Here is a 113,879-nt window from a genome sequence, read left to right as displayed (position 1 = left end):
ATTCTGCGCATTGGAGGCGCTGACCAGGTTGAGCAGCAGCGAGAACGGCACGGGCATGTCGATGGCGGGCGGATTGCCGTCGTGCATGTGCCAGACCGGGTTGCCCAGCCGTTCCTTCCAGTCCTGCCTCCGATAGGCTGCAAGGAAGGTGTAATATTCGTCCACGGCCCGCGGGATGACGTCGAAATAGAGCTTCTTGGCCTGTCGCGGCCGCTGGTACATATAGAGTCCCAGGCTCTCCGTCGGCGCGTAAGTCAGCCATTCGTCGATGGTCAGCCCATTGCCCTTGGATTTGGAGATCTTCTGGCCGTTCTCGTCCAGGAACAGCTCGTAGACGAAATGCTCCGGCGCGTGCCCGCCAAGGATGTTGCAGATGCGGTCGTAGACCACTGCATTGGTCTGATGGTCCTTGCCGAACATCTCGAAATCGACCCCGAGGGCCGCCCAGCGCATGCCGAAATCGGGCTTCCACTGAAGCTTAACCTTGCCGCCGGTAACTGGCAGCGTGGTCTCGGTACCGTCATCGTCGAAGGTGATGGTGCCCGCCCTGGCATCGACATGCTTCATGGGAACGTAGAGCACGCGGCCGCTCTTCGGCGAGATCGGCAGGAACGGACTGTAGGTCGCCTGCCGCTCCTCGCCCAGCGTCGGCAGCATCACCGCCATGATCTGGTCGTAGCGTTCGGCCGCGCGCAACAGCATCGCGTCGAAGCGGCCGGTCTTGTAGTACTGCGTCGCGCTGGCGAACTCGTAGTCGAAGCCGAACGTGTCGAGGAAGCGGCAGAGCATCGCGTTGTTGTGGTCGGCGAAACTCGCATAATCCCCGCCGAAAGGGTTGGGTACCGAAGACAGCGGCTTGTGCAGGTGCGGCTCCAGCGCCGCGCGATCCGGCACGCTGTCGGGTATCTTGCGCATCCCGTCCATGTCGTCGGAAAAGCACAGCAGCTTGGTGGCGACCTTGTCCTGCGTGATGACGCGGAAGGCATGCCGCACCATCGACGTGCGCGCCACCTCGCCGAACGTGCCGATATGCGGCAGGCCGGACGGGCCATATCCGGTTTCGAACAGCACCGTTTGCGGGAGTTCGCGGCCCTTGTAGCGCTCGATGATCTTGCGGGCTTCCTCGAACGGCCACGCCTTGCTTTCGGCCGCCGCCGTCAGCACTTCGGGATTGAGATCGATGATGTTTGATCCCGCCATGTCACTGTTTTCCAAATTAGACGCCGGCAAAGCCGCAAGTGAGGATTTTCAACCGGTCTCTATGCGCGCCTGACCGGAGCGTCAACGAGCGCGGCGCTTTTTCCTTGCAGCGCAGGGAACGCGTTCCTACCTTCGCAGCCCGTATCGAGGAGTTGTTGAATGCCGACCCCGCATGAAGCGCTGATCTACCTGATGGTCATCACCTCCGCCTCCGACCGCGACATGACGGATGTCGAGCTGGCGCGGATCGGCGAGGTCGTCCGCTCATGGCCGGTATTCGAGGATTTCGACCACGACCGCCTGGTTGGCGTCGCCCAGGCCTGCCAGAAGAAGCTGCATGAAAAGGGCGGGCTGGAGGGTGTCCTGGCAAGCGTGGCCGAGGCCCTGCCGGAGCGCCTGCGCGACACCGCCTATGCGGCCGCTTTCGAGGTCGCGGCCGTCGATCTCGAAATGCGGATGGAGGAGGTGCGGGTGCTCCAACTCATTCGCCTCAAGCTCGATCTCGACACGCTGACCGTCGCGGCGATCGCCCGCGCGGCCAAGGCGCGCTTGCGCACGCTGACCTGAGCGGCGACACTCAACCCGACCGGAAGAAACTGATCGGGACCGGATCAGAAGAAACTGACCGGGACCGGATCAGAAGAAACTGACCGGGAAATAGCGCAGGTAGAACTCGGCGAACGTGCCTTTCAGCGAAATCTCCTGCAGCGCGTAGTCGAGAGCGGCGGCCAGCGCCGGGTCATCGGATCGGGCGGCGATGGCCATGCCCGAACCCAGATATTCCGGCGCCAGATAGGGTCCGCCGGCAAAGCGGCAGCAGCCGGCCGCATCCGAACCGCCCAGCCAAAAGGCGAAACGCATGCCATCGCCGAAGGCGGCATCGATCTTGCCGGCCTTGAGGTTGGCGTAGAGGTCTTCCGGCCTGTCGAAGGTGACGACCTGAACGGTGTTGAAATAATCGCGCAGCATGCGCTCATGCGCCGAGCCTGATATCACGCCGACACGCTTGCCGCGCAGCTTGGCGAACAGCGGCTCGGTCAGCGCCTCGCCCTTCGGCATGATGAAGCGCGCCGGAAATTGCAGGTAGGAGCGCGAGAAGGCGTATGTCTGGCGTGACTGCGGCGTCGCGGCGATGCCGGCAATGATCGCTTCGCCTTCGCCTTTCTCAAGCGCTCCTTCGAGCTCGGCCCAGGGCAATGCCTGGATCTGACATTTGTCGACGATGCCGAGCTCGGCGCAGATGGCGCGCGCCAGGTCGATGTGGAAACCGGACAGCTTTCCCGCGCCGTCCAGGAAGTTGAAGGGCGGGAAATCGGTTGTGGTCAGGAACCGCAGCCGCGGCAGTGCGGAGAGATCCGGTTTCGGCAGCCGCTCCTTGGCATCCCACAGCACCGGCACCTGCGGCTCGGCCGCGCGCGCGCGCTCACCCAACGCCAGCGACGCGATCAGCATCGACGCAAGGACGAGAGACCTCCGCTGGAACGCCATGATAAACTTCCACCGCACCTGTGTTCGCATCGGTTCTGGTACGAAAATAGTACAGGCACAATGCTTTTTGATTTCAACGCGTCGATTTCAGGATATGCTTTAGCAGGTTTGCAAACAGCGGTGGCTGCCCGGTGGGGACCAGGGTCGAGAACCACAACCACAAGGCAACGCTTTGCAATCCCTGGTCGGTGGCGAAGTGCCAACAAGGCACGGATCATCGATTTCAACGAGGCAACATGGGGTTTGATGTTGCGATGGGTCAGTTCGATCGCACGCTGGAATACATAGATCACCTGCAGCAAGCCGGAACGGCGGCTGCGGTTTGCGAGAGGCTGTTGGGCATAACGTCGGATTTTGGCCTGACCGCTCTGATGGCGGGCACCGTACCGCAACCGGGCACGCCGACCGGCCAGCAAAAGCAGCATGTGCTGCTTTGCGACTGGCCTGTCGAATGGTTGGAGCGCTACGTGGCGCGCAACTATGTCGATCACGACCCGATCGTCAGCCACATGAAACAGTTGCAGGCGCCGTTCCAGTGGCGGGAAGCGGCCCAGGGCGTTAGCATCGACAGAAGCAGCGGCGAAGTGATGGGCGACGCCGTCGTGTTCAAGCTGCGCGACGGGCTGGCCTTCCCGCTGATCACGCTCGACGGCCAGATCGTCATGGTGTCACTGGGTGGCGAGGCCGTGGAACTGTCCGCCGCCGAGTTCGGCCTGGTGTCGCTGGTGTCGACCTATGCGGTGGGCCGCGCCATGCAGCTTCACACGAAGGCCAGCAAGACCATCGATAATGTCGAGCTGACGCCGCGCGAACGCGAATGCCTGCAATGGGCCGCCGTCGGCAAGTCCGAATGGGAGATTTCGCAAATCCTCGGCATCTCGGAACACACGTCGGAGAAACACCTCCTTAACGCCAAAAGCAAACTCGGCGCCGTCAACCGCGTACAGGCAGTCGCTGAAGCGATAAGGCGCGGCTATATTAGTTAGGTCGGCCGGGTCGGCCTAGAAATTCCTGCCTACGTGATCGCGTAATTTTCTTGCGAGGGCACGGCCGTATCTTCCTCTTGAACAGGAGACGGCAAAATGATTTTTTCCCTTACAACAAAAGAACTTATGGAACATCCCGATCTGTGGGAGGCCGTGCATCGGCTGCGCTACAGGATTTTTGTCGAGGAAATGGGGTGGGAGGACCTGCGGCGCCCCGATGGCTTCGAGATCGACCAGTTCGATCATGACGAAGCGGTGCATCAGATCGTCATCAGAGGCAACGAGGTCGCGGGCTATCAGAGGATGTTGCCGACCACGCGGCCACATCTCTTGACCGAGGTGCTGGCCGATCTTTCCGTGGGAACGCCGCCCTCGGGTCCGAACATCTGGGAACTGACCCGCTATGCGGTCGCTCCCGGCTTTCGCGACGGCCGCCGAGGTGTTTCGACCGTCGGTACCGAACTCATTGCCGGCTTCGTCGAGTGGGGGCTGAAGCGCGGCGTCGACAAGGTGATCATCGAGTTCGAGCCGATGTGGGTTCTGCGCGCGCTCCAGCTGCATTTCCTGGCCACACCGCTGGGCTATCAGCGCACCTATGGCAACCAGCAGGTCGTCGCGACGCTGCTCACCTTCAATGAGCACACGCTGGATGTGGTGCGTTCGCGCCGCAATCACCACGCTCCCGTTCTGGCCAGGGGATATCCCGATATGTTCGGGCAAAGGCGGGCGTCATGAGATCGGAAACGGCCATGAACGCGCACCCGCAACCCGAACTGCGCAACCACACGCTGATCGTCACCGTATCGTCGACCGACGGCCGGCCGGTGCTCGACAGAAGGGCCTATGAAAGCCTGGCAAGGACGTTCCACGAAGCCGCCGATAATGACGACGTTCGTGTCGTCGTGCTGCGCGGCCTGGCGGGCTGCTTCTGCCTCGGCGGCGATTTTTCCGAATTCCTCGACGCTACCAAGCACCAGAAGCTGATCGCCGCCGTCACCGACATGTTCCGCACGCTGGCGACGTTCCCCAAACCCATACTGGCCTGTGTCGACGGCGATGCGGTCGGCGTCGGCTGCACCATCCTGTTCCATTGCGACATGGTGATCGCGTCCGCCGAAAGCACGTTCCGGGTGCCGTTCGTCGATTTCGGCCTGGTGCCGGATGCCGCGACCAGCATCCTGGCGCCGCAGAAGCTCGGCTATGCCGGCGCCTTTCGCTTTTTCTGCCTCGGCGACACGCTGCGCGCCGACGACGCCAGGGCGCTCGGCCTGGTCGCCGAGATCGTCTCCGAAGGCAGCGTCGAGGAGGCAACCCTCGGCCGGGCAAGGCAGCTCGCCAGGAAGCCGGTCGCCGCGTTGCTGCAGACGCGGGGCCTGCTCAAGGGGAACCCCGCGGAACTTTGCGAACGCATCGATCAGGAGATCTCGCTGTTCCAGCAGGCGCTGCAGGACGACACCACGCTGCGGCGGCTGCAGCGGATTGCCCGGTTGGCGGCCTGAGCGTCGCGCCGAAGGCGTTGCGCCACGCGGTCCAGTGCCGCGTGGCGCAGGCGCCGTCAGTCCTGTTTTGCCAGGAATGACGGCCCTTCGCCGATGATTTTCTTGTCTTCCTTGCCGATGATGTCGAGGTCGCGGCCGTCATAAGGCAGCGACAGGAGGATGCGCCGCATCACCGCCAGCCGCCCGCGGCGCTTGTCGTTGGCACGCACGATGATCCAGGGAGCGAATTCCTTGTGGGTGCGCTCGAACATGGTATCGCGCGCCCTGGTGTAATCGTCCCACTTGGTAATGCCGGCAATGTCGATCGGCGAAAACTTCCAGCTCTTCAGCGGACTGTGGCGGCGATCGTGAAATCGCTCGAGCTGCGTTTCCCGGCCGATGTTCAGCCAGAATTTGAAGAAGTGGATGCCGTCATTGACGATCATCCTTTCGAAGTGCGGTGTCTCGTCGAGAAACTTCTCGTGCTGTTCTGGCGTGCAGAAGCCCATCACCGGTTCGACGCCGGCGCGGTTGTACCAGGAACGGTCGAACGTGACGAATTCGCCCGCGGTCGGGAAGTGGTCCGCATAACGCTGGTAGTACCATTGCCCCAGCTCGGTCGGCGTCGGCTTGGTCAGCGCTACGTTGCGTGCCGTGCGCGGATTGAGGTACTGGCGCAGGACGAAAATCGTGCCGCCCTTGCCGGCCGCGTCACGGCCTTCGAACAGCGCCATCATCCGCCTGCCTGTCGACTGCAGCCACGCCTGCGCCTTGACCAGCTCGATCTGCAATGCCTCGAGCGTCTCGTCATATTCGTCGCTTTTCATCTTCTTGTCGTAGGGATAGCCGCCCGCGGTCAGCTTGCGCTCCTCGATCCAGTCCGGCAGTGCCGGATTCTCGATGTCGAACTCCCGCTCCTTGCCGTTGATCCTGAGCTTCAGCGGCCCCGGGGTCGGCGCGGCGGTGTTTTCCTTGGCTTTTTTCATCGAGACGAACCTTTCCAGCTTACGGACTCGTGCTATTGAGCCATTGCAGTGCCGCGCGCCGCTTCAGACGCAAGGGGCGCTGCACTTTTGGATTTTGCGCATGATCCTTTCCGAAAATCGATTCTGATTTTTCGGCGTCATGCGCCAGGCCGGTCCAGCGAAATTGCCGGACCGGGAGCGGGGCGCAGGCGCGAATGGCGGACCAGGGCGCAGACGAGAAGGGTATGGCGCAAGCGCTTGCCGCGCGGCTGTGGAACAGCCGATGGTTGCTGGTCGCCGGTCTTGTCGCGGTCATGGCGGTTTATGCCTTTGCGGGCATTTCCGCCTATGTGCTGCTGCCGGCGCTGGCTTTGCTGCTGGTGGCGGCGATGATACCGGCTGGAGCCACGCGCCAGCCCGGCGAAAGCGGCGCGGCGATCGAGGCCATCGGCCTGCAACGCCTGTCCGGCGAATATCTGGCGGCGGCCGTCGCCGACCCCTTGATCATCTTCGACCATGCCGCGGCGATCGTTCATGCCAACGCCGCCGCCTTCGCCGCGTTTGGCGGCATCGCGCCTGGCGTATCGTTGTCGCTGAAATTCCGTGCGCCCGAAATGCAGGCTCTTCTGGACGGCGTGCTGTCGGGCGAGGTCGCGTCGGATGTCATCGACTACACCGAGAGGCTGCCGGTCGAGCGGACTTACCGGGTCAGCGCCTCCTCGGTCGGTCACGGCACCGATCTCTACGTGATGGTGTTCAAGGACCAGAGCGAAGCGCGCCGCATCGACCGCATGCGCGCAGATTTCATCGCCAATGCCAGCCACGAATTGCGCACGCCGCTCGCCTCGATATCGGGTTTCATCGAAACGCTGCGCGGACCGGCCCGCAATGACCCGGCGGCGCGCGAGCAGTTCCTGCAGATCATGCAGAACCAGACCGGCCGCATGGCACGCCTGATCGATGACCTTTTGTCGCTGTCGCGGCTGGAGATGAAGCCCTATCTGCGGCCGGGGACCGAGGTCGACCTGCGCCAGACCGTCGACAGCGTCATCGATTCGCTGGCCCCGCTGGCGCGGGAAAACGGCGTCGTCATCGAGCGGGATTTCGCCGACGGCCCTCTCGACGTGCCGGGCGACCGCGACGAACTGTTCCAGGTCTTCGAGAACCTTCTGGAAAACGCCTGCAAATATGGGCAGTCGGGCGGCCGCGTGGTGGTGTCGATCGAGCGCGGCGACGCCGAGGGCGAAGCGGGCATCGACGTGACGATCAGGGATTTTGGCCCCGGCATTCCCGAGGAGCACATTCCGCGCATCACGGAGCGCTTCTATCGCGTCGACGTCGAGAGCAGTCGAACCCAGAAGGGCACAGGCCTTGGCCTGTCGATCGTCAAGCATATCCTGACGCGCCACAACGCCAGGCTCTCGATCAAGTCCGAAGTCGGCAAGGGCGCCGCCTTCTCGGTTCATTTGCCGGCGGCCTGAGCCGCCCTAGTTTCCAAGGTGCCATTTCTTTTTTCTGTCATCCGGTTAGCGTATCAGCGGGGATTCGAGGAAACGACTCAAAATCAGATCATCCGTGGGAAGGCATCCGGTCATGCAGTCCGTGCACATAGTCAGCGCCTATGACGAGGAGCTGAAAGATCTGTCGAAGCGCATCGCCGCCATGGGCGGACATGCCGAACGCATGGTCGAACAGGCGATCTCCGCCTTGGTCAATGCCGATCCCGGCCTTGCCCAGAAGGTGATCCGCGACGACGCCGTCCTCGACGAAGGCCAGCGCGAAATCGACGACAGGGCAATCATCATCATCGCCCGGCGCCAGCCGATGGCGACGGACTTGCGCGAGATCGTCGGCGCGATCCGCATCTCGGCCGATCTCGAGCGGGTCGGCGATCTCGGCAAGAATGTCGCCAAGCGTGTGGTGGCGGTTGCCGACGGGCGCCAGCCGACCAGCCTGTTCCGCGGCCTCGAAGCCCTGGCCGACCTGGCGTTGACCCAACTCAAGGAAGTGCTCGACGTCTACGCCTCGCGCTCGGTCGAAAGGATCGGCTTCGTACGTGACCGCGACGACCAGATCGACGCCATGTACACGTCGCTGTTTCGCGAATTGCTGACCTACATGATGGAAGATCCGCGCAACATCACGCCCTGCACGCATCTGCTGTTCTGCGCCAAGAACATCGAACGCATCGGTGACCATGCCACCAACATTGCCGAGACGATCTACTATATCGTCACCGGCGACCAGATGCCTGCCGACCGGCCGAAGGGCGACAAGACGGACAAGATCGGCCTTTCCGCAACGCAGCCGATCAAGTGAACGCACTTTCTCTCGAACGCTTGGTCGTATTGCGCTAGACTATCCCTGAGGCAAGCCTGCTGGTTCCCCGCAAAGGCAGTGCTTCGGGAGGCTGCGATGGAATATGTCCGGGACTTCAAGCCCGCGCCGCCGACATCGGCCGTCATCGCCTCCAGCGTCTACACAGCCGGGCGCCGCATCGCCGACATCCCGATCGAGGAAGCCGGCACATGGGCCAGGAAAGCGGGACACGTCGTGTGGATCGGGCTGCTTGAACCCGACCGCGAGCTTCTGCTGCGCGTGCAGGCGCAATTTCATCTGCATGAGCTCGCAATCGAGGATGCCGAGCATCCGCACCAGCGGCCGAAGATCGAGCAATATGGTGATGCGCTGTTCATCGTCGCCCGCACCGCGCAGCTGATCGAGGGCCGCGTCACCTTCGGCGAGACGCATCTGTTCGTGGGCAGCGGCTACATCGTCAGCGTCAGGCACGGCCCTTCGACATCCTATGCTGTGGTGCGCCAGCACTGGGAAAGCTGCCCGCATTCACTGGCCAAGGGCGAGGATTTCGTCCTCTATGCCATTCTCGATTTCATCGTCGACAACTACATGCCGGTGCTCGAGCAGATCGAGGATGAGGTCGAGGCGATCGAGGACCGGGTCCTGCTGAAGCCGATGACCGGCCCCGATATCGAACGCCTTTATATGCTGCGTCGCGATCTGTTGCGGCTGCGCAATGCCGCACTGCCGCTGGTGGAGGTCTGCCGCCGGCTGACCAGCGCCGACCTGCCGCAGATCCATTCAGCCATGCACCCGCTGTTTCGCGACGTGACCGACCATATCCGCACCGTCCAGGAAAAGATCGACAGCTTGCGCGAAGTGCTGGCCTTTGCTTTCGAGGCGAGCCTGCTGGTGGGCCAGAGCCAGGAAACGGCGATCTCCAAAAAGCTCGCCTCATGGGCGGCAATCCTGGCCGTGCCGACAGCCTTCGCGGGCATATACGGCATGAATTTCAGCGACATGCCGGAACTGAAGATGGAATACGGCTACCCGATGGTGCTGCTGGCGATCGCGCTGATCTGCAGCTTCCTCTACTGGCGGTTTCGCAAGAATGGATGGCTGTGAGAGTAGGGCAGTAGGCAGTAGGCAGTAGGCAGTAGGCAGTAGGCAGTAGGCTAAACGCTCGGGAGCGCAAATTCAAAACATACTGCCCTACTGCCCTACTGCCTTAGTCCCTTATCTATTCCGCCGCCGCTCCGCTGCCGGCTGGAACGCCACGCGGGCATGGTATTTACAATAGGGTCCGGTTTCGGCGGCTTCGTTGCCGCAGAAATTGAAGTCCTCCGACAGCGGATCGCCGTTCGGCCATTTGCAGGTGCGCTCGGTGAGTTCGGTGAGCTGGAGATGCCGCGAGATCGGCACCACCACATTCTCGACCGGCCGGATATAGTGGCGGGCCACCGGCTCGGCATCGAACTGCGCTTGCAGCGCCGTTGCTCCGATCGATGTCGTGACGTGGCGGGTCGCACTCGCGGGGCGCGACACCGATTTCTGCGCGCCCGACCCTTGCGCCGTCTTCTTCTGGCGTGCCGGCGCTGCCGTGGCGCGCCCGCGGCCCGACAATTTCAGCCGGTGCACCTTGCCGATGACGGCATTGCGGCTGACCCCTCCAAGCTGGGCAGCAATCTGGCTTGCGCTCAGACCTTCCGACCACAGTTTTCTCAAGAGTTCGACCCGCTCGTCAGTCCAATTCATGACCGCGCTCCTGCTAAGCGTACGGCAATCGGAATCCATTCCCGGCCCAGCACCACTGCTGGGGCAGACACCACATATATCTGGTGATTAGGTCCGCCGCACGAAATCTAGTTATTTCCCGACTACAACTACCTTATGCGCTGACTCGGTGACAAGAGTCCGAAGTGCAACACGAATCGGTTTTTTCGGTTTTCCCCAACTTGCCAGCTCACTTATGAGCCGGCGTCCCGTCGGGAGGCTTGCCGCGCGCCACTACGCGACGTTTTCGTTGACTTCATGGCTGAAAAACCCGATAAGCCGCAAAGGCCGCCGCTTTGGCGGCTTTTTTGATTTTCCGGTTCCGGAGACGCATATAATGAGCGGTTCGGCGCTTTTCGAGACCTTTGCTCGCGCACCCCTGGCCTTCGATCACGGGGAAGGCACTTGGCTGGTTACCGACAAGGGCGAGCGATATCTCGACTTTGCCGGCGGCATAGCCGTCAATTCGCTGGGCCACGGCCATCCGCATCTGGTCGCGGCGCTCACCGAGCAGGCTGCCAAACTCTGGCACGTCTCCAATCTCTACGAGATCCCGGGGCAGAGCCGGCTCGGCGAGCGGCTGGCCGACGCCACCTTCGCAGACAAGGTGTTCTTCACCAATTCTGGCGCCGAGGCGCTGGAATGCGCGATAAAGACGGCGCGGCGCTACCATTTCGTCAAGGGGCATCCCGAGCGCTTCCGCGTCATCACTTTCGAAGGCGCCTTCCATGGCCGCACGCTGGCGACCATCGCGGCCGGCGGCCAGTACAAATATCTCGAAGGCTTCGGCCCCAAGGTCGAGGGCTTCGACCAGGTTGGCTTCGACGATATCGACGCCGCCGAAAAGGCGATCACGCCGGAGACCGCGGCGATCCTGATCGAACCGGTGCAGGGCGAGGGCGGTATCCGCCCGGTGCCGACACAATCGCTGAAGCGGCTGCGGCAGCTCTGCGACCAGCACGGCCTGCTGTTGATCTACGATGAGGTCCAGTGCGGCATCGGCCGCACCGGCAAGCTGTTCGCGCATGAATGGTCGGGGGTCGCTCCAGACATCATGGCCATCGCCAAAGGCATTGGCGGTGGCTTCCCGATGGGCGCCTGCCTTGCCACCGACGAGGCGGCTGTCGGCATGACCGCGGGCGTCCACGGCACTACGTTCGGCGGCAACCCGCTGGCCATGGCGGTCGGCAATGCCGTGCTCGACGTGGTGCTGGAGGAGGGCTTCCTGGCGGATGTGCAGCGCAAGGCGCTGTTGTTGAAGCAAGGGCTGGCAGGGGTGGCCGACGAATTCCCCGAGGTCATCGAGGATATCAGGGGCACGGGGCTGATGCTGGGCCTCAAATGCGCCATGCCCAACGGCAAGGTGAACATGGCGCTGCGCGACCAGCATCTGCTCGCGGTTCCGGCCGGCGACAACGTCATTCGCCTGCTGCCGCCGCTCACCGTCACGGACAGCGAGATCCATGAAGCGCTCGAGCGCATTCGCGCCGGCGCCAAGGCCCTGTCCGAGGCCATCGCCGCTGAAGCCGCGAAGTAAATTCGAAAGCTCCTGATGTCACTTCGTCATTTCACCGACCTCTCCGCCGTTTCCGAAGGCGACCTGCGCTCCATGCTGACCGACGCAGTGGAGCGCAAGGCGCGCCTCAAGGCGGGCGAGCGCTCGAAACCTCTCGAAGGCAAGGTGCTGGCGATGATCTTCGACAAGCCGTCGACGCGCACGCGCGTCTCCTTCGATGTCGGCATGCGTCAGCTTGGCGGCGAGACCATCATGCTGACCGGCACCGAGATGCAGCTCGGCCGCTCCGAGACCATCGCCGACACAGCCAAGGTTCTGTCGCGCTATGTCGACGCCATCATGATCCGCACCACCTCGCATGAGCGGCTGCTGGAGCTGACCGAGAATGCGACCATCCCGGTGATCAACGGGCTCACCGACGATACCCATCCTTGCCAGCTGATGGCCGACATCATGACCTTCGAGGAGCATCGCGGTCCGGTCGCCGGCAAGACCATCGCCTGGACTGGCGACGGCAACAACGTGCTGCATTCGCTGCTGGAAGCCTCGGCGCGGTTCCGCTTCAGCCTCAACGTGGCGGTGCCCGAAGGCAGCGAGCCGGCGCAGAAGCATGTCGACTGGTCAACCGCACATGGCGGCAAGCTCTCCTTTACCCGCTCGCCAGAGGAAGCCGTCGACCAGGCCGACTGCGTCGTCACCGACTGCTGGGTGTCGATGGGCCAGGAGCACCGCGCCCGCGGCCACAACGTGTTTTCGCCCTACCAGGTCAACGCCAAGCTGATGGCCAAGGCAAAGCCCGACGCGCTGTTCATGCACTGCCTGCCGGCGCATCGCGGCGAGGAAGTGACGGACGAGGTCATCGACGGTCCGCATTCGGTGGTCTTCGACGAGGCCGAGAACCGGCTCCACGCCCAGAAGGCCGTGCTTGCCTGGTGTCTTGGGGCCTGAAGTGGACTTGAAGTGTCTTGGCGCTTGACGTGCCGGGGAACTTGATCTCCGGAGGCGCGATGCCTATCTGCGCGGCATCACGCAAATCAAGCGCGTTTAGACGCATGCTCCCCAAAGGGCGGCATGGCCGCGCCCTGGAGCTTTGTCATGCTGGAAACCCATCAAGTGGCTGAACATCACCCCAAACTCGGCGAATTCGGTTACGCCGGCGATGATCACGTCGTGCCCTTCGAGGTCGGCCCGCTCGATGTGCGCGGCCGCACCGTTCAGCTCGGGCCGATGCTCGATGCGATCCTTGGCCGCCATGATTATCCCGAGCCGGTCGCCCGGTTGCTGGCGGAAGCCTGTGTGCTGACGGTGCTGCTAGGCACCTCGCTCAAGTTCGAGGGCAAGTTCATCCTGCAGACCCGCACCGACGGGCCTGTCGACATGCTGGTCGCGGATTTTTCCACGCCCTCGGCGCTGCGTGCCTATGCGCGCTTCGATGTCGACCGGCTGGAGGCGCTGATTGCGGCCGGCGAGACCTCGCAGCAAACGCTGCTCGGCAACGGTGTGCTGGCGCTGACCATCGACCAAGGTGCTCACACGCAGCGCTACCAGGGCATCGTCCAGCTCGACGGCGAGACCCTGGAAGAGGCCGCGCGCACCTATTTCCGCCAGTCGGAGCAGATCCCGACCGATCTCCGGCTTTCCGTCGCCAAGCTTTTGACGCCCGGCCCCGGCGGCGCGCGCGAGCAGTGGCGGGCGGGCGGCATCCTGGCGCAGTTCCTGCCGCAGGCCTCCGAGCGCATGCGCGTTCCTGACCTGCCCGGCGGGGATGGCGATCCGCGCGAGGAGATCCACGATCCCACAGACAATTCCTGGCAGGAATTGCTGGCGCTGCTCGGCACCATCGAGCCGACCGAACTGATCGATCCGACCATCGGCGCAGAGCGGCTGCTCTATCGTCTGTTCCACGAGCATGGCGTGCGCGTCTTCGGCGGCGTTCCCGTCGCCGATCAGTGCTCATGCTCCCGCGACAAGATCCGCGGCATCCTCGAGGGCTTCTCCGCGCAGGAGATCAAGGACAGCACCGAGGACGGCGGCATCCACGTCGCTTGCGAGTTCTGTTCGACGCAATATGACTTCGACCCGGCGGAATTTACGACTCAGTAGGGTTCTTGTTTCTCCCCGTTCTACGGGGAGAAGGGGCCCAAGAGCGGATGAGGGGCGGCGCTGCCCCTCATTCCTGCCGGACATTTCTCGCCGTATAGTGACGGGGAGAAACCCGCTGTCGCCGATTTCGCCTCGTCTAATTCACCGTCCGCCTTGTCCCCGGCAGGTCGAGTGAGAAGGCGGGGATGGCGATGTCGAATGTCTCGCCCCGCTCGTTGCGCATGGTGTAGTGACCGACCATGATCCCCGACGGGGTCGAGAGCGGACAGCCCGACGTGTATTGATAGCTGTCGCCGGGATTGAGTTCGGGCTGATCGCCGACCACGCCGGCACCTCGCACTTCCTCGACCCGGCCGGCGCCGTCGGTTATGTGCCAATAGCGCGACAACAGCTGCACGAATTCGTCGGACTGGTTGTCGATCGTTATCTGGTAGCCCCAGACATAGCGGTTTTCCGAAGGATCCGAGCGGTCCTCGAGATAGAACGGCCTGACCTGCACTTCGATGTTGCGCGTGACGGCGCGGTACATGAGCGGCTCCAAAACAAATCCGGTGTGGAACATTCGGCGCTCTTTGCGGTTCGATCAACCGTGCGCGTCCGAGTTGCTGTCCCTGAAGGGCAGGTGCCGACAAACAATGTCATTTGAGTGACACATGACAATGATGGTGTGCACCAGCAATGCCGGGCGACTCGGGCGCTCTGTCGAACTGTCGAAAACGGCCGCCAAGCGGGCCGGGTTTTCTGGAGTGATCGGATATCGATGGAACTCGCTCTCATAACCGGCTCGCTTTCGATCGCTCTCATCGCCTCAAATCTCGCCAGCATACTGCTCGCCTGCTCGCGCCTGAAACGGCGCGCCGCCATCGCGCCGCCGGCCGGCAAGCCGCTGTCTGTCTCGATCGTCATCCCGGCGCGCGGCGTCGAGCCGTTTACCCATGAGACGCTTGAGCGCGCTTTCTCGCTCGACTGGCCGCGCTACGAACTGATCTTCTGTGTCGCCCATGCCGACGACCCCGCGGTCAAGCCGATCCGCGCCGCGATTGCCCGCTTTCCAGCCGTGCCGGCCCGCCTGCTCACCGGCGACGACCGCGTCAGCGCCAACCCGAAACTGAACAACTGCGTCAAGGGCTGGGAGGCAGCGCGCCACGACTGGGTCATTCTCGCCGATTCCAACGTGCTGATGCCGAAAGACTACGTCCAGCACCTGATGGCGGCATGGCGGCGGGACACCGGCCTGGTTTGCTCGACGCCGATCGGTTCGCGGCCCGACGGCTTCTGGGCAGAAGTCGAATGCGCTTTCCTCAACACGCTGCAGGCGCGCTGGCAATATGCCGGCGAGGCGCTTGGCCTCGGCTTTGCCCAGGGCAAGAGCATGTTGTGGAACAAGCAGATGCTCGACGCCAATGGCGGCATCCGTGCGCTCGCCGCCGAGATCGCGGAGGATGCCGCGTCGACCAAACTGGTCAACAGGCTCGGCCTGCGCGTCAATCTCGTCGCTTCGCCCTTCGAGCAGCCGCTCGGGCAGCGCATGCCGGGCGAGATCTGGTCGCGCCAGGCCCGCTGGGCGCGCCTGCGCCGCGTCACCTTTCCGCTGTTCTTCGCACCCGAGATCCTGACCGGCGTGGCGGCTCCGCTCGTGCTGGCATTGATCGCCGCGGCCAGCGCCGGCGTCAGCCTGCCCATGACAGCGCTTTGCGTGCTGGCGCTCGCCTACCTGCCGGAATGCATGCTCGCCTCGGCAAAGGGCTGGTATCTGTCGCCGCGCATCGTCACCGCGATGATCGCACGCGACCTGATTTTGCCCGCGATCTGGATGCGCGGTTGGCTGGGCGGGGCCGTCGACTGGCGCGGCAACGCCATGACCATCGGCACCCAGGCGGCCGAGCTCGAAGAGACGCCCTCCCGCGCTTGATGTCGGCGGTTCAGCTTGATGTCGAGGAAGGTTATCGTATATACAAAAATTGTTGAACTAGGCTCTATTTTTGTGTATACAATAACCTATGGAGCGCCCCGACGGCGATGCTGTTCGAGTGGGATGAAACAAGGCAAAGACAAACAGGGCCAAGCATGGCGTGGATTTCGCGATCGCTCCGTCCTTCGATTTCGCCAATGCCGTTATCCGGCTCGATGACAGCGAGGATTTTGGCGAGGATCGTCTTGTTGCCATCGGTCTGATCGAGGCTGGCGTTTATGTGATGGTCTATGTCGAGCGAAGCCATGCGATCCGCGTAATTTCGCTACGCAAGGCAACGAGACAGGAGATTACGGACTATGTCGAAAACCTCTAAGACGATCGTGCGCCGCGAGGCTACTCCCCCAAAGCAGTCGCGCGCTGATGCTTTGGGGCTCGCCAGAAAGGCGCTTGGCGCGAGGACCGACGAGGAAGATGCTGCGATCACTGCCGCCGCCGAGGCCGATCCGGATGCGCAGCCGACCGATGCCGCTTCGCGCCGCAAAGTTGGCCGACCGCCGCTTGCGCGACCCAAACGTGCGGTACAGTTGCGCCTCGACGCCGATGTTGTCGACCGTTTCAGGGCCGGCGGTGATGGCTGGCAGACGCGCATGAACGAAGCATTGCGCAAAGCGGCAGGCCTGTAATCCTCGGTCTGCCACCAGTCCTCATCGGGCCTTCAACGCCTGCGCGATGTCGTCCAGCAAATCGTCGGTATCTTCCAGCCCGACCGACAGCCTGAGCGTGCCGGGTCCGATGCCGAGCTCGGCGCGCGCTTCGTCGCTGAGGTTCTTGTGCGTCGTCGTCGCCGGATGGGTGATCAGGCTTTTGGCGTCGCCGAGATTGTTCGAGATCAGCACGATGTCGAGCGCGTTCTGCAAGGCGAAGGCACCCTGCTTGCCGCCCTTGACGTCAAAGCAGATCAGGGTGGAGCCGCCCGACATCTGCTTCTTGACGATATCGGCCTGCGGATGGTCGGCGCGGCCGGGATAGATGACGCGGGCGATCTCCGGCTGCTCGGCCAGGAAATCGGCGATCTTGCCGGCGCTCTCCGTCTGCTGGCGCACGCGCAGCGGCAGCGTTTCCAGGCCCTTCAGCAGCGTCCAGGCATTGAACGGCGACAGGCTGGGGCCGGTATGGCGGAAATAATCGTGCAGGTTCTCGTCGATCCACTTCTTGTCCGACAGGATGACGCCGCCGAGACAACGGCCCTGGCCATCGATGTGCTTGGTCGCCGAATAGACCACGATATGCGCGCCGAGCTGCAATGGCTTCTGCTGGAGCGGCGTGGCGAAGACATTGTCCACGACCAGCCGCGCGCCGATCGAATTGGCAAGCGAAGCGACGGCGGCGATGTCGACCACCTCAAGCGTCGGGTTGGTCGGGCTTTCCAGGAAAAACAGCTTGGTGTTGGGCCGCACCGCCTTTTCCCAGTTGGCGATATCGGTGCCGTCGACCAGCGTCGCCTCGATGCCGTAACGCGGCGCCAGCGTCTCGACCACCCAGCGGCAGGAGCCGAACAGGGCGCGCGCCGCGACGATATGATCGCCGGCCTTGACGCTGCACAGGAGGGCTGCCGTCACCGCCGCCATGCCGGACGCGGTGGCGCGCGCGTCCTCGGCGCCTTCGAGCGCGCACATGCGCTTCTCGAACATGTCGACGGTCGGATTGGCGTAGCGCGAATAGATGAAGCCCGGTTCCTCGCCCTTGAAGCGGGCTTCGGCGGCTTGGGCCGTCTCATAGACATAGCCTTGGGTCAGGTATATCGCCTCGGAAGTCTCGCCGAAGCCGGAACGCAGGGTTCCGCCATGCACGAGTGCGGTCTGAGGCTTCCAGTTGCGCGTCTTGCTCGTCATCGTCCTATCCAAACACAAAAAAACCGGCCGCGAAAAAGTCGCAACCGGTCCATGCGGCCTTGCGGCCCGACGGTCCTTTAGCGACTTGTTTAACGTGGCTGCAAGCCGACCGGCCAAATCACCACGGGATAACGACCCTTTAGACCCGCGCCACGCTTGCGTCAATTGCCGGCTTCATTAAGAGATTTGTACCAGCAGAGCGGAGCCAGACTTTGCGGCAGACAGGAATTCTTCCCGATCAGGACATTGCGGCGCTGTTCCAGTCCGGCGCGCTGAAGTCGTCGCGTGCGCTCGACGCCGACCAGATCCAGCCGGCCAGCCTTGATCTGAGGCTCGGCGACAAGGCGTGGCGGGTGCGCGCGTCCTTCCTGCCGGGTCCCAACCACAAGGTCAGTGAAAAACTCGACCGGCTGAAGCTGCACGAGATCAGCCTGGCCGACGGCGCCGTTTTGGAAACCGGCTGCGTCTACATCGTGCCCCTGCTCGAAAGCCTGGCGCTGCCGGCGGAAATTTCGGCGTCCGCCAATCCCAAGAGCTCGACCGGGCGGCTCGATATCTTCACCCGCGTGATGACCGATCGCGGCCACGAGTTCGACAAGATCGCCGTCGGCTATCATGGTCCGCTCTATCTCGAAGTCAGCCCACGCACCTTCCCGATCGTCGTGCGCGCCGGCTCGCGCCTTTCGCAGATACGCTTCCGCACCGGCAATGCGCTGCTCTCGGAAGCAGAGTTGCATCAATTGCACCGGGCCGAAATGCTGGTCGCCACCGAACCGCCGAACATCTCCGGCGGCGGCATCGCATTGTCGATCGATCTCAACGGCGACAGTGACGGGCTGGTCGGCTATCGCGGCAAACACCATACCGGCCTCGTCGATGTCGACAAACGCGCGGCGCAGGAGATCGTCGACTTCTGGGAGCCGATCCACAAGAGCGGCGCCGGCGAGCTGGTGCTCGATCCGGACGAGTTCTACATCCTCGTCAGCCAGGAAGCGGTGCATGTGCCGCCGCTCTACGCGGCCGAAATGACGCCCTTCGATCCACTGGTGGGCGAGTTCCGTGTCCACTATGCCGGCTTCTTCGATCCGGGTTTCGGCCATTCGGCGGCCGGCGGCACCGGCAGCCGCGCCGTGCTCGAAGTGCGCAGCCATGAGGTGCCGTTCATCCTCGATCATGGCCAGATCGTCGGCCGGCTGGTCTACGAGCATATGCTGAAGCGGCCGCAGGCGCTTTACGGCACCGAGCTCGGCTCGAACTACCAGGCGCAGGGCCTGAAGCTGTCCAAGCACTTTCGCGCCGCGCCCTGAACGCTCATCACCGTCAGGCAAGATACTTGCCTGCGCCGGCTCGCCATGCTTGGCTGCCTCGCCGGCCGCCGACGTGGCGGCGCTCAAGGGGAATGAAAATGCAGATTTCGAAATGGATCATATCGGCGGCGGCCGCCGCCATGCTGACGCTTGGTGCCGGCGCCCTGTCGGCGCATGCGGCGGAGAAAATCAAGATCGGCACCGAGGGAGCCTATCCGCCGTTCAACACCATCACGCCCGACGGCAAGGTCGAGGGCTTCGACATCGACATCGCCAACGCCTTGTGCGCGCAGATGAAGGTCGAATGCGAGATCGTCACCCAGGACTGGGACGGCATCATCCCGGCGCTGCAGGCCAAGAAATTCGACGCCATCATCGCTTCGATGAGCATCACCGAGGAGCGCAAGAAGCAGGTCGCGTTCACCCACAAATACTATACGACGCCGCTGTCGCTCGTCGCCCTGAAGGACAGCGACATCGCCTCGACCGAACCGGCGGCACTCGCCGGCAAGACGGTCGGCGCCCAGGCGGCGACCACGCAGGCCAACTACGCCCAGGACGTCTATGGCAAGGCCGGCGCCGAAGCGAAGCTCTATCCGACCCAGGAAGAGGCAATCACCGATCTCCAGAACGGCCGCCTCGATGCCGTCCTTTCCGACAAGTTCGTGCTGATGGACTGGATGAAGAAGGCGAGCGACGGTTGCTGCAAGATGGTCGGCGACGTCAAGGGCACCGAGACCGAAGCCGGCATTGCCGTGCGCCTCGAGGATACGGCGCTGCGCGACAAGCTCAACGCAGCCATCGACGCCATCGTCGCCGACGGCACCTACAAGAAGATCCAGGACAAGTATTTCGATTTCGATATTTATTGAGATGGAAGCTGCCGATCTCCTCCCACCAGGGAGGAGATCACGCTCATCTCACAGCGCCTTCACCGCCACCTTCACCGGCTTTTCGATTTCGAGCGGGTTGCGCAGCGGCAGGCCGAAATCGCCGGCCTCGATCTCGAACACGTCGCCGGCTTCGGTCTTGATGCCGTCGGCGAAGGACAGGGTCGCGGTGCCGAACATGTGCACATGCACGTCGCCCGGCTGGCGAAAAGCCGAATATTTGAAATGGTGGTGTTCGAGATTGGCGATGGTGTGCGACATGTTCGCTTCGCCCGACAGGAACGGCTTTTCCCAAATCAACTTGCTGTCGCGCCAGATGCGTGAGGAGCCCCTGATGTCGGCGGGCAGGTCGCCGACCAGGATCTCAGGTCCGAAGGAGGCGTTGCGCAGCTTGGAATGGGCGAGGAAGAGGTAGTTCACGCGTTCGGTCACATGGTCGGAAAATTCGTTGGACAGAGTGAAGCCGACCCGGAACGGCGCGCCGTCGTCGCCGATGACATAGATGCCGGCAACCTCGGGCTCCTCGCCGGCATCCTTGGCGAAGGCAGGTGACAGGAGCGCGGCACCCGGCGCCACGGCCATCGTGCCATTGCCCTTGTAGAACCATTCCGGCTGCACCCCGATCTGGCCTTTCGCGGGTTTGCCGCCTTCCAGCCCCATGCGGAACATCTTCATGGAATCGGTGAGTTGCTCTTCGCCGTCGGTGCTGAGCTTCTTGTGCATGGAATCGCGCGTTGCCGCCGAGCCGAGATGCGTGAGCCCCGTGCCGGTCAGATGCAGATGCGCCGGATCGGGATGATTGATCGGCGACAGCAGCCGCCCCTTCTTGTAGGCGGCGTCGAGATCGACGGTCTCGCCAAGTCCCTTGCGTTCGATCAGCGCGGCAAGGCCCACGCCGGTACGAGCGGCTTCCATCGCCAGCGAATAGACGCTGCGCGCGCCGTTGATGATCCGGGTCTTGCCGCCCGTGCGTGCAACGACACGGATTGTCTCGGCGTCGTCGAGAATCTGCGAGATCAGCATGATCAGTCCTCTCTCATATCTTGGCATGGCTGCCTTCTGGCAAACCCTGACCTGCGCGGCTCGGACTGGCCGTGCCACGGGTTGAACTCGTCGTCCGGATTGCGCTCGCGAGCTCGGTCCTGAAGGACTTTTTCAAGCCGGCGAATTGCCGGCAGCGCCGCGACCGTATGCCTCCTGCTTGCCTCGCCTGAAGCCTGTTCAGGCCTTGTTCTTGTTGTAGACGTCGAAGATCACGGCGCCGAGCAGCACCAGGCCCTTGACCACTTGCTGCCAGTCGACATTGACGCCCATGATCGACATGCCGTTGTTCATCACGCCCATGATGAAGCCGCCGACCACCGCGCCGATGACCTGACCGACGCCGCCCATCGCCGAGGCGCCGCCGATGAACACCGCGGCGATGACGTCGAGCTCGCTGCCGAGGCCTGCCGCCGGCACGGCCTGGCCAAGGCGTGCCGCGATGATCAGGCCGCCAAGCGCCGACAGCACGCCCATATTGACGAACACGTAAAGCGTCAGGCGCTCGGTCTTGATGCCCGACAGCTGCGCGGCCTTGGCATTGCCGCCCATCGCATAGATGCGGCGGCCGATCGTCATGCGCTTGGTGACGAAGACGAACAGCGAGATCAGCAGGCCCATGACGAGCAGCACCACCGGCAGGCCCCGATAGCTGGCGAACTGGTAGACCAGGAACAGCGCCAGCGCGCTGCCGACCAGCGTCTTAATGACGAACAGGGTAAAGGGCTCGGCCTCATAGCCGTGGCGTTCGCGTTTGCGTCGCGTCCGTAGCCCGAAATAGGCATAGGCCAGCACGGCGATCAGGCCCAGCACGATCGTCGTCATGTGCAGCGTCAGACCGCTGCCCATAATCGTCTTGCCGGCTGCATTCACCGTTGGCGGGATCAGCGTCAGCGGTCCGATGACATCTGGAATGAAGCCGGAGCTGAGCGCCTTGAACTCGGGCGGCAGCGGTCCGACCGAAGATCCGCCGCCGAGCAGCGCCTGGCATATGCCGCGGAAGATCAGCATGCCGGCCAGCGTCACGATGAAGCTCGGTATTCGGTGGTAGGCGATCCAGTAGCCTTGCGCCGCGCCGATGAGGCCGCCCACGATCAGGCAGAGGATGGAAACCACCAGCGGGTTGCTGAATATGCCGAGAGGCCAGATCACCATCATCATCGCCGCCAGCGCGCCGATGAAGCCGGCCACGGACCCCACGCTGAGGTCGATATGGCCCGATACGATGACCAGCAGCATGCCGAGCGCCATCACGATGATGAAGGAGTTCTGCTGCACCAGATTGCTCAGGTTCACCGGCTTGAACAGCGTTCCCGAGGTGGTGAACTGGAAGAACACCATGATGGCGATCAGCGCCAGGATCAGGCCGTATTCGCGCAGGTTCGTCGCCAGCGCCGATACGGCGATGCGTGGACGCTGCCCTACATCTTCGGCGACGTTGCTTTGCGGGGCGGGGGCGCTTTCCGTGCTCATGCTGCTTTTCCTTCTCCCCGAACGATGGCGCGCATTATTCTTTCTTGGCTTGCGTCCGCCGCGGGCATTTCGCCGACGATGCGGCCTTCGTTCATGACATAGATGCGGTCGGTGATGCCGAGCAGTTCTGGCATTTCCGACGAGATGACCACGATCGCCTTACCTTCGGCCGCAAGGCGCGCGATGATCGTATAGATTTCATATTTGGCGCCGACATCGATGCCGCGCGTCGGCTCGTCCAGGATCAGCACTTCCGGGTCGGCGAACAGCCATTTCGACAGCACCACCTTCTGCTGGTTGCCGCCGGAAAGATTGCCGGTCATCTGATAGACGCTGGAGGCGCGGATGTTGGTCTGCTTGCGATAGTCGTTGGCGACGGCAAGCTCGCGCAAATCGTCGATCACGCTGTGGCGCGACACGCCGCCGAGATTGGCCAGCGTAATGTTGTGCTTGATATGGTCGATGAGATTGAGGCCGTAGGTCTTGCGATCCTCGGTCACATAGGCAATGCCGTGTTCGACCGCCCTGCTCACAGAGGAGACGTCGATCGGCTTGCCCTTGAGCAGCACCTCGCCGGTGATGCGGCGCCCATAGGAGCGGCCGAACAGGCTCATGGCGAATTCGGTTCGCCCGGCGCCCATCAGCCCGGCAATGCCGACCACCTCGCCCTTGCGCACATTGATGTCGATGCCCTTGATCACCTGCCGCTCGGCATGGAGCGGGTGATAGACCGACCAGTTCTTCACCTCGAACACGACCTCGCCGATATCGGGCTCGCGCGGCGGATAGCGATCGTCGAGCGAACGGCCGACCATCGAGGTGATGATGCGGTCTTCCGAGATGTCCTTCCTGGACAGCGTCTCGATGGTTCGCCCGTCGCGGATGACGGTCACCTTGTCGGCGACCCGGTTCACCTCGTTGAGCTTGTGCGAGATCAGGATCGAGGTCATGCCTTGTCGCTTGAATTCGAGCAGAAGGTCGAGCAGCGCCTGGCTGTCCTTTTCGCTGAGCGACGCCGTCGGCTCGTCGAGGATCAGGAGCTTGACCTCCTTGCTCAGCGCCTTGGCGATTTCGACCAGCTGCTGCTTGCCGACACCGATATTGGTGATCAGCGTCTTGGGGTCCTCCTTGAGGCCCACCTTCTTCAGCAGGGCGCTGGTGCGCGCCTCGTTGGCATTCCAGTCGATGACGCCGTATCGGGCGTGTTCGTTGCCGAGGAAGATGTTTTCGGCGATCGACAGCATCGGCACCAGCGCAAGCTCCTGGTGGATGATGACGATGCCCTTGCGTTCGCTGTCATGAATGCCTTTGAACTGGCATTCCTGGCCCTGAAAGATGATCTGGCCGTCATAGGTGCCGGAGGGATAGACGCCCGACAGCACCTTCATGAGCGTCGATTTGCCGGCGCCGTTCTCGCCGACCACGGCGTGGATCTCGCCTTCCTCGACCCGAAGGTTGACGTTCGACAGCGCCTTGACGCCGGGAAACGTCTTGGTGATGTCCTGCATCTCCAAAATCGTCGAGGCCATGGGTAAAGTGCTCCTGCGAGACCCGCAACAATACCGGGGTCGCTGGTGAACGAAAAGGGGCCCTGCGTTGCGCAGGACCCCTGGCTATGCAACCGAATTTACTTCAGTTCGTCGGCCTTGATGTAGCCGGAGTCCACGACCAGAGCCTGGTAGTTCGACTTGTCGACCTCATGCGGCGTCAGCAGGATCGAGGGAACGACCTTGACGTCGTTGTTGTAGGTCTTGGTGTCGAGGCCTTCCGGCTTGCCGCCCGAGAGCACCTTGTCGACGAGCTCGACGGTGGCCTTGGCCAGTTCGCGGGTGTCCTTGAACACGGTCGAGTACTGTTCGCCCGAGATGATCAGCTTGACCGAGGCGGTCTCGGCGTCCTGGCCGGTCACGATCGGCCACGGCTGAGCCTCCGTGCCGTAACCGACGGCGCGCAGCGAGGCGGTGATGCCGCGCGACAGGCCGTCATAGGGCGACAGAACGCCATCGACGCGGCTGCCGTCCGAATAGTTGGCCGACAGCAGATTGTCCATGCGCGCCTGGGCGGTGGCGGCGAGCCAGCGCAGCGTGCCGACCTTGTCCATGCCGGTCTGGCCGGACTTGATCTTGATCGAACCGTCATCGATCAGCGGCTGCAGGACGGAAATCGCGCCGTTGTAGAAGAAGAAGGCGTTGTTGTCGTCGGGTGAGCCGCCGAACAGTTCGACGTTCCACGGCTTGGTATTCGGGAAGCGCTCCTTGAGGCCCTTCACCAGCGAATTCGCCTGGATCACGCCGACGCCGAAATTGTCGAACGTGGTGTAGTAGTCGACATTGGGCGTCTTCTTGATCAGGCGGTCATAGGCGACGACGACGACGCCGGCGTCAGCGGCTTTCTGCAGCGCATCCGACAGGGTGGTGCCGTCGATCGAGGCGATGATCAGCGCCTTCGGACCCTTGGTGATTTCGTTTTCCAGCTGGCTGAGCTGGTTGGGGATGTCGTCCTGCGCATATTGCAGGTCGACCGTATAGCCCAAAGCCTCGAGCTGGGACTTGACGGCATCGCCGTCGTTGATCCAGCGCTGCGAGGTCTTGGTGGGCATCAGCACGCCGACGAGACCCTTGTCGGCGGCGTGCGCCGAATAGGTCATGGCAGCGATGCCAAGGGCCGCGACGGCGGCCAGCGTCTTGATGATCTTCACAATTACTCTCCCTGGTTGATGGACGCGACACCTCGGGGCTTCGCGGGCCGCGCAGGCGAGCAGGAGCGCAAGCGCCGCTGTCGTCTATCGATCTCCGGTATCCTCCCAATCGGCCCTGGGACTGATTTCAATCGACACGATTTTCCTCGTCATCGACTGGCACGCCCCAGGACGCGCGAAGGGTGTGTCCCTTTGCCATAACTGTCAAATGCGATCTTTGATGATTGCTATACCGAAACTGGTATACGTTGACGCTAAACTCAAGGGCATTGGGAGCGAAGGGAAATCAATGGCAACGTTGCGCAATCCTGGCGGGATTTCAGAAGGTTACGAGGTGCTCCCCGGTGACGGTGAGACCCTGCTGCGCAGCGGCCTCAGCCTGCGCCATATGCGCATGATCGTTGCACTGGACGATCACGGCCGGGTCAGTTCCGCCGCCCAGGTCATGAATATCTCACAGCCGGCGGCCTCGCGCATGATCGCCGAGATGGAAGCCGTGCTGGACGTCACGCTCTGCGAAAGGCTGCCGCGCGGCGTCACCTTGACGCCCTATGGCAAGGCGCTCGCCAGGCGCGCGCGCTCCATCCTCTTGGAGATGCGCGAGGTCGATCGCGAGATCTCCGAACTCAAGGCGGGCAAGGGCGGCTCGGTGTTCCTTGGTGCGGTGACGGCGCCCGCGATCGAGCTCGCGGTGCCGGCGATCCGCGAAATCCGCCGCATCTACCCGCGCATCGAGATCACCATGCAGGTCGAGACCTCCAACGTGCTCGCGCGCGAGTTGATCGCGTCGCGCCATGACTTCATCATCGCGCGCATCCCCGACGATCTCAACCCGCGGCTGTTCGAGTCCCGTGTGATCGGCGTCGAGAAAGCCTGCCTGATCGTGCGCCGGGGCCATCCGCTGACCGAGGGCAAGGCGGTGCGGTTGGAGGAGACCGCGGCCTATGACTGGGTTTTCCAGTCCGGCGGCTCGCCGCTGCGCCAGGCCATGGAGAGCAATTTCCTGAACCGCAACATCGCGCTGCCGGACCGCATCCTCAACACCAGTTCGCTGCTCCTGACCCTGGTCATGGTCGCGCACTCCGACGCCATCGCGCCGGTCTCGATCCAGGTGGCGAAATTCATCCAGAATCCCGAAGGGCTGGCCGGCGCCATCGATGTCGTCCAGACCGAATTCGACATCGAGGTCCGGCCCTACAGCCTGATCACAGTGAAGAACCGCGCCCTGTCGCCGGCGGCAAAGATGCTGCATGACTTCATCCTGCGCGAAGTGGGATGACCGGAACAAAAACCAGGTAAGTGCGTTCAAAGGCCAATCGGCGTTCGCGCCGGAGCTCGTTTTGAGCCGGGGAACGATGCGCCGATGATAAACAACTCGGGAGATTTTGATGGAACGTCGGTTGTTTCTTACTGGAATGCTTGGCGTCGCGGGGGCCGTTGCTTTTGCAGGCCTGGCCAGGCCCGGCACAGCAGTTGCCGGGGTCCCGAACGGCAACGGAATCCTTGACGAGCTCGACAAGGACGACCTCGACAGGGCTGATGCGGCCGTCTTCGAAGGAGACGATCAAGCCGAGGTGGAGCAGATCTCGCATCGCCGGTGGCATCGCCGGCACCGTCGTCATGGGCGCCGCCGCGCCTGGCGCAGGGTCTGCCGCAGCTATTGGCGCCGCGGCCGCCGCCATGTCCGCTGCTGGCGCAGGCGCGTCTGGGTCAGTGTTTGGCTCTAAAACGATACCGGGAAAACGGCTGGAGCGGTTTTCCCGGAATTGCGCGAGAAACCGGTAGTTGGAGCGGCTTGGCAAGGGTGCAAGCCCCTTGCTGCGCAGACTGGAGCGGGTAGCGGGAATCGAACCCGCGCGTTCAGCTTGGGAAGCTGGACGTGATGCTTATATCCAGTGGCTTAGCTGTAAAACGAGCTGATTCTCGACCAGAAATTATCCAATGAAATCAATGACGCTGTAAAACCGTGAGCGCCATCCTCGCGCTATAGCCTATGCCCAAACTTGGCAGCAGAGACGCTATTCAGTCCACGGCCCGCCCGGCGGCCACCGGCCGGTGTGCGGTCCTTCAGTCAGAAGCGGTGCCAGGAACACCCGCAGGCCATCGATGATGGTAGTGAAATCGCCGGGCGCCGCCGCCATACGCTCCCGCGTCAGGAAAGCCCGCCACTGACCGCTCTTTGCGGCTGCGAAGGCAACGCTCAGTCCTGTCGGTATCTCGGTTGGCCAGGCCGTTTGGCGTCGCTCGAACGTTCGTCTGATCGCGGAGGAAAGAACGCTCCCTTCAAAGCTGAAGGTCCTTGCGATCATCCACAGGTCGTAGAAGTCCTTCATGCGGCTATTGGCGACGCCCAGCCTTGCCAGGGCCTCAAATTTTTCCGCAACGACCGTCTCCGGCGGGTAGGCGCGAAGGCGGGGCGGTGGCGAGTCGAGCAAGGTTGGGTATTCAAGGTCGACCGGCGCCGGCGTCACCACGTCACCGAAGCCGACGTCGACCTGAATGGGCACACGTGCGCCGGCAATCGTCGCGGCAGTCCTGACACGAACGCCGGCATACTCCGCGTCATTGCGGATCGGCTCGGCCGTAAGTCCAGCAACGTCGAACTCGACACCGTCATCCTCCACAGGTGTCGAGCAGATTGCTCGGAAGCACTCGACCATTGTGGCGACACCTGCATCGCCGCTTCCGAGAAGATCCAGGTCGCGCGTAGGGCGGAAGGGATTGTCGAGCCAGGCCGCAAACAGCATCGCGCCCTTCAGGAGAAAGCGCTCGCGTTCGGTGGATATGCTGAGCCTGTAGAGTAGCCGCTCAAGCGCATACCGTGTTAGCAGCAGCTGGAAGTCGGCCCGCTCCTCGCGAGCGCGATCGAGCAGGCGGGCTCTGACCGAGGCGCCAACGTTGCGAAGCTCACGCGCCATTGGCGACCATTGCCTCGACGTAGGGGCGCATCACCGACCAGACCCGGCCAGACTGGGCGAATTTCCACAGTTGATCCGGCGTGACCTGGCGCGTCCTGAGCCCTTCTCGGAGCCCCTCGATCGCGATGTCGAGTCCAATCTTGTTGCGGTAGCGAAAGCAGTCCACGATGGCTTTTGCGGGCTCGAACACTGGAACGTCGATGCCTTCGATGCGGTGCCGTTTGATGCCTTCCGTGAGGGCATGGCCACTGAAGCGGACAAAACGGATGGGCGGATAGTCGACTTTCGGTTTCCAACCCGTTCGATCAATGGCCATCCAGATGGCTGAGGGCATCTGCAGCGTCAGATCGTGGAATTGCAGCGCTGAGGTGAGGCAGACCACCCCTTTGGGAACCAGCGCCGAAGCTTCAGCGATTGAGCGACGCGCATCTGGCATGGCTTCTGCCAGTTGGTAGAGGCCACGCGCGAGCCGCACGACCTCACCCTCGCGAACCAGACGGGCCATTGTCTCCGGACTCACTCCCGCCCCGGTCAGGTCGCGCAGACGGACCAGACTGCCATCCAGCAGCAGTGCACGGGCTTGATCGCGTTGTGTAGGCTTGTGTGACATATCCTCGACGTCTAGGCGTAATAGAAGAGGTTATATCACATACAATTGCTCTCCGTAATGACTTTATCCTCTGCGAGAGCTGGCTCGCTTGAATACCCGTCACCCCCCACGAAATCCCCGACAGACCGTCGCTATAAAGAAATTAGCAGCACATCGAAGATGCGATTTCAGAGGAAAGTGACGATGAGTAACCGCTCCGGCAAGCCCTTCGCAGGCACCAGGCTCGCAAAGTATCTTGAAAAGCGCATCCTCGAGCTGAGGCCGAAGAAGACCCAGATTGCGATTGCCGCCGAAGCCGGATTCGTCAACCCCAACATGCTCGCCATGATCAAGGCCGGCACGGCAAAGCTGCCTCTCGACAGGGTGTCGGCTTTGGCGACTGCCCTCGACTGCGATCCCGTGATGCTATTCCAGCTGGCGATCGAGCAGCTCGGCGGCGACACCACCGAGCTTGCCGTCCGGCAGATCTTCGGGACGCCGGTCACCGAGAACGAAGTGGCATGGCTCGAGGAAATTCGCCGCGCGTCCGATCAGACCAATCCAAGCCTCACCTCGAAGGCGCGGTCTGCTCTCCGAGGGATATTCGGCAAATGAGCGGCGAGCAAGACCTATCCATCAAGAGTTGGCGCCGGATTGCTGATAATCGGGCCGAAGGAGGTAACGGGACTCCGGAGTTGTGGGCGAAATAATGAAGGCGCGCCCGGACGCCTCCTTCCCTAATTGGTCCGTCTATTCGTTCTAAAACGCCTAAGACATCGCGATTATGCACATTGCATCATTTCACGATGGTCGATCCGATGTCTTTGCATCCGGCGCCAAGTCGATAACGAACTGTGCCGTCAAGTCTGCGGAATATGTTTTGGAGCTTGCGGTGCAAGGGGTCTCATCATTCGTAAACAGCGAGTCACTACGCGTTCCGGTAGATGCTACGCTTCACTGGTCGGTCGAAGCTGTTCCCGCTCGCTAGTGGACCTTTTATGTGTCTTTACTGATCGGTCCATTAGCCGATCAAGATGTTGACGTTGATCTGAAAAAGCTGGAATCGGCTCAAATGTGTCAACCAAATGTAAAGTTACGACAACTTAGCCGCGGGTTTTGGCTGTTTTGGTTGTCGTTTTGGTTGACAGATGGCGGCCTGATGACCGAAATGGCCTGTTTGATGGCCGTAGGTTGACAGTTTTCGGATCCAAGTTGACTGTTTGCGGTTGCGCCGTCAACCTAGAAGCACAACCCTAGACTGATAATTGCCCAAGGCTAAGGGTAATGTCTATTGGTATGCTTGGCGCGGTGGTCCGCGCCTTGTTGGGATGCGGAGCACACCGGAGTTCTTCGCGTCCTACAATGAGGCGATTGCCAGCCGCACGTCGCCTGACAACAACCGCTTTCGATCGTTGGTCACGCAATACAAGGCGAGCGCCGACTACAAGAAACTCGCCGAGTCGACGCGACGCAACTGGGGTCCCTGGCTCGACCGGATTGCCGGCCATTTCGGGGAACTGCGCATCGCCCAGTTCGATCGGCCGGAAAAGATCAGACCAATAATCCGCCGGTGGCGCGCGGCATATGCCGAGACGCCCAGGTCTGCCGACTACGGCATGCAGGTTCTCTCTCGCGTGCTCTCATACGCGGTCGATCCACTCGGCAAGATTGGCTCGAACCCTTGCGAAGGCGTCAAACAGCTTTACAGCGGCTCTCGCTCGGAGATCATCTGGACAGACAGCGACGTCGGGCATCTGAAGAAGACGTGCTCGGCCGAAATTGCTCATGCCGTCGATCTGGCTGCATGCACTGGTCTTCGGGTAGGCGATCTCATCCGCCTATCATGGTCCCATGTCGACGAGGATGCCATAACCATCACCACCGGCAAAAGCAGACACCAGCGCGAAGCCATCATTCCGCTCTATCAGGAACTGCGCGACGCCCTCGGGCGGATACCGAAGCGCTCACCGGTTATCCTGACCAGCAGCAAGAAGCGCCCGTGGACCGTCAACGGTTTGGCCAGCTCGTTCTCCGACGCCAAGAAGATCGCATGGCCGAAAGGCGTTGACCTGCACTTCCATGATCTTCGGGGCACGGCCGCGACCAAATTTTACACCGCCGGCCTGACCGAGCGCGAGATCGCCGAGATCATGGGCTGGGAAGAGGACCATGTTTCGCGCATCATAAGGCGTTATGTGAGCCGCGGAGCCGCAATCAAGGAGCGCATCCGAAAACTCGATCAGGCCAAAAAGTGAACGTTCTGTGTAAAACTACCTGTAAAACCGCTGGTTTTCGGCACTCGCCAAATCAGGCGCAAACCCTTGCGGCATATGCTGGAGCGGGTAGCGGGAATCGAACCCGCGCGTTCAGCTTGGGAAGCTGACAGGCTACCATTACATCATACCCGCGCAGCAGCCTCGTTACCATGAGGGCTGGCCATCGGGCAATCGCAAAGCGGCTCACTTTCCACACGGTACCGTCCCAGCGACCGGCGCGCCGCATGCCGGTTCCGCCTGCTATTTCACTTTCGCGATCTCGGTGCCGGCTGCAAAGCTCGGCCAGTATCTCGAGATGGCGAGTGCTGCGCCCGCCGAAGAGAAGTGACCATAGTCGAAATAGAGAAATTGCTTGTTGCCGGCATCGGCATACGAGCAGCCTGCGGCGTCGCACAGATAGGTCAGCGGGTCTATGAAGTCAGCGCCTTTGACGAAGGGCAGAACCCGCTTGTTGATGTCCGGATCCATGGCCATCGGCCAGGACATGTTCGCGGTATCTCCTCGTCTTGCGAAGAAGGCGATTTTCTGGACGTCGGCGATGAATTCGGGAGACTGGCCGATGACGTAGACCTTGACGCCCATCTGGCGAAGCCGGTCGATCGTCTTCTGGAGACCGCCGAAGCCCCTGACCTCGTAGTCGGTCCATCGGCCACTCAGGATCACGGCCTGAATGTTGGCTTCGCGGATGATCGACAGGGCCCGCTCGTTGAAGCTGGTACAGGCAGGTCGGGCATAGGAAAAATAGGTCAGGTCCGGGGGGCAGCCGGCATAGGTGTATTGGATGACGTTAGCCTGGATTTTCTGGGCGTTGGCTTCAAGTCCCGAGACATAGTGGGCGGCGAAGGAATCGCCCCATAACAGCACATTGGTGGCAAAGCCGCTCGTTCGGGTGCAGGCGGCAAGGTTCCAGTCCTCGATCCGGTTCGAGCCTTCGTTGAAGCAGATGCCGTTGCGCCAGTCGCCAACCTGGATCCGTTCCGTTGAAAAGTCCGGGAAGCGTTGCGGAAAACCGTTGCCGAGCGCCCCGGCCACGCCGCCGACGCAGAGCAGGACGATTGCCGTCGCGGAAAAGGCGAAGATAGGCAGCGGTGCGGTGTAGGCCCGTTTCCGCCGAAACGGCTGCTCGACATATGTCCACGAGAACGCCGCCAGGGCGAAGCTTGCCACGGTCATGGCGATGATCGTCGGCACGCCGATGGCTTTCAGCGAAACGTAATGGACGAAGGAATTGATCGGCCAATGAACGAGGTAGAGCGAATAGGAAATGAGGCCGATCCAGACCAGCGGAGGAAACTGCAACACCCGCGTGGCGATGGTTGCCGGCCCCTGTTCGCCCGCCCTTTCGTGGCCGGCATAGATGAGCAGGGCGGTGCCGATGCAGGGGAACAAGGCATTGTAGCCCGGAAAGGGGTCGCTCTCCGAAATCGTGACGAAGCCGAAGGCGACCATGGCAAAGCCGGCGAGGCCGATCAGTTCCATTGCCGGCCGGCTGGCAAGTGCCGGCGGCTTTCTCAGCATCAGCATGGCCCCCAGCGCCAGTTCCCAGATGCGCGTCGGCAACAGGTAGAAACCCGCCGTGGGCGCCATCGAGGTCGCCATGACCGCCAAGGCGAAACTGCCGATCGCGATCGGCAGCAATATCGTCAGCCAGCGTTTCGAGGCATAGCGATAGATCAGGTACACCAGTATCGGCGCGAAGATGTAATATTGCTCTTCGACCGAGAGCGACCATGTGTGCAGCAGCGGCCGCAGCTCGGCGTCGATCGAGAAATAGTTCGTCGTCTTCCAGAAATAGATGTTCGACCAGAAGGTCGAGGCCGCGATGACGCTGAGGCTGAATTCGTGCAGGTCCGATGGCAAAAGGATGAACCAGGCGGCAGTGCCTGCGAGCACGATGACGAAGGTCAGCGCCGGCAGGATGCGCCGCGCGCGGCGCCAATAGAAGCGGCCGATCGAAAACTGGCCGCGTTCGAGATCGTCGAGCAGGCTGCCGCTGATCAGATAGCCCGATATGACGAAGAAGATGTCGACGCCGGTGAAGCCGCCTGGGATGGCGGACAAGCCGAAATGAAAGAGGACGACAGGCAGCACCGCTATGGCCCGCAGGCCGTCGATGTCGCGTCTGTAGTTCATGCGGCCGGTTCGCGCGCCGTGGCCGGCGGCAGTCGTGGCGCACCCGGTTCACCGGCCCATGCGGCGGCATTGCCGCGATGCGAGAAAGCCTTGATTCTCGATCCCACTTTGTTCGTCCTCTCCGGTGCAATTTGCTGCACCGCAACATCGGTGTCAAGGCGAATGCTGGAGGGCCGAAGCCGGTTTGGGCTGGCGTCGCGGATCAGGCGCCGGGCAGGTAGATCACGGCGTATTCGTCCGCGTAGGCCCGCTTCCAGCCCAATTCCTCGAAGAAGGGAATGCGGGTGTCGCCGGCCGCGAGCAGCGCCCAGCCTATGGCGTATTTCTTCAGCCGGGCCTCGAGCAGTGGTTTGCCGTCACTGTGTCCGGTCGCGTCGTCGGTTTTCGTGAACCCGTCCAGGAACAGCTGGTCCGTCCTGCCGTCGATGTAGGTCTTGATCCCGTGGAAGATCAGCGTGCCGCCGAAATTGTAGGAATTCAGCACGTTGCCGGACAGCTGCTGATCCCTTGCGAAGGCGAGTGCTCCGCTGGCGGACGTCTTCGGGCTCGGCGCGATCTGTTGGACGCTGCCGAGGACCGAGACCGCGCCGATCAGCAGGACGGCCACCGCGCCTGAGATGGCGTAGTAATGCCTGGCGAGGACTTTTTCCAATCCGTCGCGCTTTTGCGCCAGCCAGGTCGCGGCTGAAAGTGCGGGATATTGCTGTGCGACCTCAACCATGATCACCAGCGGAACCAGCAGGAAGAACAGGTACATGAACCGCTGGTGACTGAGATAGGCATGCAAGGTGAAGAGGATGAACAGCGCCTTGGCCCAGCCGATCCGCAGCCGTGACACCAACAGCCCGAAAAGCGCCAGCAGCATCACGGCTTCCTTGATGAGCTCTTCCTGGGCGTTGAAGGGCCGCCATTCCAGGATTAGCGGCACCGCCTCGTTGCCATAGGCGACGGTAAGCGTCGCCAGGATGGCCTTGACGCCATAGGGATGGACCAGGCTGACCACTGGGCAGAGCAGGCCGAACGCGACCCATTTCGCCAGGAGAACCGGTTTCGACAGGCCTATGCGCGACAGGAGATACAGACCGGCAAAGCCGGCGATGACGAAGCTCAAGGTGAATGTGGCATGCAGGTTCGCCCACAACACGACGAGCGCGAGCAGCCACGGGGATGGCGCTCTTTCCTCCTGCGCCGCGCGAAACAGCATTGCCGTCCAAATGACGATGATCGGCAACGTGAAAACGTGGGGGCGCGCCGTATAGATCGGGGCGACAAGGAAAGCCGCGACGAAAGCCAGCACCACCGCTAACACCGGCTTCAGCCATGCGCTGAGGAACCATCCCATCAGGAAGACTGTCAGGCCGATCGTGGCGATGATCAGCGTGACGACGCCATTCCAGCCACCGGCGCCATAGGCGAGCGCCAGAAGCACCTGCCCCAGCCATTCCTTGGCGATCCAGGGCTGGCCGGCGAAGGTATAGGAATAGGGGTCGACGGTCGGAAATGTCCGGTTCGTCAGGAAATCCAGCCCGACCTTCACCTGCCACCAGCTGTCAGGATCCAGAAGGAGGGAGTTGGCATGCCTCATCAGCACGTAGGCAACGGTGCAGGCGCAGAAAAGACAGAACAACAGCCTGCTGCGCTGTGCATCCTCGAGCGACGGCGTAGCCATCGCGATTGCCGTGGCTTGGTTCATGTCGCGGCTCCCGGCCATTTCGCGTTCGTTCCGGTCGAGAGGTCCCGTTGCGGCCGGTCGATCGTCGCCTTAGCCACGCGCGGCTCTCTTCACCATTTCCTGGAGGCGGTGGACAGGCAGGTCCTGGTTTTCGACGGCCACATCGCTTCGCGAAACGATCTCGTTGACGAAATAGAGCGGCCGCCGCTTCGTCTCCATGTACATCCGGCCGAGATATTCGCCGAATATGCCGAGCACCAGAAGCTGAACACTGCCCAGGATCAGCATGATCGCGGCAAGGCTGGTCCAGCCCGGCAGGACGTTTCCCAGCGACCATTCGAGCAGCGTATAACCGAGCACGACCATCCCCAGCACGCCGGAAAGCATTCCCAGAAGCGAGGCAAACCGCAACGGCGCGATGGAAAAGCTGGTCATCGCATCGACAGCCAGGAGGACCATCTTCTTGAGCGGATAGTGGGTGGCGCCGGCGAAACGCCGTTGCCGCTCATAGGAGAAGGCGGCCTGTCTCAGCCCAATCCAGCTCACCATGCCGCGAATGAACCTGTAGCGCTCCGGCATGGCGTTCAGATGGTCGAGGGCGCGGCGGCTCATCAGCCTGAAATCACCGGTGTCCGGCGCGATCTCGACGTCGACCATCCGGCGCAGCAGCCGGTAGAACATCGACGCGGAAGCCAGCTTGAACCAGCCTTCGCCATCACGCTTGGCCCTTTGACCGTAAACGACATCGAAGCCTTCATCCATCTTGGCCATCATCGCGCCGAGCAGTTCAGGCGGATCCTGGAGATCGGCATCGAGAATGAGGATGCGCTGGCCCCGGCAGAACTCCAGCCCCGCGCTCAGCGCGATCTGGTGGCCATAGTTGCGGGCAAGGTCGATGGCGACGACATGGTCGTCCTTTTGCGCCAGTTCGAAAACGGCCTCGCGGGTGCCGTCGGTCGCCCCGTCGATGACGAGCACGATCTCGTAGGAAGGGTTTTGCGCCAGGCAAGCGGCGGTGACGCGTCGGTGAAGCTCAGCCACGCCGTCCCGCTCGTTATAGCACGGCACGACAACCGAAAGCATGACCGCGCGGCGCGCGCCGATTTTTTCCGCTTCCATCAAAGCCTGGCTCCCGCTCCAGGAATGGCAATAGCGGCAATTGGTTAGAAAACAGATAAGCCGGCCGCGATCAGCCGCCACCGGCTGCTCGCCTGCCATGCGCCTATGGTCGCCGGCTTGGTACCAGGGCACGATCCGCGTTAACGAGTTCCTTCGGAGCCTTCGACTGCGCGCTGTTGACGGAGCCTTGAACGGATAAACCCGCCTGTGCGGCGGGTCCCTGGCGCAACTCAGCACCATAGCCAAATATCTACCATAGTTGCCCTCACCCCGTCAAGGAAAAAATTCCTATCATGAAAAGCCGGCGGCACCGCCGGACCGGCCGTCATAGGCTTTGTCAGCCAGGTTCAGAGCCTTGGCCCGCCCGGCTTGAAGCGGGGCGGCCAAGTGCGTATTTCTGATCCTGTCGCCGAATCGGGCGATCAGAGCCGGAGACAGGTCTTGTCCGCATTGACGCGCTTTCTCGGCGACACCCCGCTCAGGGTACTCCTGAAGTTGCTGGTGGTGTCGTTCCTCGTCGGCCTCGTCATGACCGCCTTCGGCTGGTCGCCGATGGACGTGCTCTATGGCATCCGCAAATTCTTCCTGGATCTCTGGAATCTGGGCTTCCATGCCATCGACCGCTTCCTGGGTTATATTCTGCTGGGTGCGGCGATCGTGGTTCCGGCGTTCATCCTGCTCAGAATCGCCAACTACAGGAAATAGCGGTCAGGCGTAGTCCGCCGCCGCCTCGAACAGAATGGCATGGCGCGCCGCGAGCGCGGCCACGTCGGTCGAATAGCCGCCGCCGATGACGCCGCATAGCGCGATGCCGCGCGAGCGGAAGTGACCGATCACCATGGCGTCGCGGGCGCGAAGCCCGTCGTTTGAAAGCGCCAGCCTGCCGAGCCGGTCCTCGGCATGGACGTCGACGCCGGCATTGTAGAAAACGATGTCCCAGCGCGCATGGGCGGACAGTTCCGGCAAGATGGCGGCCAGCCTTTCGAGATAGGCGGCATCGCCCGTGCCGTCGGGCAGTGCGACATCGAGGTCGGAGGCGATCTTGCGCGCGGGGTAGTTGCGCTCGCCATGCATGGAGAAGGTGAACACGCGCTGATCGCCAGCCAGGATATCCGCCGTGCCGTCGCCCTGATGCACATCCAGATCGACCACGAGTATGTTCCGCGCCGCGCCTTCGGCAAGCAGCACCAGCGAAGCGACGGCGACGTCGTTGAAGGTGCAGAAGCCCGCGCCCTGCGCGCGGCGCGCATGATGGCTGCCGCCGGCGGTGTTGCAGGCAATGCCGTGGCGCAAGGCCAGCCGGGCCGCCAGTACTGTGCCGCCGGTGGCGAGTTGGGCGCGCAGCGAGACGCGCGGGCCGACCGGAAAGCCGATCTCGCGTTCGATCTTTTCCGGCACCGAACAGCTGATGACCTGGTCGACATAATCAGCCGCATGGGCACGCTTCAGCCATGGTGCGGGTGCCGCTTCCGGCATGCTGAGCGCCCCCTGCACGGCCAGTCCGCGTGCGCGCAAGGCTTCCATCAGCAGCGGATATTTGCTCATCGGAAAGCGATGGTTGACGGCGAAGCCGGCGTCGTAGTCGGGATGATGGACGATCTGGAGGGACATGGACCGGATCCGGCGGCTCGCGCCAGACCGGAATTTCGGTTGGCCGCCATGGCAAGGATGGATTGCGCGGTGGCCGGAAAATGGGGCACACCGGCTGTTCGATCAAGCCGCAATCAGCAAGGCAGCAATTCTTTGGAGAAGGGTGCAATCCCAGCCGACGCCGGATCCCCAATCGTTCCCGGATCCTTTGTCGTCACCAACCGCACGGTGCTCGTCATCGCCGTGCCGATGACGCTCGCCTACCTGACGACGCCGCTGCTCGGCATGGTCGATACGGCTGTTGTCGGACAGCTCGGCGACGCCGCCTTGCTTGGCGGCCTGGCGGCAGGCGCGCTGGTCTTCGACGTCGTCTTCACCACCTTCAATTTCCTGCGCTCCGGCACCACCGGTCTGGTCGCCCAGGCTTTCGGGCGCAACGACGCGCTGGAGGAACAGGCGGTGTTCTGGCGCGCCGTGCTGATCGCTGTTGTCGCCGGCGTCGTGCTGGCTGCGCTTTCGCCGCTGATCGCGGCCGGCGGGCGGTGGTTCATGGATGCCGGGCCGCGCGTCAGCGAGGCGATGGGCGTCTATATCGGCATCAGATTGCTCGCGGCACCATTCTCGCTGATCAACTACGCCATTCTAGGCTATGTCCTCGGCCGAGGCGAGGGCGGTCTCGGGTTGGTTCTGCAGCTGGTGCTGAACGGCATCAACATCGCGCTCTGCATCCTGCTTGGGCTGGAGCTTGGCTGGGGCGTCGCCGGCGTCGCATGGGCAACCGTCACCGGCGAATTCCTGGCCATGTTGCTTGGCCTCGCCATCGTCATCAGGCGGTTCAGTGCAAGCCCGCCCGTGCCACGCCAACGCCTGCTCGACATGAGCGCGTTCCTGCGCATGCTGTCGCTCAACCGCGATATCATGATCCGCTCGTTCTCGCTGCTTGCCGCCTTTGGGCTGTTCACCCGCCAAGGTGCGCAATTCGGCACGGTTACGCTGGCCGCCAACGCCGTGCTGATGAATTTTTTCCTCGTCGCAGGCTATTTCCTCGACGGTTTCGCCACCGCCGCGGAACAGCTCGCCGGCCGCGCCGTCGGTGCGCGGGCTGAGCACCCGTTCCGGCGCGCGGTGCGGTTGACCCTGTTCTGGGGGTTCGGATTGGCGGGCGCCGCAACCCTGGTGCTTCTGCTGGCCGGTGCCAATCTGGTTGCCGTCGTTACAACGTCGCAGGAAGTCCGCTCGGTGGCCGACACCTACCTGCCCTGGGCGGCCTTCACCGCACTGAGCGGCGTGCTGGCTTTCCAGATGGACGGCGTCTTCATCGGCGCGACCTGGTCGCGCGACATGCGCAACATGATGCTTTTGTCTTTCCTGGCCTTCGCCGCCGCGCTGATTACGCTGGCGCCCGCTTTCGGCAATCATGGGCTGTGGGCGGCATTGCATGTCTTCCTGCTGGTGCGTGGCCTCAGCCTGCTGGCCATCCTGCGGTTGCGGCTGCGGACGGCATTCAGTTGAGCGGCCTTGAAGCCCATTGGTCGAGATGGCGGTCGCGCAAATCGCTGATGGAGTTGAGCCGTTCCGTCTCGGCGAAACGCGCCATGCCGGCGACGATGCGTCCCGGCAGCGCCGGCCCGGCATAGATCATGCCGGTGTAAAGCTGGACGAGATCCGCGCCTGCGCGGATCTTCTCGAGCGCCGTCTCGGCGGAGTTGACCCCACCCACGCCGATGATGGCCATGTCCGGCCCCAGCAGCCTGCGCATACGGGCCAGCACGATGGTCGAGCGCTCGAATAGCGGCCGGCCGGAAAGCCCGCCGGTCTCGCTTGCCGCGCCGCTGGAGCGTAGCGCCGGGCGAGAAATGGTGGTGTTGGACACGATGATGCCGTCTATGGCGTTGTGGGTGACCTCGGCGGCGATGTCTTCCAGCTCGGCTTCGACCAGGTCCGGCGCAATCTTGAGAAACACCGGCGGCTGCCTTGCCGCCGCCGCGCGCGCGGCCATGACGCGCGACAGGAGCTCGCCAAGCTGTTCGCGCGCCTGCATGGTGCGCAGGCCGGGCGTATTGGGCGAGGAAATATTGACGGTGAGATAGCTGGCGTAAGGCGCGAAGCGGATGACACCGCGCTCATAGTCGTTGACGCGGTCGGCGCTGTCCTTGTTGGCGCCGATGTTGACGCCGACGATGCCGGAGCGCTCCTCGCGGCCGACCAGGCGTTTCTCGGCGGCCGCATGGCCTTCATTGTTGAAGCCGAGCCGGTTGATCACCGCTTCATCCGCCGGCAACCGGAAGATGCGCGGCTTCGGATTGCCAGGCTGCGGCAGCGGCGTCACCGTGCCGACCTCGGCAAAGCCGAAGCCGAGGCCGAGAAGCGCATCGGGCACCTCCGCATTCTTGTCATAACCGGCAGCCATGCCGAGCGGATTGGGAAAATCGAGGCCGCAGAGGCTGACCTTCAGCCGTGCGTCGCGCGCCGTCCGTGCGCCGACCGGCAGGCCGCAGCGCAGCGCCGCGATCGACAGGCCATGCGCGGTTTCCGGGTCGAACGTGAAGAGCAGCTTCTGGCCAATCCGGTCGAGCACGCTCATTCGGCCTCCAGCGCCGGGAACTGGTGGGTGCCGTCGGCGCCGAGCGGCAGCGGCCGAACCCACAGCACGGCTTTCAGGTCGAGCACGCCGTAGAGGTGCGGAAACAGCGCGCCGCCGCGGGAGGCCTCGTATTTTAGCGCATCGCCCAGGCTGGTCCCGTCGATGGCGACCAGCAGAAGCCCCGCCTGGCCGGCAAAATGTTTCGCCGCCGTCTCTTTGACCTGTGCCGCCGTGGAGAAATGGATGAAGCCGTCGGCGACATCGATCGGCGCTCCGGTGAAGCGGCCGTTCGCTTCGGCCTCGCGCCAAGGCCCTTCCGGGGTTATCTTGTAGATAATCTGAGACATGGTTGCGCTATAGTCCGAACCAGCCGTGCGGGGAAGGCCGTGCCAAGGATCTTCCCCATTTCCGGCGCAAACATGCGATATCTCAGGCTTTGGCCATGGAGGACAACATGCGTCTGCAGCACATCTTGATCCCCGCCGCGCTCGTTTCGCTGGTCGCGGCGTCCGCCTTTTCCGAGGAGGCCGACCGCTACCGTCTGGAGAAATCCGCCAACGGCTATGTCCGCATGGACACACAGACGGGCGCGATGTCGATCTGCGAGGAGCGCTCCGGCCAACTCGTCTGCAAGATGGCGGCCGATGAACGCGCTGCCTTCCAGGACGAGGTCGATCGCCTGCAAACCTCGATGAAAGCCATGGACGAGCGCGTCACCAGGCTCGAGAATTCGCTCTCGGCCCGCCTCGAATCGACATTGCCGAGCGAGGAGGATTTCAACAAGACGATGAGCTACATGGAGCGTTTCCTGAAGGGCTTCATGGGCATCGTCAAAGATATGGACAAGGACAGCGGCGACGGCGCCAAACCCAACTCGCAGAAGACCTGAAGACAGGCCGTCTGGGGAAATCCGGTGCGCCGGCTTTGCTGCTTGAAAACAGCGCGAAGCGCCTCATAATCGTTGCATCAGGTCCCGAGAAAACAGAAGACCATCAAGGGATCCGGGGAGGGATATTTGCCATCAGGCTATTCTTTCGTCATCGCCGACGATCACCCGCTGTTTCGCGGTGCGTTGCGCGAAGCGCTTGCCGGCATCGGCAATGTCACCGCTATTCACGAAGCCGGCGATTTCGAAAGCGCCAAGGCGCTGGTCGTGGCCAACGAGGAGGTCGATCTGGTGCTGCTCGACCTGTCGATGCCGGGCGCGAGCGGCCTTTCCGGCCTGATCTCGTTGCGCGGCATCCATCCGGCGGCGCCGCTGGTGGTGGTCTCCGCCCATGACGACCCGGCGACCATCCGGCGCGCGCTCGACCTCGGCGCGTCCGGTTTCATCTCCAAATCGGCCAGCATGGAGGAAATCCGCGACGCCGTGCGATCGGTCCTTGCGGGCGATATCGCGGCACCGGCCGGCATCGATCTCGGTGTCGAGCGCGATCCCGAAATATCGGACCTGATCAAGCGCTTGCAGGCGCTCACGCCGCAGCAAACCCGCGTGCTCGGCATGCTGGCGGAAGGCCTTCTCAACAAGCAGATCGCCTATGAGCTCGGCGTCTCAGAGGCGACGATCAAGGCGCATGTCTCGGCGATATTGCAGAAGCTCGGCGTCGACAGCCGCACCCAGGCGGTGATCCTGCTGTCCAAGATCGGCAGCGATCCGCTGCAGCCGGTGAGCTGAGCGCCCGAACCTGGCGGATGGTTATGCGGATGTCGGCCCGGCGACCAGTTTTTCGGAAACGCCTCGCCCGTCGGCAGAGATAGAAGCCATGCCGAAGCGATGGCCGACATGTTTTGCGCCTATCTCGAAGCCTGGGCGCCGTCGGCGGGGCCGAAATGAAGCAGATCTGACAGTTACTCCGCCGCCGGCGCCAGCGGCCTGACCCTGGCCATCATCGAGCGCAGCACGGCCGGTTTGAGCGGCTTGTTGATCACCGGGACGTCGAGCCCGGCCGCCGCCGTGCGTACCTCGTTGGAACGGTCGGCGGTGACCAGCACGGCGGGCAGGTCGTCGCCGTGGATCGCTCGCAGCCCGACGATGGCGTCGAGGCCGGTTTCGCCATCGAGATGATAGTCGGCAAGGACAATGTCCGGGCGGCGGATCGCGATATCCCGGTTCGTTGTGCCGGACACGGTCTCGACGGCGCAGCCCCAGCCTTCGAGCAGCAGCCGCATGCCTTCCAGGATGCGGGCGTCGTTGTCGATACACAGCACGCTCAGTCCGGCCAGCGAAGCCGCCGCGCGGGCCGGCGCCCTGGTTTCGACCTCGCGTTTCGGTTCCTGCACGGCCGCCACCGGCAGGATGACGGAAAAGCGCGTGCCCTTGCCCGGATTGGAGAAAATACGGATTTCAAGCCTCAGCACCCGCGCGATGCGATCGACGATCGAAAGGCCGAGGCCGAGGCCTTCGGCCTCGCGCGCGCCTTCGTCCAGCCGGGTGAATTCGCGAAACACCGTGTTCAGCTTGTCGCCGGCAATGCCGATGCCAGTGTCGATCACCTGGATTTCCGCCAGTTCGCCGCGCCGCCGCACGCCAACCAGGATGCGGCCGTGACGTGTGTATTTGATGGCGTTGGAAACGAGGTTCTGGATCAGGCGGCGCAACAGGTTGCGATCCGTCATCACTGTCAGCGACGAGGGCATGATCGTCAGCTTGAGTTGCTTTTCCGCGGCAAGCGGCCGGAAATCATTGCCGATCTGGCGCAGCAATGCGTCTAGGTTGAAGGCCGTGTCGTCCGGTTTCATGGCACCGGCATCGAGGCGGGAAATGTCGAGCACGGCGCCCAGAATGGTCTCGACCGATTCCAGCGAGGAGTCGATGTTGACCGCGGCCTTGCCGGCCGGGCCCTTGCCGGCCTTTTCGATCAACGACGAGCAGTAGAGCCTGGCGGCGTTGAGCGGTTGAAGGATGTCGTGGCCGGCCGCGGCGAGGAAGCGCGTCTTGCCCAGATTGGCCTCCTCGGCAAGCATCTGCGCCTGCGCCAGTTCCTCGTTGACCCGGGTCAACTCCTCGTTGACCCTGGTCAGTTCGATGGTGCGGGTCTTCACCCGCTGTTCCAGCGACTCGTTCGCCCGCTTCAGCGCCAGGTCCTGCTCGACGCGGCCGGAAATGTCGGCATAGGTGGCGACGATGCCGCCGTCCGGCATCGGGTTGGAGCGCAGCTCCAGGATCCGGCCGCTGGTCTTCAGTTCCATCTGCCAGGGGCTGACGAAGCTGGTCAGCCGGTTGAGCATCGTCACCCGCTGGTCGGTCGGGATATCGCCGCGCTCCGCCAGATGGCGCAGGATCTGGTCGAGCGAGACGCCGACCTGGCCCATGTCGTCGGGCAGGTCGAACAGCTCCCGGTACTGGCGGTTCCAGCAGATCAGCCTGAAATCCCGGTCGAAGACGGTGATGCCCTGTTCCATCTGGTCGAGCGCGATCTGCAACAGGTCGCGATTGTGTTGCAATGCTTCCGTGGCGTCGTCGAGCAGCCGGAAGGCATCCCTGGATTCGCGGTCGTGGCGGCGAAACAGCAGCGACAGAATCAGCCGCGCCGACGAAGAGCCGACGGCGCTGGCCAAAAGCTGCTCGGAAAAGCGGATGACGTCCATGCTGGCCTGCTCATTGCCATGCAGGATGACGTTGGTGGTCTTTTCGAAGGACTGGAACGACCGCTCGGTGCGCTGGACGCCGAGATAGCGCGCGATGGTGTCCTTCAGGTCGTTGACGGTGACGGCGGTACGGAAACGGCGCAGGCTGGGCATCGGCCCGGCTTCGCGCGGCACGAAGATCGACGCCTGGATGCGCTCCAGCGGCACCGCGGCGCGTGACAGCGAGCCCAGTACGAAAAACAGTGCGTTGATCGACAGGCTCCACAGCACGCCGTGGTTCAACGGCTCCGCAACGGTTCCGAACAGCGCCTGCGGCCGCAGCGCTTCGAAGCCGAACAGGCCATGCACCAATATGCCGGTTTCGGGCGCGACGAGCGATGGCAACAGCAGCGTGTAGCCCCAGATCAGGATGCCGGCGACCATGCCGAGGGCCGCGCCCCTGCCATTGGCGCCGCGCCAGATCAGCCCGCCGATCAGCGCCGGCGCGAATTGCGCGATCGCCGCGAACGACATCAGGCCGATCGACGACAGCCGCGCGCTGTCGGTGCTCTCGCGATAGTAGAGGAAGGCGATGAAAAGCATGATGAAGATCGATGCCCGCCGCACGTTGAGGATGAGCGTCGACCAGTCCTCGTTTTCGGAAGACGTCGTCCTCAGCAGCCGCCGCACGAACAGCGGGATGATGAGGTCGTTGGAGATCATGATCGACAGCGCCACGCTCTCGACGATGACCATGGCGGTGGCCGCCGACAGGCCGCCGATGAAGGCAGCCATGGCCAGGAAATCGTGACCGCCGAACAAGGGCAGCGACAGCACATATAGGTCGCTGCTCGTCTTCGTGCCGACCAGCGACAGTCCGGCGAAGGCGATCGGCAGCACGAACAGGTTGATCGCCACCAGATAGAGCGGAAACACCCATGTCGCGGTGCGCAGTTCCGCCTCGCTGCGGTTCTCGACGATGGTGACGTAGAACTGCCGGGGCAGAAGGATGATGGCGAAGCCACTCAGGCAGGTCAGCACCAGCCAGGTGGCGAGCGACGTCGAATAGCCCATCGCCTGCCGCACCTGGCCGTTTTCGGCCAGCTTGCCGAACATGTCGCCGGGCCCGCCGAAGATCAGGAAAGTGACCATCAGGCCGATCGCCAGGAAGGCGGCAAGCTTGACCACGGTTTCGACCGCCACCGCCAGCACCAGCCCGTCCTGGTGCTCGGTGGCGTCGGCGTGGCGCGTGCCGAACAGCACCGCGAACAGCGCCAGGAGCATGGCGACGACCAGCGAGATGTCGCTGACGAAGGGGTCGAACGAGGGCGGCGAGCCGGTGTAATGCTCGACCATCAGGCTGACGGAACCGGAGATCGCCTTCAGCTGCAGCGCGATATAGGGCACCGCGCCGATGGTCGCGATCAGCGTGGCGATGGCGGCCACGGTGAAGCTCTTGCCATAGCGCGCGCCGAGGAAGTCGGCGATCGAGGTGATCTTCTCGGTCTTGGCCAGCCGCACGAGACGGTTGAGCAAGGGAAAACCGAACACGAACACCAGCACCGGGCCGGTATAGATGCCTAGGAACTCCAGGCCGCGCTCGGAAGACAGGCCGACAGAACCGAAAAACGTCCAGGAGGTGCAATAGATGGCCAGGCTGAGCGCGTAGATGAACGGACGTGCGCGACCGGGCCCGGAGCTGGCCGAGCGGCGGTCGCCAAGGCTGGCGATGGCGAACAGAAGCGTCACATAAGCGATCGCGATGACAACGATGAACAAGCCCTGCACGGCTCGCGCTTCCTCCCTGGCCGGCTCGACGCCCGCTCACCGCACGCAACCACAGCTTGGAAGCTGAGTCCATCGCGGCGTTCGGCGCATGGACGTCTGATGATGCGGGTAAAAACAAACCGGTGCCTTGGCCCTTTTTCCGGTTTTGCAACCGGAGGTTTTTGCTATTGTGGGCTTGGCCGGCGCTGGAGAACGCGGCCGATCATGGCAAGGAGGGTCGAAATGCTGAAAGAATTCCAGGAATTCATTTCCAAGGGCAATGTGATGGACCTGGCCGTCGGCGTCATCATCGGCGCTGCTTTCGGCAGGATCGTCGATTCCCTTGTCAACGACATCATCATGCCGATCGTGGGCGCGATTTTCGGCGGGTTGGACTTCAACAACTACTTCTTCGGACTGTCCTCGAACGTCCACTCGGGCACGCTGGCGGAGGCAAAGAAAGAGGGCGCCGTCTTCGCCTATGGCAGCTTCATCACGGTCGTGCTGAACTTTCTCATCCTCGCATTCATCATCTTCTTGATGGTCAAGGCGGTGAACAACCTGCGCAGGCGCCTGGAGGCCGAAAAGCCCGCGCCTGCCGCCGCGCCGCCGCCTGCCGATGTGCAGCTTCTGACCGAAATCCGCGATCTGCTTGCCAGGAGATAGAGACATCAGGTTCTTCTGGACCAAAACCCCGGTCGTTCACGGCCGGGGTTTTTTGCTTTCGCCCGTAGTAGAACAGCCGGCATGCTATCCCTGTTCGAACGGACCTGCCCATGACCCTGATCCAGAACCTGCGCCCCGAGGCCTTGGCTGCGCCCGAAAGCGGTATCGTCGCCGTCGTCAACTATGGCAGGCTGCGCGACGGCTTGATCCCGCTCTGGGCCGGCGAGGGCGATCTGCCGACGCCGTCCTTCATCACCGATGCCGCGTCGAAGGCGCTGGCCGGTGGCGAGACGTTCTACACCTGGCAGAGGGGCATCCCCGATCTCAGGCAGGCGCTTGCCCGCTATTACCAGAGGCATTTCGGCAAACACTTCGCCGAGGACGAATTCATCGTCACCGGCTCGGGCATGCATGCGATCCAGCTTGCGCTCGACGCGCTCGCCGGTGCCGGCGACGAGGTGATCTATCTGTCGCCCGCCTGGCCGAATTTCGACGCCGCCGCCGCCATCGCCGGTGCAGTGCCGGTGCCGGTCACGCTCGATCAATCCGGCAATGGCTGGTCGTGCGACGTCGAGAAGATCGCGGCCGCCATCACGCCCAGGACCAGGGCGCTGTTCATCAACACGCCGTCCAATCCGACCGGCTGGACCGCCGACCATGAGACTTTGCGCGCCATTCTCGATCTCGCCCGGGCAAATGGCCTTTGGATCATCGCCGACGAGATCTATTCGCTGTTCCACTATGGCCAAGGCCGCGCGCCGTCCTTCCTCGACATCGCGACCGCAGAGGACCGCATCCTGTTCGTGAACAGCTTCTCCAAGAACTGGGCGATGACCGGCTGGCGCGTCGGCTGGATCAAGACCCATCCGAGCTTGCAGCAGGTGTTCGAGAACCTGATCCAGTATTCGAATTCAGGTGTCGCCCAGTTCATGCAGCGCGGCGCGGTCGCGGCGCTCGATGAAGGCGATGTCTTCGTCGCCGGACAGGTGGAGAGGGCAAGAAAGGCGCGCGATCTGGTCTGCGGCATTCTCGGCGCCACCGACCGCGCCCGGTTCACTGTGCCGCAAGGTGCTTTCTATCTGTTCTTCAGGGTGGACGGCATCACCGATTCGCGCAGCGCCGCCTTCGAGATCGTCGACAAGGCCAATGTCGGCCTGGCGCCGGGCACGGCCTTCGGCCCGGGCGGCGAAGCCTTCCTCAGGCTGTGCTTCCACCGCCGCCTCGACCAGCTCGAGGAGGCGGCGCACCGGCTGGCGAAGTGGATGACGGCTGTTTGAGAGGTTGACGAAGCCCGAATTGAAAGTCGCTCCGGCGCCCCAGACGGCCGCCGGAGTGGAGTTTCAAACGGGTTTCAGCCGCCTGACTTGGGCACCAGCAGGGGAATGATCCGGTCGGTCTTGGCCACGGAAGGTCGTCCTGCTGAACCATAGGAAATGCCGAGCGCGTCCCAGGTCTCGACCAAGGCGTCCTGCAGCTCGGCGATCAGCGCATCCGAATGGAACGGCGTCGGCGTGATGCGCGCAGCCGCTCCGTGCGCGCGCGGCACGGTCGGATAGTTGATCGGCTGGATGTAGATGCCGTGCACGCCGAGCAGCCGGTCGCTTGCCATCTTGCAAAGCTCGGGGTCGCCAACCAGCACTGGCACGATGTGGGTCGCCGAGTCCATCACCGGGAGGCCGGCGGCGGAGAGGATCTGCTTGGTCCGCGTCGCCTGCTGCTGCTGGGCGTCACGCTCGGCCTGCGAGCGCTTGAGATGACGGATCGAGGTGGTGGCAGCGGCGGCGATGGCCGGCGGCAGCGCGGTGGTGAAGATGAAGCCCGGCGCATAGGAGCGCACGGCGTCGATGACAGCGCTCGTGCCGGTGATGTAGCCGCCCAGCGTGCCGAAAGCCTTGGCGAGCGTGCCCTCGATGATGTCGATGCGGTCGGCGAGGCCTTCCCGCTCGGTGATGCCGCCGCCGCGCGGACCGTACATGCCCACGGCGTGGACCTCGTCGATATAGGTCATGGCGTTATAGCGCTCGGCGAGGTCGACGATCTCTCTGATCGGCGCGATATCGCCATCCATCGAATAGACGCTCTCGAACACGATCAGCTTGGCGCGCTCGCGGCCCGCCGCCTGCAGCAGGCTTTCCAGGTGCGCGACATCGTTGTGGCGAAAAATCTTCTTTTCCGCGCCCGAGCGCCGCACGCCTTCGATCATCGAGGCATGGTTGAGCTCGTCCGAAATGATCAGGCAGTTGGGCAAAAGCCGCGCGATGGTCGAGATCGAGGCTTCGTTGGAGACAAAACCGGAGGTGAAGACGAGCGCGGCTTCCTTGTCGTGCAGGTCGGCGAGCTCATGCTCGAGTTCGACCAGCGGATTGCTGGTGCCGGAGATGTTGCGGGTGCCGCCGGCGCCCGAACCCATCCGGCCCGCCGCGTTCTGGAACGCTGCGATGACATCCGGGTGCTGGCCCATGCCGAGATAGTCGTTGGAGCACCAGACGGTGATTTCCTCTGCGCGGCCGTTGGCGCGCCAGATGGCACGCGGAAATTTGCCCGCTATGCGCTCGAGGTCGGCAAAGACGCGGTAGCGTCGTTCCGCATGGAGCTGGTCGATCGCGTCCTCGAAGAACCGCTGATAATTCATGTCGGCTTCCCAGTTTTGGGCTGGATCATAATCATTGCCCGATTGGCCGTCCACCGGCCCGTTTTGGTCAAAATGCCACGCCCCGCACCTGTTCCTAACGAGGGGCGGATCATGGCCTATTTCCTGGCGATAACGGCCTGTAGGGCGCTTTTGTTTCGACATGATGCTATATGCCGGCCAAGTCGGTTACGTAGGGTTTTATTGGTCATAGGGCGGGCTTTCCAGTAGAGCGGGTGTTGAGACAGTTTCCGATAGATCTTGAATGCGAGGATGCGGAATGACGGTTTTGGTGACAGGCGGCGCCGGCTATATCGGCAGCCATATGGTCTGGGAATTGCTGGATGCGGGCGAAAGCGTGGTCGTTCTCGACCGGCTTTCGACCGGTTTCGAATGGGCGGTGGCACCGGAGGCAAAGCTGGTCGTCGGCGACGTCGCCGACAAGGAATTGGTCGGCTCCATCATCCGCGACAACAATGTCGACGCGATCATCCATTTCGCCGGCTCGATCGTCGTTCCCGAATCCGTCGCCGATCCGCTCGGCTACTACGAGAACAACACCTGCAAGACGCGCACGCTGATCGAAACGGCGGTGCGCGAGGGCGTGCAGAACTTCATCTTCTCCTCGACCGCTGCCGTCTATGGCGGCGCCGGGCTGGAACCGGTGCGCGAGGATGCCCGCCTGGCGCCGGAATCGCCCTACGGCCTCTCCAAGCTGATGAGCGAATGGATGCTGCGCGATGCGGCGATCGCGCATGGTTTGCGCTATACGGCGCTGCGCTATTTCAACGTCGCGGGCGCCGATCCCAGGGGGCGCACCGGCCAGTCGACGCCGGGCGCCACGCATCTGATCAAGGTCGCTTGCGAGACGGCGCTCGGCAAGCGGCCGTTCATGCAGGTGTACGGCACCGATTATCCGACGCCGGACGGCACCTGCATGCGCGACTACATCCATGTGAGCGACCTGGCCGCGGCGCATCGCCTGGCCCTTGAGCGGCTGCGCACCGGGGGCGCGAGTCTCGTCGCCAATTGCGGCTACAGCCACGGTTATTCGGTGCTGGAGGTGATCGAGAGCGTGCGCCGCGCCTTCGGCCATGATTTCGAGGTCAGGACGGGCGAGCGCCGCCCCGGTGACGCCGCCGCGGTGGTTGCCAATTCCGATCTCGCCCGGACGGAACTCGGCTGGACGCCGCAACGCGACGATCTCGACCAGATCGTTGCAGATGCGCTCGCCTGGGAGCGTATCCTAACGGGGAAGAATTCCGCACGCGGTTGAGCGGGTTTTCCCAAGGGCTCGCAAGCCGCTCCGCGAAGCGCTATGGAAGCGTTCGCGGAGGGTGCGGAAGCGCGCTGCCCGGTTCGACCTTTTTTGGGGGGACGACATGAAGATAACGGTGCTCGGGGCCGGCGTCGTCGGCACGGCGGCCGCCTACTATCTGGCGAGCGACGGCCATGAGGTCACCGTCATCGAGCGTCATCCGGCGCCGGCGCGGGGCACCAGCCAGTCGAATGCCGGGCTGGTGTCGCCGGGCGATGCCACCGCCTGGGCTTCCCCGGCGGCGCTGAAGACCTTCCTGCGCGGGCTCTACAACCACGATCTCGGCATCAAGGTGCGACTGCGCTTCGATCCCTATTTTCTCGCCTGGAGCCTGCGCTTCCTGCGCCAGTGCACGGTGGCGCGCCTGCGCGCCAACACCGACATCAAGCTGCGGCTCGCGCTCTATTCGCGCGACTGCATCAATGCGCTGTCGGAGGCGACCGGCATCCACTATGACGAGCGCAAGAAGGGCATCCTCTACTTCTTCCGCTCGCAGAAGAGTCTCGACACCGGGACCGACAATTATCGCTATCTTGCCGAGCATGGCTTGCCGATCGAGATCGTCGGGCGCGACCGGCTGGTCGAACTGGAGCCGGGGCTTGCCGGGGTGAAGGACAAGATAGCCGGCGGGGTTTATTCGCCCACTGACCAGACTGGCGATTCCAAACTGTTTGTCGACAGGCTCGCCGCCTATGCGACCGAGAGGCTTGGCGCCGAGTTCCGGTTCGGCACCACGGTCGAAGGTTTCGATATCGAAGGCGACAGGGTGCGGGCCGTCATCACCTCGTCAGGCCCGGTGGCCGGCGATGCGGTTGTCATCGCAATGGGCCCGGAAAGCGGCCTACTCGGCCGCCGCTACGGCATCGACCTGCCGGTTTATCCGGTGAAAGGCTATACCGCGACGATCCCCCTGGAGGACGAAAGCAAGGGGCCGACTATGGGTGGCGCCGACGAGGACCGGTTGATCGGCTATTCCAGGCTGGGCAACCGCTTGCGGATGTCCTCGACGGCCGAGTTCACCGGCTTTGACCGAAGCTTCAAGCCCGCTGACTTCAACACCATCATCAGCACCGGCAAGGATCTTTTCCCTGGCGCCTTCGACGAGAAGAAGGCCATGTTCTGGGCGGGCCTGCGGCCGATGATGCCCAATTCCGTGCCGGTCATCGGCCGGGCCCGCTACAAAAATCTCTATCTCGACACCGGCCACGGCCATGTCGGATGGACCATGGCCTGCGGCTCGGGCAAATTCCTCGCCGACCTCGTCGCCGGCCGAAAGCCCGAGATCGATCCACAGGGGCTGGTCTATGAAGTTTAGGCAAGCGGATCCGTAGTTAGCCCCGCCCTTCGACCGCCGCACGCCAGGTGCTTGCATAATCCGTCAAGGCGGGGTCGACCGGCGGTTCTTGTCTCAAGCCCTTGCCATGCGCCTCAGCCTTGTCCGATGCCAGCAACGCGGCGCCGATGCTGGTGCCGGTCGCGGCTTCGGAGGCGACGACGCTTCTGGCGGTCGCCGCCGCCAGCATGCCGACAAAGAGCCGGTTGCGGGCGAAAGGGCCTTCGACAATGGTCGGGCCGTCGGCGCCGATCAGATCGAGGCAGGTCGCCGTCATCAGCGCCAGATAGAAAGAGATGGCGGCAAAGCGCTGGCCGCTGTTCATGCCGTCAGCGTTGAGCCACGCCGCCGCATGATGCGGGAACGGTCCCGACCCCTGTTGTGTCGATGGCAGCAGCAGCGTCCTTTTTGCCAGCACGGCCCCGACATCGTCTTCGGTCCAGTTCTCCGGCTGATCATCCGTCAGCACGGAAAATTCGCGGCCGCCCATGAAGCGCGCCGATGGCACGGGATCGCCCAGCGCGTTGACGTTGACCAGCGTATCACGCGCCGGGTCGAGCGCCACCGATCTGCCGCTGACCGACATCGACACCACCCAGGTGCCGGTCGAGACGACGCTGAAAGGCGGCGCGTCGGCGAGAAGATGCGGCAACAGCGAGGCGTTGGAATCGTGCAGGCCGCAGAACACAGGCGTCCGCGGATCGAGCCCCGTTCGCTCGGCAAGCGCCGGCAGGAGCGGGCCGAGCCGGTCCCTTGCCGGCCGCACCGGCGCCATCAACGCGCGCCAACCGAGGCGGTCGATCATTGCCGAAAAATCCGCTTTCCACGGGTTCCACAGATCGGTGTGGCAGCCGAGCGAGGTCACCTCGTTGGCGGCGATGCCGGTCAGCCGCAGCGCCCAATATTGGGGATACATCAACATCGCCGTTGCCCTGGCGAATTCCGTCGGAAAGCGCTTCTGCTGCCAGAAGAATTGCGCGCCGAGATTGAGGCCGAGCGGCAGCCGCGGCGTGCCGGTTTCAGCGAAGGGCGGACGGATCGCGTCATACTCGGCCGCGAGTTCCTCGGGGCCGTCGAATTCGTAGTCGAGCACGGGCAACACCAGTTCGCCGGAGGCCTCAACCAGAGCGCCCGTCGCGCCATGGGTAGTGATCGAAACGGCGTCGATGGTCTGTTCGCGGTTGAGATCGGCAAGACTGTCGAGGATGAAGGCCCACAGCGCCTCGACGTCGTGATGCGGGTAGCGGGCTTGCCGCACCGGCGCGTTCGCCACTCGGCGCAGCGCGACCTCGCGCAGCGTGGCGAGGTCGACCAGCGCCACCTTGGCGTTGGTCTTGCCGATGTCGATGACGGCGATGTGGCGCGGGGCACTCATGCCATGTGGAACATGGTTTCCAAGGGCACGGCCACCGGCTCATTGTCAGGCCTGGTCTCCATGAGGTCGGCCATGTCTGCCCACCAGCGCTGCATCCCCGGATGCTTCGGCAGGTCGGCCATGCCATGGTCGTCCCGCCGCCACAGCACGCCGAACAGGATGTTGGTCTCCTCGTCGAGATGGATGGAATAGTCGGAAACCCCGGCCTGCTTCAACAGCGCGACCAGCGATGGCCATATCTCGTCGTGACGCTTCTTGTATTCCGCCTTCATGCCGGGCTTGAGCATCATCTTGAACGCGTATTTTTCGGCCATCAGCGTCCCCCGCGCAGCCGCCGCCAGACGATCGGCAGCGCGATGACGATGATCAGGAGCAGGCCGATGAAGATCGACATGACGATGCCGGGCACGTTGAGCAGGCCGAGCCCGAAGGTCACCAGCCCCATGATGAAGGCGGCGAGCACGACGCCGACAATGCTGCCTGCGCCGCCAAGGATGCTGACGCCGCCAAGCACCACCATGGTGATGACTTCCAGCTCATAGCCCTGCGCGATCGAGGGACGGGTCGAACCGAGCCGGGAGGTGATCAGCACAGAGGCGATGCCGGACATCAGCCCGGTCAGGCAGAACAGGATGAACTTGATGCGGCCGACTCGCACGCCGGAAAACTGTGCCGCGACCGGATTGTTGCCGATGGCGAAGACGCGGCGGCCGAAACTCGTGCGGTGCAGCGCGAACCAGTAGATGACGGCGGCGATGAGGAAGAGCACCAGCTCGAACGACAGCACCCACCAGACATAACCCTGGCCGAAGAAGGCGAAGCTCTCGGAATAACCCTTGTAGGCCTGGTCGCCGAGGATGATGAAGGCGATGCCTCGAAACAGGCTCATCGTGCCGATGGTGACGACGATCGAGGGCAGGCCAAGCCTCGTGACCAGAAGGCCGTTGAAGGCCCCGCAGCCGAGCCCGACGACGATGCCGATCGCCACCAGCACCGGCGTTCCGGCGCCGGCCTGCACCGCCATGCCCATCATGGTCGAGGCCAGCGCGATGATGGCGGCGACCGACAGGTCGATCTCGCCCGAAATGATCAGCAGCGCCATGGCGAAGGCGATCAGGCCCTTCTCGGTGAAGTTGAAGGTCAGGTCCGACAGCGAATAAGGGTCGAGGAAATAGGGCGAGGCGAAGCTGTTGATGGCGAAGATGGCGAGGGCCACCACGACCAGCAGCGCTTCCCAGGAAAAGATCGCCGAACGAAACGGCTTGTCGAGCCGGTCCGGAATGTGGCGCGGGGCAGGGACGTCGCTCATGCCGCCTCCATTTTTCTCAGGATGATGCGGCCCTGCTGGCGTTCGCCGCGCGCGTTGAGCACGACGGCGAGGATGATGGCGCTGCCCGAAATCGCCATCTGCCAGAAGGGCGAGATGTTGATGACCGGCAGCGCGTTGGAGATGATGCCCAGGAACAGCGCCCCCAACACCGCGCCCCCGACCGAACCGATGCCGCCGGCAATCGAGATGCCGCCGATGACACAGGCGGCGATGATGTTGAGCTCATAGCCGTTGGCGACCTCGACCGAGGCGATCACGTATCGTGAGATCCAGAGATAGCCAGCGAGCCCGCCGATCATGCCGGAGATGCAGAAGACGATGAATTTCGTCCGCCCGACATCGATGCCGGCATAGACCGACGCCGTCGGATTGACGCCGATGGCATAGATCGAGCGGCCGAGCGCGGTGCGCGTCATCAGGATGAAGAACAGCGCGATGACCAGAATGGCGATCCAGGACAGCACCGGAATGCCGAGGAAGGCCGCGCGTTGGAAGCCGATGAACTCGGGGCTCATCTTGTCGGCATTGACCCAGGCGCCGCCGGACAGGACGAAGGTGGCACCGCGATAGATGGTCAGCGTGCCCAATGTCACCACGATCGAGGGGATGTTCAGCCGCCACACCAGAAGGCCGTTGATGGCGCCGAGCACCAGGCCGACGACCAGGGCAATGACGATCAGCAGCGGGATCGGGATCGCCGGGTGAGCGGCGTTCAGCATCGCCACCACCATGCCGGTAAAGCAGAGGTTCGACGCCATCGACAGGTCGATCGAACGGGTCAGGATGACCACCATCTGCCCGAGCGCCAGGATCATCAGGATCGAGGTGTCGTTGAACACCTGGCGCAAATTGCCGGGGTCGGCGAAGGCGGGAAAACGCGTCGAGATCAGCCCGATCAGCACGACGATCGCCGCCAGCAACCAGATTTCGCGATATTTCAGCAAAGTTTTCATGCCGCGATCCCCGCCGCCGTCCGGACCAGCGTCTCGGCGTCCAGTCCGTTGTTGTCGTAGACGGCCGCGACAAGGCCCTCGCGCATGACGACGACGCGGTCGGACATGCCGAGGATTTCGGGCAGCTCCGACGATACCATGATCACCGATAGGCCTTGCGCCACCAGCTCGGCCATGAAGCCGTGCACGGCGGCTTTGGAGCCGATGTCGATGCCCTTGGTCGGCTCGTCCAGGATGATGACCTTGGGCGTGGTCGCCAGCCATTTGGCAATCACGACCTTCTGCTGGTTGCCGCCCGACAGCGTGCCGACATCCTGGCTGAGCGAGGAGGCCCTGAGGTCGAGCCGCTCGGTGTAGGAGCGGGCGAGCGAAAACTCCTCCGCCAGCCGCAGCACGCCGGATTTGGAGGTGCGTGCCAGCGACGGGAGAGAAACATTCTGGAAGATGGGCAGGCCGATCACCACGCCTTGCTTGCCGCGCTCCTCGGGCACGTAGACGATGCCGGCCTCGATCGAATCCGCCGCCGATTTCGGCGCGATCGTCTTGCCGTCCAGCGTGATCGTGCCGCCGGAGGTGCGGGTGATCCCTGAAATCGCCTGCATCACCTCGCTGCGTCCGGCGCCGACAAGGCCGTAGAAGCCGAGAATCTCGCCCTTGTGCAGCTCGAAACCGATGTCGTTGAATTCGGTGGGGTGCGACAGGCCGGAGACCGACAGCACCGGCGCACCGATCTCGGCCTTGCGCTGTGGAAAGATGTGATCGACCGCACGGCCCACCATCATGCGCACGATCTGGCTCTGGGCGGCATCCTTGATCAGCCCTTCGCCGACCATCTCGCCGTCGCGGAACACGGTGTAGCGGTCGGCGATGCGGTAGATCTCGTCGAACTTGTGGCTGATGAACAGGATCGCCTTGCCTTCGCTCTTGAGGAACTCGATCAGCAAAAAGAGCTCTTCGATCTCCTTCATCGAAAGGGCGGCCGTCGGTTCGTCCATGATGACGATCTGCGCGTCGATCGACATGGCCCGCGCCACGGCAACGAGATGCTTGTTGGCGATGCCGAGGTCCTTCAGCCTTGCATCGGCGTCGATATGGCGGGCATGCATGGTGTCGAGCACTTCGCGCGCATTTCTGCGCATGGTGCGCCAGTCGATGGTGCCAAAGCGGGTGCGCGGCGCATGGCCGAGAAAGATGTTTTCGGCGACAGTCAGATCGTCGAACAGCACGGTTTCCTGATGGATGGCGGTAACGCCGTGGCCGAAGGCGGCGTGCGCGCTGGGCAGGGTGACGTCCTGCCCGTCTATGCTGATCGTGCCCGCATCGGGCTGGTAGATGCCGGTCATGATCTTGACCAGCGTCGACTTGCCGGCGCCGTTCTCGCCGATCAGCGCCGTCACCTTGCCCGGATAGAGCGAGAGGCTGACATTGTGCAGCGCGCGCACGCCGGGAAAGCTCTTCGAGATGCCGGACAGCGTCAGGCGCGGCGTGGAGGCCAGGGGCCCGTCCTTCACCGTGCCGTGTTGGGCTGTCGTGTCCATGGTCGTATCAAGCCCTGAAACAAGGTGCGTTTGAAGTTGCGGCGGGGCGTGAACCCCGCCGCGTCAGCTTGAAGCTCCGGATCAGTAGATCTTGGAGAACTTCTCGATGTTGGTCTTGTCGAACTGGAAGGGCGGAGCCATCGCAGCCGAATTGGTGTCGTCGAGCGTGACCTTGCCGACGCGGCCGATCGACAGCGTCGCACCGGGCTTGGCCTCTTCCTTCTTCACCGCCAGATCATGGGCGAGGTAGACGGCGGAGTAACCGAGGTCGATCGGGTTCCAAAGAGCCACGGCCTGTGAAGCGCCGTTGTCGATGAACTTCTTGAACTCCGACGGCAGCGCGAGGCCAGTGACGTTGACCTTGCCGATCAGCTTCTCATCGGTGACGACCTGGGCAGCGGCGACGACGCCGACAGTGGTCGGCGCGATGATCGCCTTCAGGTTCGGATAGGACTTCAAGAGGCCCTTGGCTTCGTCGGTGCTCTTGGCCGAATCGTCATCGCCATAGACGGTGGCGACGAGCTTGATCTTCGGAAATTTCTCCGGCAGCACCTTCTTGGCCGCGTCGATCCAGGCGTTCTGGTTGGTCGCGGTCGAGGAGGCCGACAGGATGGCGACGTCGCCGCCCTCAGGCAAATAGTCGGCGGCGAGCTTGATGATGGTCTCGCCGATCAGGCCGGTATCGGACGGGTTCAGGTGAAGCTGGCGGCCTTCCTTGGCGACGCCCGAATCCCAGGAGATGACCGTGATGCCGCGCTCCATGGCCTTCTTCAGCACCGGCACCAGCGCGTCGGCGTCATTGGCCGAGATGGCGATGGCGTTGACCTTTTGCGCGATCAGTGAATTGACCACCTCGATTTGCGCTTCGGCGGTCGCCTTGGTCGGGCCGGTGTAGATGATGTCGACATCGCCCAGTTCCTTGGCCGCCTCTTCGGCGCCCTTGTTGGCGGCGTCGAAGAAGCCGTTGCCGAGCGACTTCACCACCAGCGCGATCTTGACGTTCTCGGCATAGGCGGCATTCACGACCATGGCGGCGGAAAAGGCCGCCGTAACCATCAGTTTCTTCAGAAAGCTCATCGAATATTCCTCCCTTGAGCGTTGCATTCCATCGCCGCTGCGGGCGTGAGGGTGTCTCAGGCTTGCAGCGAAGATTCTTCCTTTGCCGACTTGCGGGCGACGATCAGCGTTACCCCCGCTGTTTCGAGCATCTTTGCCTCGCGGTCCTCGATGCCGTCGTCGGTGATGACGGTGGCGATGCGCGACAGGCCGCACAGGATCAGGCTGGAGCGTTTGCGGAATTTCGAAGAATCGACCAGCACCACCAACTCGTCGGCCTGATCGATCAGCTTCTGTTCCGCCTGGATCAAGAGCGGATCGCCTTCCATCAGGCCGAGCGGCCCGAGCCCCTGGGCGCCCATGAACATGCGGCGCGCGTAGAAATTGCGCGTCACGTCATTGTCGAAGGGCGACAGGATGATGTTCTGCTCGCGGTAGATGGTGCCGCCGGACAGCATCACCGTGTTCTTGGAGTGCTTGAGCAGGCTTTCGGCGATCGGGAAGGAATTGGTGAAGATCGGCATGCGGCGGCCGGTCAGGAAATGCACCATCTGGAAGGTGGTGGTGCCGCCGTTGATGATGATCGGCTCGCCGTCCTTGCAGAGTTCCACCGCTTCCCGCGCTATCGCCCGCTTCTGCGCGGCATTGAGCGTCTCGTTGACGGAAAAAGGCCTGCCGGCAAGGCCGATGAACTGTGGCGGCGTGATCGCCTCGGCGCCGCCGCGCACCCGGCGCAGTCGCTTTTGCACGTGCAGGGCCGCGATATCGCGCCGGATCGTCGCCTCGGAAGACTCCGTCAGGTCGACCATTTCCTGCACCGTCACCACAGGCTTTTCCTGGACGGCGGACAGAATGATCCTGTGGCGCTCTTTTTCGTGCATGGTTCCTCCCTGCATGGCCATCTGGCATTAGAAATCGCGCAGTGTCAATCATTTCCGATCATATAATTTCATTGTGCAGTGCAATATGATTGATGTTGATCGTTTGTGATTGACAAAGCCACGCCTTGCGTAGACATTCCCGACGAAAAGAGGAGCGCACCGTCCGCGCTTCAAGGGAGGATTACCCATGCTCGACAAGCGCTCCGGCTCGCGCCTCGCCAATCTTTGGGATGATGCGAAGGCAAGGGGGATGAGCGATCCCGAGCTTCTGGTCTATCGTTCGAACACGCTCGGCTCCGACAAGCGTGTCACCAATTACGGCGGCGGCAACACATCGTCGAAAATCCGGCAACAGGATCCGCTCACCGGACAGGACGTGGAAGTGCTGTGGGTGAAGGGCTCCGGCGGCGACAGCGCTTCGATCAAGCTTGATGGTTTTGCCACGCTCTACATGGACAAATTGCGAGCCCTCAAAGGCCTTTATCGCGGCGTCGAGCATGAAGACGAGATGGTGGGTTATCTGCCCCACTGCACCTTCAATCTCAATCCGCGCGCGGCCTCGATCGACACGCCGCTGCATGCCTACGTGCCGAAGCCCTATGTCGATCACATGCATCCCGACGCCATCATCGCCATCGCTGCCGCCAAAGATTCCAAGGCCCTGACGAAGGAAATCTTCGGCGACGCCATAGGCTGGCTGCCGTGGAAGCGGCCGGGCTTCGAACTTGGCCTGTGGCTGGAGAAATTCTGCCTCGACCATCCAGCCGCCAAGGGCGTCATCCTGGAAAGCCACGGCCTGTTCACATGGGGCGACAGCCCGAAGGAATGCTACGAAACGACGATCTCGGTGATCAACCAGGCGATCGAGTGGTTCGAGCGGCGTTCCGAGGGTGTCGCCATTTTCGGTGGCGAAGCGGTCAAGTCGCTCGACCCCGCCGAACGCCGCGCCATCGCCGCGAAGCTGATGCCGAGGATCCGCGGCCTGATCTCGGAAAAGAGCCATAAGCTCGGCCATTTCGACGATTCCGCCGCCGTGCTCGAATTCGTCAATTCCAGGGATCTGCGCCCGCTGGCGGCACTCGGCACCTCATGCCCGGACCATTTCCTGCGCACCAAGATCCGGCCGCTGGTCATCGAGTTCGATCCGGCCAAGCCCGATGTCGATGCCGTCATCGCGCGGCTGGCCGACGACATTGCCGAATACCGCGTAGGTTACCAGGCCTATTATGACAGCTGCAAGCATGCGGACTCGCCCGCCATCCGCGATCCCAATGCCGTGGTCTATCTGATGCCCGGCGTCGGCATGTTCACCTTCGCCGGCGACAAGGCCACGGCGCGCATTTCGGGGGAGTTCTACGTCAACGCCATCAACGTCATGCGCGGCGCCTCGACCGTCTCCTCCTATGTCGGCCTGCCTGCGCAGGAAGCCTTCGACATCGAATACTGGCTGCTCGAGGATCTGAAGCTGCAGCGCATGCCGAAGCCCAAGGCTCTTGCCGGCAAGATCGCGCTCGTCACTGGCGGCGCGGGCGGCATCGGCCGCGCGACGGCGAGCCGGCTGCTGCGCGAAGGCGCCTGCGTGGTGCTCGCCGACATCGACGAGACAGCACTTGCCAGCGCCAACGACGAACTGGCCAAGGCCTATGGCAAGGATTTTGTCCGCCCCGTGGTCATCAACGTCACGTCGGAGGATCAGGTCGTCGCCGGCTTTGCCGAAACGGCGGTCGAGTTCGGCGGCATTGATATTCTGGTCTCCAACGCCGGCCTCGCCTCCTCGGCGCCGATCGAGGACACGACGCTGGCGCTGTGGAACAAGAACATGGACATCCTGTCGACGGGATATTTCCTGGTCTCTCGGGAAGCGTTCCGGCTGTTCAGGGTGCAGAAGATCGGCGGCAACGTCGTTTTCGTCGCCTCCAAGAACGGCCTTGCCGCCTCGCCGAACGCTGCCGCCTATTGCACCGCCAAGGCCGCCGAGATCCATCTCGCCCGCTGCCTGGCGCTGGAGGGCGCGGAGGCGCAGATCAGGGTCAACGTCGTCAATCCGGACGCCGTACTGCGCGGTTCCAAGATCTGGTCCGGCGAGTGGAAGGAACAGCGCGCCGCCGCCTACAAGATGTCGACCGACGACCTCGAGGAACATTACCGCTCGCGCTCGATGCTGAAGCGCTCGGTGTTTCCCGAGGACATCGCCGAAGCGATCTATTTCTTCGCCTCCGACATGTCGGCCAAGTCGACCGGCAACATCGTCAATGTCGACGCCGGTAACGCGCAAAGCTTTACGCGCTAGGCCTTCCTTCTCCCCGTTCACGGGGAGAAGGTGCCGGCAGGCGGATGAGGGGCAGCGCCAGCCGAACGAAATCTGGGAGGAACAGCAGTGTCCGAAACCATCATCTCGGCCGACGTCGTCGAAAAAAACAACGCCGCGCGCAAGGCCGACCTCGAGCGTGACTACGCCTCGCTCGGCGAACGGCTCGACCGTCGCGGCATCGTCATCGACGCGATCCGAGACAAGGTCGAGAAATTCGCGGTGGCGATCCCCTCCTGGGGTGTCGGTACCGGCGGCACGCGCTTTGCCCGTTTCCCCGGCGCCGGCGAACCGCGCGACATCTTCGACAAGATCGAGGATTGCGCCGTCATCAAGCAATTGACGCAGGCGACACCGACGGTGTCGCTGCACATTCCCTGGGACAAGGCCGACCCGAACCGGCTGAAGCAGGCGGCCTCGCGTTTCGGCCTCGGCTTCGACGCCATGAACTCCAATACGTTCTCCGACGCCAGGGACCAAAAGCTGTCCTACAAATTCGGCTCGCTCTCGCATGCCGATGCCGGAACGCGCCGGCAAGCGGTCGAGCACAATCTTGAATGCATCGAGATCGGCAAGACGCTTGGGTCCAAGGCGCTGACGGTGTGGATCGGCGACGGCTCGAACTTCCCCGGCCAGGTCAACTTCGCCAAGGCGTTCGAGCGCTATCTCGATGCCATGAAAGAGGTCTATGTCGGGCTGCCCGCTGACTGGAAGCTGTTCACCGAACACAAGATATACGAGCCTGCCTTCTATTCCACCGTCGTGCAGGATTGGGGCACCAATTACATTATTGCCAAGGAACTCGGCGACAAGGCCTTCTGCCTGGTCGATCTCGGCCACCACGCGCCCAACGTCAACATCGAGATGATCGTGTCGCGGCTGATCCAGTTCAGGAAACTCGGCGGCTTCCACTTCAACGATTCGAAATATGGCGACGACGACCTCGATGCCGGTTCGATCGACCCCTACCGGCTGTTCCTGGTCTTCAACGAACTGGTCGACGCCGAACTGTCCGGCGCCGACGGCTTCGATCCGGCCCATATGCTCGACCAGAGCCACAACGTCACCGATCCGATCGAGAGCCTGATGCTGTCCGCGGTCGAGGTGCAGCGCGCCTACGCGCAGGCGCTGCTGGTGGACCGCAAGGCGCTTGAAGGTTTTCAGGACGGCAATGACGCGCTGATGGCAACGCAGACGCTAAAATCAGCCTACCGCACCGATGTCGAGCCGATCTTGGCCATGGCGCGGCTGAACACCGGCGGCGCCATCGACCCGGTCGCCGCCTACCGGGCGGCAGGCTACCGCGCCAAGGTCGCGGCGGAACGCCCGGCCGTTGCCGGCGGCAGCGGTGGCATTGTCTGAGGCCGAGCCCGCCCCCTCATCCGGCCGCTTCGCGGCCACCTTCTCCCCGCTGGGGAGAAGAGACTGGCGCGAGCGCTGACGGCCTCCTCTCCACTAGGGAAGAGGTCGGATGGCAATCCGGGTGGGGGCTCTTTCTCGTGCTCCCTCAATTGTTAGTGGACTCGATCACCCCAACACGGTTTCCTAGGCGTTCCCCCGCCAGGAGCCTCGCCATGCATATCACTCGCCGCACGCTGATCGCCGTCAGCCTCTCCTTCACGATCGCTTTCGCGCCATGGGCGGCCGCCATCGCCGCCTCGCCAGCGCCTGTCAAGGGCGAGAACGGCATGGTTGTCACCGCGCAGCATCTGGCGTCGGAGGTGGGCGTTGAAGTCCTGAAGAAGGGCGGCAACGCCGTCGATGCGGCGGTCGCTGTTGGTTATGCGCTCGCCGTCGTCTATCCCAACGCCGGCAATATCGGCGGCGGCGGCTTCATGACTGTCCGCTTCAAGGACGGCAAGTCGACCTTCCTCGATTTCCGCGAACGTGCGCCGCTGGCCGCGACCAAGACCATGTATCTCGACAAGGACGGCAAACCGGTGAAAGGCGCCAGCCTCGACGGCTACCTCGCCGTCGGCGTGCCGGGCTCCGTCGCCGGTTTCGAGATGGCGCGCGAAAAATACGGCACCTTGTCCCGGCAGGACCTCATGGCGCCGGCCATTCGCTATGCCAAGGACGGGTTCATCCTCAATCAGGGTGACGCCGCCTCGTTTGCCGGAGGTGCCGACAGGCTGGCGAAGGATCCAGCTGCGGCGGCCATATTCCTGAAGCCGGATGGCAAGCCCTATGGCATCGGCGAGCGGCTGGTCCAACCCGACCTAGCCGCGTCGCTCTCGGCGATTTCCGAAAAAGGCCCCGACGCCTTCTACAAGGGCGCCATCGCCGATGCCATCGTCAAGGCAAGCGGCGCCAAGGGCGGTATCCTGGCCAAGGGCGATTTCGAACAATATGCGGTGCGCGAGCTCAAGCCGGTGACCTGTTCCTATCGCGGCTACGAGATCATTTCCTCGCCGCCGCCAAGCTCCGGCGGCGTCATCATCTGCGAAATCCTCAACGTGCTGGAAGGCTACCCGCTGTCCTATCTCGGCGCCGGTTCGGCAGAGACCGTGCATGTCATGATCGAAGCCATGCGCCACGCCTATGTCGATCGCAACTCGGCGCTCGGAGATCCCGATTTCGTCGACAATCCGGTCTCGAAACTGCTGGACAAGGCCTACGCCAAGGACATTCGCGACAAGATCGACCCGTTCCGGGCCGGCGTCTCTCAGGACCTGATGCCGAAGGGGTTCGGCGAGAGCAAGGAGACGACCCACTATTCGATCATCGACAAGGACGGCAACGCGGTCGCGGTCACCTACACGCTCAACGGCTCGTTTGGCGCCGGCGTCGTCGCCGACGGCACCGGTATCCTGCTCAACAACGAGATGGACGATTTCACCCAGAAGCCCGGCGTGCCCAACCTCTACGGCCTGGTCCAGGGCGAGGCCAACGCCATCCAGCCGAAGAAGACGCCGCTGTCGTCGATGAGCCCGACCGTGGTGGCCAAGGACGGCAAGCCGTTCATGGTCATCGGCAGCCCCGGCGGTTCGCGCATCATCACCATTACGCTGGAAGCCATCGTCAACGTCATCGACCACGGCATGAACATCCAGGAGGCGATCGACGCGCCGCGCATCCATCATCAATGGCTGCCCGACACAGTCTATATCGAGCCGTTCGGACTGTCGCCGGACACCGAAAGGCTGCTGGCCGGCATGGGTTATCATCTCGATCTCAGCGACAAGACCTGGGGCCAGGCGGCGGGCATCCTGGTCGGCGGCAAGAGCCTGGAGGAAATCGGGAAGGGCGGCGGCGCGCGCTACAATGGCGCCATCGACAGCCGCGCTGCTTCCGGCGAGGCGCTCGGCTATTGATGGGACTGGGCGCACTCCGCAAGCGTGTGAACCCGCGTCCGAAATCGCGTCGAAAACGAAAAGACAGGGCGGCCTGAGTTTCCGTGAAACGACCGCTCTAATTGACGATCAAGCCGTCACGAAATCAGCGTGACGGTGGATGCGATCAGCATCAGGGCCGCGATGCCGACGAACAGTGCGTAGATGCGCGGCCGGTCGAGCAGAAGCGCGTTTCCCGATATCCAGGCCGATGTGGCGCCGCCGAGCGCGAACAGGAAACCGTTGCGGTGGCCGAAGGTCATCGACGCGGCCATCAGCCCGCCTATGATCAGGGCGCCGAACACGATTATGACGGCGACCGCGTATCTCTCGAAGTCATTGCCGCTGCCCATGGCCGGTCCGATCGCATTCAAATTCGGCAGGTCATCCGGATCGAAGGGGCTGGTCGACCCGTATTCGTCTTGACCGATGGATTCTCGCATCACTCGTTCTCCGCTGACCGGCAACAAACCATCAACACATGCCGAGCGCAACCCGATCGCGTGTTTCTCCCTACGTGTTGACCGCGATATCAAACCGTTCCGGCAGCGCGCGCCAACCGTTTTGTCGGGTTCGGATCACCGCCGCAACTCCAGCGGTGTCTGCCCGAATGGCAACGGCCCGCCAACCTGTTTTTATATGGGCGTTTCTTCTGGAGAAAACATGATGGCTGAGTTGATTCGGCTTCGGCAGAAGCATTTTTACGCGACCGGAGCCGCGGCGCCAGGCGCGGCCGCGTAAAATTTTCAACTCCAGGGGGCCGCTTGATGTTGAGCCAGATGTGTTCCGCACTTGGGGCGAGCGTCATGCTGGCGCTCGCGGGCTCATGATGAACCAGCTCGACCAAAGCGGCCGGGCTGATCGCATGGACAAAGCTCGGCCGGGGATCCAATTTCGGCGACGGCCTGCGATATCCTAAGCTGGTATCAGGGCGGCGATACGATGGATGCTGATCTCCTTGCGTGCCTTGGACGCCTCGTTGGTCAGCCTCATGTCGAACCTCTGTACTGGACAGCCTCGATCCATAGTGCGAGCGCGGTGGCAGGCGACCGTCCCTTTACTTTCAAATCGCGGCCTCGATAGCCGCCGGCCGCGATCCATACCGTTTTTGAACGCTGATAGATTGTTACGCCTCGTGCATTCGCCCAAGCGCATGATTCCGCGAACTTTGGAGCCATTGCCGAGCCCGCTCCCGAGAATGCTGTCTCTATGTGACAAAGCTGCGTGGCCATATCAGGTCCCCTAATCTTGACGGTCCCGGCCGACGATCCCGGCCCCCGCCCAAAATCACCGAATGATGATAGGACCGCTTCCGTTACGGTAATGTGTCGCCACCAGCGCGGTCAGGTATCTCCCGATGCAAAAGCCGCCAGCTTTCGGCAGGGACAGGTCTGGAGTGGCCAGGGATTAAACCCAGCTTAGGTCAACGAGCGGGCGGAGAGCCGGGATCGGCCGCCATTCAAACCTGATCAGGAGATCGGGCTGGAGATGATGATGCGCAAGGCGCACCTGTTCGACGCACAGCGCGGCGCCAGGATAAATTAGGGGGAATGGCTGACGCGCGCTGGCGACTGTCAGCTCATCCTGTCTATCAAGGTTTGGCGTTGGCTTTCCGCCAAGCCTCGTACTCGTCGTTCGCGCTTGGGTGCAGTGGATAGTAGCGTTGCAACGGCGCGCCCCCCATGAGTTTCATTCGTGAGAATTCCTCCCAATCGTGATGTTTCTGGGATTCTTCGATGACCTTCGAGGCCATTGCGACGGGCAGCACCACCACCCCGTCGTCATCGGCGACAATGATGTCGCCGGGGATCACCGTGACACCGCCGCAGGCAATCGGAACGTTGACCGCATTGGGATAGATGCTGGTCTGCACATGATAATTTGGCGTCCAGCCGCGCAGCCAAAGAGGCAGGTCGAGCTTTTCGACATTGGGCCGGTCGCGCATGCACCCGTCGATGACGATGCCCGCGCCGCCTCTGCCCTTGAAATAGGTCGACATCATATCGCCGAAGACACCGGAGCTCATGTCGCCGCGCGCGTCGACGACTACCACGTCGCCCTCCTGGGCATGGTAGAGCACATGTCTGTGAAGTTGCGTCTCCGGATCGGCATATTCTCCCTCGGTGAAGAGGTCCGGTCGCTGCGGCATGAACTGCAATGTCAGTGCCGGCCCGACGATCGACTTCCCATGGTTCTGCGGCACCGGGCCGACCATGTGCGGATTGCGAAAGCCCATGTGGCCAAGTGTGCCCGCGACCGTGGCGGCGCCGATCTCCCTTAGCGCGTCGATCAGGTCCTTGGGCGGCCGCGTGATATCGGGAGTATGCGTCATTTTCGGACTCCGGTTGAAATTGAATTACCAGTTGGTGACAGAGCCGTCGCGGCGCTTGAGATGTGGCGCTTCCCAGAAACGGAAACTCTGCGCCTGGACCGCCGCTTCATTGACCTCGACGCCGAGCCCCGGCAGGTCGCTGACCGGATAATCGGTCCCGTCGAGCCTTGGCTGTACGGGGAAAAAGTCGGAATTGTCGAAACCCAGCTTCCTTTCGGGGATCCTGGTCTCGAGCCACGCGAAGTTGGGCACCGCGGCGGCGAGATGCACGGTTGCGGCCGTGCACACGGGGCCAAGGGGATTGTGCGGCATCAGGTCCACATAGTGCGCCTCGCTCCAGCCGGCGACTTTCATCGCCTCGGTGAGCCCGCCGACATTGCAGACATCGAGCCGGTTGAACTGGTGGATGCCGCGCTCGATGTAAGGCAGGAACTGCCACTTGCTGGCAAATTCCTCGCCGATGGCAAAGGGGATGTCGGTCATCGTACGAAGGGACTCGTACGCCTCTGGTGTCTCGGCCCGTATTGGCTCCTCGAGGAAATCAAGCACGCCGCGGCCAAGCTTGTTGCAGAAGCTCGCCGCCTCGGCCACCGACAGCCGATGATGATAATCGACGCCGAGCACCACCTCATCGCCCAGCGCCTCGCGCGCTTTGTTCAGCATGCTCGCGGTAGGGCCGATCGATTCACGCGGCTCGAAGACGTCCTTGCTGCTTTGTCCGATGGGGAAGAAGCGGATCGCCTGCCAGCCCTGCGCGCGCAGTTCGCGGGCGCGTTCGATCGCAACATCGCCCTCGGCCTCGTCTCCGGTCGAGGCGAAGGTGGGCACGCGGTCGCGCTGCTTGCCGCCAAGCAGCTCGTAGACGGGCACCCCCAGCGCCTTGCCTTTGATGTCATGAAGGGCGATGTCGATGGCGGAAATCGCCGCCTGCAGGACCCGGCCTCCTTCGAAGTACTGGCTGCGATAAACCTCCTGCCAGATCAGGCCGATCTGCATCGGGTCGCGGCCGATGAGAAACTCGCGATAGTGCTCGACCGCGCCGGCTACGGCTTTCTCGCGACCGCTCAAGCCGCTCTCGCCCCAGCCGAAGATACCCTGGTCGGTCTCGACCTTGACGAGCATCTGGTTGCGCGTTCCCACCCATACCGGGTAGGGCTTGATCGCGGTGATCTTCAGGTTCTTGGTCATCCACGCCCGCGTTCCACGCGCATCCCCTGTCTCAGTCGGCCTTGAGGGCCATTTCAGTTTCGCCGTCGAACAGATGCATCCGCTCCTGGTCGAACTCGAGCCAGATCCGCTCATCAGGTTTGACGGCGACGTTGGGCGACACGCTGATGTTGACGATGGCGCCCGACAGGAATGCTTGCACGAAGGTGACGTCTCCGGTCGGCTCCACCGTATAGGCCTTGGCCGGAATGGCGCCCGGGACCGCGCTTTTGTGCAGCTTGATCGTCGAGTGCCGCGCGCCGAGCACGACCTTCTTGGTGGTCGCTCCCTGGACCTTGCGCGCGTTGAGTTGCGACAGCTCAAGCGTCCAGCCTTCCGCGCTGGTCAATGCGGTGCTGCCGTTGGCCGTCGAAGCCTCCAGCGGGATGAGGCTCATCGCCGGGCTGCCGATGAAGCTGGCGACGAACATGTTGACCGGATGGGCAAAGACCTGCGCCGGTGAATCGTATTGCTGCAGATAGCCGCCATTCATCACCGCCATCTTGTCGGCCATGGTCACGGCTTCGAGCTGGTCGTGCGTCACATAGATGATCGTTGCCTTGAGGTCCTGGTGGAAGCGCTTGATCTCGGATCGCATCTGCACGCGCAGTTTGGCGTCGAGGTTGGAGAGCGGCTCGTCCATGAGGAACACAGCGGGGTCGCGGACGAGGGCACGGCCAAGGGCGACGCGCTGCTGCTGCCCGCCCGAAAGTTCCCGCGGTTTGCGCTCGAGCAGGTGCGTCATGTCGAGAACGCGCGCCGCTTCCCTGACCTTCTTGTCGATCTCGTCCCTGGAGAGTTTCCGCATCTGCAGCGGGAACGCCAGGTTCTTGTAGACCGATTTCTGCGGGTACAGCGCGTAGTTCTGGAACACCATTGCGATGTCCCGGTCCTTGGGGTCGAGATCATTGACCACCCGGTCTCCGATGACGATGTCGCCCGATGTAATCGAGGTCAGCCCCGCGACGAGATTGAGCGTGGTTGTCTTGCCGCAGCCTGAAGGGCCGACCAGCGCAACGAACTCGCCGTCATTGACCGTCAGCGAAACATCGTTGACAGCTTTGAAGCCGCCATAGGTCTTGACGAGATCTTTGAGGACCACGTGGGCCATTGGCAACTCCCTAGAACATGATGCCGAAAAGTGTGAAGCGGTTTTCGGCAGGCATCATGCTCTATCTCCTTGATTTAGAGCCGGATTCAGATGTCAGACCGGTTCGACCTGAAATCATCCGGCCCTAGTGCTTGACCGCGCCTTCTGTAAGGGCGCGTACGAAGTATCGTTGCAGGACGAGGAACAGCACCACGACGGGCACGCTCATCATGAAGCTGGCCGCCATCAAGCCCGGAAAGTCCGTCGTGTTTTCCGAGAAGAAGCGCTGGATGCCGACCGGCAGTGTCAATTGCTCGTTCTTGGAAAGGAAGGTGTAGGCGTAGATGTATTCGTTCCAGGCGCCGATGAAGGAATAGATCGCGGTGGCGATGATCCCGGGCGTCGAGAGCGGCATCACGATCAGGATGAAGGCCTGGAACCGCGTTGCGCCGTCGATGCGCGCCGCCTGCTCGAGTTGCACCGGGATGTTGTCGTAAAAGCCCTTGAGCAGCCAGATCGCCAGCGGCAGCCCGAACGTCAGATAGGTGAGAATGAGCGAGCCGTGCGTGTTCACCAGGCCGATCGCGCGCATCAGGATGAAGAGCGGCACGAGAAAGATCACTGCCGGAAACATGTTGCGCAGCAAAACGGCGAAGAACAGGAAGTTCCGTCCGGGGAAACTGAAGCGCGAAAAAGCGTAGGCCGCGGGGACAGCCACGATTACGGAAAGGATTGTCGTGACGGTCGACACGAACAGGCTGTTCCAGAAGAAGCGGAGGAAGTCCTGGCCGACGCTGTTCTGCGGATCGAGCAATTTCCGATAGCTGGCGAGGGTCGGCTCGTCCGGCCACCATTGCGGCGGGAATTGCGTCGCCGCGAACCCGGATTTGATCGAGGTGATCAGCATCCAGATCATCGGCAACGCCGTATAAAGCAGCATGAAAACGAGGAAGATGCGACCGGCCCACCGCCATCCGTCGACGCGCATACGGCGACGGGTCTGGCCTCGGGAGACCGTCTCGGCAATCGCGCTCATGCGCCGCCCTCCTTCCGCTCGTTGCCGCTCAGCGCACGGACGTAGAAGTAGCCCAGCGTCATCAGGATGATGAACAGGAGCACCGAATAGGCCGATGCCACGCCCCAGCGCTGCCGGCCGAAGGCGAGTTCGTAAATATGGGTGATCCAGATATGCGATGCATTCGACGGCCCGCCGCCGGTCATGATCCAGGGGATGATGAAGGAATTGAAGTTGGCCACTGCCAGCAGCAGGATCGTCACCACCGAGACGTTGCGCAGATGCGGGAAGGTGACGTGCCAGAAGCGCTGCCAGGCATTGGCTCCGTCAACTTTCGCGGCGAGCAGCAACTGCTCGGGGACTGTCTGCAGGCCCGCCATCATCATGATCATGGCGAACGGAAACTCGCGCCAGATATTGACGACGATCAGCGAGGGGAGAACCGTGCTGACGTTGTCGATGAAATTCGGCGGTCGGTCGGCCAATCCGAGGCCGACCAGCACTGCGCCGATGATGCCGAAATCCGAATGGTAGATCCACTTCCAGATATAGGAGGCGGCGACCGCGCTGATGACCCAGGGAATGATCAGGATAGCGCGCAGCACACCGCGGCCGATAAAGTCGCGGTGGAGCGCCAGCGCAGTGGCAAACCCCAGGACAAAGGAGATGAAGGTGGACCCGAATGTCCAGATCAGCGTGTTCCAGGTGACTTTCCAGAACACCTCGCTGGTGAGGATGGCCGTGTAGTTGTCGAAGCCGATGAAGGTCTTGTCACGAAGCTGCAAGCCGGGTGGCGTCTTATAGAACGACAGCTCGATCGTGTAGTAGATCGGATAGGCGATGACGATGAGCATCACGGCGATCGCGGGCAGCACGTACGCGTAGTCGGCGCGATGCTCCCAGATATCCCGCAGCGCACCGGACCTGCCGGGTTGCAATTTTCGGCGCGCCTCGGCCTTGCCGGTCACGATCGTCACGATGGTATGCCCTTGTTTCTTCGGAACGAACCGGCTGCGCTGTCAGCGCAGCCGGTCAGGTCGTGGGTCAGGCGCAGGCTAGAGCCCGCCCATCAGGTCTTTCACCTTCTGGGCCGCGTCGTCCGCCGCCTGGTCGACGGTCATCGCTCCGGTCAGGGCATTCTGCAGCATGTCCGGGACGATGATGTTCATGATCTCCGGGGCCTGCGGCAGCGCCGGGAACGGGATGCCGTATGGCAGCATCGAGGTCGTGACATCGAGGAATTTGATGTTGTCCAGACGTTCCTTCATCCATTTGGTCTTGAAGCCGTTCAGGTTGCCGGGATTCGATCCGGCATAGGCCATCTTCAGCGACCATTCAGGGCTCGTCCACATGCAGATGATAGCCTTCGCGGCCGGCTCGTCTACCTTGCCGCCTTCGACATATTCGGGCTTCAGGATGTGGATGTTCGAGCCGCCGAACACGACCGCGCGCTTGCCGTCGGGCCCAGCCGGGATCAGGCCGTAGCGCATGTTGTCTATGACGGTCTGCGCCTTGTCCTTGTCGGTGCCCGTCGCCTTCTTCTGCAGGTCGAGCATGACATTGTAGTCGGAGGGGTGCGAGATCATCATGCCGAGTTGGCCGGCGACGAACAGGGGCTGGTTATCGGCCTGCTGGTTGGTGAGTGCCGAAACCGGAACCGACTTGTCGCGAACATACATGTCGTAGGAAGCCTGCAGCGCCGCCTTGCTCTGCGGGCTGTCCAGCTCGACCTGCTCATAGGTCGGGTTTGCCGCCGCTTCGTCGAAGACGCCGCCACCATAGGCCCATAGCTGCGGCATGAAGCGATACGGCGTATTGCCGGCATTCTTGCGAGCCACGAGGCCATACCCGGCAATGCCGAGCTTGTCGTGGATCTGCTTGGAATACTTGATGACGTCGTCCCAGGTTGCCGGTGGCTTGTCCGGATCGAGGCCGGCGCGTTTGAAGATGTCGGCGTTCCAGATGAACGCCATCGTTTCGTTGTTGGTTGGAATGCCGTAGGTCACCCCGTCCCAGGTCACGGCCTTCATGGCGCCGGGCCAGAAGTCCTCGGTCGAATAGCCCACATCCTCGGGCTTCAGCGGCTGCAGATAGCCTTTTGAAGCGAATTCGGTACCACCCAGGATTTGCAAGCGGACCGCCATCGGCGCGGCATTGCCGAGGAGCGCGGTGCGGAACTTGTCGAGAAGATCGTTATAGGTGAGGGCTTGTTCCTCGAGCTGGATGTTTGGATAGGTCTTGCGGAAGGTTTCGAAGAATTCCTTGTAGTATTGGCGCAGGAGGTCGGGGTCGCCCTCGAAAACGCCCTGATACCAGAAGGTCAGTCGCCCCTTGTAGTCCAGCGGGGTGACCTTGGCACAATCGGCCGCCGTGTCGAAATCCTGTGTGCCCGCAATGGCGCGGACATATTCCGGCGACCACTTGCTGAGGTCGACCGGCGGCGCGCCCAGCGCCGATGTGGACATCAGCGATGCCGCCAAAACGCTGACGACAGTGCCGCGCAGGACCGCACTGCCGAGTATAATCCTCGTCATAGGTATCCTCCCTGGTTCTCCCATGCCGCTTTGCGGCGAGGCAAAGCGGTCTTGCTCGTTTGATCGCAGGACGTCTTTGTATCTGTGTACCCGTTCGGGAGCCTTGTACGTTTTCAGATCATGAATTGCCTGTCAACGCGTTAGATCGTACATTGTTTATCGAAACTTTGCGTGCTAATCGGAAAGGGTGTGTATTAACCCAGGGGAGCGGGCCTTGGCCGAACCAAACGATTTCAAAGCCAAGCCACCGGTGGGGATTGACCCCATAGGGGCGTCCAGCGAGGGCGCCTCGCTTTATGAGCTGATCAGGGAAGACATCATCGAGGGACGGCTTGCCGCCAACGAACGGCTCGTGGTCACTGATCTCGCCCGGCGCCACGGCACCTCGACCAACCCCGTGCGCGAAGCCTTGCAGCTGTTGCGCGGCGAAGGCTTTGTCACCTTTCTCCCCAACCGCGGGGCGCGCGTCCGGCCTATCGATCAGGAGTTTGTCCGCGACATTTATGAGATCGGCGTTCTGATCGAGCCGGCCCTGACGCGATGGTTTGTGAATATGGCCACCGGCGAGGACATCGCCGAACTCCAACGTCTCCAGGACCTGATTGAAGAGAACAACTTCGCCGATACGTTCAGGCACAGCGAGCTGGATACCGCCTTCCACACCGTGATGTACCAGCGGCATTACAACCGCCATGCCGCCGAGCTTTGGTGGAAGCATCGTGAAGTGCTGCGAGCCGTGAGCCGGCGTTTCAATTTCACGCTTGCCCGGCGTGCCGCGATCATTCGCGAGCACCGCGAGCTCATCGCGCTGGTAAAGGCGGGAGATGCCGACAAGGCGGCCGAACTCGTTGCTCGCCATGTCGAGGGCTCCGGCCGGCACATCCTCGAACATATGCGTGCGCGCAACGCCGCTCGGGCCGGATAGAATGCGCGATCCAGAACATCGTTAGCCAGACGATCAGACAGAGGTAGCTGACATGAAAATTACGAGCATTCGGCCGTGGCTGATCAAGTCCGATGCGTCCTATTGGGGAGAGTACCTGTTCGTCGAAATGACGACCGACGAGGGGGTGAGCGGCTGGGGAGAGATCACGACCACCACCAAGCTCGCCAACCGCGCGCTCTGCACGATCCTACGGCAGATCGGCGCCGCCGTGACCGGCGAGGACCCGGCCCGGATCGAGCATCTCTGGCACAAGATTTTCCGCAGCTTCACCTATATGGGCAGCCGCGGCGCCGCGGTCGAATGCGTGAGCGCCATCGACATAGCTCTCTGGGACATCCGGGGCAAAGTTTTGGGCAAGCCCATCTACGAGCTGCTGGGCGGGCCGGTGCGCGATGAAATCGCGCTCTACACCCATCCCAACCAGTCCAAATTTACCAGCAAGGAGGCGGTGGTCCGCGAAATTCGGGACATCGTCGAGTCCGGACACACCGCGCTCAAGTTTGATCCTTTCCCGCATCAGCGACGTGGCGCCGATGGCGTGTCGCGCGAACAGCGGGACGGCTACCTCGATGGCAGCATGACTCGCAAGGACGAGCGCGAAGCGGCCGAACTCACGGCTCTGATCCGCGAAACGGCGGGCCCTGATGTCGACATTCTCATCGATGCGCACGGCCGTTTCGATGTTCCAACCGCCATTCGCCTCTGCCGAAGCCTCGAGGAAGCCGGCCAGATCGACTGGTTCGAGGAGCCTTGCCCGCCCGAGAGCCTCAATGCCCTCAAGCAGGTGCGTGAGAAGGTCAGCGCCGCCATCTCCTGGGGAGAGCGCGGCCACACCAAGTGGGACTTCGTGCCGGTGCTCGAAAACAAGCTCGCTGACTACATCATGCCTGACGTCACCTGGACCGGCGGCATTACCGAACTCAAGAAGATCTCTGCCCTGTGCGAAGCCTACTACGTCCCGGTCTCGCCGCATGACGCCGCGGGGCCGATCAACGTGGTGGCGGGGGCGCAGGTGATGATGACAGTTCCTAACTTCTACAAGCTCGAGACGTCGGAGTGGAACCTGGGTAAATACGATCATCTCATCGACACACCGCTCGACGTTTCGAACGGCAGCCTCAAACTGACGTCGAGGCCCGGTCTCGGCATCGAGATGGACCGCGAGTACCTGCAAGCCCACGAGATTGAGCTGGGCTGACGCATGTCGCCTCATGTCGGGGCTGCATGCCGCCGAAAAGCCCGCCTACCAAAACGAGGATAAGTGATGCCCAAGACCGGTGGAGCCGACGAAGCCCTTGATCGGGTGAACATGAACTCCAAGCCGTCCGATCTTCGCATCACCGACATGCGGGTGGCTGAAATCGTCGGCGCACCGTTCACAACGGCGCTGCTCAAGATCTACACCAACCAGGGCATCGTCGGGCTTGGCGAGGTGCGCGACGGGGCCAGCGCCACCTACGCGCTGATGCTGAAGAGCCGGTTGCTTGGCGAGAATCCCTGCAACATCGATCGCCTGTTTCGCCGGATCAAGCAGTTCGGCGGGCACGGCCGGCAAGGTGGCGGCGTCTCGGCGGTCGAAATCGCGCTGTGGGATCTCGCCGGCAAGGCCTATGGCGTTCCGATCTACCAGATGCTCGGCGGCCGGTTTCGGGAGAAGGTGCGCCTCTATTGCGATACCGATGCAACCGTGCCGAGCGGCACAGAGACCGGCAAGCGCCTCAAGCAGCGCATGGAGCTCGGCTTCACCTTCCTCAAGATGGATCTGGGGCTGATGCAGATCGCGGATGTGCCCGGCGCGGTCGTGTCTCCTGCCGGCTCACTCGAAGGCTACCGCGTTCATCCCGCCCGCGGCCCGCTCAAGACCGTTGATGAGCGGCGCGCCCGCAACGCGGCCTACGACCTGCATAATGTCGCCCACCCGTTTACCGGCCTCCATTTTTCCGACAAGGGCCTCGACCTGCTCGAGCAGTACATTGCCGAGGTTCGCGAGGTCATCGGCATGGAGATCCCGCTCGCTATCGACCACGTCGGCCACATCTCACTCCAGAACTGCATTCGGCTCGCCAGGCGAATTGAAAAATACGTGCCGGCCTGGCTCGAGGATGTAATCCCCTGGCAGTACACCGAGCAGTACCGGCAGTTGCAGGACGCCACCACGGTGCCCATCTGCACCGGCGAGGACATCTACCTCAAGGAGGGGTTCGAGCCTCTGCTCAAGAGCGGTGGCCTCTCCATTGTCCACCCGGACCTGCTCACCAGCGGGGGCATCCTGGAGACCAAGAAGATCGGCGACATGGCGCAGGATCACGGCGTTGCCATGGCCATCCACATGGCCGAAAGTCCAATCGCCGCGATGGCCGCGGCCCATGTCGCCACCGCGACCGAGAACTTCATGGCGCTCGAATACCACTCCGCCGATGTCGACTGGTGGGACGATATCGTCACCGGCCTTCCCAAGCCGCTCGTGCAGGACGGGTTCATCACTGTTCCGGACAAGCCGGGTCTGGGGATCGACGACGTCGTAGACGAGGTGATCTCGCAGCATCTGCAGCCGGGTGTCACCGGCATCTGGCAATCCACCGAGCATTGGGACAATGAATATAGCTGGGACCGGACCTGGAGTTAGCCCAGACGCCCAGCCCTCATTCCTCAAGCTCACAGGGCCAACGACCGACCATTCGTGTCGCCCTCTCCGAGGGGAGAGGCGAAGAAAGAAACGGACGAAACCATGATCTACGAACTGCGTATCTATGACTGCCTGCCGGGCAGGCTGCCGGCTTTGCTCAAGCGCTTTTCCGACCAAACGCTGGCCATCTGGGAGAGGCATGGCATCCGCCAAGCCGGGTTTTTCACCACGGCGATCGGCGAAAACAGCAATCGCCTTACCTATTTCCTCGCCTGGGAATCGCTGGCCGAGCGTGAGGCGAAATGGGCGGCTTTCGTCACCGATCCGGCATGGCACAGGGCCCGGGACGAGTCTGAGCGTGACGGGCAGATCGTTGCCAATATCGCCAGCCAGCTGCTCACACCGACAGCTTTCTCGTCTGTGAAATAGGACTGTGCCATGAAGATCACCGACCTGCGCTGCGCCGTCATCGGGCGGCATCCCATCGTTCGCGTCGTCACTGACGAGGGCCTCCATGGCCTTGGCGAGGTCGAGTTCACAAAGACCTATCTCAAGCCCTTTGTGCTGCATTTCCGCGAGGCGCTGATCGGCGAGGATCCGACCGACGTCGAGCGGGTGATGCTGAATATCCGCCAGCGAGGTTCGTTCAAGCCCTATGGCGCCGCCGTCTCCGCGATCGAGCATGCGCTGTGGGACATTGCCGGCAAGGCCGCTGGCGTGCCGGCCTACAAACTGCTCGGCGGCAAGGTGCGCGACAAGGTGCGCGTCTATAACGGCTCGATCCGCCGGAAACGCGCGGGCGACCGGCCGGAGGATTATGCGGCCGACGTCAAATGGATGATGGAGCAGCCGCAGAACTTCTTCATGGTCAAGCAAGGAATCTCGTTCCACTCGAACATGAAGGACAGCATCGAGGACTTCCATTATGGCGTGACGCAGAAGAAGGCCGGCTATCACGGTGCCATGGATCAGGGCGTGATCAGCGAGCGCGGTTTCAACCACATGCTCGACTGCGTGATCGCCATGAAGGAAGTGCTGGGCGACAAGGTCAGCCTGGCGCTCGACTGCGGCCCGGGCTGGATGCTGCCCGATGCGATCAAGTTCGCTCGCGCGGTGGAGAAGTACAATTTGATGTGGCTCGAGGACATGCTGACCGGCGACTATGTGCCGTGGGTCAATCCGCAGGCCTATCGGGAGCTGACAACCTCCACCTCGACGCCGATCCATACCGGCGAGCAGATCTACTTGCGGCACAATTTCAAGGAGCTGATCGAGACGCAGGCCGTGCGCGTCATCGGCCCCGATCCTGCCGATATCGGCGGTATTGCCGAACTCAAATGGGTCGCCGAGCACGCCTATATGCACTCCATCCTGATGGCGCCGCACGGCACCGCCAACGGCCTGCTGGGCCTCGGCGCCCTGATCACCGTTTGCGCCACCTTGCCCGCCAACTACATTGCCTTCGAATATCCGAGCGCCTCTGACCCCTGGTGGGAGGATCTCGTGATCGGCCTGCCGTCGCAGATCGTGAAGGACAGCATGGTGGACCTGCTGGAAGCGCCGGGACTGGGCCTCGATATCGACGCCGAAGCAGCCAGGAAGTATCTCAGGGAAGAGGATACGGGCTTCTTTGATTGAAGCCCTCTTCTTTCGCCACCGGAACCACGCCGACCGCGCCGCTACATTCTCATCGGTATCCATTGTCAGACGCCTGTTGATGTGATCCACAGCTTGGGTCAAAGTCGGTTGGTCTGAACTGGACCTTCAAAGGCGGTGGCGTTGAAGCGGACTGGCAAAAACATCGTTGTCTGCTGCGATGGAACGGGAAACCAGATCGAGCGCAATCTCTCGAATGTCTTGAAGTTGTTCCGCATCCTGAAGAAGAATGAGGAGCAGCGCGTCTATTATGACGCCGGCATAGGAACCATCGGTGCCAGCGATGCCTGGACGCGATGGCGCCAGAACGCGAAATCCGTGTTCGAGCTCGCAACTGGATATGGTCTCGACGCCGAAATCGCCGGCGCCTACGCCTTCATCTGCATGCACTACGTCGAAGGGGACGTAATCTTCCTCTTTGGCTTCAGCCGCGGAGCCTATACAGCCCGCGCCGTTGCGGGCTTGATCCACATGATCGGCCTGCTGCATCCGGACCAACTCAACATCGTTGAGTATGCCGTAAGCTCTTACAAGCAAGCCAGCGATGAGCACGACCTTAGCGTTGCCTGGCACTTTTCCAAGGTTTCAGGAGCCCGGGACGCGCGCATCAGATTTCTTGGTGTTTGGGACACCGTGGCGTCGATCATCGTGCCGCGAAGCGACCGGCTTCTACCACAGCTCCTCACACTGCCGCATACGAGGACCAACCCGAGCGTCGAAGTCTTTCGACATGCAATTGCGATCGATGAGCATCGTCGCATGTTCCGGCTGAACCGGTGGGTCGAGCCGCAGCCATTCGTCGAAAATCCTTTCGACAAGATTTCGCCGGCAAAAGAGCAGGATATCAAACAAGTCTGGTTCGCCGGATCTCATTCCGATGTCGGCGGTGGCTATCCTGAAGAGGAAAGCGCCATATCCAAATTTCCGCTCGACTGGATGGTTGATCAGGCCAAAGCATTTGGATTGCAGACCAATTCCCGCATGCTGGAGCGGCTTGTCTTCGGGGAAGGGAAGGGCGAGGGGACGATGACGTTCGTCAGCCCCGATCCGTTGGGGATCGTGCATGATTCAATGACCGTGGGCTGGAAGCCGCTCGAGTGGATCCCAAAGTCCGTCAAATGGCGTGAATGGAAGCGAAAATCCGTCCTCGGCTTCTACCTACCGCAAGCCGAGCCGCGCACGATCGAGCGACAGGAACGGCGGCCGCTGGTCCATCAGTCGGTTCTGGATCGGAAGGCGGCGATCCCGGCCTATAAGCCCGAGAATTTTCCAACGGCATTCAATGTTGAACCCTATGGTGACCTCATGAAGGATCACCTGGCCAACGAAGCTGGTTAGCGCAGGCGCCGAGCGGGCCGTGAAGCCGGTGGAGAAATCTCAGGTGGGCACGGCGCGATTTCATCAGTCAACGCGTGGAACGCGCGCGTTTCGTCGGGTCATGGAACTCTGCTGCTTTCAACGCCGGTTCAACGAGACGGCAATGATGATGATAGCGCCCTTGATCACCTCCTGGATGCTGGTCGAAAGACCGAGCACGAGAAGACCGAATCCGAGAATTCCTATGAAGATTGCTCCGACGACAGAACCGACGATCGATCCATAGCCGCCGAAGAGACTTGTCCCGCCTATGATCACGGCCGCGATGACGTCGAGTTCGAGACCCGCCCCCAGGCTGGGATTGCCGGCGGTGGAGCGGGCCGCGAGCATCATCCCTGCAAGGGATGCCATCATGCCGGACAGCACAAAGGCGAAAATTTTGACGCTGTCCGTCCGCACCCCGGAAAAGCGGGCGGCTACAGGGTTTCCACCAGTCGCATAAACACGCCTGCCGAAGGGCATCTGGTGCAGAAGATAATAGCCGACGGAAGTTAGGACGATTGTCCACCAGATTGGCGCCTGCACGCCCAGAAAACTACCGTTCCAGAACAGGTTCGAGAAATCATCGTCGACGATCGACACTGGCCGGGTGCCGGTGATCGTCAGCGCCAGTCCGGAAAAGATCGACAGCATGCCAAGGGTCACAAGAAACGATGGAATGCGTATTTTTGTAACAAGGATGCCGGAGGTGGCCCCGATCGCTGCGCCGGCTGCCAGCACCAGAAGAGCTGCGACGTAGGTGGGAACATCCTGGCCGAGCAGCAGCGCTCCGATCATCCCCGAAAAACTTGCAACCGATCCTACCGACAGGTCGATTTCGCCGCAGATGATGACGAATGTCATGCCGATCGCCATTGCCGAAACGATGGCCGTGATGCGCAGAACCGCGCTTGCGGTCGACACAGACGCGAAGTGTGGAGCAAACAGGACGAAGTAGAGGGTTATCGCCAGGAAGATCACATAGGTGATGTGATCGCGGAAAAAATTTATCGCATTTGCGTGCGAGGGCATAGGGGACGGTTTCATGCTGCAACTCCCTGGGCGCGCGCACTGGCTTGTCTGGCCGCCTCGGCCTGCAGCAACGCGCGAAGTTTTGTCTCGTCGTCCGCGCGATCGATGCTGCGCGTGATCCGCCCTTGCGCCATCACCAGAATGCGATCGGACAAATCCAGGAGTTCTTCGAGTTCCGAAGAAATGAGCAGCACGGCGACGCCTTCGCCGGCCGTGCGGCGCACAAGTTCGCGCATATCGCGCTTGGCATTGATGTCGACGCCGGAGGTTGGTTCGTCGAGGATCAACAGCTTCGGCTTCATGGCCAGCCATTTGGCGAAGACGATCTTCTGCTGATTGCCGCCCGAAAGCTCCTGGGCTTTCTGTAAGGGACCGCGGCACAGGATACTGAGATCGTCCCGGTATTGTCTGAACAGAGCCGTTATCCGGGCCTTCGCCATCGGCCCGAACGGACCCGCCAGCGAGAACTCGGAAAGGCGGGGAAGTGCGAGGTTCTCCTCGATCGAACGTCCACCCACAAGACCTTCGAGCCGACGGTCTTCGGGGACAAGCGCGATACCGGCAGCGATGGCCCTGCTGACACTGCCCGGCTGGACGGGGTCGCTCCCGACGGCGATGTGGCCGGTTACATCCGGAAGGATGCCGAACAAGGCCTTGCCCAGGGTCGAGCGGCCACTGCCGACAAGCCCGGCAAGGCCGACGATCTCGCCCGGGCCGATCGAGAACGACACGCCGGACAGTTTGCGCGAGGTGGCAAGGTCACGGACCTCAAGAGCCGGCGTCCCGGCGGGCGTTGCAGGCTGCCGATTTGCTGGCGCGGCTGCGGCGGGGGAAGGCGTTTGGACCTTGGGCCGGGACATCAACGCCGCGATATCCTCGATGGACGTCTTCTCCGGATCGAGCGGACCGACCAGACGTCCATCCTTGATGATCGAGATGCGATCCGAAAGCTGCAGCACATCGGCCATGCGATGGCTGATGTAGACGATACCGATTCCGTTCTGCTTGAGCTGACCGATTGTCCGAAAAAGCGTTTCCTCCTCATGGATGGTCAGGGACGAAGTCGGCTCGTCCATTACGAGCAGCTTGGCGCCCCGCGAGATCGCTTTGAGAATCTCGACCATCTGGCGCTGAGCGAACGCCAGGTCGCCCACACGTGCCGAAGCATCGAGCGAGAAGGCATATCGCCCGATCAGAGCCCGGGCCTCGCGCAGCATTTTTCTGGCATCGACACGTCGGCCGAAGGCGAGCGGCTCGCGAAGGATAAACAGGTTTTCGGCAACCGAACGGTTCGGCAAGACGCTCAGCTCCTGGAAGATCATTGCGATCCCGCGATCGATCCTCTCTCGAAGCGACAGGGCGGTGACATCCTCGCCGTCGAACAGAATCCGGCCTTCGTCCGTCCGATACGCGCCCATGAGGATCTTCATGAGCGTCGACTTGCCCGCACCATTTTCGCCGAGCAGTGCATGCGTTTCGCCGGCCTTGACCTCGAACGAAATGTCCGACAGCACGCGGTTCGCGCCAAACGACTTGCCGATGCGTTGCATCGTTACGATAGGGCGCTGGGACGTTGAAGTTTTCGCTTCGGCCATGACGATTTCTCGATCGCTCGGGGAGCGCCGGCGGACTGCTGCGGCCCGCCGGCGAAAGAAGGAGCCAGAGCAATTCCAGGAAAAGTGTGTACGGTTTTCCGTCTGGAATTGCGCAAAAACAAAGAGACAGAGCGGTTCGCCGTTTCCGTGAAACGGTGAACTGCTCTAGAAGCACTCGCCGTTGCAGATTTTCACCACCGAAGCCGGCGCATCTTCCTTGGTGACCTGCTTGAGGGCACTGAGAAGGTCGAGCTTCTTGACGCGCAACGTCGGTACCGAAATGTACGGCGGGACGTCATGTCCAAGCAGTGCAAGCGCGGCCGCCTTGGCCTCCGCGACACCCTGGTCGTAGGGGCGTTGCGCACCCACGGCCAGAAACTCGCCACGTGCAACGTTCAGCGCGCTGTCTGCGGCAATGTCATTCGTGGTGATGACAATGTCGCGGCCGAGTGTCTTGGCCGCGGCCACGACCTGCTGCGCAGGCGTGTCCCAGGCAACGAAAATGCCCTTCATGTCGGGATGCGCCGTCAACATGGCGGTGGCGACCTCGTAGGCCTTCTCAGGCGCGGTGAAGGTACCGACGTCCGCGACCTTGATGTCGGGGTGTTCGCCGAATGCCTTGAGTGCGCCGACCTTGCGGGCCGCGACAGAGTAGTAATAGTCATAGACCAGCGTGATGATGCCGACCTCGCCCTTGCCGCCAATGGCCCCGACAAGTTCCTGCGCGGCGAAATAGGCGTTCTTCTCATTGTCGGAAGCGACAACGGACACATAGTCCTTGCCCGGCGCCATATCGACCGGAACATTGTCCATGAAAACCAGCTTGATGCCGGCTGCCGCCGCCTTCTTGTAGGCTTCGGATTCGGACTTCGGATCGATCGGGATCGAGAAGATCACATCCGGCTTGCGTGCGATCATCTGCTCGAGATCGCTGATCTGCTGGCCGGGCTGGAACTTGGCGTCGGTGGTTCCGACAACCTCGATGCCAAGGTCCTTGAGCGTGTTCGAGATCCCGGCCACCTGCAATTGAGGCCAGCCGGCATCCATCGTGTGCATCACCAGCCCGGCGGTGAACTTTCCGGCCTTCAGCTTTGCAAGATCGGCATCGGAGAATTTCAGCACGTCTGGCGACACCGCCGGTGGACCGTCAGGGAAGCCCGGAACGGGTTGGCCTCTCGGCGACAGGGGCAACGGCTCAAGCAATGCCTTTGCTTCCGGTGGAATGGTGTCGTCGGCGATCGCCGAAGATGCGGCCAGTCCTGATAGTGCCACGGCCAAAGCCGCCGCCATGAATCCACGATAGTGCATTTTATTCCTCCCGATGAGATGAAACGGCCATTGCGGCCGGGTAGCGACCTGGCTGGTCGTACTGGCTGGGCGCTGTTCAGCGCCCGTAAGGCATCAATGCCGCCGTGGCGGCACCCGAGTAATTCACGTAGACCGTCTTCTTGCGCATGTAGCTCTCGAGCCCGTGTACGCCGTCGTCACCGCCCAATCCGCTCTCGCGGAAGCCGACATGGAAGCCCTGCAGCATTTCTGGCCCGATCCGGTTCACATAGATTTCGCCAAACGAAACCTCGTTGACGGCCTTCATGATGCGACCAAGATCGTTGGTGAAAAGATAGGCCGACAGGCCATAGCGACTGGTATTGGCGATGCTGACTGCCTCCTCGAAGGTGTCGAAGGGCATGATCGGCACGACCGGGCCGAAGATTTCCCGCGTCATGATCGGCATGTCGGGCGTCACGTCGGTCAATACGGTCGGATTGAGCCAGTAGCCGCCGTCGATCGGCGCCTTGGCCGGGCGTCCGCCGGCCAGCGCCAGCTTCGCGCCGCCCGCGACGGCTTCCGCCAGGACCACCTCGACCTTTTCCAATTCCTCACGGCTGACTTTGGGACCGATATCGGTATTCGCCTGCATCGGGTCACCGACGACCAGCGACTTCGAGAACTCCACGAAGCGCGTGACGAACTGATCGTAAATCGAACGGTGAACGAGCGTGCGTTCGTTGCATATGCAGACCTGCCCGCAATTCATGTAGCGCGAAGTGGCCGCCGACCGCACCGCCAGGTCGAGATCGGCATCGGCCAGGACGATGAAGGGTGCCTTGCCGCCAAGCTCCAGCGAAACGGGCGTCAGGTTGCGCGAAGCATTCGCCATGATGCGCTTGCCGGTCGGCACGCTTCCGGTCATGGTGATGAGGTCGACGCCGGGTTCCGTGCACAGCACCTCGCCTATGGTTTCGCCTCGTCCTGTTATGATGTTGACGACGCCGTCCGGCACGCCCGCTTCCACAAAGATGCGAGCCATTTCGAGCGCCGAAAGCGGCGTGTCTTCATGCGGTTTGAGGACGATGGTGTCGCCGGCGATCATGGCGGGCGCCACCTTTCGGCTGACCAGGGCGCTCGGATAATTCCAGGGAATGATGGCGGCGACGACGCCTACGGGTACGCGCTGGATCCAGACCTGCTCTCCCGCGTAGTCGGATGGCAGGATCTCACCTTGAATGCGGCGGGCAAACTCGGCGTAGTAGTCGAAGAACTCGGCCGCACCGCCCACTTCACCCATGGCCTCATTGATCGGCTTGCCTTGTTCCCTGACGACCACCTCGGCCAGATGTCGGGTGTTCTGCCGGATCAAGACCGCGATCCGCTTCATGATCGCCGCACGGGCGAGGGGTGATTTGAGCCCCCAGGCTTTCTGCGCCTTACGGGCTGCCTCTATCGCCTGGCGAGCCTGATCCGGACTTGCCTCGGGCACGTCGACAAAAACCTTGCCGTTGGCCGGGTTGATCACCGGGCGCGTGCCGGCTTCGCCGGTGACAAATCTGCCGTCGATCAGCATGAGATGGGACTTCTCTACAGCCATGGTTCGATCCGCTTCTTCGTGCGTTGCAGGCGTGCCGGTGCCTAAGGTTTGGATTTTGCCGCGGCCATCTGGACGGCGAACTCGATCGCCTCGACCAGGCTGTCCTCGTTGGCGATGCCCTTGCCGGCGATATCGAAGGCCGTGCCGTGGTCCACGGAGGTGCGGATGATCGGAAGGCCGAGCGTCACATTGACACCGGAGAGCGCTTTCCACTCACCGGTCGCGGGATCGACATTGAAGCCGAGCAGTTTCACCGGAACATGGCCCTGATCGTGATACATCGCGACCACCGCGTCATACTGACGCGCACGTAGCTTGACGAAGACCGTGTCGCCCGGAACAGGTCCAACCACGGTGAAATCGGGCGATGTGTAAGAGGCGACGACCGGGGTCGTGATGTCGATGTCCTCACGACCGAAAATGCCGCCTTCGCCAGCGTGCGGGTTGAGCGCGGCAATCGCAATGCGCGGATGCGCAATGTCGAGGCCCTGCAATGCCTCGACGGTCAACTGGATCACCCGCCGCAATCGGGGTTCGGTCAGTTTCGATGGAACCTGAGCCAGCGCCACATGGGTCGAGACATGGCTGACGCGAAAATCCCCATGGGCAAGCATCATCACGGAATCGCGTGCGCCTGTCAGTTCTGCCAGCATGTCGGTATGGCCGGCATAGTGATAGCCGGCCAGGTTGAGCGCTTCCTTGTTGAGGGGGGCCGTAACGATACCCGCAATCGAGCCGGCCTGGGCCAGGCGAACAGCCTTCTCGATGGCCAGGTAGGCAAGGCGCCCGCCTTCGGCCGACATGACGCCTGTCTCTATGGGTGTCCGCTCTGGTCCGGCCTCAAGAATGGCCACGGGCGGAAAAGGTCTGGCGGCCGAAGCCGACGGTTCTTCCCGCTCGATACGTCCTGAAATGGACTCCATCGCGCGCATCGCGGTGGCGCTGCCGATGATGAGAAGCGACAGTGACCCGTCGGCCAGGCGCGGTTTCAGCCGTGCGCATGCCTTCGCGATGATCTCGGGGCCGATGCCCGCGGGATCACCCATAGTGATGCCGAGCCTTGGACCAGACATAAACACTCCATATCGGTCAATTGTGATCATCTTCTAATCCTTCTGGCCATATATGCGCAATAGTTTTCTTTCGCGATCATTCGCAATCAAACTTCACGGCTGATCGGGCTCGCATCTCTCCCTTTGCGGGCTGAAATCTCGACCACACCCGGCTTCGCAGTGCTTTTTGACGCTATTTGACCGGCAAGGCGGATGTACCGCGGCTTCGCCGGCGATCGTTTTGATCAGGGACGCGCGAGAGCGGCAAGCCTGCAGAGCAGGGCGCTGTCGCCGAACGCGCCCGATTTCGAAATCGTGGCCAGCCCCTCGAAAACGCCGCCTTTGATGACGGAAACCGGCAGCCCCGGCTCGATCTCGCTTTCGACCGTGAGTTCGACGGCGCCTAGGCTGTCGCACACCGACCGCAATGTTTCGCCGCCAGTGACGAGCAACGTGCCGGGCCTTGGCAAACCTTCGAGAAGCGAGGCAAACACCTTGCCGATATGATCCGCCACCGCGTGGCGATCACCCGATGCAGCGACGCTGACAATTGATGGCGCGCCTTGCATCATACGCTCCGCCAAGCGCTTTTTCGCTTTGTCGATGTCGCGTTCGACGACGATATGCGCATCCGCATGCCCGGCGGCAAAGACGGCCACCTGTCCCGCCGTGATCTCGTGATTTGTGCCGACAAGGCCAAGGAACGGCCCGGATAACGCAAGAGCAGGCTTCTGCGGTGCTTTCATGTGCCGGGCGAGTGCCGCCGCCAAGCCGCCTGTACCGACCCACAAGATCCGTGCCTCCGGCATTCCGGCCGTTGCGACGATCTTGTCCAGGTCCGTGTCCGTTTCGGCGTCGTAGAGGGTGATGAAATGAGCCGACCGTGCCCCCGGTGTTGAACGCCCGACCGAAAAGCGCTGGCCGAGGTCGGCGAGGAGGTCGGGACCTACCATTTCGGGGCGATCGAGCCGCCATTGGCGTCCGACGCGCGTAACGCGCCCCTGAAACGGGAAAGCAGGCGCCAGCACAACGCGCTGGTACGTCCCCTCGACGATGCAGGCTTCTATTTCGGCGATGACGTGACCGCGCAAAAGGCTGTCGATCTTCTTGAAACTCAGCTGTCCGGCGGCGAGCCATGGCGCGAGCGCCCGGTGCCTGGCGACGGCCGTCGCCTCGGCGCCCTCTCGTGTGGCGACATCGACAGCCATGCGCTCCGAAAACGGACCGTCCAGTCGCCAGCTCACCCCAATGCCGTGGCCGGGCGATGCGAAGGAAACCGCGCTGTCCAGGGCGCCGGTCAGGTCATCGGCTACGACCCGGATATCCACGCCCTCAAGAGCGCTCAACTGAAGAACCTGGACGGCTGACGCGCACGACGCGGACGTTCACATCGAGCGTCCGAAGATTGGTGAGGTGAGCTTGATCGATGCCCTCGTCGGTAATGATCTGGTGGATATCGGCCAGACGGCAGATGGTGCAGAAATTGGGGGCAGTGAACTTCGAATTGTCCGCAAGCACGACGACACGGCGCGCCGCCGCGATCATCGCCTGCTTCATCGCCGCAACCTCTAGCGAGGTCTCCGTGAGCATGTCTCCGGTGATGGCATGGGTCCCAAGAATGGCCACATCGGCGTGGATGGTTCGCAGGAAATTCTCGCCGGGCTGGCCGACCAGGGTCAGTGAGCCTGGCTTGCAGGTGCCTCCAAGCATGACGAGGCGTACTTCCGGCACGGTTGCAAGTATCTGCGCGATCGCGAGGCTGTTGGTAACGGCGGTAAGCGGAATAGGCGCCGCGGCGATGGCGCGGGCGACTTCCAGCACGGTCGTGCTTGCGTCGAAAATGACGCTTTGGCCGGCGCGGAGTTCCGACATCATGGCGGCACCGATGGCCTCTTTCTCTGCCCTGGCGAAATGCGCCGCGGTGGCGAGATCCGGCTCGAAGGTGGCGAGTTCCGTGCGCTGAAGCATCGCCCCGCCATGCGTTCGCTCCAGTGCTCCCTGCCGTTCAAGCATCTCGAGATCGCGCCGGATGGTCGAAGGCGATGCGCCGATGAGATCGATGAGTTCCTGAACGCCTACAGCTCCTTGCCGTTTGAGGCATTCGAGAATGAAGGCATGACGCTTGGCTGGAATCAAATCGACCCGTCCGCGCCCGCCATCGTCTTCCCGTGACCCGGCGGACGCCGAGGGCGCCATGTCCTCCACCGCTGATTTTCGGACATTCCTAGCCACGTTTGTATCTCCGCACGGCGTCGCAAACGCGCTCGCCTGAATCACGGCGAGCGATCTGCCGCAAATATCATGAATCCTTCCAGCAAGCCCAATCGTTTGTCATCTTGGTGGGCGAATTCCCACCGTTTTGGCTTCGTTAGAATTATTTTGACCGATTTTTGACCGAATATACTAATCAATGTGGTCAATCTTGGTCGGAGAGATTGAAAACGAGCAGTTTTCGTCAAAAAACTTTCTGCGGCGGCGGTAACGGCGCGGCAGTGGGGGTGTAGACGATGAAGCGGCACTTCGTGATGCCGTTCTGCTGACGCGACCTGGAGACGACGTCGGTCCCGCCGGCCGAATTGGCTTGGCGCTGGCTGGCAACTCGGCCCGCGGAGGATCTTCTGACGAGGCGAGCGTCGTCGGAGTTCTCGATGCCCTGGGGGCTTGCCCGGGATGACGAGACGGCGGCCGACTTGGCAGACGAGCTTACGCATCTTGCTGCGACCCACGGCACTGTCGGAACGACGATCGGCGCCTTCGCGGCCGTCGAGCGCCGAGGCCTTCCACGCACTGGCGGGTCCTGGTTCGCCCGACGCGCTGTTGGTACAGCGGCGGGGTTGGCCCCACGCGGGTTCCGCTGTTCGGTGGCGAAACCGCCAATGATCTTCATTTGAAATCCTTGCGGTCGATGTGATCTCGATATAACATTTACGCAATCCAGGCATGACCCCACCGCTCCACTCGATCATTTCCAGGCTCCACCTGAAACAGCTGCGGCTCCTAGTCGCGCTGGGCGAGCACGGCTCGCTTTTGAAGGCATCGCAGCAGGTCGCGTTGACGCAACCGGGCGCGAGCAAGGCATTGCAGGAAATCGAGACGACCTTCGGCACGCCGCTGTTCGTTCGCACCAACCGGGGCCTGGAGCCCAATGCCGTCGGCCATTGCGTGATCCGCTATGCGCGTCTGATCCAGACGGATCTCGCGCACCTGCGCGACGAGATCGTCGGAATCATGCGTGGCCAGGGCGGGCGGGTGGCGGCCGGCGTCATCATGGGCGCGGTGCCGCTGCTCACCGATGCCATCTCCGCGCTCGTTGCGCGGCAGGCCGACTTGTCCGTCGAGATCGTCGAGGACACCAGCGCCGCCCTGCTGGCCCAGCTCGAAGCCGGCCGGCTCGACCTGGCGATCTGCCGCACGACCATCAGCCAGGCGCCGCAGGTCTACGACAGCGTGAAGCTCCAGGATGAAACGCTCGCGGTGATCGCGAACGTCGGCCATCCGCTGCGACACGCGAAGAAGCTAACCCTGCAGGAGCTGGCGCCATACCGATGGGTGGTATACCGCGCGAACATGCCGATGCGGCTCTTGCTCGAACGCGAATACCGCGATTGCGGGATCCGGTTCCCGCAGCACCTGCTCGAGACGACCTCCGCTTTTGCGACGCTGGCGCTGCTGCAGGCCAACCCGTCCTTCGTGGCCCTGGTGTCGATCGAAGTCGCGCAGTTCTTCGCGTACCGGCAGATGACGCGCATCCTGCCGCTGGCCCTGGCGTCGCGAAGCGAGGCCTATGAGCTCGTCACCCGCAAGGGGGCGTGGGTTCCGCCCGCCGCCAAACTGCTGATCGACGAATTGGTCCATCGCCAGTCCTGAGCATCAGGTCGGCGCGACCGCGCCGGTCAGCGCTGTATCCGCCAGGGTGCCGCATGGGCAAGGCGATGGACCTGGCCAGCGGGGCCGAGGGGGGCCGTCCGTGCGCGCCACGACCGAGCGGCTCGGCTTGCCGACGGGCTTGGCCCAACTGGGCGTGGCGCGCGATGTTCCCCGACATCGTCCGGGGCGCCTTGAAGGACCACAGCCACCTGACCAACCCGCGCGTTGCATCCGACACCGGTTATGAAGCGATGCTCGAAGCCAGCCTTTAGGAAGCAAGCACACTATGTTCAACAACCTGATCGGCGGCGAGTGGGTCGAAGGCCCTCGCGTCTCGCGCAACATCAACCCCTCGGACACGCACGACGTCATTGGCGAGTTCACGCAAGCCGAGGCGGCCCAAGCCAGGCAGGCCATCGCCGCAGCCACCCAGGCCCGGTCCGCCTGGAGCCTGTCCACCCCGCAGCAGCGCTTCGACATCCTCGACGCCGCCGGCGCCGGGATCCTGGCGCGCAAGGCCGAACTGGGCGACCTGCTCGCCCGCGAGGGAGGCAAGACCCTGCCCGAGGCCATCGGCGAGGTGGCACGGGCCGGCAACATCTTCAAGTTCTTTGCCGGCGAAGCGCTGCGTGTCGGCGGCGACGTGGTGCCTTCCGTGCGCCCGGCGTCGGCGTGGAAGTCACCCGCGAGCCCGTAGGCGTCATGGGCCTGATCACGCCCTGGAACTTCCCATCGCGATCCCCGCCTGGAAGATCGCCCCGGCCTTGGCCTGCGGCAACGCCGTGGTGCTCAAGCCCGCCGATCTCGCACACGGCAGCGCCTGGCCATCGCCGACATCCTGCACCGCGCGGCCTGCCAGCGGGGGTGTTCAACCTGGTGATGGGCCGCGGCTCCGAAGTGGGCCAGGTGCTGCTGGACGACAAACGCGCCAACGCGATCAGCTTCACCGGCCCGGTGGCCACCGGCCGGCGCATCGCGCAGGCCTGTGTCGCGTTGCATGGCCAAGTTCTTCATGCCGCCGGTGCTGGAATCACTGGCCTCGGGTCCGAGGAACAGATAGTCCCGCCGGACCGAGAGGCCTGGCGGGACTATTGTTGAGAGCTGTAGTCCTGCTAATACGAACTGGAGGCTGCGTGTCTTCCTGCGATGATGCCCTGAGAGAGAGCTCGACCGTTCCCGTGCTGACTGAATCCGCCAGCAGCTTCGCCGGCGGCGTAGAGGCCTGGAATCACCTGAGCGGCATAGTCGAGGACCTGGCTTGAGCCGTTGATGCGCAGGCCGGACCGGGCGTCGTGGATCACCGGCGTCGACCAGGCGGCATAGAACGGGCCCCGTTGGATCTTGTATTGGGGTGTCGGTTTGCCGAAGTCGGCGTCGGCACCCGCGTCAACAAAGCTGTTGTACCGCGTCACCGTTTCGACCAGGTTGCTTGCCGGCATGGGAACCCGCTGATGCGGCATGACGATCTTCTGTGCGAGTTCCTCCAGCGTGTTTGCCTGGAAGAAGAATCCATCGGGATCGACGAAGGGCGGCGCCACATTCCATCTCTGGCGGGCCACGGCATCTGCATCGAAGATGGCCCAGATCGGGCCACCGCCGTTGTGGCCGTCGCCGATTCCAGCCAGAGCGGCGTTGATCCAGTTTTGCGGGTTGTATGTGATGTTCTTGGCGTTCAGGTAGCTGCCCTGAGTGTACGGGTTGACCGAGCCAGCGCTGTTCGTCCCGAATTGACCTCCCGTTTCGTCGTAGAACCGCCTCCCGATCATGTTTACATGGATAACGTTCTGGTTGTTGACGTTGGCTAGTCCCGAAGCTTTCGCAAGGTGGAAGACAGGGCTATTGGGCCCCCACTGCAGGAACGAGTAGTTGTACCGCGTTCCGATGGCGGTTGGCTTGGTGATGTTAGTGCCGAACTCTCCAGTCTGGTTGTACGTGCCCGCGAGGGACGCGCCGACATTCAGCCCTGCGAGTATGCCGCTGGCGTCCTGGAAGGAATAGGGCTCGCCAGCGACGCCGCAGTACTCCGCGGTGAGCCGTGGGTCGAACTGTCGGCGGTATTCCACATTCCCGTTTCCGCCGCCACTCGCAATCACTACGCCCTTGCGTGCCTGAATGTTAACGAGGCGGCCCTGATTGGAGGCTACGACCCCGACCACGCCCGCTTTCGTCCGGAGCAGCGACTCCAAACGGTAATTCAGCAGGATCTTCACGCCACGCGCCTTTGCCGCGGCCTCCAGCGGATATATGAAGCCGGGCCCTTGAGACGTCGTCCGCTGTTGGCTCGCGGCTACCGGCAAGCCGGTACGGACCGAGACGTAGTTCATGATCGCCGTATGCATCATACGGTTCACCGAGTTGCCGACCTCATTGCCGCCGACATTGTCGGGCCTGGATGTCGTCCACACGACGCCATGGCGGACCAGAAAGTTGTAAAGGTCGACGTTGATGTCGGCAAATGCCCGGATCAGCTCGCGGTCGTTATAGCGGTAGCTCGGAAAGCCGTTCGCCTGGACGATGGACCAGTCGGTAAGGTCGCGATACAGGAGGTCTGGCGAGTCCGCGATGCCGGCTGCCATCTGGGCAGGGGTTCCGCCTCCCAGGGGAATGTTGCCTGAGCTGACGATGCCACGTCCCCCGATGTGCGGTTGCGCCTCGAGGACAATGACCGACGCGCCCGCCTCTGCGGCGGCGACTGCGGCCCCGAGGCCCGCCGAGCCGCAACCCACAACGACGATATCGGCTACGCGCGGGTCCGCGGCATTGGCAATGCTCGGCTGCAACATGCTGCTGGCCACCCCTGCGGCGGCGATTCCGGCGCCGGCCTTCAACAATGAGCGTCGGCTGACTGTCATTACGTTCTCCTCCTGATATTTTTAGACCAGCGCATTCGGGCCAGCGCATTCGGGATTGTTTGGATCTGGGCCTGAACAGCGAAACTCATTAATCGTGATCGCCGCAGAGACTTGGCCGGCCGGAGTATTGCAGCATTCGCTCGCGCCACAACTGAGAAGATGTGATCTCGGTATAACGTTTACTCAACCCAGGCATGGCCCCACCGCTCCACTCGATCATTTCCAGGCTCCACCTGAAACAGTTGCGGCTCCTGGTCGCGCTGGGCGAGCACGGCTCGCTCCTGAAGGCCCGCAGCAGGTCGCGTCGACGCAGCCGGGCGCGAGCAAGGCATTGCAGGAAATCGAGACGACCTTCGGCACGCCGCTGGGCCACAGCAGGCCGGAACGCATTGTCATCGACGGCAGCCAAACCAACCGCGAGGCGGTCATTTCCTGCGATGCTGAAAGCCGTCTGCGGGACCGCCCGCGACGTTCACCGAAACCGATTCACATCCGCAACAGCAAGTACCTCAATAATTGGATCGAACAGAACCATCGACGCGTCAAGCGCCGCATCCATGCTCGGCTTCAAGTGAATGGCGACCGCCGAGGTTATTCTCACTGGCATCGAGATGGTTCACATGATGCGCAGACAGCAGGCGAGGTTTGCCTACAATCCATCTCCCTCGATCGCCGAGCAGTTCGAGATCCTGGCAGCCTGATCAGCGACGCGAAAACAAAAGAACGATTTGCGACAGAGCCCGCGCGAATGTCGATAGCCAGCGGCAGCCTTGCGCCGTCTGCATGCCACGCTGTTTTGCAAGCCTGTTATCGGCGCCAATCGTACAGCCCTGCGGAGTTCAGAAGCCGATGCCGTAGCGCTGCAGACACGGCGCGAGCGCTTCGGCCGCGCCGCAACGCGCGGGCAGCTCGACGCGTAACCGCGCATAGGCCCATTGCCGCCAGGGACGCGGAGAACTGCCGGATATCTCGATACGGACGAGTGACGGCATGCGGTTGGTGCTTGTCCATTCGGGGCTGAGCGCGCCGTCCGGCCCGGCATAGCTGAACGAAAGCTTCAGATCGCCTCGCACCAGCGGAAGATCCTCCCCGCCCTCGCCCATCCTGTGATCGCGGCGGGCACGAATGAGGGCCTCGTCGGCTCCGGCCCGACCCATCGAATAGGTGATGTCATCAAGTCCCGCACGCGGCTCGTAGCCGAGCGCTGGGCGCTCGAAGGTGACCTCGTCGGCATGGCCGGTGAAGCGGATCGCAGCGGCTCCCTCCGGGTTGGAATAGCCGGGCTGCGCCGCCTCCAGATCCTCGACCATCCGGTCGAGAATCACCGCCACCGTGTCCTCCTGCCCGCCTCTGGCGATTATCCCCTGCCATTGGCGCAGCCAGGTTCCGGTGTAGAGTGCCAGCCCGCCAAACAGCATCGTCGCAAGCACCAGCGAAGCCAATGCCTCGATCAGCGTGAAGCCGGCCCGAGCGCTGCGTTTCCTTGTCATTGCCGCTTGCCGAGGCGCACGGTCTGCATCGCGTCGTCATCCGATCCGTCGGTGCTGCGAACGGTGACGGAGTAAAGCTGCCATCCGGCGCGAGCCAGGGCAGTGCCGCGTTCGAAGCGGTACGGTTCCACGATGACCGTGAAGCCTCCGATCACGCGCCGGCCCGTTCGCAACGGGTTAAGGGTCATCGCCGCCGCCATGGCAGCCTGCATGCCGACACGGCGTTCGGTCGATCGTTCCAGACCCGCGAACGCACCTGCGGTGCCCGTGATCATGCGCGCGATCGGAACGATCAGCAGCACGGCGACGGCAAGCGAGGCCAGAACCTCGATCAGCGTGAAGCCGCGTCTGCGCCGTCCTGTCATTTCGGGCTCATTTCCACGCGGCCGGTCAACCAGTCGACGCGCAGTTCGATCTCCCGGCCGCTGGCGGACGGTGTCATGACGCCCCCACACGACCGTCCGTCGGCAAGGAAGCGCAAGGCTCTGGTTCCGCCTCGTATGGGACACCGGTCCGACGTGACCCAGTTCATGGCCACCCCATCCCTGATCGAGATCGGATTGGCGCCATCCACCTGGATGCGTTTGTTTCCCGGATCGACCCTCACGTCGGCGACGCTGCCCGTGGTCAGCGCCTTCGCTCTGCCCTTGCGGAACTCCCCGCTGACACGAACCGCCTCGCCAGAAAGCTCGGCAGCCCCGATGCTGGAACGCGGGCGCGGCATCAGCACGAAGGCCGCGAGAGCGACGATCGCAAGCGCCGCGACCACGTCGAGCAGCACGACACCGCGTTGCGTCCTTTTGCGGTTGCTGTTGCCCTTAGGGCTGGGCGGACACATTGGAGCCGCGCCCATCGGGCCCGTCGGTGGTGATGTTGAACGTCTTTCCGTCGCTTGCGTATCTGTATTCATGGCCCCACGGATCGAGCGGAACGGTCTCGCCGCGAACGTATGGCCCGTTCCAGACCTGGATGGTCGAGGGCTTGCGCACCAGCGCTCCCAGCCCCTCGGCCTGCACCGGATAACGGCCGACATCGATGTAGAAGATGTCGAGCGCGCTGGAAAACGCCTCGATCTGAAGCTTCGCCGCACGCACGCGCGAGTCGGACAACTGCGCGAGAACACGAGGACCGACGAGCGCCGAGATCAGGCCGATGATGGCCAGCACGACCAGCATCTCGATCAGCGTAAAGCCTGCCTCGCGGCGCCGGGCACGCTTGCGCTGCATGAGATTGGGACCAACTGCGAAATGAACGCTCATGCAAACAGCCTCCTAGCGGACCATGTCGTTGAATGACATGAGGGTGGACATGATCGACACGATCATACCACCGATCAAGATACTGATGGTTGCCACTGCCGCAGGGCCGACAAGCCCGACGATACGGGACAGCGAACGCTCCAGCCGCACTTCATAGAAGTCGGCGACACGATAGGCCAGCCCTGCGAGTTCGCCACTTTGCTCGCCGAGCCTCAACATGCGCACCGCCAGCGGGGGAAGCTGAAGAATCTCAAGCGCATGGCCAAGCCTATTCCCCTGCCTCAGCGCGTCGGACGCCTGCTGCGCGCGTGCCCGCGCGGCCTCGCCGTGGTCGACGGTATCGCTGATGAGCTTGAAAGCCACAGGAACCGCCACGCCGGTCTCGACCATGATGCCCAGGAGACGGGCGAAGCGCCCCGTCCGATAGCTCCCCGGTATCTCCGACAAAAGCGGAAGTTTCTTGGCGAAACCCCAAAGCCATGCCCAGAGAAGGCCCCGCCGCGCCGCCACGAACCCCAGCAATACGAGTATCGAAGCCGCAAGCAAAAGGACCAGCCCATAAGCGCGCAGGAAATTCGAGACCGCGAACATCACCACCATCAGCGTGTCCTTCTTGCCGCTCTGCATGAGCATCGGTTCGAACTGAGGAACGACCCCCACCAGGAAGAAGACCAGTACGCAGATCGTGCCGGCAAACAGGACTGCCGGATACCGCAGCGCCTCGCTGACTTTGGCCCGCAATGCCTCGAAATGCTGGCGCTCCTGCACGATGCGCGACAGGAGGGTGGGTAACTTGCCGGAGGTCTCCGCGACACGAACCATGGCGACCTGGAACGCCGGGAACAGAGCGGGCCAGGCTTCCAGCGCTCTGGAGAACGAGTTGCCCGACGCCAGGTCGGTGCGAATGCCGGCAACCACGGGCTGAAGCCTGCCGCTGTCGAATTCCTTTTCCATGATCGCCAGCGCTTCGTCGATCCGGATCCCCGCATTCAGCATGATCGACAGGTCGGAGAGCAGCCGCGTGACCTGCGACGCCGGTATCCGGGTCGAAAACAGCGGTGCGCGCGATGCAGACTGCCTCGGTTCGACACTTACCGGGATCAGCCCGCGCGCCCCGAGCTTCTGGACGGCATCGTCGGAATCGGACGCATCGATCCGCCCGAGTTCGAGACGACCCTCGCCATTCAAAGCCTTGTATGCGAATGCCGTGGAGACCATGGAGGCCAAATTTCCTAACTGTACGCCTCTACTGGAGACGTTCGTTCCTGATTGCTGTCTGTGAAAGAAACTCGCTCCATTAATCCCTGCCGGAGGCTCGGAATGTGCAACCGCTCCATTTGGATCACCCCCCTGAAGGCGTGGGCACCGGCTCCTCCGGTGGCAACATTTGTTGACCGCTTGCCTCATCCGAAAACCGCAGCGAGGCGCGTCCTCCCGCTCCATCGAGCTTGACTTCGAACTGGCCGACTTCCTTCAGGGTCCAACCTTCCCGGCTTTCCCCCGTGCGCAGCGTGAAGGCCGCCATTTCGGCCGGGGTGGTGAAGGTCGCGCTGTTGAGCCTTTCCGACCGCACGATGCCAACCAATTGCCACTCGGGCGCCGCGGCAGGCGGGGGCTCGGGTTCCGGCTCGGGCTGCACGACAATAGGTTCCGGCTCGGGGGCACCGAACGCGATCGGGGCAGTCCGGTCCGGCGAGAACAGGGGCCGATCCCGAAGCGCCGCATAGTCGCTCACCTGGCGTTCCCTGACCGATAGCTTTTCTGCGCCGAAGGACAGGCTCGAAGAGGCCGCGATGGCGGCGAGCATCATTGTCGCGCCCAGCATGGTCATCATGACTGGGGTCCCTTCTCCCGGAAGGCCGACAGCATGACGTTCAGCGACAGCGGCCGATCCATGGAACCCGAGGTCTGATTTCCCCCCAGATCGACGTTTCGGTTCAACCGAAGCCTGAAGCTATCAACGACCATGACGGGCGAGCTTGCCTCGATGGCGTACATGAGATCGGGCAGCGATTGCTCCATAACCTCGATATCGGCAGTTAAACGAATGCGTTCCAAAGACTCCAACTGAGGATCGCTTATATCGGCGACCTCACCGTCTGTGGGAACATCGACGCGCCGGATAACGGCACCCACGCGTTCAACGCGGTTGGAGAGCAGACTCTGGAATTCGGCCGAGACGAGCCCACTGGTTTGGGCATCGAGAAGAATCTTGCCCTCGCCGGGATCCAGAGCCTGGTTCGCGCCTTGGGGAACCGGGGAAGTGGACGCCTTGCTTTCGAGCAAGGCGGTACGTTCCTCATAGAGCGCCAGCGCGCCCGCCTCCGCGCGCCAGGACAGCAGCGTATCGGCGACGAGTACAAGAGCTCCGACGACCAGCAGGGCCATGACGACCAGGGATTGAAGCCGCGTGTCGCGCCACAGGGGTGTCGTCCTCATCGCAGCGAACCTCCCGTGCGGATGAGCGGGCGGGTATCGACCTCGAACTCCGAGGTAACGCCATCCTCGCCGCGCAGGGCCGATCCGACCAGCTTGCTGTCTTCGAAGCGACCCGACGATTCCAGCGCGGTCAGTACTTCGGGCACGTCCTTGGTCCGGCCCGAGAGACGCATGCGGCCATTGGCGAAGGACACCTCAATGGCATAGGAATGCGTCGGCAAAACCTGAGCCAGGTCGTCCAATGCTCCCAGCGCGCTTATCGCGTCGTCCTTGATATTCAGCGCCTCCTGCTCAGGCGCTGTTTCAGCCTTGTCCGGAGTCGCCGCCAGCGCGATTGCCTGGCGCGCCTTCTCGGCCCGGATCTCGACGGCGGCGCGGCGCTCGGCATAGTTGTTCTGGATCATCGGCCGCACCGCCGGAGCCGTGACTGCAGCGACTAGGCTTACGCCCAGAACTCCGGCAAGGACAAACTTTATCCGGCCACGCGTGCCGGTGACCCGTTGCCGCTGTGTCAATACTTCCACGGCATCGCCTTCCGGAAACGGCGCCGAGATCACGACCTGGCGGGCCTCGGCCACATTCAGGCAGGCCAAGGCAGCAGCGACACGCGACCTCGGAACGATTGCGACGGCGACGGTGATCTGCCGCGCCTCACGGCTGATCCCGAGGACCCTGTGGCCGAAATAGATATCGGAAGCAGGCAATGGCGAAAGCGCGCCCATCCGCGACGTAACGATGCCTTCGACGTGGCTGGCAGCCTCCATCGGCAGTTCGATCCGGCGCGCGATCACCCAGCTCGCCGGGATGCCGAGATGGACCGCCTTTCCATTCACCGCGGCGCGCAATGCGGCCGGCGCCTGCGTGTCTGGAGAAATCAGTATCAACAGGGGTGCTGACGGCTTTCGGCTCGTCGCCGGCTCGATTTCAAGCGCGCTCCCATCGTCCGCGACCCGCGCGACCACGCGGCTGCCGGATTTGACGCGCGCAAGTTCATCCAGCAGGGAGGCCGGTCCCGCGATCCAGTCATCCAAGCCGCGGATCGCCGCGGTGAAAGGATAAGCCATTCCGGTCAAACCCCAGAGCAGAAGCCGGCACCGGATCCGGAGTTCCGTCGCCCGCGTGAATACAAATCATAGCGCATCTTCAGGCCCTAATTCCAAATCAGTCACAGTTCTTCGCCAATCGAGCACCGATCTTGAACGCAGAGTAGGAACTGTTCTAATGATTGTCGCGCGGCAGGCCGCTGGTGACGGCGATGTTCTGGTACTTCACCGCCGGCTTCAGAACCATTCCCTCGGACAACTGGTCAACCATTGACCGCTGGATCTCCTGCCAGGGTGTCTGATGCTTCGGATATGCATAGCCGCCCTCGTTTTGCAGGTCGACGCGACGGCGCTTGATCTCGTCGTCCGACACGAGGATGTCGGCGGTCCCCTTGCGCAGGTCGATGCGTACCCGGTCACCCGTACGCAGCAGCGCAAGGCCACCACCGACGGCCGCCTCGGGCGAGGCGTTGAGGATCGATGGAGAGCCGGAAGTGCCGGACTGACGGCCATCGCCGATGCAGGGCAGCGAGTGGATGCCCGCCTTCAGCAGGTAGGCTGGCGGCTGCATGTTCACGACTTCGGCGCCGCCCGGATAACCGACTGGGCCGGCTCCGCGCATGAACAGGATGGTATTCTCGTTCAGGCCGAGTGACGGATCCTCAATGCGACGGTGGTAGTCTTCCGGACCGTCGAAGACGACGGCGACGCCCTCGAAGGCATCGGGGTCTCGCGGATTTGACAGATAGCGGTCGCGAAACTCCGGCGAGATGACCGACGTCTTCATGATTGCGGAATCGAACAGATTGCCTTTCAGGTTGATGAAGCCGGCATCCTTCCTGAGCGGATTGGCCACGGTACGGATGACCTTGCCGTCGAGATTCTCTGCCGCGGCGCAATTGTCGCCGATCGTGCGGCCGTTGACGGTCATGGCTCCAGGATGCGGCAGCAAGCCGGCCTTCATCAGCTCTGCCACCACGGCCGGCACACCGCCCGCATGATGATAGTCCTCGCCGAGATATTCACCGGCCGGCTGGAGATTTACGATCAGCGGAACGTGGTGACCGACCTTCTGCCAGTCATCGACGGTCAGCGACACGCCGAGATGCCGCGCGATGGCGTTGAGGTGGATCGGCGCATTGGTCGAGCCGCCGATGGCAGAATTGACGACGATGGCGTTCTCGAAGGCTTCCCGCGTCATGATGTCGGAGGGTTTCAAGTCCTCGCGCACCATGTCGACGATGCGCTTGCCGGTTTGGTAGGCGATCTGGCCGCGCTCGCGATAGGGTGCTGGAATGGCGGCGGAGCCCGGCAACTGCATGCCGAGCGCCTCGGCCAGCGAGTTCATCGTCGTCGCCGTGCCCATCGTGTTGCAGTAGCCGACGGACGGCGCCGATGAAGCGACGATGTCCATGAACTGGTCGTAGTCGATCTCTCCTGCCGCCAGCCTTTCGCGTGACTTCCACACGACCGTGCCGGAGCCGGTGCGTTCGCCCTTGTGCCAGCCGTTCAGCATCGGGCCGACGGACAGCGCTATGGCTGGAATGTTGACGGTGGCCGCGGCCATCAGCAGCGCCGGGGTGGTCTTGTCGCAGCCGATGGTCAGCACGACGCCATCCAGCGGATAGCCATAAAGCAACTCGACGAGAGCGAGATAGGCGAGGTTGCGGTCGAGCGCGGCGGTGGGCCGCTTGCCTGTCTCCTGGATCGGGTGGACCGGGAATTCCAGCGGCACGCCGCCGGCGGCCACAATGCCGTCGCGCACGCGCTTGGCGAGCTCGATATGATGCCGGTTGCAAGGTGACAGGTCCGAGCCCGTCTGGGCGATGCCGATAAGCGGCTTTCCGGACTGCAGTTCTTCGCGGGTCAGCCCATAGTTCAGATAGCGTTCGAGGTAGAGCGCCGTCATGCCGGGATTGTCCGGATTGTCGAACCAGTCGCGCGAGCGTAGCCGCTTCGCACCATTGATCTTGGACATTTACACCTCCAGAACCGCCGTTTGGCCATCGATATGGCATCGGCAACTGTCGGACAAGTACCCTCAATCAGATATGTGGACAAATTGCCCATTTTGTGGATTGTAGTAAGATGTGAACGATACGGCAGGCGCGCAGATGCGCCGCGTGCCGGGGAGGGGTAGCCAAGCGTGAGCCAGATCATCTTCATTCCCGCCGAGGGCGGCTCGGGCGAACCCCGTGTCGCGGCGTCGCCCGATACGGTGAAGCGCATAGCCGCCCTTGGCTTTGACTTGGTGGTTGAGAGCGGAGCGGGCACACTGTCCCGCATCGCCGACGAAGACTACGCGAAGGCCGGTGCCACCATTGGTTCCGCATCCGATGCGGCCCGTGCGGATGTGATTCTGAAGGTGCGCCGGCCGACCGATGCGGAGCTGAAAAGCTACAAGTCAGGCGCTGCGGTCATCGCTATGATGGATCCCTATGGCAATGACGCCGCCGTCGCGGCACTGGCCAAGGCCGGGGTGACGGCCTTTGCGATGGAATTCATGCCGCGCATCACGCGCGCCCAGTCGATGGACGTCTTGTCCTCGCAGGCTAACCTTGCCGGCTACCAGGCGGTGATCGACGGCGCAGCCGAATACGATCGCGCGCTGCCGATGATGATGACGGCGGCCGGCACTGTTCCTGCCGCCAAGGTGTTCATCATGGGCGTCGGCGTCGCCGGCCTGCAGGCGATCGCCACAGCGCGCCGGCTCGGCGCAGTCGTCACCGCGACCGATGTGCGCCCCGCCGCCAAGGAACAGGTCGCCTCGCTTGGCGCAAAGTTCCTCGCCGTCGAGGACGAAGAGTTCAAGGCGGCCGAGACCGCCGGCGGCTACGCCAAGGAGATGTCCAAGGATTACCAGGCCAAGCAGGCGGCGCTGACCGCCGAGCACATCGCCAAGCAGGACATCGTCATCACCACGGCGCTGATCCCCGGCCGCCCGGCGCCGAGGCTGGTGTCGGCTGACATGGTCGCCTCGATGAAGCCCGGTTCGGTGATCGTCGATCTTGCTGTGGAGCGCGGCGGCAATGTCGAGGGCGCCGAAGCAGGCAAGATCGTGACGACGGCCAACGGCGTCAAGATCGTCGGCCATCTCAACGTGCCGGGCCGCGTCGCGGCCTCCGCTTCGCTGCTCTACGCCAGGAACCTTTTTGCTTTCCTCGAGACGCTGGTCGACAAGGGCACCAAGCAGCTTGCGATCAACCGCGACGACGATCTGGTCAAGGCGACCATGCTGACCGACGGCGGCAAGATCGTCCATCCGGCCTTCGCCAAGGCCGACCAGCAGCCGCCAAAGGGCCAATATATCGAACCGCCCGCGATACCGGCCAGCACAATGGTCGCCGATGCTTCGGCGCCCAAGCAAGCCGCGCCTAGGAAAGCCGCGTCCAAGCAAGCCGCCGCATCCAAGCCCTCGCTGCCAAAGTCGCCCTCGCCAAAGTCGCCCTCGCCCAAGCCGAAAGGGACCGCGTGATGGACCAGACCTTGCAGAAAGCCCTCGACCAACTCGACCAGGCAAGTGCTGCCGTCCGGCTGGCGGTGCAGAACCTGGCAAATGCTCCCGGAGGCGCTGAGGCGGCCGGCGACGCCGCACACGCGCTGTCGGGCGGCGCCATCGATCCCTTCGTCTTCCGCCTGGCCATCTTCGTGCTGGCGATCTTCGTCGGCTATTACGTCGTCTGGTCGGTGACGCCTGCGCTGCACACGCCGCTGATGGCCGTCACCAACGCCATCTCCTCGGTCATCGTCGTCGGCGCGCTGCTTGCCGTCGGCATTGCCGCCTCGGGCGTCGCGCGCGGGCTTCGGCGGCTTCGTCGCGCTGATGCTGGTGTCGGTCAACATCTTCGGCGGCTTCCTCGTCACCCAGCGCATGCTGGCAATGTACAAGAAGAAGGACAAGTGACGTGACCGTCAATCTCGCCTCCTTCCTCTATCTGGTCTCCGGCATTCTGTTCATCCTGGCGCTGCGCGGCCTGTCGCACCCGACCACCAGCCGGCAGGGCAATCTCTACGGCATGATCGGCATGGGCATCGCCATCGCCACCACGCTGGCGCTGGCCACGCCATCGGCCGGACGCTTCGGCCTGATCGTGCTCGGCCTTGCCATTGGCGGCGGCGTCGGCGCCGTCACGGCCAGGCGCATCGCCATGACCTCGATGCCGCAACTGGTCGCCGCCTTCCACTCGCTCGTCGGCCTTGCCGCCGTGATGGTGGCGGCGGCCGCCATCTATGCGCCGGAAAGCTTCGGCATCGGCACGGCGGGCGACATCCACGCACAGGCGCTGGTCGAAATGAGCCTGGGTGTGGCCATCGGCGCCATCACCTTCACCGGCTCGGTCATCGCCTTCCTGAAGCTTGACGGGCGCATGTCCGGTAAGCCGATCATGATCGGCGGCCGCCATTTCATCAACATCGCGCTTGGCATCGCCTTGGTCGTGCTGATCGTGCTTTTGGTCACCACCGAATCGAAGCTCGTCTTCTGGCTCATCGTTGCCGCATCGCTGGTGCTGGGCGTGCTGCTCATCATCCCCATCGGCGGCGCCGACATGCCGGTGGTGGTGTCGATGCTCAACTCCTATTCGGGTTGGGCGGCCGCGGCTCTGGGCTTCACGCTCGGCAATCTGGCGCTGATCATCACCGGCGCCCTGGTCGGCTCGTCGGGCGCCATCCTGTCCTACATCATGTGCAAGGGCATGAACCGCTCCTTCATCTCCGTCATCCTCGGCGGCTTCGGTGGTGAGACCGCAGCCGCGGGCGCTGATGATGGGATCGAGCGCACGGTCAAGCAGGGCTCGGCCGACGATGCCGCCTATCTGATGATGAACGCACAGAAAGTCATCATCGTCCCTGGCTACGGCATGGCCGTCGCCCAGGCGCAGCATGCACTGCGCGAAATGGCCGACAAGCTCAAGGCCAATGGCGTCGACGTCAAATACGCCATCCACCCCGTGGCCGGCCGCATGCCGGGCCACATGAACGTGCTCTTGGCCGAAGCCAACGTGCCTTACGACGAAGTGTTCGAGCTCGAGGACATCAATTCCGAATTCGCGCAGGCCGACGTCGCCTATGTCATCGGCGCCAACGACGTCACCAACCCGTCCGCGCGGGATGACAAGTCCTCACCTATTTACGGTATGCCGATCCTCGACGTCGACAAGGCGCGCACCTGCCTGTTCGTCAAGCGCTCGCTCGGCTCCGGCTATGCCGGCATCGACAACACGCTGTTCTACAAGGACGGCACCATGATGCTGCTCGGCGACGCCAAGAAGATGACCGAGGAAATCGTCAAGGCCATGGATCACTGAGATTGATACGCCCGGCAAGGCGATGAAGCGGGAAGGGCTCCAGCCACTCCAAGCCTGCTCATTTCAACGCGGCGCAGTCTGCCTTTGCGGCCAAGATATCCTTCCTCGGCCGAAGCGGCCCTCGGCTACGATCATCACGGTCGCATGGGTCATGACGATTTCCCACCAGCTGCTGGCGGGCGTGACGCTTGCCTTGGTCGAGTGGGGTTCCGCAATATTGGCGGCGATATGTGGGTGTAGCGAAAGATTCTCAATCGCTACCTCGTGTGGCACCCGGTCCACCGTCTGGTGGGAGTAGAAGGGCACGGGCTCTTGACACCTATACCGCACAGCCTTCTGGTCTGGCGCAGCTTTCCGGGGAACCGCCGGATCCGGAATCGTACGTCAGGCAGACCGATCTGCGGACTAAACCGACAGACGGATTCGGCATGCGCAAGCCGGCGTCCATTGTGCTCAAGGGTCAAGTGCGACAGGTACGTTCAATGAACCCACAGCTTACAGACTTACACTCGCTCTTGTCGTCCATGGCCGATGCCGGACTGGCGAGCCGAGAGGCTACGCGGGGCCTTTTCGGTGAGAGCACGGCCTCGCGAGCCTCCGACCTGCACCGCCTGATCGAAGCGCAGATAGTCGACGCCGATGCCCTCGCAGGCTTCCTGTCGCCCTATTATGGCGTGCGGCTTCTCGACCGGCACCAACTCGCCGACTACAGGCCCGTCGCGCAGAATCTCTCAAACCGATTTCTTGTGGAGAACTGGATCGCGCCGCTCACGGCGCCTGACGGGAGCGCCGTCATAGGGGTTCTCCACCCTGGAGACGCAGACCCGATAGAGGCGCTGCGATCCGTTCTCGACGGGGACGTCGAGGTCTGCGTGGTTCCCGCACCCGACCTGGAATCCTGCCTGGAACGCCTTTCCGGCACCCAGGATGTTGCCCAGGCCACCGGCGAAGGAGCAACCTCCGAAGCGGCTATCGCAAGCCTGCGGGATCTCGCGAGCGGCGCGCCGGTTGTGGTTGTCGTTGACGACATCTTCCGGCGCGCGCTCGACCTGAGGGCAACCGACATCCACCTCGAACCGATGCGCGGACGGCTCGTGATGCGTTTCCGTATCGACGGCGTCTTGCGGATCATGCCTCCGCCGCCGCACGAAATGGGCGATGCGATCGTGTCGCGAATCAAGGTTCTCGCCGGCCTCGACATCACCGAGCGCCGCAAGCCTCAGGATGGTGCGATGCGCCTTCCCATCGGCGACCGCGAAGTCGAACTGCGCGTTGCCACCCTCTCCTCCATCCATGGCGAGACCGTCGTCATGCGCATCCTGCACCGCGACAGCGTCCTGCTCGATTTCGCGGGCGTGGGCCTGGATGACCAAGAACGGCAGACGCTGGACCGGCTCCTTGAGCACACCCATGGAATGATCGCCGTCGCCGGCCCGACCGGCAGCGGCAAGACGACGACGCTCGCCGCCGCGCTCTCGAAGCTAAACGATCCGGGCCGCAAGATCGTGACCATCGAGGATCCCGTCGAGTACCAGATCCCCGGCATCGTGCAGTCGCAGATCAACTCGGCGATCGGCATCACCTTCTCATCCGCGATCCGGACGTTCGTGCGACAGGACCCCGACGTGATCCTGGTCGGCGAGATACGCGACGGCGAGACGGCACGGGCCGCCGTCCAGGCAGCGCTCACCGGACACCTCGTTCTCACCACCGTCCACGCGAACACCGCGGCGGCGGCCTTCACGCGTATGCGCGACCTGGGTGTCGAGACCTATCTGCTGGTCGGCGCCGTCCGCGGCATCATCTCCCAGCGCCTGTTGCGGCGGCTCTGCGATCACTGCAAGCAGGAAGGAATTCTTTCGGCCGAGACTTTCTCCTCCGACTCGCGCTACCAGGCCGTCGGGTTCTCCCAAGGCCAGAAAGTGTTCAACGCAGTGGGCTGCGGCCGTTGCAACGGCACGGGGTATCGAGGCCGCATCGCCGTGTTCGAGATCCTGGTCCTAGAGGAAGCTATCATCGAGCTCGCTTCACAAGGAGCAGACCACTCCAGGATCGAAGCGCTCGCGCTGGAGCGGGGCATGAGCACGATGGCGCATGACGGTGCCAGGAAGGCAGGGCAAGGTCTCACCTCGCCGGCGGAGGTGCTCAGGGTCACCGGGTTTCGCTGAGCGCATCCATCCACGGACGCGCCTGCCTCCGACCAGCGGACTGGCGGTTGGCATTGCCTCCGCGGGACTATTGCCCGCCACCCTCGCCTTGATAGGGCTCGATGCTGTCGCCCTCCAGGACGTAGCCCGAAGCAACTTCGCTTGAACCGTCCACAAAGGAGAGGTCTTTCCTTTCGGACTGCACGCGCATCGTACCGGTTATCATCACGCCCTCGAACAGGGCCGCAGGTGCGTACGGAGCGGTGGATTTCAAGTAGATCACCTGGTTCGGCGGCGGTGGCGGCTCATGGATGCACGCACCAAAATAGGGGACAAGCAGGAACTCCGTCGTACCGTTCGGATCAAAATCCAGGGGCAGCAGATAGCCGGCGATGGCTACCTGCGCGCCGTCCAACTTCTTCTCGGTGAGGGTTCCACGCCTCTCGATCTCTGTAGCCCAGGCGACGTATCGTTCGTAAAGCGCATCAAGATCGACGCCTTGCTTTGCAAGTTTCTCCCTGTCGGCGTCGACCCTTTTTTTGGCTTCGTCGCGCTGAAGGGCAAACTCTTCGCTCAACTCGCCCGACGGGTGACCTTTCCAGTATAGGACATTTCTCAGGGCCTCCTGCTGCTCAAAAGGAAGTGCGTCCGGGAAATTTGCCAGCGGTTCTGTCGGCGGGATCAGCATCTCCCATTTCAGCTGGGTTGCGGCCTCGCTGAATGCCGCGCCGCAGCCCGCGCCCAAAACGGCCAGGATGAGAGCGATGCAGCGCAACATCGACCTCGCGTTGCCGAGGAATCCGGAAGTCTTCATGTTCTCACCATCATGCCATCTGCGAGTGACATCCTGTAGGCGCGACAGGCCGGCAGGAACCCGGCGGCCATCCCGCCGATCAATATTGCCAATAACAACAGGGCATCGGTTGCGGATGGGGGCTGAATGCCGATGTCGATGCCGAACTGTCTGTCAACAAGCGGGCGGGCCACCACCAGGACCGCATAAAGTGCCGCCGTTCCTATTGCGATTCCCGCTACTGTCAGCAGTGTCGCCTCTCCGACAAGAAGTCCTGCAACCGTGCCGGGCTTTGCCCCCAGCGAGCGCAATATCGCGATCTCACGCCGTCGCTCGTTGAGCGTCGACAGGATCATTGCCGACAAGCCGAGCATCGAGGTCACCACGACCATCGCGGAGACGCCAAGCAATGCGGTCTCGGCGGTGGCGACCAGTCCCCACATCTCCTGCAAGGCGACCCCCGGCAGCACAGCCGAAAGAGGCTCGGCCCTGTACTCGTTCACGCCGCGCTGGAACCCGATGACTTGCAGGCGCGACTTCAAGCCGATGATCGCGGCGGTTACCGCCTTCGGAGCAATGGTCATCTGCCGCAGACGGTCGGCCGGTGTAACTTGTCCCGGGATCCGTGAACCGGACCGCCAGTCGACATGAATGGCCTCGATAGCCTTGAGACTGACATGGAGGGATTTGTCCACCGGCGTGCCGGTACGTGCCAGTATGCCGGACACGCGAAACGGGAGGTCGTCATGCTGCGGCCCAAGGGAGCCCGCACCGTGCGCGACAGTGATCTTGTCGCCGATGGAATAGCCAAGCCGGCTCGCAACATCCGAGCCGAGGACGACATCGAACAGGTCGTCAAAGGGTGCGCCTGCGGCAAACGTCAAGGCCTGGCCGCCGCGATATTGGAAGTGCTCGAAGTAATCCGGAGTCGTCCCGATGACGCGAAAGCCGCGATGGCTGTCGCCAAGTGAAAGCGGAATTGCCCAGGCTACCTGCGGGCGCGAAACGATGTCTTCGTAGCTGCGCCAGGTGACATTGTTGGTCGCGTTGCCAATGCGGAACACCGAGTAGAGAAGGAGCTGCATGGCACCCGATCGGGCGCCAATGACCAGATCCGCACCAGACACGGTCCCGGCAAAGCTGTCTCGCGCGCCACTGCGCACCTTCTCGACACCGAGCAGAAGCATGACGCTGACGGAGATCGAAAGGATCGTCAGCAACACCGTGATCCAGCGGTTGCGCAGCGATTGCAGAGTGAGACGTGCGACAATCATGCCCGGGCTCGGCTTTTCGACGTTGTAAGGATGTCGTTGAGCTGGATCGCCCGCGTGAAATGCTGCGCCAAGCGGCGGTCGTGACTGACCATGATCAGAGTTGCCTTTGTGGCCTCGATCTGGCCGAACAGCAGGTCGAGAAAATCCTGCTGCCGATCGTCGTCGAGAGCCGATGTAGGCTCGTCGGCGACAACAATATCGGGGGAGCCGATGAGCGCCCGCGCCGTCGCGACGCGTTGCTGCTGACCGACGCTCAGGGTGGCCGCCGTCTGCTGCCCGATATCCGCCGGAAGTCCCAGGGCCGACAAGAGGCGCCGGGCTTCGCTCTCCGCGCCTCCCGCGGCCGTTGCGCGGGCGCGACGTTCCGGTGCGAAGCTGAGCGGTAACAGCACATTGTCGATGACGGCGCCGTAGGGAAGAAGATTGAACATCTGAAAGATGATGCCAAAATGTTCCGCCCGAAACCGATCGCGCCCGCTGCCGCTCAATTCGTCAAGCCGTTGCCCGAGGACTTCCAAGCGCCCAGCTTGCGCCAACGCGATGCCTGTCAGCAAGCTGAGGAGCGTCGATTTTCCGCTACCGGATGCGCCAAGCAGCAGAAGACGCTCACCGCGGGAAACTTCGAACTCGCCGATTGAGAGGCAAAACGGGTCTCGCGCGTTCCACCTGTATTCGACGCCGTGCAAGCGCACGGCGTCCGTCGCGGCGTCCGCGTTCATCTCATCTCTCCAGATAGCGCGCCTCGCGGGACACCTCGAAAGCGGTCTGTCCATTGGCATCGACGACCGTCACGCCGAGTTTCCAGGATCCGGCGAAGCGATCGAAGAAGGGGAAGTCGAGCCACGCGGCCTGGGCAGTATCCGCGCAGGCGAGAGCATAAGTTGCTCGGAACTCGGTGTGATGGGTCCCGTGCTCTTCAGAACCCGCGGCCTCACCAGCCTCCGCGGTAGCAGGGTGGTCCTCATGTTCTTCCGCGACGACTTTGACGTCGGCGGAGGTGACGGTGCACCCTGCGGAGTCGGGCATCGCGAAGAGCTTCAAGGGTTCCTTAAGGTCGGCGAGCGCGGTCTCGACGGCGCTCTTCTGCTCCGCGGTTTCAGCTTCGTGCTCAAACCCGACAATATCCATGCCAGGGGCAGCGAGCTCCATCTCAACATTGTTGGCCTCGAAAGCGATCGCCAATGTCCCGTGTCCATGAACATGTGGTCCAAGCTCTCGACGATCTTCTTCTGCGTGCGCCGTCGAAATAACAATAAACACCAGCGGCAAACAACGTCCCGGTGTGGTGATGCAATCCCATCTCTGTCTCTCCAGATCGATATGGTCATTAGCCGCCATAACAAGTGTCGGCGCGTTGCGCGACCGCGAGAAGCGGCAGTTCAGCCATCCATTCAAGCTCGCGAAGGGCCGCGGATGTCGTAGTGTGAAGAGAGTTCTCTGGTGTCCGGGCGCGCCGCAGTCGCGACCCAGTCGATCGCGTAGAAGGTGAGCTCGGAAAGGACATGAACTGCCGCAGGCGCCGGCAGTGCGGCTCCCATGGAGCCGATGATGCATATGTCACAACGGCCCTGGGACTTGTCGTCGTGGTGCCCCGACGCGGGCCCTTCTCCGGATCCTGCGAGCGACCGCTCGAAGCTGGATAAGAGCAAGCCGTTTCTATGCGTCGGGCCATCGATGTGTCCGAAAGCAAATGCGATATGGAAGAGCATGCCAAGCAATGTCACCCAGGCTATCGCCTGAGATCGTCGCAGCCATTCCGGCACAGTGAGTTCGCTTGGTGTCATCCTGGAGGATGTCCTGGTTCAAGACATGTGAGGAGGCCTGCGGGGCGCGCCGCTGAAGGTCTTGAGATACTCGGCTTAGTTGATTCGTCGAGAGCGTCGTGTGCCCTGTGACGGTTGTAGCGGTGGGCGAAGGCATTGACGAAGGGCTGCCGCTTGTCGATCTGGTGCGGCAAGTCTCGCGGCAGGATCGAAGCGGCGATTTCGAGGTGTGCGTCTGGCTTTTTCTCTCGCTTCTTGCCAATGGCTGCTGGCACGTTGGCCTCCCAATCCGCGAGCATGTCTTCGAGGCATGCTTCAACGAGCTTGTTGTGGGCCCCTTCGGGCCTGCCTGCCGGGTTCCGGACTGACCTGGCTTGAACGGCCCCCAAGGCTGTTTCGGTGCTGTTGGATCAGCCATCTTCCTCAGCGTCGAATGATAGCGATGCCGTTAAAGCGGTACGTCGATGGTGGCGATGGACGCGGTGGCGCGCCCGGCGCTACACCATCCTGGACAATTCGCCACTGATCTGTTTCGCCGTTTGACGCACCAGCCTTGCGCAGAGCTCGTGGCGCCGAGCGTCGTGCCGGTACACCGGCATGCTGATGCTGACCGCTCCGATCGGTTCCCCCGAACGATTGAAGATCGGGCTGCCGAGACAGCGGATATCCGGTTCGTTCTCCTCGTCATCGAACGCGAACCCTTGCTCGCGCGTCCGCTTCAACTCATCGAACAGCGCTTCGGGTGTCGTGAACGTCTTGGCGGTATGGCGTCTCAGATCCAGGCTCTTGATGACTTCCAACAGCCGCTGGTCTGGCAGACCAGACAGCCACGCCTTACCCACGGATGTCGAGTGAAGTTCAACCTGGCCGCCAATGCTGGTTTTCATCTGAACCCTGCTGGAGCCCACCAACTTGTCTATGTAGACCATCCGGTTGTTGCTGGGCACCGCAAGGTGAACCGCCTCATCGGTTGCGTCGCGGAGCGAAACCAGAAAATCCCTGGCGATCGTCCGCAAGTCGGAGTCCTCCCAGGTCTTGGCAGCAAGCTGGAGGAGGCGCGGCCCCAAGCGGAACGTTCCACCCTCTCCCGACTGTGTGATGAGTCCCTCCGCCGTGAGCGCCGAAACGAGACGGTAGACCGTCCCCCGGGGAAATGGCGCGCACTTTGTCAGTTGGGCAATGTCCAAGGTTCCAGGGGCATCCGCGATGATCTGCAGCACCGTGATGAACTTCGAGAACGAGGCCGCTCCCTGCACGTGAGTAGAAGCTCTCTCATCGGCTTCGTCCTGGAGCTCACTTAGGCCCATGGCGCATCTCCTTGCAAGCTTGACAACGAAACATGGTGGTACTACACGCTTTTGGACAAGCTGTCCATATTGTAGTCAGCGTCGTAGTTTCGGTTCTAGCCGTGTGATCGAGGAGGATCAACGGCAAACGCACTTGTGGCGAATTTGAATGCATCGGGACGTCCGTATCTTCCGCGAGAGGGTATGGGAATTTCTGTGGGAGAGGAAGCAGATGACCAAAAAAGGATACTGGGTTGCAATGGTCGATATCGCGGACCATGAGGGCTATAAAGAATACATTGCCTTGAACAAGGCAGCATTCGACAAATACGGGGCGTCCTTCGTCGTTCGCGCGGGAACGAGCCAGGTCATGGAGGGCCCTCACGCGAACCGCCTGGCGGTCATCGAGTTCAGGGACTACGAGACCGCTCTCGCCTGCTACAACTCTCCAGAGTATCAGACGGCGATCAAGGCCCGCGAGAAGCATGCCAAGGCACATCTGGCCGTGGTGGAAGGTGTCTGACACCGGAAGCTCGCCCGGGACCTCCTACTGGTTGGAGGGATCGTTGGCTTTACCCCTGCGCTGTTCGACCGGATGAGCAGGACAGGCCTTCATCACGCGATTGGGTGTTTCTACCCCATCAGCATGCTGGAGGCTCCCTGCTCACGGTCTGCGGATTCTCGTCAGAGTGCCGCAAGGATCGATGCATGCGCGCACAACCTTTTGGGAGCAGTTATGACCACGCCGTTACAGTGGCTTTTCAAGGCTTTTGACGTCTTCGTCGTCGTCGGCATGGCCGTCATCAGCATCCTAATCTTTACAAATGTCGTGCTACGCTACGGCTTCAGCTCAGGCATTCCGTTTGCCGTTGAAGTCTCCCGTGTGGTCCTCGTCTGGATCATCTTTATGGGATCCGTGGTGGCCCTAGCCAAGGGCGCGCATCTCGGCGTCGACTCATTGGTGGTCCGGTTGCCTCGCAGGGCGCGCTTCGTCTGCTTTCTTGTTTCGTATGGCTTGATGCTTTGGTGCTGCTGGCTCCTGGCACAAGGCAGCTGGTCACTCACCGTGATCGAATGGGGCAACGTCCAAGCACTGTCGGGAATTCCCGTCGGGGCCATCTACGCCGCGGGTATTACCGCTGCCATCATGATGGCTCTGATCCTCCTTCTTGATCTGTGGCGCTCGCTGCGCGGCATCCTGCCCGCCCCGTGGTCGGGAGCAGAGATCGATGTGCCGCCACCGGCCGTGTCCCCCGCGCTAGTTTCGGAGAAAACACCGTGAGCGGCTTGGTCTTCATAGGTTCACTCCTCGGTGCAATGGGCATCGGGATTCCAATCGCCTTCGCCCTGATGCTGTCGGGCGTCGCGATGATGATGCTGATGGGAAATCTGGATGCACAGATTCTGGCGCAGAGGCTGGTCAATGGCGCTGACAGCTATCCGCTGATGGCGATCCCGTTCTTTCTCATTGCCGGCGAGCTCATGAACGCCGGCGGCCTCTCCCGCCGCATCGTGAACGTGGCCCTGGCGCTCTTCGGTCACATACGTGGCGGCCTCGGTTACGTGGTCATCGGCACGGGCTTGCTGATGGCCAGCCTCTCCGGATCGGCAATCGCGGATACGGCGACGCTTGCCGTCATGCTGATCCCTCTTATGCGCGATGCGGGCTACAGCATGAGTCGCGCCTCGGGCTTGATGGCGGCGACGGGCATCATTGCCCCCGTGATCCCGCCCTCTGTCGGATTCATCATCCTGGGCGTCACCGCAAACATTTCCATCGTCGGCTTATTCCTCGCCGGAATCGTGCCAGGGATCCTGATGGGGCTGAGCCTAGTGGTGACTTGGTGGATCGTCTCCAGAAAGGAAACGTCGGCGGTCCAGCCCAAACTCCCGCGCAGGGACATCCCGAAAGCCATTCTGACCGCCGGTTGGGCGTTGATGCTGCCGGTGATTATCCTGGTCGGACTGCGGTTCGGCATCTTCACCCCCACGGAGGCCGGCGTCGTTGCAGCCTTCTATGCACTGTTCGTGGGGCTGGTTGTTTATCGGGAGCTGACGCCGCGGCTGCTCTTTGACGCGCTGCTCGACGCCGGTCGAATGACGGCAGTAATCATGCTGCTGGTGGCAGCCTCCGTGGTCACCGGCTTCATGATGACGATCGCCAGTCTGCCCGCCCAGCTCGTTACTCTCCTCAGTCCTTTCATCGATATGCCGATCCTGCTGATGGCCATGATCGTTCTGGCGATCTTTGTCATCGGCATGGTGCTCGATTTCGCACCTTCGATCACCATACTGGTACCCATCCTCATGCCGCTCGTAACGGCGGCCGGGATCGACCCGATCTATTTTGGGGTCATGTTCATCATGACCGCCGCGGTCGGCATGATTACGCCCCCTGTCGGAACTGTCCTCAACACGGTGTGCGGAATCAGCAAAGTTTCAATGGGGTCGGCCCTGAGAGGTGTGTGGCCTTTCCTTCTGGCCGAGATGGTCCTCATCGTGCTGCTGGTTCTGTTCCCGGCATTGGTGACCGTGCCAGCGGGCTGGTTCCATTGAGAATCCCAACCGTGGAGGAGTTAGGCTGAACATTCGACGATGGCTTTGCCGCCCATGCGAGCAGGGCCTCAACGACGACGTCGGCGGGGCCCTGACGCGGGAGGAGTTGCAGCCGCTGGCGCAGGTCCATGTCGAATCGCGGCATAAGTTCGAGTTCTTCACCTACCTCGGGCTGACCGAGGTCGACGAGGTGTACGGTGTCCAAGCGGGAAGCAGAAAGCGTGCCTTGTGGTTTTCAAGCGTCATAGAACGGTACTTTCCCGAGGCGCCGGGCGTAGGCTTGGGTTGGGTGTGTAGGTGAGCGTAGGTCGGCAAGGCAGTGCCCCAAATGCCTGTTCCGTGTGGGTTCGCAGAGGCGCGGCGGCCTGCCTCTTGGCGGTAGTGGCCGCGTGTACCTCCACTGGTGATTATCTTGGAGACGTTGCCGCGCGGCCGGATGCCCTGGACAAGGTCGCGAACGCAGATTTGAGTGCGCGCAAACCTTCCGGCGGCGGTTTTCTGTCGAGGCTCGGCTTCGGCCGCACGCAGAACAACCGGC

104 protein-coding genes, 1 tRNA gene, 3 pseudogenes and 1 riboswitch (2 of these 109 only partly in view) are annotated in these 113,879 nt (G+C 62.6%); of the genes and pseudogenes, 50 read left to right on the top strand and 58 right to left on the bottom strand.

Annotated elements, in window-relative coordinates; translation table 11 throughout:
• Positions 1-1,200, bottom strand: partial view of a lysine--tRNA ligase gene (locus tag FJ972_RS27515; protein ID WP_140523947.1) — the 5' portion only. Its footprint begins 447 nt before the window's first position; the window shows 1,200 of its 1,647 coding nt (coding positions 1-1,200); the start codon lies at positions 1,198-1,200; the stop codon falls past the left edge of the window.
• A 159-nt stretch (positions 1,201-1,359) separates the two neighbouring features.
• Between FJ972_RS27515 and FJ972_RS27510 the strand changes: the two genes are divergently transcribed.
• On the top strand, positions 1,360-1,767 hold the full coding sequence (locus FJ972_RS27510) for a tellurite resistance TerB family protein (protein ID WP_140496659.1): 408 nt from the start codon (positions 1,360-1,362) through the stop codon (positions 1,765-1,767).
• A gap of 69 nt (positions 1,768-1,836) precedes the next feature.
• Here FJ972_RS27510 and FJ972_RS27505 read toward each other — a convergent pair whose 3' ends face one another.
• Positions 1,837-2,688, bottom strand: coding sequence for a transporter substrate-binding domain-containing protein (locus FJ972_RS27505; RefSeq protein ID WP_140523950.1), 852 nt, complete (start codon positions 2,686-2,688; stop codon positions 1,837-1,839).
• 236 nt (positions 2,689-2,924) lie between these two features.
• Here FJ972_RS27505 and FJ972_RS27500 point away from each other — a divergent pair, with 236 nt between their 5' ends.
• The 3 genes from FJ972_RS27500 to FJ972_RS27490 all read left to right on the top strand — a co-directional run bounded on the left by FJ972_RS27500 (position 2,925) and on the right by FJ972_RS27490 (position 5,173).
• Positions 2,925-3,674, top strand: a complete 750-nt coding sequence (locus FJ972_RS27500) for a helix-turn-helix transcriptional regulator (RefSeq protein WP_226880459.1) — start codon at positions 2,925-2,927, stop codon at positions 3,672-3,674.
• Between the two features lie 96 nt (positions 3,675-3,770).
• Complete coding sequence (locus tag FJ972_RS27495) at positions 3,771-4,409, top strand: acyl-homoserine-lactone synthase (protein WP_140496654.1); 639 nt, start codon at positions 3,771-3,773, stop codon at positions 4,407-4,409.
• A gap of 14 nt (positions 4,410-4,423) precedes the next feature.
• Positions 4,424-5,173: an enoyl-CoA hydratase-related protein gene (locus FJ972_RS27490; protein WP_140496652.1), complete on the top strand. Its 750-nt coding sequence runs from the start codon at positions 4,424-4,426 to the stop codon at positions 5,171-5,173.
• Between the two features lie 56 nt (positions 5,174-5,229).
• Here FJ972_RS27490 and ppk2 read toward each other — a convergent pair whose 3' ends face one another.
• Positions 5,230-6,138: a polyphosphate kinase 2 gene (gene ppk2 / locus FJ972_RS27485; RefSeq protein ID WP_140523953.1), complete on the bottom strand. Its 909-nt coding sequence runs from the start codon at positions 6,136-6,138 to the stop codon at positions 5,230-5,232.
• 194 nt (positions 6,139-6,332) lie between these two features.
• Here ppk2 and FJ972_RS27480 point away from each other — a divergent pair, with 194 nt between their 5' ends.
• The 3 genes from FJ972_RS27480 to FJ972_RS27470 all read left to right on the top strand — a co-directional run bounded on the left by FJ972_RS27480 (position 6,333) and on the right by FJ972_RS27470 (position 9,540).
• Positions 6,333-7,598 (top strand): ATP-binding protein, encoded by a 1,266-nt coding sequence (locus FJ972_RS27480; protein ID WP_140523956.1) that lies wholly within the window; start codon positions 6,333-6,335, stop codon positions 7,596-7,598.
• A gap of 112 nt (positions 7,599-7,710) precedes the next feature.
• Positions 7,711-8,436 carry a phosphate signaling complex protein PhoU gene (gene phoU, locus FJ972_RS27475; protein WP_140496645.1) on the top strand — a complete coding sequence of 242 codons (726 nt, stop codon included), beginning with the start codon at positions 7,711-7,713 and terminating at the stop codon, positions 8,434-8,436.
• Between the two features lie 96 nt (positions 8,437-8,532).
• Positions 8,533-9,540 (top strand): magnesium and cobalt transport protein CorA, encoded by a 1,008-nt coding sequence (locus FJ972_RS27470; protein ID WP_140496643.1) that lies wholly within the window; start codon positions 8,533-8,535, stop codon positions 9,538-9,540.
• Between the two features lie 111 nt (positions 9,541-9,651).
• Here the strand turns inward: FJ972_RS27470 and FJ972_RS27465 are convergent, their stop codons facing one another.
• The gene (locus FJ972_RS27465) at positions 9,652-10,170 is read right to left on the bottom strand and encodes a GcrA family cell cycle regulator (RefSeq protein WP_140496642.1); all 519 of its coding nucleotides are present in this window, start codon (positions 10,168-10,170) and stop codon (positions 9,652-9,654) included.
• Between the two features lie 355 nt (positions 10,171-10,525).
• Between FJ972_RS27465 and FJ972_RS27460 the strand changes: the two genes are divergently transcribed.
• The 3 genes from FJ972_RS27460 (at position 10,526) to FJ972_RS27450 (ending at position 13,807) form a co-directional block, all read left to right on the top strand.
• Positions 10,526-11,725 carry an aspartate aminotransferase family protein gene (locus FJ972_RS27460; RefSeq protein WP_140523959.1) on the top strand — a complete coding sequence of 400 codons (1,200 nt, stop codon included), beginning with the start codon at positions 10,526-10,528 and terminating at the stop codon, positions 11,723-11,725.
• A 15-nt stretch (positions 11,726-11,740) separates the two neighbouring features.
• Positions 11,741-12,652, top strand: a complete 912-nt coding sequence (gene argF, locus FJ972_RS27455) for an ornithine carbamoyltransferase (RefSeq protein WP_140523961.1) — start codon at positions 11,741-11,743, stop codon at positions 12,650-12,652.
• 123 nt (positions 12,653-12,775) lie between these two features.
• Entirely contained in the window at positions 12,776-13,807 is a 1,032-nt protein-coding gene (locus FJ972_RS27450) for an Hsp33 family molecular chaperone (protein ID WP_140496636.1), read from the top strand.
• 136 nt (positions 13,808-13,943) lie between these two features.
• Here FJ972_RS27450 and apaG read toward each other — a convergent pair whose 3' ends face one another.
• The gene (apaG, locus tag FJ972_RS27445; RefSeq protein WP_140496634.1) at positions 13,944-14,336 is read right to left on the bottom strand and encodes a Co2+/Mg2+ efflux protein ApaG; all 393 of its coding nucleotides are present in this window, start codon (positions 14,334-14,336) and stop codon (positions 13,944-13,946) included.
• A 231-nt stretch (positions 14,337-14,567) separates the two neighbouring features.
• Between apaG and FJ972_RS27440 the strand changes: the two genes are divergently transcribed.
• The 3 genes from FJ972_RS27440 to FJ972_RS27430 all read left to right on the top strand — a co-directional run bounded on the left by FJ972_RS27440 (position 14,568) and on the right by FJ972_RS27430 (position 16,405).
• Positions 14,568-15,719, top strand: coding sequence for a ceramide glucosyltransferase (locus FJ972_RS27440; protein WP_140523964.1), 1,152 nt, complete (start codon positions 14,568-14,570; stop codon positions 15,717-15,719).
• Between the two features lie 160 nt (positions 15,720-15,879).
• A complete protein-coding gene (locus FJ972_RS27435) occupies positions 15,880-16,095 on the top strand; it encodes a BrnT family toxin (protein ID WP_140496630.1) in 216 nt (71 codons plus the stop codon).
• Positions 16,079-16,405, top strand: a complete 327-nt coding sequence (locus FJ972_RS27430) for a BrnA antitoxin family protein (RefSeq protein ID WP_140496628.1) — start codon at positions 16,079-16,081, stop codon at positions 16,403-16,405. Before FJ972_RS27435 ends, FJ972_RS27430 begins: the two co-directional genes overlap by 17 nt.
• Positions 16,406-16,426: 21 nt before the next feature.
• Here the strand turns inward: FJ972_RS27430 and FJ972_RS27425 are convergent, their stop codons facing one another.
• Entirely contained in the window at positions 16,427-17,614 is a 1,188-nt protein-coding gene (locus FJ972_RS27425; RefSeq protein ID WP_140523966.1) for an O-succinylhomoserine sulfhydrylase, read from the bottom strand.
• A 57-nt stretch (positions 17,615-17,671) separates the two neighbouring features.
• Positions 17,672-17,749: riboswitch (SAM riboswitch) on the bottom strand.
• Positions 17,750-17,826: 77 nt separating this feature from the next.
• On the opposite strand from FJ972_RS27425, the gene FJ972_RS27420 reads away from it, so the two are divergent.
• Together FJ972_RS27420 and FJ972_RS27415 are read left to right on the top strand one after the other, a co-directional pair.
• On the top strand, positions 17,827-18,921 hold the full coding sequence (locus FJ972_RS27420) for a 2'-deoxycytidine 5'-triphosphate deaminase (RefSeq protein ID WP_140523969.1): 1,095 nt from the start codon (positions 17,827-17,829) through the stop codon (positions 18,919-18,921).
• A gap of 98 nt (positions 18,922-19,019) precedes the next feature.
• Positions 19,020-19,793 carry an ABC transporter substrate-binding protein gene (locus tag FJ972_RS27415; protein WP_140523972.1) on the top strand — a complete coding sequence of 258 codons (774 nt, stop codon included), beginning with the start codon at positions 19,020-19,022 and terminating at the stop codon, positions 19,791-19,793.
• A 48-nt stretch (positions 19,794-19,841) separates the two neighbouring features.
• On the opposite strand, the gene araD1 is transcribed toward FJ972_RS27415, so the two are convergent.
• The 4 genes from araD1 to chvE form a co-directional block, all read right to left on the bottom strand.
• Positions 19,842-20,834: an AraD1 family protein gene (araD1, locus tag FJ972_RS27410; RefSeq protein WP_140524070.1), complete on the bottom strand. Its 993-nt coding sequence runs from the start codon at positions 20,832-20,834 to the stop codon at positions 19,842-19,844.
• 198 nt (positions 20,835-21,032) lie between these two features.
• A complete protein-coding gene (gene mmsB / locus FJ972_RS27405) occupies positions 21,033-22,325 on the bottom strand; it encodes a multiple monosaccharide ABC transporter permease (RefSeq protein ID WP_140523975.1) in 1,293 nt (430 codons plus the stop codon).
• Entirely contained in the window at positions 22,322-23,854 is a 1,533-nt protein-coding gene (mmsA, locus tag FJ972_RS27400) for a multiple monosaccharide ABC transporter ATP-binding protein (RefSeq protein WP_140496613.1), read from the bottom strand. The genes mmsB and mmsA overlap by 4 nt, the downstream gene beginning before the upstream one ends.
• 98 nt (positions 23,855-23,952) lie before the next feature.
• Positions 23,953-25,023, bottom strand: coding sequence for a multiple monosaccharide ABC transporter substrate-binding protein (gene chvE, locus FJ972_RS27395; protein ID WP_140496611.1), 1,071 nt, complete (start codon positions 25,021-25,023; stop codon positions 23,953-23,955).
• A gap of 289 nt (positions 25,024-25,312) precedes the next feature.
• On the opposite strand from chvE, the gene FJ972_RS27390 reads away from it, so the two are divergent.
• Positions 25,313-26,302 carry a LysR family transcriptional regulator gene (locus tag FJ972_RS27390; protein ID WP_140496609.1) on the top strand — a complete coding sequence of 330 codons (990 nt, stop codon included), beginning with the start codon at positions 25,313-25,315 and terminating at the stop codon, positions 26,300-26,302.
• Here the strand turns inward: FJ972_RS27390 and FJ972_RS27385 are convergent.
• The 3 genes from FJ972_RS27385 to FJ972_RS27375 form a co-directional block, all read right to left on the bottom strand.
• Positions 26,280-26,645, bottom strand: a complete 366-nt coding sequence (locus FJ972_RS27385) for a hypothetical protein (protein WP_140624801.1) — start codon at positions 26,643-26,645, stop codon at positions 26,280-26,282. The genes FJ972_RS27390 and FJ972_RS27385 overlap by 23 nt on opposite strands.
• A gap of 396 nt (positions 26,646-27,041) precedes the next feature.
• A complete protein-coding gene (locus FJ972_RS27380) occupies positions 27,042-27,941 on the bottom strand; it encodes a nucleotidyl transferase AbiEii/AbiGii toxin family protein (RefSeq protein ID WP_140523977.1) in 900 nt (299 codons plus the stop codon).
• Positions 27,931-28,551, bottom strand: a complete 621-nt coding sequence (locus FJ972_RS27375; RefSeq protein ID WP_140523979.1) for a type IV toxin-antitoxin system AbiEi family antitoxin domain-containing protein — start codon at positions 28,549-28,551, stop codon at positions 27,931-27,933. The genes FJ972_RS27380 and FJ972_RS27375 overlap by 11 nt, the downstream gene beginning before the upstream one ends.
• A gap of 183 nt (positions 28,552-28,734) precedes the next feature.
• Here FJ972_RS27375 and FJ972_RS27370 point away from each other — a divergent pair, with 183 nt between their 5' ends.
• A complete protein-coding gene (locus FJ972_RS27370) occupies positions 28,735-29,145 on the top strand; it encodes a helix-turn-helix domain-containing protein (RefSeq protein WP_140523981.1) in 411 nt (136 codons plus the stop codon).
• Between the two features lie 713 nt (positions 29,146-29,858).
• Positions 29,859-30,785 carry a tyrosine-type recombinase/integrase gene (locus FJ972_RS27365; RefSeq protein ID WP_140523983.1) on the top strand — a complete coding sequence of 309 codons (927 nt, stop codon included), beginning with the start codon at positions 29,859-29,861 and terminating at the stop codon, positions 30,783-30,785.
• A gap of 79 nt (positions 30,786-30,864) precedes the next feature.
• Here FJ972_RS27365 and FJ972_RS27360 read toward each other — a convergent pair.
• From FJ972_RS27360 to FJ972_RS27345, 4 genes are all read right to left on the bottom strand, one after another.
• Positions 30,865-30,938, bottom strand: a tRNA-Gly gene (locus FJ972_RS27360).
• A gap of 108 nt (positions 30,939-31,046) precedes the next feature.
• Complete coding sequence (locus FJ972_RS27355; RefSeq protein ID WP_140523985.1) at positions 31,047-32,939, bottom strand: acyltransferase family protein; 1,893 nt, start codon at positions 32,937-32,939, stop codon at positions 31,047-31,049.
• Between the two features lie 202 nt (positions 32,940-33,141).
• Positions 33,142-34,632, bottom strand: coding sequence for a hypothetical protein (locus FJ972_RS27350; RefSeq protein ID WP_140523987.1), 1,491 nt, complete (start codon positions 34,630-34,632; stop codon positions 33,142-33,144).
• 69 nt (positions 34,633-34,701) lie between these two features.
• Complete coding sequence (locus FJ972_RS27345; RefSeq protein ID WP_140513269.1) at positions 34,702-35,730, bottom strand: glycosyltransferase family 2 protein; 1,029 nt, start codon at positions 35,728-35,730, stop codon at positions 34,702-34,704.
• Between the two features lie 441 nt (positions 35,731-36,171).
• Between FJ972_RS27345 and FJ972_RS27340 the strand changes: the two genes are divergently transcribed.
• Positions 36,172-36,435 carry a DUF6460 domain-containing protein gene (locus FJ972_RS27340; protein ID WP_140496599.1) on the top strand — a complete coding sequence of 88 codons (264 nt, stop codon included), beginning with the start codon at positions 36,172-36,174 and terminating at the stop codon, positions 36,433-36,435.
• A gap of 3 nt (positions 36,436-36,438) precedes the next feature.
• On the opposite strand, the gene FJ972_RS27335 is transcribed toward FJ972_RS27340, so the two are convergent.
• A complete protein-coding gene (locus FJ972_RS27335; RefSeq protein ID WP_140523989.1) occupies positions 36,439-37,341 on the bottom strand; it encodes a histone deacetylase in 903 nt (300 codons plus the stop codon).
• 132 nt (positions 37,342-37,473) lie between these two features.
• On the opposite strand from FJ972_RS27335, the gene FJ972_RS27330 reads away from it, so the two are divergent.
• Entirely contained in the window at positions 37,474-38,832 is a 1,359-nt protein-coding gene (locus FJ972_RS27330; protein ID WP_140523990.1) for an MATE family efflux transporter, read from the top strand.
• Here the strand turns inward: FJ972_RS27330 and FJ972_RS27325 are convergent.
• Together FJ972_RS27325 and FJ972_RS27320 are read right to left on the bottom strand one after the other, a co-directional pair.
• Positions 38,825-39,904 carry a quinone-dependent dihydroorotate dehydrogenase gene (locus FJ972_RS27325; RefSeq protein WP_140496593.1) on the bottom strand — a complete coding sequence of 360 codons (1,080 nt, stop codon included), beginning with the start codon at positions 39,902-39,904 and terminating at the stop codon, positions 38,825-38,827. The genes FJ972_RS27330 and FJ972_RS27325 overlap by 8 nt on opposite strands.
• A complete protein-coding gene (locus tag FJ972_RS27320) occupies positions 39,901-40,251 on the bottom strand; it encodes a DUF952 domain-containing protein (RefSeq protein ID WP_140496591.1) in 351 nt (116 codons plus the stop codon). The genes FJ972_RS27325 and FJ972_RS27320 overlap by 4 nt, the downstream gene beginning before the upstream one ends.
• A gap of 107 nt (positions 40,252-40,358) precedes the next feature.
• Between FJ972_RS27320 and FJ972_RS27315 the strand changes: the two genes are divergently transcribed.
• Positions 40,359-40,793, top strand: coding sequence for a hypothetical protein (locus tag FJ972_RS27315; protein ID WP_140513277.1), 435 nt, complete (start codon positions 40,359-40,361; stop codon positions 40,791-40,793).
• Positions 40,794-40,919: 126 nt separating this feature from the next.
• The gene (locus FJ972_RS27310) at positions 40,920-41,579 is read left to right on the top strand and encodes a response regulator transcription factor (protein ID WP_140513279.1); all 660 of its coding nucleotides are present in this window, start codon (positions 40,920-40,922) and stop codon (positions 41,577-41,579) included.
• 173 nt (positions 41,580-41,752) lie between these two features.
• Here the strand turns inward: FJ972_RS27310 and FJ972_RS27305 are convergent, their stop codons facing one another.
• The gene (locus FJ972_RS27305; protein ID WP_140523992.1) at positions 41,753-45,259 is read right to left on the bottom strand and encodes a PAS domain-containing hybrid sensor histidine kinase/response regulator; all 3,507 of its coding nucleotides are present in this window, start codon (positions 45,257-45,259) and stop codon (positions 41,753-41,755) included.
• A 222-nt stretch (positions 45,260-45,481) separates the two neighbouring features.
• Between FJ972_RS27305 and mscL the strand changes: the two genes are divergently transcribed.
• Both mscL and FJ972_RS27295 read left to right on the top strand, forming a co-directional pair.
• Positions 45,482-45,904, top strand: a complete 423-nt coding sequence (mscL, locus tag FJ972_RS27300; protein WP_140496583.1) for a large conductance mechanosensitive channel protein MscL — start codon at positions 45,482-45,484, stop codon at positions 45,902-45,904.
• A gap of 110 nt (positions 45,905-46,014) precedes the next feature.
• Positions 46,015-47,181, top strand: a complete 1,167-nt coding sequence (locus FJ972_RS27295; RefSeq protein ID WP_140523994.1) for a pyridoxal phosphate-dependent aminotransferase — start codon at positions 46,015-46,017, stop codon at positions 47,179-47,181.
• Between the two features lie 74 nt (positions 47,182-47,255).
• On the opposite strand, the gene hemA is transcribed toward FJ972_RS27295, so the two are convergent.
• Entirely contained in the window at positions 47,256-48,536 is a 1,281-nt protein-coding gene (hemA, locus tag FJ972_RS27290; RefSeq protein ID WP_226880454.1) for a 5-aminolevulinate synthase, read from the bottom strand.
• A 277-nt stretch (positions 48,537-48,813) separates the two neighbouring features.
• Between hemA and galE the strand changes: the two genes are divergently transcribed.
• Positions 48,814-49,809 (top strand): UDP-glucose 4-epimerase GalE, encoded by a 996-nt coding sequence (gene galE / locus FJ972_RS27285; protein ID WP_140523998.1) that lies wholly within the window; start codon positions 48,814-48,816, stop codon positions 49,807-49,809.
• A gap of 106 nt (positions 49,810-49,915) precedes the next feature.
• The gene (locus FJ972_RS27280) at positions 49,916-51,166 is read left to right on the top strand and encodes a D-amino acid dehydrogenase (RefSeq protein WP_140524000.1); all 1,251 of its coding nucleotides are present in this window, start codon (positions 49,916-49,918) and stop codon (positions 51,164-51,166) included.
• Between the two features lie 16 nt (positions 51,167-51,182).
• Here FJ972_RS27280 and FJ972_RS27275 read toward each other — a convergent pair whose 3' ends face one another.
• From FJ972_RS27275 to FJ972_RS27245, 7 genes are all read right to left on the bottom strand, one after another.
• On the bottom strand, positions 51,183-52,559 hold the full coding sequence (locus tag FJ972_RS27275; RefSeq protein ID WP_140524001.1) for an FGGY-family carbohydrate kinase: 1,377 nt from the start codon (positions 52,557-52,559) through the stop codon (positions 51,183-51,185).
• The gene (locus tag FJ972_RS27270) at positions 52,556-52,873 is read right to left on the bottom strand and encodes an L-rhamnose mutarotase (protein WP_140524003.1); all 318 of its coding nucleotides are present in this window, start codon (positions 52,871-52,873) and stop codon (positions 52,556-52,558) included. Before FJ972_RS27270 ends, FJ972_RS27275 begins: the two co-directional genes overlap by 4 nt.
• Positions 52,873-53,868, bottom strand: coding sequence for an ABC transporter permease (locus tag FJ972_RS27265; RefSeq protein WP_140524005.1), 996 nt, complete (start codon positions 53,866-53,868; stop codon positions 52,873-52,875). The genes FJ972_RS27270 and FJ972_RS27265 overlap by 1 nt, the downstream gene beginning before the upstream one ends.
• A complete protein-coding gene (locus FJ972_RS27260; protein WP_140524007.1) occupies positions 53,865-54,842 on the bottom strand; it encodes an ABC transporter permease in 978 nt (325 codons plus the stop codon). Before FJ972_RS27260 ends, FJ972_RS27265 begins: the two co-directional genes overlap by 4 nt.
• The gene (locus FJ972_RS27255; RefSeq protein ID WP_140524009.1) at positions 54,839-56,380 is read right to left on the bottom strand and encodes a sugar ABC transporter ATP-binding protein; all 1,542 of its coding nucleotides are present in this window, start codon (positions 56,378-56,380) and stop codon (positions 54,839-54,841) included. Before FJ972_RS27255 ends, FJ972_RS27260 begins: the two co-directional genes overlap by 4 nt.
• A gap of 81 nt (positions 56,381-56,461) precedes the next feature.
• The gene (rhaS, locus tag FJ972_RS27250; protein ID WP_140496561.1) at positions 56,462-57,457 is read right to left on the bottom strand and encodes a rhamnose ABC transporter substrate-binding protein; all 996 of its coding nucleotides are present in this window, start codon (positions 57,455-57,457) and stop codon (positions 56,462-56,464) included.
• 56 nt (positions 57,458-57,513) lie between these two features.
• Positions 57,514-58,317, bottom strand: coding sequence for a DeoR/GlpR family DNA-binding transcription regulator (locus FJ972_RS27245; protein ID WP_140496559.1), 804 nt, complete (start codon positions 58,315-58,317; stop codon positions 57,514-57,516).
• 187 nt (positions 58,318-58,504) lie between these two features.
• Between FJ972_RS27245 and FJ972_RS27240 the strand changes: the two genes are divergently transcribed.
• The 3 genes from FJ972_RS27240 (at position 58,505) to ggt (ending at position 63,939) form a co-directional block, all read left to right on the top strand.
• Positions 58,505-60,607 carry a bifunctional rhamnulose-1-phosphate aldolase/short-chain dehydrogenase gene (locus tag FJ972_RS27240; RefSeq protein WP_140524011.1) on the top strand — a complete coding sequence of 701 codons (2,103 nt, stop codon included), beginning with the start codon at positions 58,505-58,507 and terminating at the stop codon, positions 60,605-60,607.
• Positions 60,608-60,694: 87 nt separating this feature from the next.
• Positions 60,695-61,987 carry an L-rhamnose catabolism isomerase gene (gene rhaI, locus FJ972_RS27235; RefSeq protein WP_140524013.1) on the top strand — a complete coding sequence of 431 codons (1,293 nt, stop codon included), beginning with the start codon at positions 60,695-60,697 and terminating at the stop codon, positions 61,985-61,987.
• Between the two features lie 212 nt (positions 61,988-62,199).
• On the top strand, positions 62,200-63,939 hold the full coding sequence (gene ggt / locus FJ972_RS27230) for a gamma-glutamyltransferase (RefSeq protein ID WP_140524015.1): 1,740 nt from the start codon (positions 62,200-62,202) through the stop codon (positions 63,937-63,939).
• 116 nt (positions 63,940-64,055) lie between these two features.
• Here ggt and FJ972_RS27225 read toward each other — a convergent pair whose 3' ends face one another.
• Complete coding sequence (locus FJ972_RS27225; RefSeq protein ID WP_140496551.1) at positions 64,056-64,400, bottom strand: hypothetical protein; 345 nt, start codon at positions 64,398-64,400, stop codon at positions 64,056-64,058.
• Between FJ972_RS27225 and FJ972_RS27220 the strand changes: the two genes are divergently transcribed.
• Entirely contained in the window at positions 64,387-64,698 is a 312-nt protein-coding gene (locus FJ972_RS27220; RefSeq protein ID WP_140524017.1) for a hypothetical protein, read from the top strand. The genes FJ972_RS27225 and FJ972_RS27220 overlap by 14 nt on opposite strands.
• Positions 64,699-65,548: 850 nt before the next feature.
• On the opposite strand, the gene FJ972_RS27215 is transcribed toward FJ972_RS27220, so the two are convergent.
• The 6 genes from FJ972_RS27215 to FJ972_RS27190 all read right to left on the bottom strand — a co-directional run bounded on the left by FJ972_RS27215 (position 65,549) and on the right by FJ972_RS27190 (position 72,134).
• On the bottom strand, positions 65,549-66,289 hold the full coding sequence (locus FJ972_RS27215; RefSeq protein WP_140524019.1) for a ribonuclease activity regulator RraA: 741 nt from the start codon (positions 66,287-66,289) through the stop codon (positions 65,549-65,551).
• Between the two features lie 24 nt (positions 66,290-66,313).
• A complete protein-coding gene (locus FJ972_RS27210) occupies positions 66,314-67,477 on the bottom strand; it encodes a mandelate racemase/muconate lactonizing enzyme family protein (protein WP_140524021.1) in 1,164 nt (387 codons plus the stop codon).
• A 31-nt stretch (positions 67,478-67,508) separates the two neighbouring features.
• Positions 67,509-68,606, bottom strand: coding sequence for an ABC transporter ATP-binding protein (locus tag FJ972_RS27205; RefSeq protein ID WP_140496545.1), 1,098 nt, complete (start codon positions 68,604-68,606; stop codon positions 67,509-67,511).
• A 124-nt stretch (positions 68,607-68,730) separates the two neighbouring features.
• Positions 68,731-69,621 (bottom strand): carbohydrate ABC transporter permease, encoded by an 891-nt coding sequence (locus FJ972_RS27200; RefSeq protein WP_140524023.1) that lies wholly within the window; start codon positions 69,619-69,621, stop codon positions 68,731-68,733.
• Positions 69,618-70,577 carry a carbohydrate ABC transporter permease gene (locus FJ972_RS27195; protein ID WP_140496541.1) on the bottom strand — a complete coding sequence of 320 codons (960 nt, stop codon included), beginning with the start codon at positions 70,575-70,577 and terminating at the stop codon, positions 69,618-69,620. Before FJ972_RS27195 ends, FJ972_RS27200 begins: the two co-directional genes overlap by 4 nt.
• A gap of 78 nt (positions 70,578-70,655) precedes the next feature.
• A complete protein-coding gene (locus tag FJ972_RS27190) occupies positions 70,656-72,134 on the bottom strand; it encodes an ABC transporter substrate-binding protein (RefSeq protein WP_140524025.1) in 1,479 nt (492 codons plus the stop codon).
• A 214-nt stretch (positions 72,135-72,348) separates the two neighbouring features.
• Here FJ972_RS27190 and FJ972_RS27185 point away from each other — a divergent pair, with 214 nt between their 5' ends.
• From FJ972_RS27185 to FJ972_RS27160, 6 genes are all read left to right on the top strand, one after another.
• Positions 72,349-73,059, top strand: a complete 711-nt coding sequence (locus FJ972_RS27185) for a GntR family transcriptional regulator (RefSeq protein WP_140524027.1) — start codon at positions 72,349-72,351, stop codon at positions 73,057-73,059.
• A 52-nt stretch (positions 73,060-73,111) separates the two neighbouring features.
• Positions 73,112-74,278, top strand: a complete 1,167-nt coding sequence (locus FJ972_RS27180) for a mandelate racemase/muconate lactonizing enzyme family protein (protein ID WP_140524028.1) — start codon at positions 73,112-73,114, stop codon at positions 74,276-74,278.
• A 66-nt stretch (positions 74,279-74,344) separates the two neighbouring features.
• Positions 74,345-75,706, top strand: coding sequence for a mandelate racemase/muconate lactonizing enzyme family protein (locus FJ972_RS27175; protein ID WP_140524030.1), 1,362 nt, complete (start codon positions 74,345-74,347; stop codon positions 75,704-75,706).
• 102 nt (positions 75,707-75,808) lie between these two features.
• Positions 75,809-76,135, top strand: coding sequence for an NIPSNAP family protein (locus FJ972_RS27170; protein ID WP_140496531.1), 327 nt, complete (start codon positions 75,809-75,811; stop codon positions 76,133-76,135).
• 9 nt (positions 76,136-76,144) lie between these two features.
• Positions 76,145-77,344: a mandelate racemase/muconate lactonizing enzyme family protein gene (locus tag FJ972_RS27165; RefSeq protein ID WP_140524032.1), complete on the top strand. Its 1,200-nt coding sequence runs from the start codon at positions 76,145-76,147 to the stop codon at positions 77,342-77,344.
• A 141-nt stretch (positions 77,345-77,485) separates the two neighbouring features.
• Positions 77,486-78,700 (top strand): DUF2235 domain-containing protein, encoded by a 1,215-nt coding sequence (locus FJ972_RS27160; RefSeq protein ID WP_140524033.1) that lies wholly within the window; start codon positions 77,486-77,488, stop codon positions 78,698-78,700.
• A 117-nt stretch (positions 78,701-78,817) separates the two neighbouring features.
• Here FJ972_RS27160 and FJ972_RS27155 read toward each other — a convergent pair whose 3' ends face one another.
• From FJ972_RS27155 to FJ972_RS27125, 7 genes are all read right to left on the bottom strand, one after another.
• Positions 78,818-79,699, bottom strand: a complete 882-nt coding sequence (locus tag FJ972_RS27155) for an ABC transporter permease (RefSeq protein WP_181165435.1) — start codon at positions 79,697-79,699, stop codon at positions 78,818-78,820.
• 62 nt (positions 79,700-79,761) lie between these two features.
• On the bottom strand, positions 79,762-81,345 hold the full coding sequence (locus FJ972_RS27150; RefSeq protein ID WP_140496523.1) for a sugar ABC transporter ATP-binding protein: 1,584 nt from the start codon (positions 81,343-81,345) through the stop codon (positions 79,762-79,764).
• A gap of 165 nt (positions 81,346-81,510) precedes the next feature.
• Entirely contained in the window at positions 81,511-82,653 is a 1,143-nt protein-coding gene (locus tag FJ972_RS27145; RefSeq protein ID WP_140496521.1) for a substrate-binding domain-containing protein, read from the bottom strand.
• A gap of 76 nt (positions 82,654-82,729) precedes the next feature.
• On the bottom strand, positions 82,730-84,214 hold the full coding sequence (gene aldA, locus FJ972_RS27140) for an aldehyde dehydrogenase (RefSeq protein ID WP_140524035.1): 1,485 nt from the start codon (positions 84,212-84,214) through the stop codon (positions 82,730-82,732).
• Positions 84,215-84,255: 41 nt separating this feature from the next.
• Complete coding sequence (gene pdxA / locus FJ972_RS27135) at positions 84,256-85,287, bottom strand: 4-hydroxythreonine-4-phosphate dehydrogenase PdxA (RefSeq protein ID WP_140524037.1); 1,032 nt, start codon at positions 85,285-85,287, stop codon at positions 84,256-84,258.
• 224 nt (positions 85,288-85,511) lie between these two features.
• A complete protein-coding gene (locus FJ972_RS27130; RefSeq protein ID WP_140524039.1) occupies positions 85,512-86,612 on the bottom strand; it encodes a four-carbon acid sugar kinase family protein in 1,101 nt (366 codons plus the stop codon).
• Positions 86,599-87,327, bottom strand: a complete 729-nt coding sequence (locus tag FJ972_RS27125) for a DeoR/GlpR family DNA-binding transcription regulator (RefSeq protein ID WP_319023033.1) — start codon at positions 87,325-87,327, stop codon at positions 86,599-86,601. Before FJ972_RS27125 ends, FJ972_RS27130 begins: the two co-directional genes overlap by 14 nt.
• Here FJ972_RS27125 and FJ972_RS30295 point away from each other — a divergent pair.
• The 4 genes and pseudogenes from FJ972_RS30295 to FJ972_RS27110 form a co-directional block, all read left to right on the top strand.
• Positions 87,244-87,438, top strand: a complete 195-nt coding sequence (locus FJ972_RS30295; protein WP_319023034.1) for a hypothetical protein — start codon at positions 87,244-87,246, stop codon at positions 87,436-87,438. The genes FJ972_RS27125 and FJ972_RS30295 overlap by 84 nt on opposite strands.
• A gap of 361 nt (positions 87,439-87,799) precedes the next feature.
• Positions 87,800-87,940 (top strand): DUF1403 family protein, encoded by a 141-nt coding sequence (locus tag FJ972_RS27120; RefSeq protein ID WP_226880641.1) that lies wholly within the window; start codon positions 87,800-87,802, stop codon positions 87,938-87,940.
• Between the two features lie 266 nt (positions 87,941-88,206).
• Positions 88,207-89,133 carry a LysR family transcriptional regulator gene (locus FJ972_RS27115; RefSeq protein ID WP_140524041.1) on the top strand — a complete coding sequence of 309 codons (927 nt, stop codon included), beginning with the start codon at positions 88,207-88,209 and terminating at the stop codon, positions 89,131-89,133.
• A 286-nt stretch (positions 89,134-89,419) separates the two neighbouring features.
• Positions 89,420-90,123: pseudogene (locus tag FJ972_RS27110) on the top strand (aldehyde dehydrogenase family protein); the annotation flags it as partial.
• A 122-nt stretch (positions 90,124-90,245) separates the two neighbouring features.
• Here the strand turns inward: FJ972_RS27110 and FJ972_RS27105 are convergent.
• The gene (locus tag FJ972_RS27105) at positions 90,246-91,985 is read right to left on the bottom strand and encodes an FAD-dependent oxidoreductase (RefSeq protein WP_140524043.1); all 1,740 of its coding nucleotides are present in this window, start codon (positions 91,983-91,985) and stop codon (positions 90,246-90,248) included.
• A 370-nt stretch (positions 91,986-92,355) separates the two neighbouring features.
• On the opposite strand from FJ972_RS27105, the pseudogene FJ972_RS27100 reads away from it, so the two are divergent.
• Positions 92,356-92,686, top strand: a pseudogene (locus FJ972_RS27100) (DDE-type integrase/transposase/recombinase); the annotation flags it as partial.
• A 138-nt stretch (positions 92,687-92,824) separates the two neighbouring features.
• Here the strand turns inward: FJ972_RS27100 and FJ972_RS27095 are convergent.
• From FJ972_RS27095 to FJ972_RS27055, 9 genes are all read right to left on the bottom strand, one after another.
• Positions 92,825-93,475: a type II secretion system protein J gene (locus FJ972_RS27095; protein ID WP_140496507.1), complete on the bottom strand. Its 651-nt coding sequence runs from the start codon at positions 93,473-93,475 to the stop codon at positions 92,825-92,827.
• Complete coding sequence (locus tag FJ972_RS27090; RefSeq protein WP_140524045.1) at positions 93,472-93,840, bottom strand: type II secretion system protein J; 369 nt, start codon at positions 93,838-93,840, stop codon at positions 93,472-93,474. The genes FJ972_RS27095 and FJ972_RS27090 overlap by 4 nt, the downstream gene beginning before the upstream one ends.
• Positions 93,837-94,256, bottom strand: a complete 420-nt coding sequence (locus tag FJ972_RS27085; protein WP_140524047.1) for a hypothetical protein — start codon at positions 94,254-94,256, stop codon at positions 93,837-93,839. Before FJ972_RS27085 ends, FJ972_RS27090 begins: the two co-directional genes overlap by 4 nt.
• A gap of 37 nt (positions 94,257-94,293) precedes the next feature.
• Entirely contained in the window at positions 94,294-94,734 is a 441-nt protein-coding gene (gene gspG, locus FJ972_RS27080; RefSeq protein ID WP_140524049.1) for a type II secretion system major pseudopilin GspG, read from the bottom strand.
• A 12-nt stretch (positions 94,735-94,746) separates the two neighbouring features.
• Positions 94,747-95,952, bottom strand: a complete 1,206-nt coding sequence (locus FJ972_RS27075; protein WP_181173509.1) for a type II secretion system F family protein — start codon at positions 95,950-95,952, stop codon at positions 94,747-94,749.
• 124 nt (positions 95,953-96,076) lie between these two features.
• On the bottom strand, positions 96,077-96,568 hold the full coding sequence (locus FJ972_RS27070) for a hypothetical protein (protein ID WP_140524052.1): 492 nt from the start codon (positions 96,566-96,568) through the stop codon (positions 96,077-96,079).
• The gene (locus FJ972_RS27065) at positions 96,565-97,173 is read right to left on the bottom strand and encodes a GspMb/PilO family protein (protein WP_140524053.1); all 609 of its coding nucleotides are present in this window, start codon (positions 97,171-97,173) and stop codon (positions 96,565-96,567) included. The genes FJ972_RS27070 and FJ972_RS27065 overlap by 4 nt, the downstream gene beginning before the upstream one ends.
• Positions 97,170-98,204 carry a PilN domain-containing protein gene (locus tag FJ972_RS27060; RefSeq protein WP_140528007.1) on the bottom strand — a complete coding sequence of 345 codons (1,035 nt, stop codon included), beginning with the start codon at positions 98,202-98,204 and terminating at the stop codon, positions 97,170-97,172. The genes FJ972_RS27065 and FJ972_RS27060 overlap by 4 nt, the downstream gene beginning before the upstream one ends.
• Positions 98,205-98,391: 187 nt before the next feature.
• Positions 98,392-100,194 (bottom strand): IlvD/Edd family dehydratase, encoded by a 1,803-nt coding sequence (locus FJ972_RS27055; RefSeq protein ID WP_140524056.1) that lies wholly within the window; start codon positions 100,192-100,194, stop codon positions 98,392-98,394.
• Between the two features lie 168 nt (positions 100,195-100,362).
• On the opposite strand from FJ972_RS27055, the gene FJ972_RS27050 reads away from it, so the two are divergent.
• The 4 genes and pseudogenes from FJ972_RS27050 to FJ972_RS27035 all read left to right on the top strand — a co-directional run bounded on the left by FJ972_RS27050 (position 100,363) and on the right by FJ972_RS27035 (position 105,690).
• On the top strand, positions 100,363-101,691 hold the full coding sequence (locus FJ972_RS27050) for a Re/Si-specific NAD(P)(+) transhydrogenase subunit alpha (RefSeq protein WP_140524058.1): 1,329 nt from the start codon (positions 100,363-100,365) through the stop codon (positions 101,689-101,691).
• Positions 101,691-102,120: pseudogene (locus tag FJ972_RS27045) on the top strand (NAD(P) transhydrogenase subunit alpha). Before FJ972_RS27050 ends, FJ972_RS27045 begins: the two are co-directional and overlap by 1 nt.
• Position 102,121: 1 nt before the next feature.
• Positions 102,122-103,522 (top strand): NAD(P)(+) transhydrogenase (Re/Si-specific) subunit beta, encoded by a 1,401-nt coding sequence (locus tag FJ972_RS27040; protein ID WP_140512860.1) that lies wholly within the window; start codon positions 102,122-102,124, stop codon positions 103,520-103,522.
• Positions 103,523-103,950: 428 nt separating this feature from the next.
• The gene (locus FJ972_RS27035; protein ID WP_140525791.1) at positions 103,951-105,690 is read left to right on the top strand and encodes a GspE/PulE family protein; all 1,740 of its coding nucleotides are present in this window, start codon (positions 103,951-103,953) and stop codon (positions 105,688-105,690) included.
• A 67-nt stretch (positions 105,691-105,757) separates the two neighbouring features.
• Here FJ972_RS27035 and FJ972_RS27030 read toward each other — a convergent pair whose 3' ends face one another.
• The 4 genes from FJ972_RS27030 to FJ972_RS27015 form a co-directional block, all read right to left on the bottom strand.
• Entirely contained in the window at positions 105,758-106,483 is a 726-nt protein-coding gene (locus FJ972_RS27030) for a DUF3299 domain-containing protein (RefSeq protein WP_140525790.1), read from the bottom strand.
• Positions 106,480-107,649, bottom strand: coding sequence for an ABC transporter permease (locus FJ972_RS27025; RefSeq protein ID WP_246673026.1), 1,170 nt, complete (start codon positions 107,647-107,649; stop codon positions 106,480-106,482). Before FJ972_RS27025 ends, FJ972_RS27030 begins: the two co-directional genes overlap by 4 nt.
• An 83-nt stretch (positions 107,650-107,732) precedes the next feature.
• The gene (locus FJ972_RS27020; protein ID WP_140500970.1) at positions 107,733-108,455 is read right to left on the bottom strand and encodes an ABC transporter ATP-binding protein; all 723 of its coding nucleotides are present in this window, start codon (positions 108,453-108,455) and stop codon (positions 107,733-107,735) included.
• Between the two features lies 1 nt (position 108,456).
• Positions 108,457-108,918 carry a ZrgA family zinc uptake protein gene (locus FJ972_RS27015; RefSeq protein ID WP_181173512.1) on the bottom strand — a complete coding sequence of 154 codons (462 nt, stop codon included), beginning with the start codon at positions 108,916-108,918 and terminating at the stop codon, positions 108,457-108,459.
• 724 nt (positions 108,919-109,642) lie between these two features.
• On the opposite strand from FJ972_RS27015, the gene FJ972_RS27010 reads away from it, so the two are divergent.
• Positions 109,643-109,867, top strand: coding sequence for a hypothetical protein (locus FJ972_RS27010; RefSeq protein ID WP_140500975.1), 225 nt, complete (start codon positions 109,643-109,645; stop codon positions 109,865-109,867).
• A gap of 129 nt (positions 109,868-109,996) precedes the next feature.
• Here the strand turns inward: FJ972_RS27010 and FJ972_RS27005 are convergent, their stop codons facing one another.
• Positions 109,997-110,806, bottom strand: a complete 810-nt coding sequence (locus FJ972_RS27005) for an IclR family transcriptional regulator (protein WP_140500977.1) — start codon at positions 110,804-110,806, stop codon at positions 109,997-109,999.
• Positions 110,807-111,017: 211 nt separating this feature from the next.
• Between FJ972_RS27005 and FJ972_RS27000 the strand changes: the two genes are divergently transcribed.
• From FJ972_RS27000 to gspD, 4 genes are all read left to right on the top strand, one after another.
• Positions 111,018-111,308, top strand: a complete 291-nt coding sequence (locus FJ972_RS27000) for a DUF1330 domain-containing protein (RefSeq protein ID WP_140500979.1) — start codon at positions 111,018-111,020, stop codon at positions 111,306-111,308.
• A 213-nt stretch (positions 111,309-111,521) separates the two neighbouring features.
• Positions 111,522-112,067 (top strand): TRAP transporter small permease, encoded by a 546-nt coding sequence (locus FJ972_RS26995; protein ID WP_181165438.1) that lies wholly within the window; start codon positions 111,522-111,524, stop codon positions 112,065-112,067.
• On the top strand, positions 112,064-113,341 hold the full coding sequence (locus FJ972_RS26990) for a TRAP transporter large permease (RefSeq protein WP_140500983.1): 1,278 nt from the start codon (positions 112,064-112,066) through the stop codon (positions 113,339-113,341). The genes FJ972_RS26995 and FJ972_RS26990 overlap by 4 nt, the downstream gene beginning before the upstream one ends.
• Before the next feature lie 381 nt (positions 113,342-113,722).
• On the top strand, positions 113,723-113,879 hold the start of the coding sequence (gspD, locus tag FJ972_RS26985; protein WP_224519202.1) for a type II secretion system secretin GspD. The gene runs 1,988 nt beyond the window's last position; 157 of the gene's 2,145 nt are visible here — the first part of the coding sequence; its start codon is at positions 113,723-113,725; its stop codon lies off the right edge, out of view.

It is taken from the genome of Mesorhizobium sp. B2-1-1, assembly GCF_006442975.2.
GTDB lineage: Bacteria > Pseudomonadota > Alphaproteobacteria > Rhizobiales > Rhizobiaceae > Mesorhizobium.
The sequence above is the reverse complement of the archived record's forward strand: the minus strand, read 5'-3'. Positions and strand labels throughout refer to the sequence as shown.

Bases quoted from the DNA above. Each gene is read 5' to 3' on its own strand.
- FJ972_RS27370 (WP_140523981.1), top strand. From the start codon at position 28,735: ATGAGTAACCGCTCCGGCAAGCCCTTCGCAGGCACCAGGCTCGCAAAG.
- FJ972_RS27180 (WP_140524028.1), top strand. From the start codon at position 73,112: ATGAAAATTACGAGCATTCGGCCGTGGCTGATCAAGTCCGATGCGTCC.
- FJ972_RS27240 (WP_140524011.1), top strand. From the start codon at position 58,505: ATGCTCGACAAGCGCTCCGGCTCGCGCCTCGCCAATCTTTGGGATGAT.
- FJ972_RS27270 (WP_140524003.1), bottom strand. From the start codon at position 52,873: ATGGCCGAAAAATACGCGTTCAAGATGATGCTCAAGCCCGGCATGAAG.
- FJ972_RS27025 (WP_246673026.1), bottom strand. From the start codon at position 107,649: ATGCTTCTGCTCGGTGTCGAGAAGGTGCGCAGTGGCGCGCGAGACAGC.
- pdxA (WP_140524037.1), bottom strand. From the start codon at position 85,287: ATGTCTGGTCCAAGGCTCGGCATCACTATGGGTGATCCCGCGGGCATC.
- FJ972_RS26995 (WP_181165438.1), top strand. From the start codon at position 111,522: ATGACCACGCCGTTACAGTGGCTTTTCAAGGCTTTTGACGTCTTCGTC.
- FJ972_RS27090 (WP_140524045.1), bottom strand. From the start codon at position 93,840: ATGACAGGACGGCGCAGACGCGGCTTCACGCTGATCGAGGTTCTGGCC.
- FJ972_RS27350 (WP_140523987.1), bottom strand. From the start codon at position 34,632: ATGAACCAAGCCACGGCAATCGCGATGGCTACGCCGTCGCTCGAGGAT.
- galE (WP_140523998.1), top strand. From the start codon at position 48,814: ATGACGGTTTTGGTGACAGGCGGCGCCGGCTATATCGGCAGCCATATG.
- FJ972_RS27190 (WP_140524025.1), bottom strand. From the start codon at position 72,134: ATGACGAGGATTATACTCGGCAGTGCGGTCCTGCGCGGCACTGTCGTC.
- mscL (WP_140496583.1), top strand. From the start codon at position 45,482: ATGCTGAAAGAATTCCAGGAATTCATTTCCAAGGGCAATGTGATGGAC.
- FJ972_RS27055 (WP_140524056.1), bottom strand. From the start codon at position 100,194: ATGTCCAAGATCAATGGTGCGAAGCGGCTACGCTCGCGCGACTGGTTC.
- FJ972_RS27470 (WP_140496643.1), top strand. From the start codon at position 8,533: ATGGAATATGTCCGGGACTTCAAGCCCGCGCCGCCGACATCGGCCGTC.
- FJ972_RS27390 (WP_140496609.1), top strand. From the start codon at position 25,313: ATGGCAACGTTGCGCAATCCTGGCGGGATTTCAGAAGGTTACGAGGTG.
- FJ972_RS27260 (WP_140524007.1), bottom strand. From the start codon at position 54,842: ATGAAAACTTTGCTGAAATATCGCGAAATCTGGTTGCTGGCGGCGATC.
- FJ972_RS27460 (WP_140523959.1), top strand. From the start codon at position 10,526: ATGAGCGGTTCGGCGCTTTTCGAGACCTTTGCTCGCGCACCCCTGGCC.
- FJ972_RS27430 (WP_140496628.1), top strand. From the start codon at position 16,079: ATGTCGAAAACCTCTAAGACGATCGTGCGCCGCGAGGCTACTCCCCCA.
- ggt (WP_140524015.1), top strand. From the start codon at position 62,200: ATGCATATCACTCGCCGCACGCTGATCGCCGTCAGCCTCTCCTTCACG.
- FJ972_RS27210 (WP_140524021.1), bottom strand. From the start codon at position 67,477: ATGACCAAGAACCTGAAGATCACCGCGATCAAGCCCTACCCGGTATGG.
- FJ972_RS27450 (WP_140496636.1), top strand. From the start codon at position 12,776: ATGGCCGCGCCCTGGAGCTTTGTCATGCTGGAAACCCATCAAGTGGCT.
- FJ972_RS27355 (WP_140523985.1), bottom strand. From the start codon at position 32,939: ATGAACTACAGACGCGACATCGACGGCCTGCGGGCCATAGCGGTGCTG.
- FJ972_RS27425 (WP_140523966.1), bottom strand. From the start codon at position 17,614: ATGACGAGCAAGACGCGCAACTGGAAGCCTCAGACCGCACTCGTGCAT.
- FJ972_RS27365 (WP_140523983.1), top strand. From the start codon at position 29,859: ATGCGGAGCACACCGGAGTTCTTCGCGTCCTACAATGAGGCGATTGCC.
- FJ972_RS27315 (WP_140513277.1), top strand. From the start codon at position 40,359: ATGCGTCTGCAGCACATCTTGATCCCCGCCGCGCTCGTTTCGCTGGTC.
- FJ972_RS27145 (WP_140496521.1), bottom strand. From the start codon at position 82,653: ATGCACTATCGTGGATTCATGGCGGCGGCTTTGGCCGTGGCACTATCA.
- FJ972_RS27495 (WP_140496654.1), top strand. From the start codon at position 3,771: ATGATTTTTTCCCTTACAACAAAAGAACTTATGGAACATCCCGATCTG.
- FJ972_RS27255 (WP_140524009.1), bottom strand. From the start codon at position 56,380: ATGGACACGACAGCCCAACACGGCACGGTGAAGGACGGGCCCCTGGCC.
- FJ972_RS27070 (WP_140524052.1), bottom strand. From the start codon at position 96,568: ATGATGACCATGCTGGGCGCGACAATGATGCTCGCCGCCATCGCGGCC.
- FJ972_RS27075 (WP_181173509.1), bottom strand. From the start codon at position 95,952: ATGGTCTCCACGGCATTCGCATACAAGGCTTTGAATGGCGAGGGTCGT.
- FJ972_RS27020 (WP_140500970.1), bottom strand. From the start codon at position 108,455: ATGAACGCGGACGCCGCGACGGACGCCGTGCGCTTGCACGGCGTCGAA.
- FJ972_RS27480 (WP_140523956.1), top strand. From the start codon at position 6,333: ATGGCGGACCAGGGCGCAGACGAGAAGGGTATGGCGCAAGCGCTTGCC.
- FJ972_RS27095 (WP_140496507.1), bottom strand. From the start codon at position 93,475: ATGACAAGGAAACGCAGCGCTCGGGCCGGCTTCACGCTGATCGAGGCA.
- FJ972_RS27335 (WP_140523989.1), bottom strand. From the start codon at position 37,341: ATGTCCCTCCAGATCGTCCATCATCCCGACTACGACGCCGGCTTCGCC.
- FJ972_RS27265 (WP_140524005.1), bottom strand. From the start codon at position 53,868: ATGAGCGACGTCCCTGCCCCGCGCCACATTCCGGACCGGCTCGACAAG.
- FJ972_RS27175 (WP_140524030.1), top strand. From the start codon at position 74,345: ATGCCCAAGACCGGTGGAGCCGACGAAGCCCTTGATCGGGTGAACATG.
- FJ972_RS27225 (WP_140496551.1), bottom strand. From the start codon at position 64,400: ATGCGAGAATCCATCGGTCAAGACGAATACGGGTCGACCAGCCCCTTC.
- FJ972_RS27245 (WP_140496559.1), bottom strand. From the start codon at position 58,317: ATGCACGAAAAAGAGCGCCACAGGATCATTCTGTCCGCCGTCCAGGAA.
- ppk2 (WP_140523953.1), bottom strand. From the start codon at position 6,138: ATGAAAAAAGCCAAGGAAAACACCGCCGCGCCGACCCCGGGGCCGCTG.
- FJ972_RS27325 (WP_140496593.1), bottom strand. From the start codon at position 39,904: ATGAGCGTGCTCGACCGGATTGGCCAGAAGCTGCTCTTCACGTTCGAC.
- FJ972_RS27440 (WP_140523964.1), top strand. From the start codon at position 14,568: ATGGAACTCGCTCTCATAACCGGCTCGCTTTCGATCGCTCTCATCGCC.
- gspG (WP_140524049.1), bottom strand. From the start codon at position 94,734: ATGAGCGTTCATTTCGCAGTTGGTCCCAATCTCATGCAGCGCAAGCGT.
- FJ972_RS27510 (WP_140496659.1), top strand. From the start codon at position 1,360: ATGCCGACCCCGCATGAAGCGCTGATCTACCTGATGGTCATCACCTCC.
- hemA (WP_226880454.1), bottom strand. From the start codon at position 48,536: ATGAATTATCAGCGGTTCTTCGAGGACGCGATCGACCAGCTCCATGCG.
- FJ972_RS27505 (WP_140523950.1), bottom strand. From the start codon at position 2,688: ATGGCGTTCCAGCGGAGGTCTCTCGTCCTTGCGTCGATGCTGATCGCG.
- FJ972_RS27200 (WP_140524023.1), bottom strand. From the start codon at position 69,621: ATGAGCGCGATTGCCGAGACGGTCTCCCGAGGCCAGACCCGTCGCCGT.
- FJ972_RS27030 (WP_140525790.1), bottom strand. From the start codon at position 106,483: ATGAAGACTTCCGGATTCCTCGGCAACGCGAGGTCGATGTTGCGCTGC.
- FJ972_RS27465 (WP_140496642.1), bottom strand. From the start codon at position 10,170: ATGAATTGGACTGACGAGCGGGTCGAACTCTTGAGAAAACTGTGGTCG.
- FJ972_RS27295 (WP_140523994.1), top strand. From the start codon at position 46,015: ATGACCCTGATCCAGAACCTGCGCCCCGAGGCCTTGGCTGCGCCCGAA.
- FJ972_RS27205 (WP_140496545.1), bottom strand. From the start codon at position 68,606: ATGGCCCACGTGGTCCTCAAAGATCTCGTCAAGACCTATGGCGGCTTC.
- FJ972_RS27220 (WP_140524017.1), top strand. From the start codon at position 64,387: ATGGATTCTCGCATCACTCGTTCTCCGCTGACCGGCAACAAACCATCA.
- FJ972_RS27150 (WP_140496523.1), bottom strand. From the start codon at position 81,345: ATGGCCGAAGCGAAAACTTCAACGTCCCAGCGCCCTATCGTAACGATG.
- rhaS (WP_140496561.1), bottom strand. From the start codon at position 57,457: ATGAGCTTTCTGAAGAAACTGATGGTTACGGCGGCCTTTTCCGCCGCC.
- FJ972_RS27320 (WP_140496591.1), bottom strand. From the start codon at position 40,251: ATGTCTCAGATTATCTACAAGATAACCCCGGAAGGGCCTTGGCGCGAG.
- FJ972_RS27345 (WP_140513269.1), bottom strand. From the start codon at position 35,730: ATGGAAGCGGAAAAAATCGGCGCGCGCCGCGCGGTCATGCTTTCGGTT.
- FJ972_RS27105 (WP_140524043.1), bottom strand. From the start codon at position 91,985: ATGACAGTCAGCCGACGCTCATTGTTGAAGGCCGGCGCCGGAATCGCC.
- FJ972_RS27280 (WP_140524000.1), top strand. From the start codon at position 49,916: ATGAAGATAACGGTGCTCGGGGCCGGCGTCGTCGGCACGGCGGCCGCC.
- FJ972_RS27005 (WP_140500977.1), bottom strand. From the start codon at position 110,806: ATGGGCCTAAGTGAGCTCCAGGACGAAGCCGATGAGAGAGCTTCTACT.
- FJ972_RS27035 (WP_140525791.1), top strand. From the start codon at position 103,951: ATGCGCAAGCCGGCGTCCATTGTGCTCAAGGGTCAAGTGCGACAGGTA.
- mmsA (WP_140496613.1), bottom strand. From the start codon at position 23,854: ATGGCCTCGACGATTTTGGAGATGCAGGACATCACCAAGACGTTTCCC.
- phoU (WP_140496645.1), top strand. From the start codon at position 7,711: ATGCAGTCCGTGCACATAGTCAGCGCCTATGACGAGGAGCTGAAAGAT.
- FJ972_RS27275 (WP_140524001.1), bottom strand. From the start codon at position 52,559: ATGAGTGCCCCGCGCCACATCGCCGTCATCGACATCGGCAAGACCAAC.
- FJ972_RS27115 (WP_140524041.1), top strand. From the start codon at position 88,207: ATGACCCCACCGCTCCACTCGATCATTTCCAGGCTCCACCTGAAACAG.
- FJ972_RS27065 (WP_140524053.1), bottom strand. From the start codon at position 97,173: ATGAGGACGACACCCCTGTGGCGCGACACGCGGCTTCAATCCCTGGTC.
- FJ972_RS27375 (WP_140523979.1), bottom strand. From the start codon at position 28,551: ATGTCACACAAGCCTACACAACGCGATCAAGCCCGTGCACTGCTGCTG.
- FJ972_RS27490 (WP_140496652.1), top strand. From the start codon at position 4,424: ATGAACGCGCACCCGCAACCCGAACTGCGCAACCACACGCTGATCGTC.
- apaG (WP_140496634.1), bottom strand. From the start codon at position 14,336: ATGTACCGCGCCGTCACGCGCAACATCGAAGTGCAGGTCAGGCCGTTC.
- FJ972_RS27380 (WP_140523977.1), bottom strand. From the start codon at position 27,941: ATGGCGCGTGAGCTTCGCAACGTTGGCGCCTCGGTCAGAGCCCGCCTG.
- araD1 (WP_140524070.1), bottom strand. From the start codon at position 20,834: ATGCTGATCTCGCAGATTCTCGACGACGCCGAGACAATCCGTGTCGTT.
- FJ972_RS27415 (WP_140523972.1), top strand. From the start codon at position 19,020: ATGCAGATTTCGAAATGGATCATATCGGCGGCGGCCGCCGCCATGCTG.
- FJ972_RS30295 (WP_319023034.1), top strand. From the start codon at position 87,244: ATGCGTTCGCTCCAGTGCTCCCTGCCGTTCAAGCATCTCGAGATCGCG.
- FJ972_RS27385 (WP_140624801.1), bottom strand. From the start codon at position 26,645: ATGACGACGGTGCCGGCGATGCCACCGGCGATGCGAGATCTGCTCCAC.
- FJ972_RS27215 (WP_140524019.1), bottom strand. From the start codon at position 66,289: ATGACGCATACTCCCGATATCACGCGGCCGCCCAAGGACCTGATCGAC.
- argF (WP_140523961.1), top strand. From the start codon at position 11,741: ATGTCACTTCGTCATTTCACCGACCTCTCCGCCGTTTCCGAAGGCGAC.
- aldA (WP_140524035.1), bottom strand. From the start codon at position 84,214: ATGGCTGTAGAGAAGTCCCATCTCATGCTGATCGACGGCAGATTTGTC.
- FJ972_RS27170 (WP_140496531.1), top strand. From the start codon at position 75,809: ATGATCTACGAACTGCGTATCTATGACTGCCTGCCGGGCAGGCTGCCG.
- FJ972_RS27500 (WP_226880459.1), top strand. From the start codon at position 2,925: ATGGGGTTTGATGTTGCGATGGGTCAGTTCGATCGCACGCTGGAATAC.
- FJ972_RS27165 (WP_140524032.1), top strand. From the start codon at position 76,145: ATGAAGATCACCGACCTGCGCTGCGCCGTCATCGGGCGGCATCCCATC.
- mmsB (WP_140523975.1), bottom strand. From the start codon at position 22,325: ATGAGCACGGAAAGCGCCCCCGCCCCGCAAAGCAACGTCGCCGAAGAT.
- FJ972_RS27000 (WP_140500979.1), top strand. From the start codon at position 111,018: ATGACCAAAAAAGGATACTGGGTTGCAATGGTCGATATCGCGGACCAT.